Consider the following 112,783-nt stretch of genomic DNA (forward strand, 5'->3'; position numbering starts at 1 on the left):
CGCGCCTGTACTCCATCGCCTCCTCGCAGGCGGAAGTGGAAAACGAAGTCCACATCACCGTTGGCGTGGTGCGTTACGACATCGAAGGCCGCGCGCGGGCGGGCGGGGCGTCAGGCTTCCTGGCAGACCGCGTGGAAGAAGAGGGTGAAGTTCGCGTCTTTATCGAGCACAACGACAACTTCCGCCTGCCGGCGAACCCCGAAACGCCGGTGATTATGATTGGCCCAGGCACCGGTATTGCGCCATTCCGCGCCTTTATGCAGCAGCGTGCGGCAGACGACGCGGCGGGTAAAAACTGGCTGTTCTTCGGCAACCCGCACTTTACTGAAGATTTCCTCTACCAGGTTGAGTGGCAGCGCTACGTCAAAGAGGGCGTGCTGACCCGCATCGATCTGGCCTGGTCCCGCGATCAGAAAGAAAAAGTATACGTACAAGACAAACTGCGCGAACAGGGCGCAGAGCTGTGGCGCTGGATCAATGACGGCGCCCACATTTATGTCTGCGGCGACGCCAATCGCATGGCGAAAGACGTTGAGCAGGCACTGCTGGAAGTGATTGCCGAATTCGGCGGTATGGATGCCGAAACGGCGGATGAATTTTTAAGTGAGCTGCGCGTAGAGCGCCGTTATCAGCGAGATGTCTACTAATGAGCGAAAAACATCCTGGCCCACTGGTGGTCGAAGGCAAACTGACTGATGCCGAGCGCATGAAGGTAGAGAGCAACTACCTGCGCGGTACCATTGCCGAAGATTTAAATGACGGCCTGACCGGCGGTTTCAAAGGCGACAACTTCCTGCTGATCCGTTTCCACGGTATGTACCAGCAGGACGACCGCGATATCCGCGCCGAGCGTGCCGAACAGAAGCTGGAGCCGCGTCACGCGATGCTGCTGCGCTGTCGTCTGCCGGGCGGGGTAATCACTACGAAACAGTGGCAGGCGATCGACAAGTTTGCCGGTGAAAACACAATCTACGGCAGCATTCGTCTGACCAACCGTCAGACCTTCCAGTTCCACGGCATTCTGAAGAAGAACGTCAAGCCGGTGCACCAGATGCTGCACTCCGTGGGTCTGGACGCGCTGGCGACTGCCAACGACATGAACCGTAACGTGCTCTGCACCTCGAACCCGTACGAATCTGAGCTGCACGCCGAAGCGTACGAGTGGGCGAAAAAAATCTCCGAACATCTGCTGCCACGTACCCGCGCCTATGCGGAGATCTGGCTCGATCAGGAGAAAGTCGCCACCACCGATGAAGAGCCGATCCTCGGCCAGACCTACCTGCCGCGTAAGTTTAAAACCACGGTGGTGATCCCGCCGCAGAACGATATCGACCTGCACGCCAACGACATGAACTTCGTGGCGATTGCCGAAAACGGCAAGCTGGTCGGCTTTAACCTGCTGGTGGGCGGCGGTTTGTCCATTGAGCACGGTAACAAGAAAACTTACGCCCGCACCGCGAGCGAGTTCGGCTTCCTGCCGCTGGAGCACACGCTGGCCGTGGCAGAGGCGGTGGTTACGACCCAGCGCGACTGGGGTAACCGTACCGATCGTAAAAACGCGAAAACCAAATATACCCTTGAGCGCGTAGGCGTCGAGACGTTCAAAGAAGAAGTGGAGCGTCGCGCGGGCATCAAGTTTGAGCCGATCCGCCCTTACGAATTCACCGGTCGCGGCGATCGCATCGGCTGGGTGAAAGGCATCGACAATAACTGGCACCTGACGCTGTTTATCGAAAACGGCCGTATTCTTGATTATCCGGGCCGTCCGCTGAAAACCGGCCTGCTGGAAATCGCGAAGATCCACAAAGGCGAGTTCCGTATTACCGCCAACCAGAACCTGATCGTCGCCAGCGTGCCGGAAAGCGATAAGGCGAGAATTGAAGAGCTGGCCCGCGAGCACGGGTTGATGAATGCGGTGAGCGCGCAGCGTGAAAACTCAATGGCCTGCGTGTCGTTCCCGACCTGTCCGCTGGCGATGGCCGAAGCCGAGCGATTCCTGCCGTCCTTCACTGATAAAGTGGAAGCGATTCTGGAAAAACACGGTATTCCGGACGAGCATATTGTTATGCGCGTGACGGGCTGTCCGAACGGCTGCGGCCGCGCGATGCTGGCCGAACTCGGTCTGGTAGGGAAAGCGCCGGGTCGCTATAACCTGCACCTGGGCGGTAACCGTATCGGGACACGTATTCCGCGTATGTTCCGCGAGAACATCACCGAGCCGGAAATTCTCGATTCCCTCGACGTGCTTATCGGACGCTGGGCGAAAGAGCGCGAAGCGGGTGAAGGCTTCGGCGACTTTACGGTACGTGCGGGCATCATTCGCCCGGTGCTCGATCCCGCAAGGGATTTCTGGGAGTAATCCATCCTTTGCCCGGTGGCGCTTCGCTTACCGGGCCTACGGGTTTTGTAGGCCGGGCAAACGCAGTGCCGCCCGGCGAAACAGGCAAACGAGGTTCTTATGTCCGTACTCGATCTAAACGCCCTTAATGACCTGCCAAAAGTTGAACGCATTCTGGCTCTGGCAGAAACTAACGCCCAACTGGAAAAGCTCGACGCCGAAGGGCGCGTGGCGTGGGCGCTGGAAAACCTGCCGGGAGACTATGTGCTTTCGTCGAGCTTTGGCATTCAGGCGGCGGTCAGTCTGCATCTGGTGAATCAGATCCGTCCGGACATTCCGGTGATCCTCACCGATACCGGCTATCTGTTCCCGGAGACCTATCAGTTTATCGACGAGCTAACGGACAAGCTCAAGCTGAACCTGAAGGTTTATCGCGCAACCGAAAGCGCGGCCTGGCAGGAGGCGCGTTACGGCAAGCTGTGGGAGCAGGGCGTTGAGGGCATCGAGAAATACAATGAGATCAACAAGGTCGAGCCGATGAACCGCGCGCTGAAAGATCTTCATGCGCAGACGTGGTTTGCTGGGCTCCGCCGCGAGCAGTCCGGGAGCCGGGCAACGCTGCCGGTGCTGGCGGTGCAGCGCGGCGTGTTCAAAGTGCTGCCGATCATCGACTGGGATAACCGCACGGTGTACCAGTATCTGCAAAAGCACGGGCTGAAGTACCATCCGCTGTGGGATCAAGGCTACCTGTCGGTAGGCGACACCCACACCACGCGTAAATGGGAACCGGGAATGGCGGAAGAAGAGACGCGATTCTTTGGGCTGAAGCGCGAGTGCGGGCTGCACGAAGGGTAATGTTTTTTCGCCCGGTGGCGTCTACGCCTTACCGGGCCTACGTTTCGTGCCGTTGTAGGCCCGGTAAGCGCAGCGCCACCGGGCTTAATTGCATCAGGCTTTCCCCGCTTTCGCCAGCTCCTTCACCAGCGGCAGCATCACTTTCACGACATCCCGGCTGCGGTGCTCAATCCGCTGCGGCAGCGTTTTATCAATGTGCTGCTGATTATCCAGCCGCACGTCATGCCAGCTGGTCCCGTTTGGGAACGCCTTCGATTTAGCGCGCTGCTGATAGCCATCTTTTTTGCCCAGCGCCCAGTTAGTTGCCTCGACGTACAGCACCGGAATGCCCGCCTTATCAAACACTTCACCGTCATTACAGCAGCCCGTGCCTTTGGGATAATCGGGGTTACCGCCCGGATTTGTCGCGGCATAGACGCCATGCGTGCGGGCAAGCGCCAGCGCGCGGTCGCGGGTGAGTTTACGTACGCTGCTCGGCGTGCTCTGTCCGCTATTAAAATAGAGCTTATCTCCCACGATCAGATTATCGAGGTTAATCACCAGCAACGTATTTTTCTTCTCCTCAGCGGTCATGCGCTTAAGGAGATTCTCAGCGCCGAGTTTTCCTTCTTCTTCACCGCTGGTCGCAACAAAGCGAATGCTGTATTTCGTCGGAATATTCTTCAGGCGTTCGGCCAGCTCAAGCATGACGCCCAGCCCCGCCGCATTGTCATCCAGTCCCTGAAGCGTCAGCCCGCCGAGGTTATTATCGACATCAGCGTCGCTCATCGGCGTGTAGGTATCAAGGTGCGCCATAATAATAATCTGCTCAGCCGCCTTTCCTTCGTGCGCCGCAATGACCGTGCTGCCGGTTACGTTATGCCAGTTCTGCGTTTTATTGCGTGAGGTATAGATGTAGCGGCTGTGGAAAGCGCGAATGTCGCTCTCATAGCCCATATCCGCAAACTGCTGACGAATATAGTCTGCCGAGAGCATTTCGGCTGGGGTTCCGGTCATGCGGCCCGGAAAGACCGTCGCAATATGCCGCGCCTGCATACTGGCTATTTCACCGTAAGATTGATTTTTTGCCTGAGCCGGAAGGATAAAGCAAACGCCGAGCGCCAGGGCAACGAATCGGTGGCGCATTGCGGAAAACATAGTGAGTCCTTAAAAACAGAGCAAAATTTTAACCCGCATAGTATGAAACTGTGATCGGGTAGACACAATTTGAATTGCGCTTAAATGCCCGAAATTTCGCGTGTTAAGCACTTTTTGATATTTGCTTTTCCACGGCGTTATTCCATTGAGTAACTACTCATTCCAATTCGTAATTTCATTCGATCTAAGCCGCCCCCTATAGTCCCTTTATTCCTGGTTGTTAGTGAGTTGTTGCCTGTGGACTATCTCCCCCTTTTTGCCGCCTTGAAAGACCGACCGGTACTGGTTGTCGGGACGGGTGAAATTGCCGATCGCAAAATCGCGTTCCTGCAACGCGCCGGGGCGCAGGTGCAGGTCGTTGCAGAGGCGGATTTTGAAGAGTCTCAGATCGACAGCGTGGTGCTGGTGATTGCGGCAACCGAAGATCGGGCGCTCAACCGCCGAATCTCCGACGCAGCTCAGGACCGTCACCGTCTGGTGAACGTGGTAGACGACCAGCCGCTGTGCTCGTTTATCTTCCCGTCGATTGTTGACCGCTCGCCGCTGCTGGTGGCGATCTCCTCCGGCGGCACCGCGCCGGTGCTGGCGCGCGTACTGCGGGAAAAAATCGAAGCGCTGCTGCCGACCAGCCTCGGGCGCATGGCGGAGAAGGCCAGCTACTGGCGCAACCACCTTAAAACGCGTCTGACCAGCGTGACGGAACGCCGTCGCTTCTGGGAGCGTGTGTTTCGCGGCCGCTTTGCCAGCCTGATGCATGCCGGTAACGAGACGGCGGCGCAACAAATACTCGAAGACGAACTGGATAACCCCGGCAGTACGGGCGGGGAGATCATTCTGGTGGGCGCCGGGCCGGGCGATGCCGGGCTGCTCACGCTGCGTGGCCTCCAGGTTCTTCAGGATGCGGATGTCGTGTTCTACGACCATCTGGTCACCGACGGTATTCGCGAACTGATCCGCCGTGACGCGGAGCAAATTTGCGTCGGCAAACGTGCCGGCGAGCACTCCGTGCCGCAGCACGACACCAATCAAATGCTGATTGCCGCCGCGAAAGCGGGCAAGAGCGTGGTGCGTCTGAAAGGGGGCGACCCGTTTATCTTCGGCCGTGGTGGCGAGGAGTTGCAGGCGGCAGCCGAAGCGGGCGTCCCGTTCCAGGTGGTCCCCGGCATTACGGCGGCGTCTGCCGTCACGGCCTACGCCGGTATTCCGCTGACCCATCGCGATTACGCCCAGAGCGTGACCTTTGTGACCGGGCATTATAAAGCCGACAGCACGCCGTTTGACTGGTCGCATCTCGCCCAGAGCCGACAAACGCTGGCGATTTATATGGGCACGATGAAAGCGGCAGACATCAGCGAACAGCTTATTCAGCACGGTCGCGATGCGGCGACGCCGGTAGCAGTGATTTCCCGCGGGACACGCGTCGATCAGCATGTCGCCATCGGCACTTTACAAGACCTTGCAACCCTGGCGAAAGACGCCCCGATGCCCGCCCTGATCGTGGTGGGAGAAGTGGTGCAGTTGCACAGCTCGCTCGCCTGGTTCCAACACACAACCGACACAGAAGGCTTCGGCGCTTCTGTTGTAAATTTGGCTTAAGGAACGGTTATGGACCAAAAACGACTTACTCACCTGCGGCAGCTCGAAGCGGAAAGTATCCACATTATCCGCGAAGTGGCCGCCGAGTTCTCTAACCCGGTGATGATGTACTCCATCGGTAAAGATTCCAGCGTCATGCTGCACCTGGCGCGTAAAGCGTTTTATCCGGGAACGCTGCCGTTCCCGCTGCTGCATGTGGATACCGGCTGGAAATTCCGCGAGATGTACGAGTTTCGTGACCGTACCGCCAAAGCCTACGGCTGCGAGCTGCTGGTGCACAAAAACCCGGAAGGGGTGGCGATGGGCATCAACCCGTTCGTGCACGGCAGCGCCAAGCATACCGATATCATGAAAACCGAAGGGCTGAAGCAGGCGCTGAATAAATACGGTTTTGATGCGGCCTTCGGCGGCGCGCGCCGTGACGAAGAGAAATCCCGCGCCAAAGAGCGTATCTACTCTTTCCGCGACCGCTTCCACCGCTGGGACCCGAAAAACCAGCGTCCGGAGCTGTGGCACAACTACAACGGCCAGATCAACAAGGGCGAAAGCATTCGCGTCTTCCCGCTCTCCAACTGGACCGAGCTGGATATCTGGCAGTACATCTATCTGGAAAATATTGAGATCGTTCCGCTGTATCTGGCAGCAGAGCGCCCGGTCCTGGAGCGCGACGGCATGCTGATGATGATCGACGACGATCGCATTGATTTACAGCCGGGTGAAGTGATCAAAAAACAGATGGTCCGTTTCCGTACTCTCGGCTGCTGGCCGTTGACCGGCGCGGTGGAATCCAGTGCGCAGACGCTGCCGGAGATTATCGAGGAGATGCTGGTGTCGACCACCAGTGAGCGACAGGGCCGCGTGATTGACCGCGACCAGGCAGGCTCCATGGAGCTGAAGAAACGTCAGGGTTATTTCTAAGGAGCCGCCATGAATACGACTATTGCCCAACAAATTGCCGATGAAGGCGGCGTAGAAGCTTATCTGCACGCCCAACAGTACAAAAGTCTGTTGCGTTTCCTGACCTGCGGCAGCGTTGATGACGGGAAAAGTACCCTGATTGGTCGTCTGCTGCACGACACGCGACAAATTTACGAAGATCAGCTCTCTTCCCTGCACAATGACAGTAAACGCCACGGCACCCAGGGCGAAAAACTCGACCTGGCGCTGCTGGTGGACGGCTTGCAGGCGGAGCGCGAGCAGGGCATTACCATTGATGTCGCCTATCGCTACTTCTCTACCGAAAAGCGCAAATTTATTATCGCCGACACCCCGGGGCATGAGCAGTACACCCGTAACATGGCGACCGGCGCGTCCACCTGTGACCTGGCGATCCTGCTGATGGACGCCCGTAAAGGCGTGCTGGATCAGACGCGTCGTCACAGCTTTATCTCTACGCTGCTGGGGATCAAACACCTGGTGGTGGCGGTGAACAAAATGGATCTGGTGGACTACAGCGAAGCGCGATTCGACGAGATCCGCCAGAGCTACCTGACCTTTGCTGAACAGCTGCCGGGCAACCTCGATATTCGCTTTGTGCCGCTGTCGGCGCTGGAAGGGGATAACGTCGCCTCTCAGAGCGCGAACATGCCGTGGTACAGCGGCCCGACGCTGCTGGAGGTGCTGGAAACCGTTGAAATTCAGCGCGTGGTTGAGACCCAGCCGATGCGCTTCCCGGTGCAGTACGTAAACCGTCCGAACCTCGATTTCCGCGGCTTCTCCGGCACCCTTGCGTCCGGCTCGGTCAACGTGGGCCAGCGCGTGAAGGTGCTGCCGTCCGGCGTGGAATCGACCATTGCCCGTATCGTCACCTTTGATGGCGATCTGGACGAAGCAGGGGCAGGTGAAGCAGTAACCCTGGTGCTAAAAGACGAGATTGACATCAGCCGCGGCGATCTGCTGGTCGACGCGCAGGAAACGCTGGCGGCGGTGCAGGGCGCATCCGTGGACGTGGTGTGGATGGCGGAACAGCCCCTGACCGCAGGCCAGAGCTATGACATTAAAATTGCCGGCAAGAAAACCCGCGCCCGCGTGGACGGCATTCAGTTCCAGGTGGACATCAACAACCTGACCCACCGTGACGTGAGCGAGCTACCGCTGAACGGCATCGGTCTGGTGGATCTGACCTTCGACGAGCCGCTGGTGCTGGATCCGTATCAGCAGAATCCGGTGACGGGCGGGCTGATCTTTATCGACCGCCTGACCAACGTCACCGTCGGCGCCGGGATGGTCCGTGAGCCAAACGCGCAGGCTACCGTGGCCTCTGAGTTCAGCGCGTTTGAACTTGAGCTGAATGCGCTGGTGCGTAAACACTTCCCGCACTGGGGCGCACGCGATTTGCTGGGAGGCAAGTAATGGCTGCCCATGATGAGAACGTCGTCTGGCATCCTCATCCGGTCACCGTCGCCCAGCGCGAACAGCTCCACGGTCACCGTGGGGTTGTGCTGTGGTTTACCGGGCTGTCTGGCTCCGGTAAATCCACGGTGGCAGGCGCGCTGGAAGAGGCGCTGCATCAGCAGGGAGTGAGCACCTACCTGCTGGACGGCGACAACGTGCGTCACGGCCTGTGTAGCGATTTAGGGTTCAGCGATGAAGACCGTAAAGAGAACATTCGCCGGGTGGGAGAAGTCGCCAGCCTGATGGCGGATGCCGGGCTGGTGGTGCTGACGGCGTTTATCTCACCGCACCGCGCCGAACGTCAGATGGTGCGTGAGCGCGTTGGCCGGAATCGCTTCATTGAAGTGTTTGTGGATACGCCGCTGGCAATCTGCGAAGCGCGCGATCCGAAAGGGCTGTATAAAAAAGCCCGCGCGGGAGAGCTGCGAAACTTCACCGGTATTGACTCGATTTACGAAGCGCCTGAATCCCCTGAGATTCATCTGGAAGGTCAACAATTGGTAACAAATTTAGTAAGCCAATTATTAGACCTGCTCAGACGGGACGATATTATCAGATCCTGAGACGGTATCGTTCGGGAGCTGTCTTCCCGAGCGATGAGTCACGGTCACAGGATTAGCTATGCGCAACAGTGAAAACTACATGATTACCACCGGGTCGGAACCGTTAACGACCGACGACGAGACGACCTGGTCCTTCCCTGGGGCGATTGTCGGCTTTGTGTCGTGGCTACTGGCGCTGGGTATCCCGTTCTTGATCTACGGTGGAAACACCCTCTTTTTCTTCCTCTATACCTGGCCTTTCTTCCTCGCGCTGATGCCCGTTGCGGTTGTGGTGGGCGTGGCGCTGCACTCCCTTTTCAACGGCAAGCTCCTGTATAGTACGCTCATCACTATCGCCACCGTTGTGGTCATCTTTGGCCTGCTGTTTTTATGGCTGATGGGCTAACTTACGGCATAATTAAAACCCCGCAGTAGAGTCCAGCGGAAAGTTATGGGATGATGATGCCGTTTTTTCAGGGGGCAGGATGGGTAAACTAACGCTGCTGTTGCTGGCTTTGCTGGTCTGGCTGCAATATTCGCTGTGGTTCGGCAAAAACGGACTGCACGACTACAGCCGGGTGAGCGATGACGTCGCGGCACAGCAGGCGACAAACACCAAACTTAAAGCGCGTAACGATCAACTTTTTGCTGAAATTGATGACCTCAATGGCGGCCAGGAGGCGATTGAGGAGCGCGCACGCAATGAACTTAGTATGACTAAGCCGGGCGAAACGTTTTATCGCCTGGTTCCGGATGCGTCTAAACGCAATCAGGGCTCCGCACAAAACAATCGATAATCAGGCCCAGGATTACGACATGGCAGCAACTTTTTCGGACGTCTGTGCCGTGGTGCCGGCCGCAGGTTTTGGCCGGCGTATGCAGACAGAATGTCCTAAGCAGTATCTCTCAATTGGCGATAAAACGATCCTCGAGCACGCCGTGGCGGCGCTGCTGGCGCATGCCCGGGTGAAACGCGTTGTTATTGCCATCAGCCCCGGCGATGCACGTTTTGCGCAGCTCCCGCTGGCGAATCATCCTCAGATTACCGTCGTTGACGGCGGCGCAGAGCGGGCTGACTCCGTTCTGGCGGGCATTCAGGCTGCCGGGAACGCGCAGTGGGTGCTGGTGCACGATGCCGCGCGTCCCTGTCTGCATCACGACGATCTGTCGCGTCTGCTGGCCCTGAGTGAAACCAGTAAAGTGGGCGGCATTCTGGCCGCCCCGGTGCGTGACACCATGAAGCGTGCCGAACCGGGTAAACCGGCGATTGCCCACACCGTCGAGCGCGTCGATCTATGGCACGCGCTGACGCCACAATTTTTTCCCCGCGAATTACTCCACGACTGCTTAACGCGAGCGCTTAAAGAAGGTGCGACCATTACGGACGAAGCCTCGGCGCTGGAGTATTGCGGTTTCCACCCCACGCTTGTTGAAGGACGCGCTGATAATATAAAAGTGACGCGCCCGGAAGACTTACAGCTCGCGGAATTTTATCTTACCCGTACGACCCCTCAGGAGAAGGCATAATGCGTATTGGACACGGTTTTGATGTACACGCCTTTGGTGGCGTTGGCCCAATTATCATTGGCGGCGTGCGCATTCCTTACGAAAAAGGTCTGCTGGCGCATTCTGATGGCGACGTGGCGCTGCATGCGCTGACCGACGCGCTGCTGGGTGCCGCTGCGCTGGGCGACATTGGCAAACTGTTCCCGGACACCGATCCTGCTTTTAAAGGCGCAGACAGCCGCGAACTGCTGCGCGAAGCCTGGCGTCGTATTCAGGCCAAAGGCTACACCCTCGGCAACGTTGATGTGACGATCATTGCTCAGGCACCAAAGATGCTGCCGCACATCCCTCAGATGCGCGTGTTTATCGCTGAAGATCTGGGCTGCCATATGGACGACGTCAACGTCAAAGCGACCACCACGGAGAAGCTGGGCTTTACCGGTCGTGGCGAAGGCATTGCCTGTGAAGCCGTGGCGCTGCTGGTGAAGGCGGCCAAATGACGGATTTCGACAATCTGACGTATCTGCACGGTAAACCGCAGGGCAAGGGTCTGCTGAAAGCCAACCCTGAAGATTTCGTGGTAGTGGAAGATCTGGGTTTTGAGCCGGACGGCGAAGGCGAGCACATCCTGGTGCGCATTCTGAAAAACGGCTGCAACACCCGCTTCGTGGCGGACGCGCTGGCAAAATTCCTCAATATTCACGCCCGCGAAGTGAGCTTTGCCGGTCAAAAAGATAAACATGCCGTGACCGAACAGTGGCTTTGCGCCCGCGTGCCCGGCAATGCCATGCCCGATTTAAGCAAATTTGAGCTTGAGGGCTGTAAGGTACTGGAGTATGTCCGCCATAAACGCAAATTGCGTCTGGGCGCACTGAAAGGCAATGCCTTTACCCTGGTGTTGCGCGAAGTGACCGAACGCGAGGACGTTGAAAAACGCCTGAAGGCCATTAACGAACGCGGCGTACCAAACTATTTCGGCGCTCAGCGCTTTGGTATCGGTGGTAGCAACCTGCTGGGCGCGCTGCGCTGGGCGCAAAGCGGTGCACCGGTGCGCGATCGTAATAAACGCAGTTTTTGGTTGTCGGCGGCCCGCAGTGCGTTGTTTAATCAGATTGTGAGCGAACGGCTGAAAAAACCGGACGCGAATCAAGTTGTTGTCGGCGATGCGCTACAATTAGCGGGACGCGGAAGCTGGTTTGTGGCAACGGCCGAAGAGATGGCCGATGTCCAGTCGCGCGTGGACGCTAAAACGCTGATGATTACCGCCGCCTTGCCGGGTTCAGGCGACTGGGGAACCCAGGGCGAGGCGCTGGCCGCTGAGCAGTCAGCGGTGGCGGATGCGCCAGAATTACAATCGTTGCTGGTGCGGGAAAAGGTCGAGGCGGCACGTCGTGCGATGCTCCTCTACCCGCAACAGCTGAGCTGGAACTGGTGGGATGACGTAACCGTCGAGTTACGCTTCTGGCTGCCGGCAGGTAGCTTTGCCACCAGTGTTGTCAGGGAACTTATCAACACGTCGGGGGATTATGCGAATATTGCTGAGTAACGATGACGGGATCCATGCGCCAGGTATTCAGACGCTGGCGAAACACCTCCGCGAATTTGCGGATGTGCAGGTCGTGGCTCCCGATCGTAACCGCAGTGGCGCGTCTAACTCATTGACGCTGGAGTCTTCACTTCGCACCTTTACCTTTGAGAATGGCGATATTGCCGTCCAGATGGGGACGCCGACCGACTGCGTGTTTCTGGGCGTGAACGCGCTGATGCGCCCGCGGCCGGACGTTGTGGTCTCCGGCATCAATGCCGGGCCAAATCTTGGCGATGATGTGATTTACTCCGGCACCGTGGCTGCGGCGATGGAAGGGCGTCACCTGGGGTTTCCGGCGCTGGCGGTCTCGTTAAACGGTCACACCCACTATGACACAGCCGCCGCGGTGACATGCTCCATTCTCCGTGCGCTTGGCCGCGAGCCGCTGCGTACCGGACGTATCCTCAATATTAACGTGCCGGACCTCCCGCTGGACGAGATCAAAGGGATCCGCGTGACGCGCTGTGGCAGTCGCCATCCTGCCGATCAGGTTATTCCCCAGCAGGATCCGCGCGGCAATACCCTGTACTGGATCGGCCCGCCGGGAGATAAATGCGATGCCGGGCCAGACACCGACTTCGCTGCGGTGGATGAAGGGTACGTTTCCGTTACGCCGTTGCACGTAGATTTAACCGCTTATAGCGCGCATGATGTGGTGTCGGACTGGTTAGATCGGGTCGGAGTGAACGCGCAATGGTAAGTAAACGTGTACAAACTCTTCTGGAACAATTACGCGCACAGGGGATCGCCAACGAGCAGGTGCTGAACGCGCTTGCCCAGGTTCCCCGTGAGAAGTTTGTAGATGAGGCGTTTGAACACAAAGCGTGGGAAAACGTGGCGCTGCCCATTGGGCAAGGCCAGACGATTTCGCAGCCCTACATGGTGGCGCGTATGACGGAGCTTCTGGAGTTAACGCCAGAGTCCCGGGTGCTGGAAATTGGCACCGGTTCAGGGTATCAAACCGCGATCCTGGCTCACCTTGTGCACCATGTCTGTTCGGTGGAACGGATTAAAGGGTTGCAGTGGCAGGCGCGCCGTCGCCTGAAACAGCTTGATTTACATAATGTATCGACACGCCACGGCGATGGATGGCAGGGTTGGCAGGCTCGCGCCCCGTTTGACGCCATCATTGTCACGGCAGCGCCACCTGAAATCCCCACTGCGCTTCTTTCGCAGCTGGACGAGGGTGGCATTCTTGTATTGCCCGTCGGCGATGAGCAGCAGCTTTTGAAGCGCGTTCGTCGACGCGGCGGCGAGTTTATTATCGATACCGTGGAAGCCGTGCGCTTTGTGCCCCTGGTTAAGGGCGAACTGGCCTGAGACTCGGATTTTTCCAGGGTTATTAAGGCAAATTCAGCGTATGGTGTGGCGCGATAGATTCGTGCCTTCACGGTTATTTTTAAGTCACTGGTAGTTAACACATTCCTGGGGGATAAATGAGCGCGGGAAGCCCAAAATTCACCATCAGCCGTGTTGCGGCATTATCACTGGTTTCGCTCTGGCTGGCAGGCTGTACAAGTTCAAATAACGCGCCTGCGCCCGTCAGTTCCGTTAATGGAACCAGCGGCTCGGGTAACACGTCCAGCGGAATGTTGATCACCCCTCCGCCTAAAATGGGCACCTCAACGGCGCAGCAAACTCCGCAGATCCAGCCGGTTCAGCGTCCAGTTACGCAGCCTACGCAGATTCAGGCAGTGGAACAGCCTGTTCAGACTGAAAATGGCCGCATAGTGTATAACCGTAAGTATGGGAACATTCCGAAAGGTAGCTATACCGGCGGCAGCACCTATACCGTGAAGCGCGGCGATACGCTGTTCTATATTGCCTGGATCACCGGGAACGATTTCCGCGATCTGGCACAGCGAAACAACGTCCAGGCCCCGTATGCTCTGGAAGTCGGGCAAACGCTTCAGGTTGGCAACGCGACGGGGACACCGCTTACGCCAGGCAACACCGTTTCAGCGGCCGACGTAACTGCGCAAAATAACAGCGTTACTCCTGCACAAAAAACCACCACGGTGGTTGCTTCACAACCTGTAATTACGTATTCTGAGGATTCAGGTGATCAGAGTCCTAACAAAATGTTGCCGAATAATAAAGGTACTGCGACTGTTGTCACAGCACCGACTACGGCACCTGTGGTTAGCTCTACTGTACCGACTGCAAGCAGTCAGAATGCCAGCTCGTCAATCACCACCTGGCGCTGGCCAACTGACGGCAAGATTATCGAGAACTTCGCTACCTCTGAGGGGGGCAACAAAGGGATCGATATCGCAGGCAGTAAAGGACAGGCAATCATCGCGACCGCAGACGGACGCGTTGTCTATGCCGGTAACGCACTGCGCGGTTACGGTAATCTTATTATCATCAAACATAACGATGATTACCTGAGTGCCTACGCCCATAACGACACTATGCTGGTCCGGGAACAACAAGAAGTTAAGGCGGGGCAAAAAATCGCTACCATGGGTAGCACCGGAACCAGTTCTACACGCTTGCATTTTGAAATTCGTTACAAGGGGAAATCCGTAAACCCGCTGCAATATTTACCGCAGCGATAAATTGACGGGGCATGCCAGCCAGGGTGTCTCGTCCAGGGATCACGGGTAGGAGCCACCTTTATGAGTCAGAATACGCTGAAAGTTCATGATTTAAATGAAGACGCGGAATTTGATGAGAACGGATCAGAGGCTTTTGACGAAAAAGCCTTAGTAGAAGAGGAACCCAGTGATAACGATTTGGCTGAAGAAGAGCTGTTATCGCAGGGTGCCACACAGCGTGTGCTGGACGCGACTCAGCTTTACCTTGGGGAGATTGGTTACTCCCCACTGCTAACGGCCGAAGAAGAAGTCTATTTCGCACGTCGTGCTTTGCGTGGTGATGTTGCCTCGCGTCGTCGCATGATCGAAAGTAACCTGCGACTGGTCGTGAAAATTGCCCGCCGTTACGGCAATCGTGGTCTGGCTCTGCTGGATCTGATTGAAGAGGGCAACTTAGGTCTCATCCGCGCAGTTGAGAAGTTTGACCCGGAACGCGGGTTCCGTTTCTCAACCTACGCGACCTGGTGGATTCGTCAGACCATCGAACGGGCTATTATGAACCAGACCCGTACGATTCGACTGCCGATCCACATCGTCAAAGAGTTGAATGTTTATCTGCGTACCGCGCGCGAGTTGTCCCATAAACTGGACCACGAGCCAAGTGCGGAAGAGATTGCAGAGCAACTCGACAAACCGGTTGATGACGTAAGCCGTATGCTGCGTCTCAATGAGCGCATTACCTCGGTTGACACCCCGCTGGGTGGTGACTCCGAAAAAGCGCTGCTGGACATCCTGGCCGATGAAAAAGACAACGGCCCGGAAGACACCACGCAGGACGATGACATGAAACAGAGCATCGTCAAATGGCTGTTCGAACTGAACGCCAAACAGCGTGAAGTGCTGGCACGTCGTTTCGGTTTACTGGGGTATGAAGCTGCGACACTGGAAGATGTCGGCCGTGAGATTGGCCTGACCCGTGAACGTGTTCGTCAGATTCAGGTTGAAGGGCTACGCCGCCTGCGTGAAATCCTGCAAGGGCAAGGTCTGAATATCGAAGCGCTGTTCCGCGAGTAAGCAACCATTCGTCAGAAAAGGCCCGTCGTGAGACGGGCCTTTTTTATGCCTTACGATTGCGCCGTTTCGTGCAGCAAACGCCAGGTGATGTTATCCCCTTCCTGATTAAGCACCGCGGTTGACCAGCGCACGTTGACGGGCTGGCCAGGCCGGGTTTGCGTCTCCCGGTAATGGAGCACCGCGCCGTTGTCCCATGTCTGAAGCGTCGTTAGCGCATCAATGCCGATCCTGAGCCCGGGTCGGGTTCCCCGCTGCGCATATAAAAATTTGGCCAGAGCGTGATGATCTAAATGGGTGCCACTCGGTGGAACCATCAGAAAATCCGGACGAAAACGGGCGAGCAGGGTGTCCCGATCGCCTTCGCCTGCACCTAACCAGTTTTCAAGGGCGACGTGGATGTCGAGGATCTCTTGTTCGAAATGAGTCATGGTTGCTCCTGTTGCAGTTGCGCAAGTAACTGCGTGTTATTAAGACGGTAGACGTACAGTACGGGCAGCAGAGTGATAACTGCGGCAAAAATAAACATCCCGTGCCAGGCGGCCAGCGGCGTAAAATAAGCTTGCATGAAGCTCAGCGCCTGCGCCAGCAGCAGGGTACCCGCAAAAAAGCTCAACTGACGATTCAGATTCCATAGCGCACTGGCATCAGGCATATCTTCCCGCCGCGTTGTCAAAAACGCGCTGCTCTGAGCCGTACTGCTGCAAAGGCTTCCCCCCGCACCCATTAACGCAAACGCAACGGCAGGTAACAGCATAGCCGGGCCGACGTTGATTAAAAGCAGAATGCCCATTGCCTGCAAAAGGCAACCGATGACCACCAGCGGCCGCGGGCCGATACGGTTGAAATAGCGTCCTGTCGCGGTGATAGCCAAAAACGATGCCACAGACCACGGCAGCATAAGCATGCCCGTTGCGGTGGGCGTCATATTGGCCTCGCTCTGAAGATAATACATGCCCGTTACGTTCACGCCAATAAAGATGCCGGGTACGCATACATAGATAAGCATGGATAAGCGCAACAGCGGATCCGTCAGCAAAGACAGGTTTACTATTCTGGTGGTGTTTATCGGTGACGGTTCTGTTTTAAGCCACGCGCAGGCCAAAACAAAGGTGACAATGGCGACGGGCAGGGTGGCAAAAAATATCCAGCGCCAGCTGAATGTCTGAACCAGCATGCCGCCCACAGCCGGTGAGCAGGCGGGGGCAAGCAGCGCGACCAGCATCACCGCCGAGGTGAGTCTGGCCCGCTCATGAGGCTTAAACTGTTGCCAGGTCAGCGCCTGACCAACCGGGAGAACTGCGGATCACCACCACGCCCGAGTATGGCTCGCAGGTGGTGGTGCCTTTGCTGGCTGAGTTTAGCCAGCTGCACCCTGATCTCCGCGTGCGGCATGTCTCGTCCTCTTTGCATGCCGATCTTATCGCCGAGCGCTTCGATGTCGCTATCCGGCTCGGCACGCTTGCAGATTCGCGCTACCACGCCGCGTTGATGACCTCCTTCACCATCCTGCCCGTGGCAACGCCAGGCTGGCTGGCAAACCATCCGGTTAACTCGCTGGAGCAGCTGGCGGAAGCGGACTGGATCATTCATGAGCGTTTAACCTCGCCGCTGCGCTGGCAGGTGAGAGGTGTTGATGAGCAGCCGGTTTCCTTTGAGATCAAGAGAGCGCCGCGCCTGTATGCAGACAGCGCCCAGGCGCTGATGGCTTTTGCCCTCGCGGGATGTGGAGTGGCGCTGCTGCCGGAGTGGCTGGTGCGAAACGCACTCGATGCAGGGGAACTGGTCTCGCTGTTACCGGCGTACACGTTCGCTCAGCAGGGCATCTATGCCGTTTATCCTGATGCCCGGCATGTGCCCGCGAAAGTGCGAACATTTATTGATTTTATGCGCGTCAGGGTTACTTAATCCTGCATCATCTTTTTAATGAGCGCTGAAAATTGCTCTCGTTCCGCGCCGTTAAGGCGCCCTAAAAACGCCTCATCCACCTCATTTCCAATCGGTTTACTGCTCTCAAGCAGGGCCTCACCTTCGGCCGTCAGAAAGACAAACCGACGGCGCTTGTCCGCCGGATCGTGCTCGCGCCTGACCAGGCCGCGTGCTTCCATGCGGCTCAGCATTTCTGCCAGCGTCGCTTTGGTGCTCACCGCGACTTCAGTCAGGGCAACCTGCTCAATGCCAGGATTTTCAGCAATTGACCGCATCACCGCATATTGTGGTTTGGTCAGTTCGGGCAATGCGTGTTGCCACTGGGCGGTATGCTGTTGAAAAAGCTGACGTAGCAGGTGAAACGCTTCTTGTCTTAACTCCATGGACACTCCGACGGAAAAATACTCCCTCTATGATAGCCGCTCTCGGGCTGAATTTTAACGCGAGAGTTTTTAGCGAATAGTGTGATCGTATGCGAACGATCTTGTCAGCAGCAGGATCGAGGCGTAGTTTAGTTAATATGTTCGTATACGAACAAACTAATTGAGGTGCTGAATGAGATTGATTGTGGGAATGACGGGCGCGACGGGTGCGCCATTAGGCGTGGCGTTGTTGCAGGCGCTGCGGGAAATGCCGGAGGTGGAAACGCATCTGGTGATGTCGAAGTGGGCAAAAACCACGATTGAGCTGGAAACGCCCTTCACTGCGCATGACGTTGCTGCACTGGCGGATGTCGTCCATAGCCCGGCCGATCAGGCTGCCACCATCTCCTCCGGCTCGTTTCGCACCGACGGCATGATCGTCATTCCGTGCAGCATGAAAACGCTGGCGGGTATCCGCGCGGGCTACGCCGAAGGGCTGGTAGGGCGTGCGGCAGACGTGGTGCTGAAAGAGGGACGCAAGCTGGTGCTGGTTCCGCGTGAGACGCCGCTCAGCACCATCCATCTTGAGAACATGCTTGCCCTTTCCCGCATGGGCGTGGCGATGGTGCCGCCTATGCCTGCGTACTACAACCACCCACAAACCGCCGATGACATAACCCAGCATATCGTGACCCGCGTTCTCGACCAGTTTGGTCTGGAGCATAAAAAAGCCCGACGCTGGGAAGGTTTGCAGGCAGCGAAACATTTTTCACAGGAGAATAAAGATGGCATTTGATGATTTGAGAAGCTTCTTGCAGGCGCTCGATGAGCAAGGGCAGCTGCTGAAAATTGAGGAAGAGGTAAACGCTGAGCCGGATTTAGCCGCCGCCGCCAACGCTACCGGACGCATTGGCGATGGTGCGCCTGCGCTGTGGTTCGATAATATTCGCGGCTTCACCGATGCCCGTGTGGTGATGAACACTATCGGCTCGTGGCAAAACCACGCTATTTCGATGGGGCTGCCAGCAAATACCCCGGTGAAAAAACAGATCGACGAGTTTATTCGTCGCTGGGACAAATTCCCCGTCTCGCCAGAGCGTCGTGCACATCCGGCCTGGGCGCAGAACACAGTGGACGGGGAAGACATCAACCTGTTCGACATTCTGCCGCTGTTCCGCCTGAACGACGGTGACGGGGGCTTTTATCTCGATAAAGCGTGCGTTGTCTCCCGCGATCCGCTCGACCCCGATCACTTCGGCAAGCAGAACGTCGGGATTTACCGTATGGAAGTGAAGGGCAAGCGTAAGCTCGGCCTGCAACCGGTGCCGATGCATGATATCGCGCTGCATCTGCATAAGGCAGAAGAGCGCGGCGAAGACCTGCCTATTGCCATTACGCTGGGTAACGATCCGATCATCACCCTGATGGGCGCCACGCCGCTGAAATACGATCAATCCGAGTATGAGATGGCCGGTGCGCTACGCGAAAGTCCGTATCCGATTGCGACGGCTCCGCTGACCGGTTTCGATGTGCCGTGGGGGTCGGAAGTGATCCTCGAAGGGGTGATTGAAGGCCGGAAACGTGAGATTGAAGGGCCATTCGGTGAGTTTACCGGACACTACTCCGGCGGGCGCAACATGACGGTCGTGCGCATTGATAAAGTCTCTTACCGAACCAAACCCATTTTCGAATCTCTCTACCTGGGGATGCCTTGGACCGAGATTGATTATCTGATGGGGCCCGCTACCTGCGTGCCGCTCTATCAGCAGCTGAAGGCGGAATTCCCGGAAGTGCAGGCGGTAAACGCCATGTACACCCACGGCCTGCTGGCGATTATCTCCACCAAAAAACGATACGGCGGTTTTGCCCGTGCGGTCGGGCTCCGCGCTATGACCACGCCACACGGTCTGGGTTACGTGAAAATGGTGATTATGGTGGATGAGGACGTCGATCCGTTTAACCTGCCGCAGGTGATGTGGGCGCTGTCATCGAAGGTCAATCCGGCTGGCGATCTGGTGCAGCTACCGAATATGTCTGTGCTGGAGCTTGACCCCGGCTCCAGCCCGGCGGGGATCACTGACAAGCTGATCATTGATGCCACCACCCCGGTCGCTCCGGACAACCGTGGTCACTACAGCCAGCCGGTACAGGATCTCCCTGAAACCAAAGCCTGGGCCGAAAAACTGACCGCGATGCTGGCGGCACGTCAATAAGGAGGAAAAAATGATTTGTCCACGTTGTGCCGATGAACATATTGAGGTGATGGCAACATCACCGGTGAAAGGTGTCTGGACGGTATACCAGTGTCAGCACTGTCTGTATACCTGGCGCGATACCGAACCGCTGCGCCGTACCAGCCGTGAGCATTACCCGGAAGCGTTCCGCATGACGCAGAAGGATATTGATGAAGCACCGCAGGTGCCGACGATCCCGCCGCTGCTGTAATAAAAAGCCCGGAGGCGCTGCGCTTACCGGGCGTTAATATTGTGCGATCTTTTGCCCGGTGGCGCTACGCTTACCGAGCCTACGGGTTTTGTAGGCCGGGTAAGGCGAAGCCGCCACCCGGCAAAAAAGACCGCAGAGAACTAAACCAGACTCTTCAACCGATAAATCCACTCCAGCGCCTGACGCGGCGTCAGCGAATCCGGATCGAGATTTTCCAGCGCTTCCACAGCCGGAGAGGTCTCTTCCGGGACCGCCAGCAGTGACATCTGCGTACCATCTATCTGCGTAGCTGCCGCATTCGGTGACAAACTTTCCAGCTCACGCAATTTCTGACGCGCGCGCTTAATCACCTCTTTCGGCACACCCGCCAGCGCGGCGACGGCCAGGCCATAGCTCTTGCTTGCCGCGCCGTCCTGCACCGTGTGCATAAAGGCGATGGTGTCGCCGTGCTCAAGCGCATCAAGGTGGACGTTAGCCACGCCTTCCATTTTCTCTGGCAGCTGTGTCAGTTCGAAATAGTGCGTCGCGAACAGCGTCAGCGCCTTGATTTTATTCGCCAGACTTTCCGCGCACGCCCAGGCCAGGGACAGGCCGTCATAGGTGGAGGTACCGCGTCCTACTTCGTCCATCAACACCAGACTGTTCTCTGTCGCGTTATGCAGAATGTTGGCGGTTTCGGTCATCTCGACCATAAAGGTAGAGCGACCGCTCGCCAGATCGTCAGCCGCACCCACACGGGTGAAGATACGGTCGACAGGGCCAATCTCAACCTTCTGCGCCGGAACGTAGCTGCCGATGTAGGCGAGCAGCGCGATAAGGGCTGTCTGGCGCATATAGGTACTTTTACCGCCCATATTGGGGCCGGTAATGATCAGCATTCTTCGCTGCGGTGACAGATTTAACGGGTTGGCAATAAACGGCTCGTTCAGCACCTGCTCAACCACCGGATGGCGACCTTCGGTAATGCGAATGCCGGGCTTGTCAGTAAAGGTAGGACAGGTGTAGTTCAGCGTTTCGGCGCGCTCGGCCAGGTTTACCAGCACATCCAGCTCGGCCAGCGCAGCGGCGCTCATTTGAAGGTCAGCCAGATGCGGCATCAGGATGTCGAACAGCTCGTCATACAGCTGTTTCTCCAGCGCCAGCGCTTTACCTTTCGACGTGAGCACTTTGTCTTCGTACTCTTTCAGCTCGGGAATAATGTAGCGCTCGGCATTTTTCAGCGTCTGGCGGCGAACGTAGTGAATCGGTGCCAGGTGGCTCTGCCCACGACTGATCTGGATATAGTAACCGTGTACGGCGTTGTAGCCGACTTTCAGGGTGTCGAGCCCCAGACGTTCACGCTCGCGGATTTCCAGCTTATCCAGATAATCCGTCGCGCCATCGGCCAGCGCACGCCATTCGTCCAGCTCTTCGTTATAACCCGGAGCAATAACCCCGCCATCCCGCACCAGAACAGGCGGCGCATCAATGATGGCGCGTTCCAGCAGCTCGCGAAGCTCGGTAAATTCGCCCATGGTTTCGCGCAGCTTTTGCACTGGCGCGCTGTCGATCTCTCCCAGCTGAGCGCGCAGTTCCGGCAACTGCTGGAAAGCGTTACGCATACGGGCGAGATCGCGTGGACGCGCGGTACGCAATGCCAGGCGCGCCAGGATACGCTCAAGGTCACCCACCTGACGCAGCACCGGCTGCAATTCGGTGTAACGATCCTGCAATGCGGCAATGGTTTGCTGACGGCCAATCAGCGTTTCGGTGTTGCGGATCGGCATATGCAGCCAGCGTTTGAGCATACGGCTGCCCATGGGGGTAACCGTGCTGTCAAGAACCGACGCCAGCGTATTTTCCATGCCGCCAGCGAGGTTCTGCGTGATCTCCAGGTTGCGGCGCGTGGCGGCATCCATGATGATGCTGTCCTGCTGACGCTCCATGGTAATTGAACGGATATGGGGCAGGGCGGTACGCTGCGTATCCTTCACGTACTGCAACAGGCAGCCTGCGGCACATAGCCCGCGCGGTGCATTTTCCACACCAAAGCCAATCAAATCGCGCGTGCCAAATTGCAGGTTCAGCTGCTGGCGCGCGGTATCAATTTCGAACTCCCACAGTGGACGACGACGCAGGCCGCGGCGACCTTCAATCAGCGCCATCTCGGCGAAATCCTCTGCATAAAGCAGTTCTGCCGGATTGGTGCGCTGTAGTTCAGCCGCCATGGTTTCACGGTCAGCCGGTTCACTCAGGCGAAAACGACCGGAGCTGATATCCAGCGTGGCGTAGCCAAACCCTTTACCGTCCTGCCAGATCGCCGCCAGCAGGTTATCCTGGCGCTCCTGAAGCAGGGCTTCATCGCTGATGGTTCCCGGCGTCACGATGCGTACGACCTTGCGCTCAACGGGGCCTTTCGACGTGGCCGGGTCGCCAATTTGTTCGCAGATAGCGACAGACTCGCCCTGGTTCACCAGCTTCGCCAGATAGTTTTCAACCGCGTGATGCGGGATACCCGCCATCGGGATGGGCTCGCCTGCCGACGCGCCACGTTTCGTCAGAGAAATGTCGAGCAGCTGAGACGCACGTTTCGCATCGTCATAAAAAAGCTCGTAAAAATCGCCCATACGGTAAAACAGCAGAATTTCCGGATGCTGTGCCTTCAGCTTCAGGTACTGCTGCATCATCGGCGTATGCGCGTCGAAATTGTCGATTGTGCTCATGGAGTTATGATATCCATTTCTTTGAAAATATTACGCTTTGAGCGGCTCAATGGCCAATTGTTCCTTCTATTGTCGCATGAAAAAAAGGTGCGGCGCAGAAAAAAGTCACGACTTTACGAGGCATCTTCCGCTATTAATTCAATGATGATTTTTCCGTGCTCGACGCCCACCCGAACCTGCGAGTTGGTGGTAAATCCCGCTTGTTCAAGCCAGTCGCCTTTCAGGCTTAGCGCTGCGTGTACGCTGTAGCGTTTTGGAATTTTCGTTTTACGGTCTTCATGACGTTTTCTGAAGTAACCCACTTTTAAGTGCCGATAGGGTTTGGCGATCGCGATCTGTTGCATAGGCTCTCCGGTGAATGCGGTTATTTACACCTGTATAAAATACCAGTAAAACGCAGCGAGGGGAGGGGTAATTCTGGAAGGACGCTTCAGAAAACGGAATGCAATAACTGAAAATGTGCGGATAAAAAGGTATTATAAATGCACTTTATTGTTGAGGACGACGTTATGTCCGGTAAACGTATTTCACGAGAAAAAAAGACGATCGCCAGAATGATCGCCCTGTACGAAAACAGGTGTCCACACGCCATAAAGGAAGAGGGGCACTATTCGGCGCTTAAGGCTTATGCCGATAAGCGGCTGGATAAATGCGTGTTTGGTGAGGAAAAACCTGCCTGCAAACAGTGCCCGGTGCACTGTTATCAGTCCGCCCGACGGGAAGAGATGAAGCAGGTAATGCGCTGGGCAGGGCCACGTATGTTATGGCGTCATCCGATTCTGACCATCCGACATCTGATCGACGATCGTCGTCCGGTTCCGGAATTACCCGAAAAGTATCGGCCCAAAAAATAACCGGCTCAGCGCCGCAGTGGAAGACAAATCACGCTCAGGGCGACGGTGCGGCGCAGGCAGACAGAAAAAGAGCACCAAATATCCCTGCGCCAGCGCGGGAGCGATATGTACCCGCTGGCGGAATGACGGGTTATTTCAGGCTCTCTTTATCGATTCCCAGACGCTTCATACGCGAGAGCAGGGTGGTACGCTTCAGCCCCAGCCGTTGCGCCGCACCTTTCGGTCCGGCTACCACGCCGTTGGTCTCCTTCAGCACTCGCATAATGAGCTGATATTCATCTTCTCCCTCTTTCGCAAGCTCGCTTGCGGCCACGGTCGTTTCAGAGAGAGTAACCTCTGGCAGGGAGAGCTGGAGCACGTTCCCGCGCGTCAGCAGGACCGCGCGCTCAATGACGTTTTCCAGCTCGCGCACGTTCCCCGGCCACTCCATCGCCGAAAGGGTGCGTAGCGTTTCGGCAGGAATACTGTCGATATTTCGCCCCATCCGGCGGGCAATCTTCGCGGTAAAGGCTTTCACCAGCAGCGGAATATCTTCCGGGCGTTCGCGCAGCGGCGGCAGGCAGATCGGGAAGACGTTCAGACGATAGTAAAGATCGCTGCGAAACTCGCGGTCGGCGACCATTTTTTTCAGATCGCGGTTGGTGGCGGCAATCAGACGCACGTCGGTCTGGATCAGCTTGTTGCTGCCGAGACGCTCGAACTCCTGCTCCTGCAAAACGCGCAGCAGCTTAGGCTGAAGCTCCAGCGGCATATCGCCCACTTCGTCGAGGAACAACGAGCTTTTATCCGCCAGTTCAAAACGGCCCAGCCGCTGGCTGCTGGCGCCGGTAAACGCGCCGCGCTCGTGGCCGAACAGGTCGCTTTCCAGTAAGCCCGCAGGCATCGCCGCGCAGTTCATCTTCACCATCCGGCGGCTGTTGCGGTTGCTCAGGTTGTGGATCGCCCGGGCAATCAGCTCTTTCCCTGTGCCGGTTTCACCGAGGATCAGCACCGTGCTGTCGCTCTGCGCCACCATCTCCACCTGCTTGAGGATGTTGTACATGGCATCGCTGCGTCCGATGATTTCGCCAAACTCGCTGTCCACATTGTTGAGCTGCTCGGTCAGCGCCAGGTTTTCGTCCACCAGCCGTTCTTTCAGACGGTGGATCTCCTGATAGGCGAGGGCGTTATCCAGCGCAATGGAGATACGTTCGGCGATCTGGCGCAGCAGCTTCAGGTTGGCGGTGGTAAATACGGCTTCATCGCACTGCGCCAGTTTAAGCACGCCGAGCATGGTGTTGCCGGACATCAGCGGCAGCAGGCACAGGGTCTGGATCTTGTTGCCCCAGGTGTTAAACAGCATCCGCTCGTAGGGCGCTACCGGATCCTGCTCGCTGAGGTTTAACAGCAGGATCTCTTTGCTTTTAAATACCCGTTCAGACAGGGTTCCCGCTTCGTCCACTTCGCTTTGCTCGTGCGCCGGGTTAGCTTCGTCGAGGTAGTGGGTGGAGTAGATGTTCAGCTTGCCCTTACGGTTGCCGCGCAGCGCAATGCTGATAGCATCGATCCTGAAATAGTGATGGATCTCTTTGGCGACTTCGCTCACCAGTTCGTCCATATCGAGACGCGACAGCACGGCATTGGTGATGGCGACCAGAATGCGGAAATTATCGCGCTCGCGGCTCAACAGGTCGTAATCCACGTTATTGGTGACGCGGCTTTGGATCTGCTCTTCCACGACGGCCACAATCTGCGTGAAGGTATGCAACCGCTCGTACTCCGCCTCGGTCCAGGGCTGGTCGTTATTACGGATAAACTCGCAGCCGCCAAAAATTTGCCCTTCCACCGCCAGCGGCAGCATGCTGTAGTGGCCGAACGGGTGGTAAAGGTTGCTCTCTGCCAGCTTCGGCCAGGCCTGGCGAAACTGGTCAAAATTGCAGTGCAGCGCTTCCGGGCGGGAGAGAATACGTCGCACCGGACCGTGGGCCAGAAACGTTTCATCTTCATATTCGAAGATTTTGCCGTTATCACGCGTTGAGAAATAGCTCGCGCGGTGGGTTGCGCTATGCCAGAGCACAATGGCGGCGCTGTCCGCCAGCGCTGATTGCCTGACCAGCCGCGTCAGGGCATCGCTCAGCGCGCCGAGGTCGGGCTGTTGTAAAAGTGTGCGCGTGATGTCAAACAGGCCCTGCTGTCCAAGATCGCTCATCGGTGTATACGGCATTATTGCTTTCCAATAGAAACTGGCAAAAAAGAGACATTCAGCGCTGACCGCTTTTGGCGCGGTCTAGCAAATTCGGGGTAACGGTTCAGCGTGCGGCAGATCCAGCGTGCGCTTCACGCCGTAAAGCCCGGTCAGGCGCACCCCTTTGCGCTCAACCACGTCGCCGATGATGGCCGCGTCTTTCCCTAAGGGATGTGCGCGCAGTTGTTCAAGTACGGCTTCCGCCGCCGTGCGTTCCACGCCGATCACCAGCTTGCCTTCGTTGGCAAAGTTAAGCGGGTCTAGCCCTAATAGCTCGCACAGCCCGCGTACAGCAGGCTTAACGGGCATGCCGCGCTCGGTCAGTTCAATTCCGCAGCCGCTGCTTGCGGCAAATTCGTGCACCACGGCATTCACGCCGCCTCGCGTGGCGTCGCGCAGGGCTTTTACACCCGGCATGTCGCGCAGCGTCTGGATCAGCGGCGTGAGTACCGCGCAGTCACTGTGCAGCTCGCCATCCAGCCCTAAGCCTTCGCGCAGGTTGAGGATGGTTGCCCCGTGGCAGCCCAGCGTGCCGCTGACAATCAGCACGTCGCCTGCGCAAAGCTGTTGCGCGCCCCAGTGAATGTCGGCGGGGATCGCCCCCATTCCGGCGGTGTTAATGAAGAGCTTATCCGCCGCGCCGCGCTGCACCACCTTGGTATCCCCGGTCACGATGGCGATCCCCGCCTCGCGGGCGGTGTGCGCCATGCTGTTGACCACCGCCGTGAGCGTCTCCATGGGTAACCCTTCTTCGAGGATAAACCCGCAGGAGAGGTAGCGGGGGATCGCGCCGCTGACGGCCACGTCGTTTGCCGTGCCGCAGACGGCGAGCTTGCCGATATCGCCGCCCGGGAAGAACAGCGGGTCAATCACGTAGCTGTCGGTAGAGAACGCCAGCCTGTCGCCGTGGGCGGTCAGGGCCGCGAGGTCAATACGCGCCTGATCTTCCTGCTCGGCGAGCCAGGGGTTGTTAAAGGCTTCCATGAACAGCCTGTTAATCAACTGCTGCATCGCCTGTCCACCGCTTCCGTGCGCCATTTCCACCGTGTTCATGCTTCACACTCCTGGTTGCGATAGTGATACCACGCGGCGCATGCCCCTTCGGAAGAGACCATCAGCGCGCCAAACGCGGTTTGCGGGTTACAGGCGTTGCCAAATAACGGGCAGTGATGAGGTTTGCATTTGCCGGTGAGTACGTCGCCACAGCGGGCGCGGGGATCGTCGCACACCTTCTGCGGCTGCGGGCGGAAATGCGCTTCGGCGTCGAAGGCGCGATACGCGGGCGTCAGGTGTACGCCGGATTCGGCAATCAGCCCCAGTCCGCGCCACTCGCTGTCGCCTTCGACGCTAAACACGTCGGCTATCGCCTGCTGTGCCCGTCTGTTACCTGCATCGGGCACCACGCGGCGATACTGATTTTCCACCACACTCAGGGCCGCTATTTTCTGCTCAACCAGCATGGTCACGCCTTGCAGTAGATCAAGTGGCTCGAAACCAGCCACCACTAACGGACGATTGTACTGTTCAGCGATAAAACCGTAGGCTTCTGTGCCGATCACCATGCTGACGTGTCCTGGTGCCAGGAAGGCGTCGATGCCGTTGTCCGGCGCTTCAAGCAGGCTACGCAGCGTGGGAATAAGCGTGATGTGCTGGCAGAAAAAGTAAAAGTTAGTGACGTTGCGGGCTTTCGCCTGCTGGAGAGTGATAGCGGTGGCGGGCATGGTGGTTTCAAAACCCAGCCCGAAAAAGACCACCTTACGCTCAGGATTAGCCTCTGCCAGCGTCAGGGCATCCATCGGTGAGTAGACGATCCGCACGTCCGCGCCGCGCGCCTTCGCCTGGAGCAGCGAGCCATTTTTTCCCGGTACGCGCATGGCGTCGCCAAAGGTGCAAAAAATCACACCGGGGCGGCTGGCGATGTCGAGACAGCTGTCGATGCGCCCCATCGGCAGCACGCACACCGGGCAGCCGGGGCCGTGGATAAATTCGATGTTCTCCGGCAGCAGCTGGTCGAGGCCAAATTTAAAGATGGCGTGGGTGTGTCCGCCACACACCTCCATGATCCGCAGCGGTTTTTCTTTCGTGTAGTCCAGCAGGGACGCGCGGGTTTTCAGGCGATCGATAAGCTGCAACACCTGCTCAGGCGCGCGATATTCATCAACGTAACGCATGTGTTATCGTTCCTCACCATACAGCAGGGCACCCACGTCCGGCTCAACGTCGAACATATTCTGTAGCGCGTCCAGCGTGTCGCGTGCTTCTTCCTCATTAATCACGCTCATGGCAAACCCCACGTGGACCAGCACCCACTGGCCGAGACGCGATGCGCCGGTCTCATCGTGGCTGCCCACCAGCGTCAGATCGACATCGCGCAGGATGCCGCAGACCTCCACTTTGGCCTGATTGCCGTCGATCGAATGAATTTGTCCGGGGACGCCTATGCACATCGTTCGCTCTCCAGCCAGTTCAGCCAGGCATCCATCCCGTCGCCGCGCGTGGCGGAAACCAGCAGGATCTCAATGTCCGGGTTCACTTCCCGGGCGTAAGCCAGGCACTTATCCACGTCGAAATTCAGGTACGGCAGCAGGTCGACTTTGTTCAGCAGCATGAGGGAGGCGGCGGCAAACATATGTGGATACTTCAGCGGCTTGTCTTCCCCTTCGGTCACGGAGAGCACCGCCACTTTATGCCGCTCGCCGAGGTCGAAGCTTGCCGGGCAGACCAGGTTGCCGACGTTTTCAATAAACAGGATGCCGTTGTTCGCCAGCGGCAGGCGCGGGGCGGCGTCGGCAATCATCTGCGCATCCAGGTGGCAGCCCTTGCCGGTGTTGACCTGAATCGCGGGCGTACCGGTTTCGCGGATGCGCGCCGCGTCGTTTACCGTTTGCTGATCGCCTTCGATAACGGCGCAGGAGACACGTTTATTCAGTCGTTTGAGGGTTTCGGTCAGCAGGGTGGTTTTACCGGAGCCGGGGCTGGAGACCAGGTTCAGTACCAGCTGTTGACGGGCGGCAAAGCGGGCACGATTGCGGGCGGCGAGCTGGTTATTTTTGTCCAGCACATTGATCTCCACCTCCAGCATCTGGCGCTGGCTGATGCCCGGCGCGTGCGTACCCGCTTCGCCATGGCCGTAATGGAGGTCGCCCGCGTCGGAACGCTGCGGGGCAAAGGTGATGCCGGTCAGGGCCGCCGCGGGACGCGGGGCAGGGGAAAAAGGCGCGGAGCGAAACGCGGAGTGGGGACGGTGTTCATCCCCTTCTATATACAGGTTGCCTTCAGCGCAACCGCAGGTACTACACATACATTACTCCTTCTCGATTTCGAGGCGTTGGATCTGCATACCGTCATCCGCCACGATGCGCAGCCCGCTGCTCTGGCACTGCGGACAGCGCTGTACCTTCGATGACAGCAGCGTGACGTACTGCTGACACTGCTCGCACCAGCACTCCGCCTGCTGCTCCTCGATATGCAGTGCGCAACCCTCCGCCAGCGTGCCGCGGCACACCAGCTCAAAACAGAAGGTGAGGGCGCTGGTCTCGACGCAGGAAAACGCCCCGACCTTCAGCCAGACGCCGGTCACGCGCTTCGCATGGTTCTGCACAGCCTGCTGTTCGATAAGTTCCAGTGCCCGCTGGCAGAGGGTGATTTCGTGCATGACGCCTCCTTAATGAATTGCCCCTTCAATGCAATAACAGTGCCAGCTTGATTTGCGTTACGGCGTGACGATGTCAACGCTGTCGAAATGACACGTCGACACCGCAGCGGTGACAGTGCGCATCTCTTTAAAATACATTTAAATCAATAAATTAAAAACTGGCACGAAATCTGCTTAACAGCCGCTAACTCCATTAACCGGATACCTTTTATGACTATTTGGGAAATTAGCGAAAAAGCGGATTACATCGCGCAACGTCATCAGCAGCTTCAGGATCAGTGGCACCTCTACTGCAACTCTCTGATTCAGGGGATCACCCTGTCAAAAGCCCGTCTGCACCATGCCATGAGCTGCGCGGCGCAGGGGGATATGCGCTTTGTGTTGTTTGGTCACTTCACGATTTTTGTCACCCTGGCGGAGAGCTTCAACAGCCACACCATTGAGTATTACGTTGAGACAAAAGAGGGTGAAAAACAGTGTATTGCGAAAGCCCAACTGATGGCCGACGGCATGGTGGACGGTCACGTTAGCACCCGCGATCGCCAGCAGGTGCTGGAGCACTATCTGGAGAAAATCGCGCCGGTTTATAACGGCCTCTACGCTGCCGTTGAGCACGATCAGCCGATCAACCTGAAACAGCTGATCGACGGAAAATCCTCCGCGAACGTGGCCTGAAAAGCGAGTGTCGAGAAGTGTCGATAAGACAGTTTTTTTTCGTCAAAAATGACCATCACCAGAGGATGACCCGGTGAACCGTTTTGTAATTGCTGACTCGACGGTCTGTATGGGCTGTCGAACCTGTGAGGCGGCGTGCTCGGAAACACACCGCCTGCACGGGCTACAGTCCATGCCGCGCCTGCGCGTCATGCGTAATGAGAAAGAGTCTGCCCCGCAGCTCTGTCACCACTGTGAAGACGCGCCATGCGCGGGCGTCTGTCCCGTCAATGCCATCACCCGCGTTGACGGCGCGGTACAGCTGAACGAAAGCCTGTGCGTGAGCTGCAAGCTGTGCGGCATCGCCTGTCCGTTCGGTGCCATTGAGTTTTCCGGCAGCCGTCCGCTGCATATTCCGGCGAATGCCAACACCCCGAAAGCGCCGCCTGCGCCGCCGGCACCGGCACGCGTGAGCACGCTGCTGGACTGGGTGCCGGGCATTCGCGCCGTCGCGGTGAAGTGCGACCTGTGCAGCTTCGATGAACAAGGTCCGGCCTGCGTGCGCACCTGTCCGACCAAAGCGTTAATTCTGGTTAATATTCGCGACATCGCCCGCACCAGCAAACGCAAGCGTGAGCTGACCATCAATACCGACGTCGGCGATCTTTCGCTGCTGCGGGCGCTTAACGAGGGGGCGAAATGAACGCGATAGTTATGATGACCAGCGCCGTGGCCTGGTTTGCCGCCGCCGCTGTCCTGGCGCTGCTCCTCGCCTTCCATAAAACGCTGAGCGGTGTGATCGCCGGTATCGGCGGGGCGGTCGGCAGCCTGATGACGCTGGCGGCGGGCGGGGTTGTCCTGATCGACGGGCAATCCGTCGACACCCTCATCCCGCTGATTCACCACGCCGTTGAGCTTACGCCGCTGAACGCCATCTGGCTGATAACCTTTGGCCTGTGCGGGCTGTTTATCAGCCTGTTTAATATCGACTGGCACCGCCATCAGCATACCAACGCCAACGGCCTGCTGGTCAACCTGTTGATGGCCGCCGCGGTCTGTACCGTTGTCGCCAGCAACCTCGGCGCGCTGGTGGTGATGGCTGAAATCATGGCCCTGTGCGGCGTGTTCCTGACCGGATGCAGCGCCTCCGGCAAGCTGTGGTTTGCGCTCGGACGTCTCGGCACGCTGCTGCTAGCGCTGGCCTGCTGGCTGGTGTGGCAGCGTTTTGGCACGCTGGATTTCGCCGCGCTTAACGGCCAGCCGCTGGGCAACGACGTCTGGCTGTTGGGCGTAGTCGGTTTTGGCCTGCTGGCCGGGATAATCCCGCTGCACGGCTGGGTGCCGCAGGCGCATGCCAATGCCTCAGCCCCGGCCGCTGCGCTGTTCTCCACCGTGGTGATGAAGGTCGGTCTGTTCGGCATCCTGACGATAACCCTGGCGGGCGATCAGCCGCCGCTGTGGTGGGGCGTGGCGTTGCTGATTGCGGGGATGATCACCGCGTTCGTCGGTGGCCTCTACGCGCTGATGGAGCACAACATCCAGCGTCTGCTGGCGTACCACACCCTGGAGAACGTCGGGATTATCCTGCTCGGCATGGGCGCAGGCGTCACCGGGCTGGCGCTCAACCAGCCGGCACTGATTGCCGCCGGGTTTATTGGCGGTCTGTATCACCTTATCAACCACAGTCTGTTTAAAAGCACCCTGTTCCTCGGCGCGGGCAGCGTCTGGTTTCGCACCGGGCACCGCGATATTGAAAAGCTCGGCGGGATTGGCAAAAAAATGCCCGTCATTTCGCTGGCGATGCTGGTCGGGCTGATGGCGATGGCCGCGCTTCCACCGCTGAACGGCTTTGCCGGGGAGTGGGTGATCTATCAATCCTTCTTCGCGCTCGGCCAGAGCGACGCGTTTATCGCGCGGCTGCTCGGCCCGCTGCTGGCGGTTGGGCTGGCGATTACCGGGGCGCTGGCGGTGATGTGTATGGCGAAGGTTTACGGCGTCACCTTCCTGGGCGCGCCGCGCACCCGCGAAGCGGAAAACGCCTGTTGCGCCCCGGTGCTGATGGCCACCAGCGTGGTCGCGCTGGCGCTGTGCTGTATCGCAGGTGGGGTTGCCGCGCCGTGGCTGCTGCCGCTTCTGGGCCACGCCATTCCGCTGCCGCTGGCTACGGCGCATACCGTCGTGTCCCAGCCGATGATGGCGCTGCTGCTGATTGCCGCGCCGCTCCTGCCGTTCGTGCTGATGCTGTTCTTCAGACGCGACCGTCTCGCCTCCCGCTCGCGCGGCGCGGCGTGGGCCTGCGGCTACGAACACGAGCAGTCGATGGTCATCACCGCCCACGGTTTCGCCATGCCGGTGAAGGAGAACTTCGCCGCCGTGCTGAAGCTGCGCCACTGGCTGAACCCGGTGGGCTGGGTGCCGGGCTGGCAGAGTGCCGCCGTGCCCGTGCTGTTCCGCCGCCTGGCGCTGATCGAGCTGGCGGTGCTGGTGGTGATTGTCATTTCACGAGGAGCCTGACATGAGTTTGTTACTGGCAATTCTTCAGGCGCTGGTGCTGTTTGCCGCCGCGCCGCTGCTGTCGGGCATCACGCGCGTGGCGCGCGCCCGGCTACACAACCGTCGCGGGCCTGGCGTGCTCCAGGAGTACCGCGATCTCTTCAAGCTGCTCTCCCGTCAGAGCGTCGCGCCGGATGCCTCAGGTTGGGTGTTCCGCCTGACGCCGTTCGTGATGGTCGGCGTGATGCTGACCATCGCCACCGCGCTGCCGGTAGTGACGGTGGGCTCGCCGCTGCCCGTGCTTGGCGATCTGATTACGCTGATCTACCTCTTCGCCATCGCGCGTTTCTTCTTTGCGATTGCGGGCCTGGACACCGGCAGCCCGTTTACGGGTATCGGCGCCAGTCGTGAGGCGATGCTCGGCGTGCTGGTTGAGCCAATTCTGCTGCTGGGGCTGTGGGTCGCCGCGCAGGTTGCTGGCTCGACCCACATCAGTTTCATCACCGACACCGTTTACCACTGGCCGGTTTCACGTTCGCTCCCGCTGGTGCTGGCGCTCTGCGCCTGCGCGTTCGCCACCTTTATCGAGATGGGCAAGCTGCCGTTCGATCTCGCGGAAGCGGAGCAGGAATTGCAGGAGGGGCCACTCACCGAGTACAGCGGCTACGGCTTTGCGGTGCTGAAGTGGGGCATCAGCCTCAAGCAGCTGGTGGTGTTGCAGATGTTCGTCGGCGTTTTCTTCCCGTGGGGGCAGATGACGCACTTCTCTGCGGGCGGCCTGCTGCTGGCCGTTGTGGTGGCTGCGCTCAAGCTGCTTATCGGCGTGCTGGTGATTGCCCTGTTTGAAAACAGCATGGCGCGCCTGCGTTTTGTCGAAACGTCACGCATTACCTGGGCTGGTTTTGGTTTTGCATTTTTAGCGTTCGTCTCCTTGCTGGTGGCGTGATTAAAGAGAGTGTTTATGTCTGAAGAAAAGAAAGGTCAGCAGTATCTCGCCGCGTTGCATCAGGCTTTCCCGGGCGTGGTGCTGGAGGAGTCATGGCAAACCAAAGACCAGGTAACCGTCACCATTAAGGTGAACTACCTGCCGGAAGTGGTGGAGTTTCTTTACTACCAGCAGGGCGGCTGGCTGTCGGTGCTGTTCGGCAACGACGAGCGTCAGCTGTGCGGCAACTATGCGGTGTACTACGTGATGTCGATGGAGCAGGGCGAGAAGTGCTGGCTCACCGTGCGCGTCGAAGTTGACCCGAACAAGCCGGAGTACCCGTCCGTCACGCCGCGCGTACCCGCCGCCGTCTGGGGCGAGCGCGAAGTGCGCGACATGTACGGCCTGGTGCCGGTTGGTCTGCCTGACGAGCGTCGCCTGGTGCTGCCGGACGACTGGCCGGATGAACTCTATCCGCTGCGCAAGGACAGCATGGACTACCGCCAGCGTCCGGCCCCGACAACCGACAGCGAAACCTACGAGTTCATCAACGAGCTGGGCAGCAAGAAGAATAATGTGGTGCCGATCGGCCCGCTGCACGTCACCTCTGACGAACCGGGCCACTTCCGCCTGTTCGTCGACGGCGAAAACATTATCGACGCCGACTACCGCCTGTTCTACGTCCACCGCGGCATGGAGAAGCTGGCGGAGACCCGCATGGGCTACAACGAAGTCACGTTTCTTTCTGACCGCGTGTGCGGCATCTGCGGCTTTGCCCACAGCACCGCCTACACCACCTCGGTGGAGAACGGCATGGGGATCGTGGTGCCGGAACGCGCGCAGATGATCCGCGCCATTCTGCTGGAGGTGGAACGCCTGCACTCACACCTGCTGAACCTCGGCCTGGCCTGCCACTTCGTCGGCTTTGACTCCGGGTTTATGCAGTTCTTCCGCGTGCGTGAGGCATCAATGAAGATGGCGGAGATCCTCACCGGGGCGCGTAAAACCTACGGCCTGAACCTGATCGGCGGGATCCGCCGCGACCTGCTGAAAGATGACATGATCCAGACCCGCCAGCTGGCGCAGCAGATGCGCCGCGACGTGCAGGAGCTGGTGGACATGCTGCTCAGCACGCCAAACATCGAGCAGCGCACCGTCGGGATTGGTCGTCTTGACCCGGAAATCGCCCGCGACTTCAGCAACGTCGGCCCGATGGTGCGCGCCAGCGGCCACGCCCGCGACACCCGCGCCGATCACCCGTTCGTCGGCTACGGCCTGCTGCCGATGACCGTGCACAGCGAGCAGGGCTGCGACGTCATCTCCCGCCTGAAGGTGCGCATCAACGAGGTGTTTACTGCGCTGAACATGATCGACTACGGCCTCGATAACCTGCCGGGCGGCCCGCTGATGGTGGAAGGCTTCACCTACATTCCAAACCGCTTTGCCCTCGGATTCGCCGAAGCGCCGCGCGGGGATGACATTCACTGGAGCATGACCGGCGACAACCAGAAGCTCTACCGCTGGCGCTGCCGTGCGGCGACCTACGCCAACTGGCCAACCCTGCGCTACATGCTGCGCGGTAACACCGTCTCTGACGCGCCGCTGATCATCGGCAGCCTCGACCCGTGCTACTCCTGCACCGACCGCATGACCGTCGTGGACGTGCGCAAGAAGAAAAGCCAGGTGGTGCCCTACAAAGAGCTTGAGCGCTACAGCATCGAGCGTAAGAACTCGCCGCTGAAATAAGGACTCGTGATGTTTACCTTTATCAAAAAAGTGATCAAAACCGGCGCGCAGACCAGCAGTTATCCGCTGGAGCCGATCCCGGTGGATAAAAACTTTCGCGGCAAGCCGGAGCACAACCCGCAGCAGTGCATCGGCTGCGCGGCCTGCGTCAACGCCTGCCCGTCGAATGCCTTAACGGTGGAAACGGACCTGAAAACCGGCGAGCTGGCCTGGCAATTTAACCTCGGGCGCTGCATCTTCTGCGGCCGCTGCGAGGAGGTCTGCCCGACGGTAGCCATTCGCCTGTCTCAGGAGTACGAGCTGGCGGTGTGGAAAAAAGAGGATTTCCTCCAGCAGTCGCGCTTTGCGCTGTGCAACTGCCGCGTCTGCAAGCGTCCGTTCGCCGTGCAAAAAGAGATCGACTACGCCATCGCGCTGCTGAAGCACAACGGCGACGTGCGTGCGGAGCATCACCGTGAAAGCTTCGAAACCTGCCCGGAGTGCAAACGTCAGAAATGCCTGCTGCCGTCTGACCGCATCGATTTAACCCGTCATATGAGAGAGGCCAGCTGATGGAAAACTTACTCGGCCCGCGCGACGCTAACGGCATTCCGGTACCGCTGACGGTGGAGGAGTCCATCGCCAGCATGAAGGCGTCGCTGCTGAAAAAAATCAAACGCTCGGCCTACGTCTATCGCGTGGACTGCGGCGGCTGCAACGGCTGTGAGATCGAAATCTTCGCCACCCTGTCGCCGCTGTTTGACGCCGAACGCTTCGGCATCAAAGTGGTGCCGTCCCCGCGCCACGCGGATATCCTGCTGTTCACCGGCGCGGTCACCCGCGCGATGCGCTCGCCTGCGCTGCGCGCCTGGCAGTCTGCGCCGGATCCGAAAATCTGCATCTCCTACGGCGCCTGCGGCAACAGCGGCGGCATCTTCCACGATCTTTACTGCGTCTGGGGCGGCACCGACAAAATCGTGCCGGTGGACGTCTACATTCCGGGCTGCCCGCCGACGCCCGCCGCCACGCTGTACGGTTTTGCCATGGCGCTCGGCCTGCTGGAGCAGAAGATCCACGCCCGCGAGCCGGGCGAGCTGGACAACCAGCCAGCCACTCTCCTGCACCCGGATATGGTGCAGCCGCTGCGGGTGAAGATCGACCGCACGGCGCGCAGGCTGGCGGGTTACCGCTATGGCCGTCAGATTGCCGACGATTATCTGCGCCTGCTGAGCCAGGGCGACCATCAGGTGGCGCGCTGGCTGGAGGCCGAGAACGATCCGCGTCTCAATGAGATCGTGGCAAACCTGAACAGTATTGTGGATGAGGCGCGTATCCGATGAGTGAAACGGTGGTGTTCAGCCAGCTGAGCCGTAAGTTTATTGATGAGAACGATGCCACGCCGGATGCGGCGCAGCAGGTGGTCTATTACAGCCTGGCGATTGGGCACCACCTCGGGGTGATCGACTGCCTGGAGGCGGCGTTAAGCTGCCCGTGGCCCGAGTACCTGGCGTGGATCGCCACGCTGGAGGAGGGCAGCACGGCGCGGCGCAAAATGGAGGGCGTGCCGAAGTACGGCGAGATCGTCATCGACGCCAACCATATCACGATGCTCGCCAACGCCTTTGACGCGGCGCTGAGCAGACAAAACCCGGCGCAGCAGGCGTGGAGCAAAACGCTGCTCGGCATGCTGCACGATATTCATCAGGAGAGCGCCATCTACCTGATGGTGAGGAGATTACGTGACTGACGTTTTACTGTGTGTCGGCAACAGCATGATGGGCGACGACGGCGCGGGCCCGCTGCTGGCGGAGATGTGCGCCGCGAACCCGCCGGGCAGCTGGGTGGTGATTGACGGCGGCAGCGCGCCGGAAAACGACGTGGTGGCCATTCGCGAGCTGCGCCCGGACAGGTTGTTAATCGTCGATGCCACCGATATGGGGCTCAACCCCGGCGAGATCCGCCTGATTGACCCGGACGACATCGCCGAGATGTTTATGATGACCACCCACAACATGCCGCTGAACTACCTGGTGGATCAGATTAAAGACGACGTGGGTGAGGTGCTGTTTCTGGGCATTCAGCCGGACATCGTCGGGTTTTATTATCCGATGACGCCGCCAGTGAAAGAGGCGGTGGACGTGGTGTATTCACGGCTTGCAGGGTGGGTTGGGGACGGGGGTTTTCAGCCCCTCACCCCGGCCCTCTCCCCAGAGGGGAGAGGGTGAAAACCGCATCGAGCAGTTTGTAGGCCGGGTAAGGCAACGCCGCCACCCGGCAAAACAGGCTACGCCAGATCCGCCCCGTTACTCGCAATCACCTTCTTATACCACCAGAACGATTTCTTGCGCTTTCGATCCAGCGTGCCGTTCCCGGCGTCGTCGCGGTCGACGTAGACAAATCCATAGCGCTTGCTCATCTCCCCGGTTGAGGCCGAGACCAGGTCAATGCAGCCCCAGGTGGTGTAGCCCATCAGCGGGACGCCGTCCTCAATCGCGTCACCCATCGCACGGATATGCTCGCGCAGGTAGCTGATGCGGTAGTCGTCGTTGATCTCGCCGTTTTCATCAATGACGTCCTTCGCCCCGAGGCCGTTTTCCACCAGGAACAGCGGCTTCTGGTAGCGGTCATACATCATGTTCATGGTGATGCGCAGCCCGAGCGGGTCGATGCCCCAGCCCCACTCGCTCACCTGAATATGCGGGTTGCGCAGGGACTTCACGATGTTCGCCGCGCTGGTGTTGCCCGCGTTCATATCCGCCGACGCGCAGCGCGAGGCGTAATAACTGAACGAGACAAAGTCGACGGTGTTTTTCAGCAGGTCGTCGTCGCCGGGGTCTTTCACAATCACCACGCCTTTCTCGCGGAACACGCGGGCGGAGTAGGCCGGATAGCTGCCGCGCGCCTGCACGTCGATAAAGAACAGGTTCTCGCGGTCTTTCTCCAGTGCCATCCACACGTCTTCCGGCTTGCAGGAGTAGGGGTAAAAATTGCCGCCCGCCAGCATGCAGCCGACCTGGTTTTCCGGGTTCACCTCGTGGGCGATTTTGGTCGCCAGCGCGCTCGCCACCAGCTCGTGGTGCGCGGCCTGGTATTTCACCTGGTCTTCGTTTTCCCCTTCCTCAAACACCAGCCCCGCGCCGGAGAACGGGCTGTGCAGCATGATGTTGATTTCGTTGAAGGTCAGCCAGTATTTCACCAGCCCGTTAAACGCCACGAAGCAGGTGCGGGCGTAGCGGGCGAAGAAATCCACCATCTTACGGTTGCGCCAGGAGCCGTACTCCGTCACCAGGTGCATCGGCACGTCGAAATGGCAGAGGGTCACCAGCGGCTCGATGTTGTACTTTTTGCACTCCTCGAACACCGCGCGGTAGAAGGCAATGCCCTCCTGATTTGGCAACGGTTCGTCGCCGTTCGGGTAGAGGCGGCTCCAGGCAATCGAGATGCGGAAAACCGTAAAGCCCATCTCCGCCATCAGGGCAATGTCTTCTTTGTAACGATGGTAAAAATCAATCGCCTGGTGGCTCGGGTAAAATTCGTCGTCACGCAACGAAAACCGTTTTTCCTTGCCGACTTTTACCGCCAGACGGTTTGCGCCGTGGGGGATCATATCGACCGTCGTCAGTCCTTTGCCGCCTTCACGGTAAGCCCCTTCACTCTGGTTGGCGGCAAGCGCGCCGCCCCATAAAAATCCTTGTGGAAAAACAGACATTCTTACCTCGCTTTCAGTTTATGCTTCTGCTGCTTTGTTCTGTACCGGTGCGGTTTGCAGGGCGCGTGCTTTTTCGGCTTCGTCTTCTACCGGGATATCTTCAAACCCTAACAGCAGGGTCAGCACGAACGACAGCACCACAGCCAGACCCATCACGCCAAACACCCAGACGATGGTCATCGGGTTGGCCGGGTCGAAGAACTGCACGCTGGTGAACAGCCCCGGCGCCGCCATGGAGTGGCTGGCAAGACCGGCCATGCCGGCCACCGCGCCGCAGATAAAGCCGCTGATCAGGCTCGCAATCAGCGGACGTTTCAGACGTACCGCCACGCCGTACAGGGCCGGTTCAGAGATCCCCGCCATGATGGCGGAGGCCGCAGCCGCCAGCGCCGTCTGGCGCAGCTCCGGGTTTTTGGTTTTCCACGCCACCGCCAGCGACGAACCGCCGAGCGACAGGTTGGCGCCGATTTCCGACGGCATCACCATCCTTTCTTTGCCCGTTTCGGCAATGGTCTGGATGATGGTCGGCGTAAACACGCGGTGCATCCCGGTCATCACCAGCAGCGGCCACAGCGCGCCCATAATGGCAACGGAGAGCCAGCCCAGATAGCCGTGAATGGTGTAGACCAGCGCGGAGATGGCGCTACCGATCCAGATCCCGAGCGGGCCAATCAGTACGATGGCGAGCGGGGCGGCAATCAGCACGATCAGCATCGGCTTCAGGAAGTTTTTGGTCACCGCCGGGGTGATGCGATCCACCCAGCGTTCGATATACGACAGGCACCAGGTCATCACCAGGGCCGGGATAACGGTATAGGTGTATTTCACCGCCGTAACCGGAATTAAGGCAAATTCTACATGCTCGCCCTGCGCCGCTTTCGCCATCAGCTCGATAAAGCTCGGGTGAACCAGTACGCCCGCAATGGCTATCGCCAGGGACATGTTGGTTTTGAACTTCACCGCTGCGGAAGCCGCCACCATCAGCGGCAGGAAGAAGAACGCGCCGTCGCCGATAACGGTCAGGATCGTCAGCGTCGGGTCACCTTTGCCCAGCACGCCGGTCATCTCAAGGATCATCGCCAGCAGCTTGACCATCGACCCGCCGATGATCGCCGGGATCAGCGGAGACATGGTGCCGATCAGCGCGTCGAGGATCCCGGCGCCAATCCGGCGCAGCGTAAGCTTCTGTGGACCTTCCGCTACGGCAGGTTGCAGGTTGGCGGGCAGCAGGCTCACCACTTCACGGTATGCCTGGGATACGGTGTTGCCGATGATCACCTGGCACTGGTTGTCGTTGCGCACCACGCCGAGCACGCCGCTGATGCTTTTCAGACGCGCGGCGTCGGTAAGGCTTTCGTCTTTCAGAACGAAGCGCAGGCGCGTCATGCAGTGGGTGACGGCGACGATGTTCTCTTTACCGCCCAGCGCGCTAACCACGTCATTTGCCAGCGCAGCGTAATTTTTTGCCATCGGATGTGATCCTGTTATCGTTGTGAGAAGTGTAGGAAACCGGTTTCACATAATCATCATGAGTTTCTTTTAATGAAACAAGACCACTTTTTATGCATTTTTTCGTTTCGTGATGACGATCACTCGTGGCCGTATAAAGCGTGATAACGCCGCTGCGACAATTTTTCTGCGGTGAAGTACACTGCGGCTCATCAGATTTGAATGGAATAACACTATGACCACGATGCTGGAAGTGGCGAAGCGGGCAGGCGTGTCGAAAGCGACGGTCTCCCGGGTGCTGTCGGGGAACGGTTACGTCAGCCAGGAGACGAAAGACCGCGTGTTTCAGGCCATCGAAGAGAGCGGGTATCGCCCCAATCTGCTGGCGCGAAACCTGGCGACCAAACGCACCCAGACCCTGGGGCTGGTGGTGACAAACACCCTGTACCATGGGGTCTACTTTAGCGAGCTGCTGTTTAACGCCGCGCGGATGACGGAAGAGAAGGGGCGTCAGCTGATCCTGGCGGACGGCAAGCACAGCGCCGAAGAGGAGCGCGAGGCGATCCAGTACCTGCTCGACATGCGCTGCGACGCGGTGATCATCTACCCGCGTTTTCTGAGCGTGGAAGCGCTGGACGAAATTATTGAGAAATGCGAGCAGCCGATTATGGTGCTCAACCGCCGTTTGCGGAAAAACAGCAGCCACAGCGTCTGGTCCGATCATAAAGCGTCGTGTCAGGACGCAGTCTCGCAGTTGGTCGCGAAAGGCCACCGGGAGATTGCGTTTATCACCGGTTCGCTGGATTCCCCCACCGGCGTGGAGCGTCTTTCCGGCTACAAGGACGCGCTGGCGCAGAACGGCATTGCCCTGCGTGACGCGCTGATCGCCGAAGGGAAGTGGAGCCCGGCCAGCGGCGCGGCGGCGGTCTCTCAGCTGCTCACCCGCGGCGAAACGTTTACCGCGCTGGTGGCGAGTAACGACGATATGGCGATTGGTGCCATCAGGCAGTTGCACGAGAGCGGCGTCGCCACGCCGGGCGCGGTGTCCGTCATCGGCTTTGACGACGTGGCAATCGCGCCCTATATCGTGCCGTCCCTCTCCAGCGTGCGTATTCCGGTAACGGAGATGATCCAGGAGACTATCAGCCGCCTGATCTTCATGCTCGACGGCGGTGAGTTTAAGCCTCAGCAAACTTTTTCCGGCGAGCTTATCCTGCGCGACTCCGTCATTGACGGCCCGCATCGCTGACGTCGACATCTGTCATCGTCACAAATGACGATGACAGATCCTCTTCTTTTTTATTTCGCTTTAAAATCAATGTATTAAATATTGGCACGGTTTATGAATAGCTTCGCGCATAACAGTTATGCCGGAGAAGCAGATGAACCGTTTTATTATGGCCGATGCCAGCAAATGCATTGGTTGCCGTACCTGTGAAGTGGCGTGCGTGGTGTCCCATCAGGCGGAGCAGGATTGCGCCTCCCTGACCCCCGACACCTTCCTGCCGCGCATCCACGTCATTAAAGGCGTGAATATTTCCACCGCCGCTATCTGTCGCCAGTGCGAAGACGCGCCGTGCGCCAACGTCTGTCCGAACGGGGCGATTAAGCGCGAGAAAGGCTTCGTGCATGTGATGCAGGAGCGCTGCATCGGGTGCAAAACCTGTGTGGTGGCGTGTCCGTATGGCGCGATGGAGGTGGTCGTTCGCCCGGTGGTGCGCAACAGCGGTATCGGGCTGAGTGTGCGCGCGGAGAAAGCCGAAGCCAATAAATGTGACCTCTGCTACCACCGCGACGCCGGTCCGGCGTGTATGGAAGCCTGTCCGACGCATGCGCTGGTCTGCGTCGATCGCGACAAGCTCGAACAGATGAGTGCCGAAAAACGCCGCCGTGCGGCGTTCGACACCTCGTCATCGCTGCTGTTTTAAGCTGCAATGCGCGTTAACGGCGTACAGCTTCGGGTGCGCGGCAAGGTGCAGGGGGTAGGATTTCGTCCCTTCGTCTGGCAGCTTGCACACCAGCTGGGGCTGGCGGGCGACGTGTGCAACGACGGAGAGGGTGTCCTGGTGCGTCTCGCGGGTAGTGGGGGTGACTTTACCGCGAGACTGCGCCAGGACTGCCCACCGCTGGCGCGCATCGATCGCGTTGAAACGCAGCCGTACAGCTGGAATACGCTGCCGGACGAGTTTGTAATCCGCCACAGCGAGAGCGGGGCGATGGATACGCAAATCGTCCCGGATGCCGCCACCTGTCCCGCGTGCCTGGCGGAGATGCGCGATCCGCGCGAGCGCCGTTATCGCTACCCGTTTATCAACTGCACCCACTGCGGGCCGCGGTTTACCATTATCCGCGCCATGCCCTATGACCGCCCGGCCACGTCAATGGCGCCATTCCCGCTCTGTGTGCCCTGTGAAACGGAGTACCGCAACCCGGCTGACCGGCGTTTTCACGCTCAGCCGGTGGCCTGCCCGGACTGCGGGCCGCAGCTGGAGTGGCAAGCCGGGGATGCTGCTGCCACCCGCGAATCGGCGTTAAGCGCGGCGGTGGAGAGATTGAAAAACGGCGGGATTGTGGCGGTCAAAGGGCTGGGCGGTTTTCACCTGGTCTGCGACGCGCTTAACCCGCAGGCGATTCGGAAATTGCGGGCACGCAAGCAGCGCCCGGCCAAGCCGCTGGCGGTGATGATCCCGCATGCGAACGATCTGCCGGAGGCCATCCAGACGCTGTTACGTTCACCCGCTGCGCCGATTGTGCTGACGCCAAAAGCCTGCCTTCCTGCGTTTCCTGAGGAGATTGCGCCGGGGCTGAATACAATTGGCGTGATGTTGCCTGCGAACCCGCTCCAGCATTTGCTGATGTTGGACTGCCAGCGCCCGCTGGTGATGACCTCCGGCAACCTCAGCGGCCATCCACCCGCCATAAGCAACCAGCAGGCGCTGGAAGAACTCAGTGACATCGCTGACGGCTTCCTGCTGCACAACCGCGATATTCTTCAACGGATGGATGATTCAGTAATGGATCGGGACGGTGCGATGCTGCGTCGCGCACGCGGTTTTGTGCCGGATGCCATCACATTGCCCGCCGGATTCCGCGACATCTCGCCCATGTTATGCACCGGCGCGGAGATGAAAAATACCTTCTGCCTGGTGCGTGGCAACCAGGCGGTGCTGAGCCAGCATTTTGGCGATCTGAGCGACGAGGGCGTAGAGGCGCAGTGGCGCAGTGCGCTCTCGACGATGCAGGACATCTACGCCTTCCAGCCAGAGCGCGTGGTGTGCGATGCCCATCCGGGATATCACGCCCGACAGTGGGCCCGGGCGCAGGCGCTGCCCGTTGAGACCGTGCTGCATCATCATGCGCATGCAGCAGCGTGTCTGGCGGAGAATGGCTGGCCGCTCGACGGCGGGGATGTTATTGCCCTGACGCTGGATGGGATCGGTATGGGTGAGAACGGCGCGCTGTGGGGCGGCGAGTGCCTGCGGGTGAACTATCGCGACTGCGAACGGCTGGGCGGTCTGCCAGCCGTTGCGCTGCCGGGAGGCGATCTGGCGGCAAAACAGCTGTGGCGCAATTTGCTCGCCCACTGTCTGGCGTTCGTACCTGACTGGCAGCAGTACCCGGAAACAGAGGCGGTACAGCGTCAAAACTGGCCGCTGCTGGCAACGGCAGTGTCGCGCGGTATCAATGCGCCGCGGGCCTCCTCCTGTGGTCGTCTGTTCGACGCTGTGGCCTGTGCGCTGGGCATTGAAACGCAACGCTATGAGGGCGAAGCCGCGTGCCGGCTGGAGGCGCTGGCCGAACGCTGTGCAGGGGTTGATCATCCGGTGACGCTCAAGACGGATAACCTTGCGCTGTTCTGGCAGCAGTGGCTGGCCTGGCGGGCGGAGCCCGGAGAGCGCGCCTGGGCCTTTCACGATGCGCTGGCAAAAGGGCTGAGCGAACTGGCGGCAACGCATGCCCGCCGACGGTCGCTCTCTACGGTGTGCTTCAGCGGAGGTGTCCTTCACAACCGCCTGCTACGCGCGCGCTTTCGTCATTACCTTTCTGATTTCACGCTTCTTTTTCCTTCGCGCCTGCCCGCAGGCGACGGAGCGATCTCCTTCGGGCAGGCGGTGGTTGCTGCCGCCCGATCATGTTCACAAAGGATTTAAAATGTTACGACTTTTACGCAATGAACCTCGTGCAGCGTGCCTGCTGCTGGCTCTGGTGATGGCTAACCTGCTGGCCTGGGGGCTGGCGTGGCACACCTTTAGCGGCAGTACGGCGCTGATGGCGGCCAGCCTGCTGGCCTGGTGTTACGGACTGCGTCATGCGGTGGATGCCGACCATATCGCCGCGATTGATACCGTGACGCGTAAGATGATGCAGCAGGGCAAGCGCCCGTCCGGCGTGGGCGCATGGTTTTCCCTCGGACACTCCACCATCGTGGTGCTGGCCTCCATTGCCATCGCCGCCACCGCCACGGCGTTTCAGAAAAATATGGAATGGTTCCACGAAACCGGCAGCCTGATTGGCACCGCCGTCTCCGCCACCTTCCTGCTGGCGATGGCGCTGGTGAATATGGTGATCCTGCGCGGCGTCTGGCGCAGTTTTCAGGCACTGAAACACGGCAGGCCCGTGCAGGGCGACATCACGCTGCCTGCCCAGGGTGGCGTCATGAACTGGCTGTTCGGCAAAACCTTCCGCCTCGTCAATAAAAGCTGGCAGATGTATCTGGTGGGCTTCCTGTTTGGCCTCGGCTTTGACACGGCCACCGAAATCGGCGTACTGGGGATCTCCGCCGCCAGCGCCTCCAGCGGGATGTCGGTGTGGTCGATCATGATCTTCCCGGCGCTCTTCGCCAGCGGCATGGCGCTGGTGGATACGCTCGATAACCTGCTGATGGTGGGTGCCTATGGCTGGGCGTTTAACAAGCCACAGCGCAAGCTGTACTACAACATGACCATCACCGGCACTTCGGTGGTGGTGGCGCTGTTTATCGGCGGGCTGGAAGCGCTGGGTCTTCTGATGGACAAGTTCGCCCTCAGCGGCGGCGTGTGGGATCTGATTGGCGCGGTGAACGATAACCTGGGCGACGCCGGGTTTGTGGTGGTCGGGCTGTTTGTCGCCTGCTGGCTGATCTCGATGGCGAATTACCGCTGGCGCGGTTATGACGCGCTGGTGGTGCAGTCCTGAACCACGCAGCCCTGTTTTTGCCCGGCGGCGCTACGCTTGCGCGGGCCTACAAGGTTTACCGTTATGGTGTTAAGTAGGCCGGGTAAGCGGAGCGCCACCCGGCATGACGAGGGTTAAGCAGGTAACGATTTCAGCAGCGCGAAGGCCTCCTTCATTCTGTCTTCGCTGACCACAAAGGCGCGCATCTGACCGGCAGTATCGGTGCCGCGTGCTACCATGCCCTGAGCCGAAAGGGCAATCTCCCAGTTCAGATCCTGACGCTGCGTTTCACCTGCGAGATGCAGCGGTAGTTCCGGCGTTTTTACCTTCACCAGCATGGCGGGTAATTTCACCGGGGCGTTGCCGCCGAGCAGGTTTTTCGCCAGGAACATGGCGCTTAACTGAATCGGTTGCAGGAACGGCAGCACCTGGCCGTTAATTTCCGCGCAGTCGCCCAGGGCATAAATGTCCGGCTGGGTGGTTTGCAGGTAGCTGTCTACCTTCACGCCGCGATTGATCTCTGCGCCTGCGCGGTGCGCCAGCGCGGTTTCCGGGCGCAGCCCCGTCGCCGCAATAACCACATCCACTTCCACCCTGCGGTTGTGGTCGAGCGTCGCACAAATGCCGGTTTCGGTTTTGCTCAGGCTCTGCAACTGCGATTTCAGCAGCAGATGCACGCCCATGTCGGTCAGACGATGCTGTAAGCGACTGCTTACTTCTGCCGGCATCAGCGCTGACAGAATGCTGGCCGCGTGGTCAACCAGGGTGACGGATTTTCCCGCCCGGCAGAAGTCCATCGCCAGCTCGGTGCCAATCAGCCCGCCGCCGACAATCATCACCCGCATGGCGTCGCGTAACAGGGTCTCGCTGGCCTGATACTCCTGCTGACTGTTGAGCGTGACCATCAACTCGCGGCCCTCAACCGGCGGCACAAACGCAGATGCCCCCGTCGCCAGCACCAGCTTGTCGTACTGCCAGGTTTTATCTTTCGCGTTCACCACGTGGGCGTCGGCGTCGATATCGGTGACCCAGGTGTACGGAAACAGACGCAGATTAAATTGTTCTGCAAACTCCCCCGCCGTCTGGCGGGTGAGATCGTCGGCGCGCTGATTTTGGCTAATGACGTGGCTTAAATCAGGCTTGTTGTACTCATCCATGCTGTCGGCGGCGATCACCGTCAACGGCACGTTAGCATCCTGTTTGCGGATATTTTTCACCAGTTGGCGGGCGGCAAAGCCCGAGCCGATAATGACGATGCCGTGGCTCATTTTGCCTCCGTTGCCAGTTCATCAAAGACGTCTTTTCCGAGGGAACATTCCGGGCAGAGGAAGTTGTCCGGCACCTCGCTCCACGGTGTACCCGGCGCGACATCCTGCAACGGCTCGCCCAGCTCGGGATCGTAAATCCACTGGCAGACGCTGCACTGCATGCAGGGGCCGAGGTCGGCAGCGGCAGGAGCGGCTTCTGCTACGGCTTCCGGCGCAGCAGCCGCGGCGGGTGCGGTTTCCGGCAGCGGCGCAAGCGCCCACTGGCGGGCAATGTCGCGTCCGTGCTGGCGACAGATTTCCAGCGCGTCGAGATCCGGACGCCATTTCGCCTTCAGGCTCAGGGACATCTCAAAACCGGCATCCTGTAAACGGGTGGAGAGACGGTCTACCGCGCCGCCGCTCCAGCCGTGTGAACCAAAGGCGCTGGCGCGTTTGTTACGGAAGCGCAGGCCGGTCATCTCTTCCACCAGTCCGGCAATTTTCGGCATCATCACGTTATTCATGGTGGAGGTACCCACCAGCACGCCTTTGGAGCGGAAGACGTTGGTCAATACCTCATTCTTATCGCTGCGCGCCACGTTGAAGATTTTCACTGCCACGTTCGGGTCCACTTCGTTGATGCCCTGGGCAATGGCGTCCGCCATCATGCGGGTGTTGTTGGACATGGTGTCGTAGAAGATGGTAATGCGATCTTCCTGATAGTCCGCCGCCCACTTCAGGTACAGCTCGACGATCTGGGTAGGATTTTCACGCCATACCACGCCGTGGGAGGTGGCAATCATATCCACCGGCAGGTTGAAGCCGAGGATCTCGGTGATTTTTGGCGTGACCAGACGGCTGAACGGGGTCAGGATGTTGGCGTAGTAGCGTTGGCACTGTTCGAACAGCTCGGTCTGATCCACTTCGTCGTTGAAAAGACGTTCGTCGCAGTAATGCTGGCCGAAGGCGTCGTTACTGAATAGCACCGCGTCACCGGTCATGTAGGTCATCATGCTGTCCGGCCAGTGCAGCATTGGGGTTTCCACGAAGATCAGCTGTTTGCCGTTGCCGATATCCAGCGTGTCGCCGGTTTTCACAGTGTGGAAGTTCCACTCCGGATGGTGGTGGTGGCCGTTGATGGAGTCAATGGCGTTAGTGGTGCAGTAGATCGGGGTATCCGGAATGTGGGACATCAGCTCGGTCAGCGCTCCGGCATGATCCTCTTCCGCGTGGTTGATGATGATGTAGTCGATGTCATTCAAATCGATTTCGCTGCGCAGGTTCTGCACGAACTCGCGGCTGAATTTGTGATCGACGGTATCGATCAGAACGTTTTTACCTTCACGAATCAGATAGCTGTTGTAGCTGCTGCCGCGCAGCGTTTTGTATTCCGTCCCGTGAAAATCACGTACTTCCCAGTCACGTTGACCCACCCAATGAATGTTATTTTTAACCAGAATAGACATAGCAACCTCAACTTAATACGGCGTTTTCAAATAAGATGACTGTCATATATCAAGTTGCGTGCCAGTTTTTTAACTTATTGAAAATAATGTATTTGTGTTTTGATTCTCCCTAATGGGTAGTCATTTTGACTATCTTAAAAATTGTCAATATGACACTATGTGTTGTCAAAATGACAGTGAGGCAGAGATGAGCTTTTCCGTAGATGTGCTGGCGAAGATCGCCATAGAACTGCAAACCGGTATTGGTCATCAGGACCGCTTTCAGCGGCTGATCTCCACGTTGCGCCACGTGCTGGATTGCGATGCCTCGGCGCTGCTGCGTTACGAAGGGCGGCAGTTTATTCCGCTGGCTATCGACGGTCTGGCGAAGGACGTACTCGGGCGGCGCTTTACCCTGGAGGGTCACCCGCGTCTGGAAACCATCGCCCGCGCGGGTGACGTGGTGCGTTTCCCGGCAGACAGCGATCTGCCCGATCCGTACGACGGCCTGATCCCCGGCCAGGAGAGCCTGAAGGTTCACGCCTGTATCGGCCTGCCGCTGTTTGCCGGGCAGAACCTGATTGGCGCGTTAACCCTCGATGGCATGTCGCCGGATCAGTTCGATACCTTCAGCGACGAAGAGCTACGGCTGATTGCCGCGCTGGCGGCCGGGGCGCTGAACAACGCCCTGCTGATAGAACAGCTGGAGAGCCAGAATATTCTTCCGGGTAGCCCGACGGCGTTTGAGCAGGTGGCGCACACCGAAATGATTGGCCTTTCGCCGGGCATGGCGCAGCTTAAAAAAGAGATTGAGATTGTCGCCGCGTCTGATTTGAACGTGCTGATCTTCGGGGAGACCGGCACCGGTAAAGAGCTGGTGGCGAAAGCGATCCACGAAGCCTCGCCCCGTGCGGTGAACCCGCTGGTGTATCTCAACTGCGCGGCGCTGCCGGAAAGCGTGGCGGAAAGCGAGCTGTTCGGACACGTCAAAGGGGCCTTTACCGGGGCGATCAGCAACCGCAGCGGCAAGTTCGAAATGGCTGATAACGGCACGCTGTTCCTCGATGAAATTGGCGAACTCTCCCTTTCGCTCCAGGCCAAACTGCTGCGGGTGTTGCAGTATGGCGATATTCAACGCGTAGGTGACGATCGCAGCTTACGTGTGGATGTGCGCGTGCTGGCGGCGACGAACCGCGATCTGCGCGAAGAGGTGCTGGCGGGGAATTTCCGCGCCGATCTGTTCCACCGTCTGAGCGTGTTCCCGCTCACGGTGCCGCCGCTGCGCGAGCGGGGCGATGATGTGGTGCTGCTGGCGGGCTTTTTCTGCGAACAGTGTCGGCTCAAAATGGGGCTTTCCCGCGTGGTGCTGAGCCCCGGCGCGAGGACGCACCTGCTGAGCTACGGCTGGCCGGGTAACGTGCGTGAACTGGAACATGCGATTCACCGCGCGGTGGTGCTGGCGCGGGCTACGCGTTCGGGGGATGAAGTGGTGATTCATGCGCGCCATTTCGCGCTGCATGAGGAAACGACGCCGTCCGTGAAGCCGGTGATACCTGAGAGCGTGAACGAAAACCTGCGCGAGGCGACGGATGCGTTCCAGCGTCAGATGATCACCCGCGCCCTGGAGCAGAATAACCGCAGCTGGGCGGCATGCGCGCGGGCGCTGGAGATGGACGTCGCCAACCTTCACAGGCTGGCGAAACGTCTGGGGCTTAAGGGTTAAATAATCCCCGCCTGGTAGAAGTCTTGCAGGTTGATCGCGCCGCACAGCCTGCCGTGCTCGTCCACCACCGGCGCAGCGGTGATTTTGCGCTTCATCAGCACCTCTTTGGCTTCAATGGCGCGGCTGTCGGCATTCAGCGTCAGCCCGCCCCGGGTCATTGCTTCGGATACCCGCGCCTCCAGCTTGCCGCCGCCCACCAGCCAGCGGCGCAGGTCGCCGTCGGTGAAGACGCCCTTCACCTGGCGGTCGTTGTCGCATACCGCAACCAGCCCCAGACCGGTGCGGCTCAGCTCCAGCATGGCGTCCATCACGCTGGTGTCGAGTTTGACCTGAGGAATGGCATCGTCCGTGCGCATCAGGTGGTGAACCTTGTTGAGCAGACGTGCCCCAAGCGCGCCAGCAGGATGGGAACGGGCGAAATCTTCCTCATTAAAACCGCGCGCCTGCATCACCGCCATCGCCAGCGCGTCGCCCATCATCAGCGTGTTGACGGTGCTGGAGGTCGGTGCCAGGTGCATCGGGCAGGCTTCGCGCTCAACGGAAATATCCAGCGTTGCTTTCGCGGCCAGAGCCAGCGGCGAACGGGATACGCCGGTCATCGCTAACAGGGCCACCGATTTTTCTTGCAGGCGAGGGATGATGAGATCCAGCTCTTTGGCTGAACCGGAGTAGGAGATAAACAGCATCACGTCGCGGCTTTCGATCATCCCCAGATCGCCGTGCAGCGCTTCGGCAGGATGCACGAAGAACGCCGGAGTGCCGGTGCTGGCAAGCGTCGCGGCAATCTTCTTGCCGATATGACCGGATTTACCGATACCCGCCACGATCACTTTGCCCTCGCAGTGGATAATGGTGTTGGCTGCACGAACAAAATCCTCACCCAGACGCTCCGGCAGGCGGCTGGCTTCCTGTAGCTCCAGCAGCAGAGTCTGGCGGCCTGCGTTTAACAGAAAATCACTCATTTTTCTCTCCGGTTACGATCACGTCGATGCCCTTCGCTTCCAGCGCTTTTTTAAATGCCGGATCGATACCTGCGTCGGTAATCAGCTTATCGACGCTTTCAAGGCTACAGACAATGTTGGGGCTTTTACGGCCAAACTTCGACGAGTCCGCCATCAAAATCACTTCCCGCGCGGCGTTGCACATCGCTTTGCTGACGCTGAACACCTCGTTGAAGGTGGTCACGCCCGCGTTGAGGTCGATGCCGTCCGTGCCCATAAACAGCTTATCGAAGCTGAAGTGGTCGAAGGCATTCTCCGCCAGCTGCCCGTGAAACGACGCGGATTTTTTACGGAAGGTGCCACCGGGCATCAGGATGGTCTGCTCGCTGTCGAACTCTGACAGGGCATTGACGATGTGCAGGCTGTTGGTCATCACGGTGATGTTATTAAAGCGGCTGAGCAGCGGGATCATCTGCAGGACGGTACTGCCAGCGTCGAGGATGATGGAATCGCCGTCCTGGATAAATTTGACCGCGGCTTCGGCAATCAGCGCTTTCTGGTGCGTATTAATCAGCGTCTTGTGATCGATAGGCGGGTCGGCTTCGTCTTTATTGAGCACCACGCCGCCGTAGGTACGAATGACGGCGCCGGAGTTTTCGAGCAACACCAGGTCCTTGCGTATTGTCGTGCCGGTGGTGTCAAAGTAGTGGGCCAGATCCTCTACCGAGCACTTTCCCTGCTTTTGCAGATGCTCAAGTATGGCCGCCTGCCGCTGACGTGGTTTCATAGGCGCTTCGTTCCTTACGTTGCGAAATGATAATTCCGCAAGTTTATAACTTTCACAACGAAATTATCCATGTTTCAGATTAAGCGCTAATGATAGTGCATTCTGACAGAGTGAATCATGGGGGAAGATCACATCAGGTTGTAATTCATGCAGCAAAATGCCGTTGATCGCCTGGATTTTCACCGGGCGGGCAAAGACGGTCATGCCGCGCATGATGAGGGAATCGCAGACCTTATTGTTTTCATCCAGCGCAACAGCGACGACAACCCGCGGTTTGAAGCGTCCGCCGGAACGCCCGACGCCCACACGGCCTTTCTGGCACAGGGCGTCAAACGCGCGGTTAAACTGATGGATTTGCCAGCCGCCAAACGCCATCTGGCAGATCCAGGCGAGGGCGGCGACGGTGATTAATGCGGTTACCATATCGGCTCCTTAATTGCCGGGTGGCGGCTGCGCCTTACCCGGCCTACGGGGGGTGTAGCCCCGGTAAGTGCAGCGCCACCGGGGATTAAACTCAGAACATCACCTGCCCACCGGTGACGTTAATCGACTGCCCGGTGCAGTACGAGGCTTTCGGGCTGGCGTAAAACAGCAGCATGTTCAGCACGTCCTGATAATCACACCCGCGCTTGAGCGGCACTTTGTCGATGTAGTACTGCTCCACTTCTTCAGTTTTGATGCCGAGCTTGGAGGCGTACTGCGGCAGCAGGGACTGGAACATCGGCGATTTCAACAGGTTACCCAGCATCAGCGAGTGAACGGTGATGCCGTATTCGGCCAGATCCAGCGCCAGAGACTGCGTCAGCCCCACGCCGCCAAACTTCGCCGCGCTGTAGCCGGAGTTGTGCTTGCTGCCCACTTTCCCGGATTTCGAGTTGATCTGAATGATGCGCCCCTGAATACCATCGCGGATCATCAGCCGGGAAAACTCACGGGCGCAGAGGAAATAGCCCACCAGATTCACCTGCAACGAGCGGTCAAAATCCCCCAGTTCGAAATCGCTGATAAAGGCCGCTTTCGCGATCCCCGCGCTGTAGACCAGCAGGTCGATACGCCCAAATATCTCATCTACGCCGCGGGCCAGCGCCATCACGCTCTGCTCGCTGGTGGCGTCGGCACCAAATCCGTACGCCATCCCTTCGCCAAACTCGGTGTTGATGGCGTCCGCCACGCGGGCGGCTTTTTCACTCTGAATGTCCACAACCGCCACGCGGTAACCCTCTGCGGCAAGCCCACGGCAGAGGAACTCGCCTAAGGTTTGTCCCCCACCAATGACAACGGCAACCTGACTCATGTGTTTCTCCTTAATTACGCAACAAATTTTAACGTACAGCCTGGTGTGACAGCCTGCGGAACCGGCCCCTCAACGTGAACCGTGCCGGGATACTCCGCCTGCGGCTGCCCGTCAAAACGCAGGGTGATGTGCCCCAGCTCGCGCAGGTTTTGTTCAGCGACGTCGCCGACGGCGGTCACGGCATAGCGCGCCTCGCCCAGCTCAAGCTGGCTCCCGGCCTTCAGCTCGCCGTTTAGCTCGCCGTGGCAGTGGATAAAGCAAAACTCTTCGATATCCGCAGGCGCCCCTTCGCGGAAGGTGATCAGCATCTGGTCGCTCAGCGCATCGGCCGCGCTCTGGCCGATGCGGGTAATGGTGGTCTGGTAAATCACGGTCATGGCAGGAACCTCTTATTGATAAATAAAGCCGGAGACAAACCAGGCAATCAGCACCGTTGGCGCGCCCGTCAGGAAGCGGCTCACCAGCACGGAGGGGACGCCCACGCGCACGGTGTCCTGACGTGCTTCCGCCAGCGACAGCCCGACGGGGATGAAGTCGCACGCCGCCTGAGCGTTAATGGCGAAAAGGGCTGGCAGAGCGAGGTGCGGGGGAATGTTGCCCAGACCAATCTGTACGCCAATCAGCACGCCGATGACCTGGGCAATCACCGCGCCCGGGCCGAGAAACGGCGACAGCAGCGGGAAGGAGCAGATCAGCGCCAGCGTCACCAGGCCGAGCGGGTGGCTGGCGAGCGGGGCGAGGCCGTGGGCAATCCAGTCGCCGAGGCCGGAGGCCATGATGATACCGATCAGCGCCGAGACGAACGCCATAAACGGCAGAATGGTTTTCAGCACCGTGTCGATGGTGTCGCGCCCGGACTGGAACAGCACCGCCACGGCGGACCCCATCCCCATCCCGACCTTCGCCAGCAGGCCATCGCTCTGCTCGGTGATTTTTTTGCTGGTGTCGTACTCGCGCGGGGCCGCTTTTTGCGGCGCGGATGTGCCATTCACCAGCGTGATGTTGTCCTCCTTCACCCCAGAGACATAAATATCCTCAAGGATGTACTGCGCCAGCGGGCCGGATTTCCCGGTGGAGTGAATATTTACCGTCGGAATGCGGCGCTTCGGATAGATGCCGCAGCGCAGCGTGCCGCCGCAGTCGATCACCGCCACGCCGATTTCCGCTTCCGGCGGTTCGCCTTCCTTGAAGCCGTCGACCGCTTCCCAGCCCGTCAGCTCGTGCAGCCTGTCGACGATCGCCGGGCGCGTGCCTGCGGTGATGTACACAATCTTTTTGCCTTCGGTGGCGTCGAACTCCAGCGGGCCGCCCCAGCCGCCCGTGCCTTTCTCAATGCGGATCCGGTTCATGCTGTGGCTCCTGAAAGATGGACTTTCTGTTCAAGCTGGATGCCCATTTTTTTCTCAAAAATGGCGGTGGTGAGATCCGTCACCCAGCCGCGGAAGAAGTTGGTGACCAGACCGACCAGCAGGTAGCTCACCGCCAGCGGGCCGAGCGGCAGGCCAAGCGTGGTAAGGCCGCTGGCGATCCCGAGATAAACGAACAGCTCGCCGGGGTTGATGTGCGGGAACAGGCCGTTCATGGAATGGCAGCTGTAGGAGGCGGCGGCGTAATAGCTCGGCTTGTACTTCTCTGGCATAAAGCGGCCGAGGCTTAAGGTCATCGGGTTGCAGAACACAAAGGTGCCGATGAAGGGCAGGATCAGGTAGCGGGACAGCGGGTTTCCGGCGCAGCGCTGGGCGAAGCGTTCAATACGCTGCTGGCCGATAAAGTTAATCAGCGCGTTCATGATCACCAGCAGGCTGATCAGCAGGGGCAGGATCCCGGTCACCATGCCGGTGAATACCTCGCCGCCTTTCTGAAAAAGCCCGATGAACCACTCGGCGCCGTGGGTGATGGTTTCTATCATTCTTCTCTCCTGTAGGGCGTTTGTTTTTGTCTGTTCGGGGCTAATAATAATCAAATTGAAAGCTTTTAAAGTGTTAATTAGATCTCACAATGAAAGAAAAATGGATTAATTTGAAAGATAATTGGTGGGGCGAATGATTTTCGATGGAAAAAAGCGCGGATTTGCGTTGGGGAGGTGTGTACCGCTTCCTTGAGGTGTTGCGGATGCTTTACCATACTGGGTTCTTACCGAACTCGTTAAATGGATGCCACATGTTCAAGCGTCGTTATGCAGCGCTGTTACCTGCGCTTATTCTCCTGTCCGCCTGTAGTAGCAAACCCAGGACTGAAGCTGTTCAACAAACGTCGGGCGCGCCTTCCGGCGGGTTCCTGCTTGAGCCGCAGCACAATATGATGCAGATGGGCGGCGACTTCGCGAATAACCCTGCGGCCGAACAGTTCATCGATAAAATGGTGAGCAAGCACGGTTTTGATCGCCAGCAGCTGCATGCCATTTTGTCTCAGGCGAAGCGTCTGGACTACGTGCTGCGCCTGATGGACAGGCAGGCGCCGACGGCCCAGGTGCCGACCGGGCCAAACGGGGCGTGGCTGCGCTATCGCAAACAGTTTATTACCCCGGACAACGTGCAAAATGGCGTGGTGTTCTGGAATCAGTATGAAGACGCCCTGAACCGCGCGTGGCAGGTCTATGGCGTGCCGCCGGAGATCATCGTCGGTATTATTGGGGTTGAGACCCGCTGGGGACGCATTATGGGTAAAACCCGCATCCTCGATGCGCTGGCGACGCTCTCCTTCAACTACCCGCGCCGCGCCGAGTATTTCTCCTCTGAACTGGAAACCTTCCTGCTGATGGCGCGAGACGAACAGGACGATCCGTTAGATCTGAAAGGGTCATTCGCCGGTGCGATGGGCTACGGCCAGTTTATGCCGTCCTCCTATAAGCAGTACGCGGTAGATTTTAACGGGGATGGTCACATCAACCTGTGGGATCCCGAAGACGCCATTGGCAGCGTGGCCAACTACTTCAAAGCGCACGGCTGGACGCCGGGCGGCCAGGTGGCGGTGCAGGCAAACGGCGAGGCGTTTGGTCTGGAAAACGGATTTAAAACCAAATACAGCGTGGCGCAGCTTGCAGCGGCAGGCTTAACGCCGTCGCAGCCGCTGGGCAATGTTGACCAGGTGAGTCTGCTGCGCCTGGATGTCGGAACCGGTTATCAGTACTGGTTCGGACTGCCGAACTTCTACACCATTACCCGCTACAACCACAGCACGCACTATGCGATGGCGGTGTGGCAGCTGGGGCTGGCGGTGTCTCAGGCGCGTGTGCCGGCAGCGTCACCGTTTAGCCAGTAAGTCCCCTTATGCCTCCCTCTCCCTGTGGGAGAGGGCTGGGGTGAGGGCACCCGCCCGCACCTGTTTCCCGCAGAAACATTTCGCCACATTCCCATTTCACTCCCGCCGTTTACATCTTAATCGTCTTTCATTATTGTTATGTTATAACATAATTTTTAATTGAGATGTCCATGTCCCTGTTTTCTCTCTCATCCCCGGTTCGTCTGCTGCTGGCGCTGATGCTCATTCTGTTTCTCGGCCTGGCCGTGCGCTGGGCGGTGGCGTTGCCATGATCGTGATGAACGACCTGGTGGCGGGTTACGATCGCCAGCCCGTTACGCGCGCACTGTCCGGCGTGATTGAACGCGGGAGCATGACCGCCATCGTCGGGGCCAACGGCTGCGGCAAATCCACGCTGCTGAAAACGCTCGCTGGCTTTCTTCCGCCCGTCAGCGGTACGTTTCGCTGGCAGGGGAGACGTCCGGTGGTGGGCTGGCTGGCGCAGCGTCACGCGCTGGAGGCGCAATTTCCTCTGACCGTGCAGGACGTGGTGAGCATGGGCTGCTGGCCAGAAATCTCGCTATTTGCCAGTTTTCGTCGGGATACCCGCATGCGCATTGCCGGCGCGCTTGAGCGCGTGGGGCTGGCGTCCATGGCGTTATCCACCATCGATGAACTCTCCGGCGGGCAATTCCAGCGCATGCTGTTTGCCCGCGTTTTAGTGCAGCAGGCACCGCTGGTGATGCTGGACGAACCCTTTACCGGCGTCGATGAAGCGACCTGCAACGTGCTGATGGATCTGATGCTGGAGATGTATATGCAGGGGCAGACCCTGCTGGCGGTTCTGCATGACAGCGAGCGCGTAGCACGTCACTTCCCGCAGACGTTACGTCTGGACGCTGATAGTCCCCAATGGAAAACCGAGCGGGTGAGGGTGGCATGATCTGGCATACATTCTTCCAGCCGTTTATTGAGTACGGCTTTATGCGCCGTGCACTGGTGGTTTGCCTGGCGCTCTCCGTCAGCACCACGGCGCTGGGGGTATTCCTTCAGCTGCGTCGGATGAGCCTGATGGGGGACGCCCTTTCTCATGCCATTTTGCCGGGTGTCGCGGTGGGCTATCTGCTCAGCGGTATGTCGCTGCTGGCAATGACTGTCGGCGGGTTTATTGCCGGGATCGCCGTTGCGCTGGTGGCCGGGCTGGTCAGCCGCCGCACGCCCCTTAAAGAGGATGCCAGCTTCGCGGGGTTTTACCTGGGTTCCCTGGCGCTGGGCGTCACGCTGGTGTCGCTGCGCGGTTCAAATGTCGATCTGCTTCATCTTCTGTTTGGCTCCATTCTCGCCGTGGATAGCGCGTCAGCCCTGTTCGTGACGGGCGTTTGCATGTTCACGCTCCTCACGCTGGCGATGTTTTATCGTGGGCTGGTCAGCGAAGCGTTCGATACCGCGTGGTTGCAGGTGAACGCGCGCTGGCTGCCCGGGATGTTACACGGTCTGTTTCTGGCGCTGCTGGTGCTCAACCTGGTGGCCGGTTTTCAGGTGCTCGGCACGTTGATGGCCGTCGGGCTGATGATGTTACCCGCCGTGGCGGCACGCTGCTGGGTGCGCACCCTGCCAGGGTTACTTCTGATGGCGGGTATCAGCGGTATTTTTTGCGCGTGGCTGGGCTTAAGCCTTTCCTGGGCAGTGAGTCTGCCCGCCGGGCCCTCCATTGTGCTGACCGCCAGCGCATTGTTCTTTATTTCCGTTTTATTTGGCACGCGCAGCAGGCTGGCGGATAGCCTGCGGGCGCTTTTTTAACGCAAGGGGAAACGATGAAACGTACAGGGTTAGCCGTGGCGCTCGCGCTCGGCATGATGACGCACGGCGTAATGGCGAAAACGCTTAATGTGGTGACCAGCTTTTCCATCCTGGGAGACATCACGCAGCAGGTTGGCGGCGATCGTGTGAAGGTGACGACGCTGGTGGGGCCGGACGGTGATCCCCATACTTTCGAACCCTCGCCCAAAGACAGCGCGGCGCTGAGTAAAGCCGACGTGGTGGTAGTCAATGGGCTGGGGCTGGAAGGCTGGCTCGATCGTCTGGTGAAAGCCTCCGGATTCAAAGGCCAGCTGGTGGTTGCTTCGGACGGCGTGAAAACGCACACGCTGGAAGAGGACGGTAAAACCGTGACCGATCCGCACGCGTGGAACAGCGCGGCGAACGGCGCGCTGTATGCGCAAAATATTCTCTCTGGGCTGGTGAAGGCCGATCCTGAAGATACGGCGGCGCTTGAAGCTACCGGTAAACCCTATATTGCGCATCTCTCTCAGCTGGACGGTTGGGCTAAAAAGCGTTTCAGCGACATCCCACAGGCGAAGCGCAAAGTGCTGACCAGCCACGACGCTTTCGGCTATTTCAGCCGCGCCTACGGCGTGACGTTTATGGCGCCGCAGGGGCTGTCGTCTGAGAGTGAAGCCAGCGCGGCGCAGGTAGCGGAGATCATCAATCAGATTAAAGCTGACGGCGTGAAAACCTGGTTTATGGAAAACCAGCTTGATCCGCGCCTGGTGAAGCAGATTGCGACCGCCACGGGCGCCCAGCCGGGCGGTGAACTTTACCCGGAAGCGCTGTCCGCGAAGGGCGGCGTGGCGGACACCTACGTCAAGGCGTTTCGCCACAATGTGGATACCCTCGCTAACAGCATGAAATAAGCGTCTCTCTGGCCGGTGCGCCCGCATCGGCTTTTTTCTGAAGCCCCCTCGTAAAACCCGACGCGCATCCCCATATTTGATGAGAAAGTGCTATCTTGTGCTGCATGTTTTTCTAAGGCCTGGAGCGAGAATGACTGACCATGAATTGATGCAGCTAAGCGAAGTGGTGGGGCTGGCGCTGAAACAGCGCGGCGCGACTCTCACGACCGCAGAATCCTGCACCGGCGGCTGGGTGGCGAAAGCAATTACCGATATTGCTGGCAGTTCCGCCTGGTTTGAACGCGGCTTTGTGACCTACAGTAACGAGGCTAAAGCGCAGATGATTGGCGTGCGTGAAGCCACGCTTGAGCAGCATGGCGCGGTCAGCGAGCCGGTGGTGATCGAAATGGCGATTGGCGCGCTGAAAGAGGCGCGCGCAGATTACGCTATCTCCATCAGCGGTATCGCGGGGCCGGACGGCGGCAGCGACGTGAAGCCTGTCGGCACCGTCTGGTTTGGCTTTGCCACCTCAAAAGGTGAAGGGATCACCCGCCGGGAATGCTTCAGCGGCGATCGCGAAAGCGTGCGTCGTCAGGCAACGGAATACGCGTTAAAAACGCTCTGGCAACAATTTCTACAAAATACTTGATACTGTATGACTATACAGTATAATTGCCTCAACAGAACAGAAGTCCATGGTGAAGCGCAGTTGCTTCTCCCGGCATGACAGGAGTAATAATGGCTATCGACGAAAACAAACAGAAAGCGTTGGCGGCAGCACTGGGCCAGATCGAAAAGCAATTCGGTAAAGGCTCCATCATGCGCCTGGGTGAAGACCGTTCCATGGACGTGGAAACTATCTCCACTGGTTCGCTTTCTCTTGATATCGCACTGGGCGCTGGCGGTTTGCCGATGGGCCGTATCGTAGAAATCTACGGTCCGGAATCCTCGGGTAAAACCACCCTGACGTTGCAGGTTGTTGCGGCGGCACAGCGCGAAGGTAAAACCTGTGCGTTTATCGATGCCGAGCACGCGCTGGACCCGGTCTATGCCCGTAAACTGGGCGTTGATATCGACAACCTGCTGTGCTCACAGCCGGACACCGGCGAGCAGGCCCTGGAAATTTGTGACGCGCTGGCGCGCTCAGGTGCGGTTGACGTGATCATCGTCGACTCCGTTGCGGCGCTGACGCCAAAAGCAGAAATTGAAGGTGAAATCGGTGACTCTCACATGGGCCTCGCGGCACGTATGATGAGCCAGGCGATGCGTAAGCTGGCGGGTAACCTGAAGCAGTCCAATACGCTGCTGATCTTCATCAACCAGATCCGTATGAAAATTGGTGTAATGTTCGGTAACCCGGAAACCACCACCGGCGGTAACGCTCTGAAATTCTACGCTTCTGTCCGTCTGGATATCCGCCGTATCGGCGCGGTGAAAGAAGGGGATAACGTCGTCGGTAGCGAAACCCGCGTGAAGGTTGTGAAGAACAAAATCGCAGCACCGTTCAAACAGGCTGAATTCCAGATCCTCTACGGCGAAGGTATCAACTTCCTCGGCGAGCTGGTTGACCTGGGCGTGAAAGAGAAGCTGATTGAAAAAGCGGGCGCATGGTACAGCTACAACGGTGACAAGATTGGTCAGGGTAAAGCGAATGCTATCTCCTGGCTGAAAGAGAACCCGGCGGCGGCGAAAGAGATTGAGAAGAAGGTGCGTGAACTCCTGCTGAGCAACCAGGACTCTAAACCTGATTTCGTGGTCGACGGCGCGGATGCTGAAGAAACCAACGAAGATTTTTAATCCTCTCGGATAAAAATGAAGGGCTGCTGATGCGGCCCTTTTTGCATTTCTGAATCGACAGGTTTTTTATGAGTGAACCGACATCACGCCGACCAGCCTACTCACGCTTGCTGGATCGGGCCGTGCGTATTCTTGCCGTGCGTGACCATAGCGAACAGGAGCTGCGGCGGAAACTGTCAGCGCCCGTCATGAGCAAAAACGGTCCGGAAGACATTGATGCCACCGCGGAAGATTATGACCGTGTGGTTGCCTGGTGCTACGAGCATCACTATCTGGATGACGGCCGTTTTGCCGCTCGCTTTCTTGCCAGCCGTGGTCGTAAAGGCTATGGGCCAGCGCGTATCCGCCAGGAGCTGAACCAGAAAGGTGTAGCCCGTGAATCGATTGAAAAAGCCATGCGCGAAAGTGAAATCGACTGGTGCGAACTGGCGCGTGAGCAGGCGGTACGAAAGTACGGTGAGCCGCTGCCGCGTGAATTTTCAGAAAAAGTTAAAATCCAGCGCTTTTTGCTCTACCGCGGCTTCCTGATGGAAGATATTCAGGATATCTGGCGTAATTTTACCGATTGAACGCATGCGGGATTTTACTTCCCACTAAAGAAAACTTATCTTATTCCCACTTTTTCCAGTAGCTGGTCCGTCCAACTGTTTACAGATACAGATCTGCTGCGACATTTCGTTAGCTTGATTTCAGGATAATTATGAGCAAGAGCACCGCTGAGATCCGTCAGGCGTTTCTCGATTTTTTCCATAGTAAGGGACACCAGGTTGTTGCCAGCAGCTCCCTGGTACCGAACAATGACCCGACTCTGCTGTTTACCAACGCCGGGATGAACCAGTTCAAGGATGTGTTCCTTGGTCTCGACAAGCGTAATTATTCCCGCGCCACAACCTCACAGCGTTGCGTGCGTGCGGGCGGTAAACACAACGATCTGGAAAACGTCGGTTACACCGCGCGCCACCACACTTTCTTCGAAATGCTGGGTAACTTCAGCTTCGGCGACTACTTCAAACACGACGCCATTCAATATGCGTGGGAACTGCTGACCGGTGAAAACTGGTTTAATCTGCCGAAAGAGCGTCTGTGGGTGACCGTGTATGAGACCGATGACGAAGCGTTCGACATCTGGGAAAAAGAAGTGGGTATCCCTCGCGAACGTATCATCCGTATCGGTGACAACAAAGGCGCGCCTTACGCGTCTGATAACTTCTGGCAGATGGGCGACACTGGCCCTTGCGGTCCGTGCACCGAGATCTTCTACGATCATGGCGACCACATCTGGGGCGGCCCTCCGGGAAGCGCGGAAGAAGATGGCGATCGCTACATTGAGATCTGGAACATCGTCTTCATGCAGTTCAACCGTCAGGCCGACGGCACCATGGAGCCGCTGCCAAAACCGTCCGTAGATACCGGTATGGGTCTTGAGCGTATCGCGGCCGTTCTGCAACACGTTAACTCCAACTATGAGATTGACCTGTTCAGCACCCTGATCAAAGCCGTTGCCGAAGTGACGGGCGCAACCGATCTGAACAACAAATCACTGCGCGTTATCGCAGACCATATTCGTTCCTGTGCGTTCCTGATTGCTGACGGCGTTATCCCGTCGAATGAAAACCGTGGCTATGTGCTGCGTCGTATCATTCGTCGTGCGATCCGTCATGGCAACATGCTGGGCGCGAAGGACACCTTCTTCTATAAACTCGTTGGGCCACTGATTGGCGTGATGGGCTCTGCCGGTGACGAGCTGAAACGCCAGCAGGCGCAGGTTGAACAGGTTCTGAAAACCGAAGAAGAGCAGTTTGCCCGTACGCTGGAGCGCGGACTGGCGCTGCTGGACGACGAGCTGGCGAAACTCAAGGGCGACACGCTGGATGGCGAAACCGCTTTCCGCCTGTACGACACCTACGGCTTCCCGGTTGACCTGACGGCGGACGTTTGCCGCGAGCGCAACATCAAAGTTGACGAAGCAGGCTTTGAAGCCGCAATGGAAGAGCAGCGTCGTCGTGCGCGTGAATCCAGCGGTTTTGGCGCGGACTACAACGCGATGATTCGCGTTGATAGCGCGTCTGAATTTAAAGGCTACGAAGAGCTGGCTCTGACCAGCAACGTGACCGCGCTGTTTGTTGACGGTAAAGCCGTAGACAGCATTAGCGCAGGTCAGGACGCGGTTGTTATTCTGGATAAAACACCGTTCTATGCGGAATCCGGCGGCCAGGTTGGCGATAAAGGCGAACTGAAAGGCAATGGCTTCAGCTTCAGCGTAAGCGATACCCAGAAATACGGTCAGGCAATTGGTCACCAGGGCAAACTGGTTTCCGGTTCTCTGAAAGTGGGCGAGGGCGTTCAGGCCAACGTTGACGAAGCTCGCCGCGCGCGCATCCGTCTGAACCACTCGGCAACCCACCTGATGCACGCAGCCCTGCGCGAAGTGCTGGGTACGCACGTTGCACAGAAAGGTTCTCTGGTTAACGACAAAGTGCTGCGTTTCGACTTCTCGCATTTTGAAGCGATGAAGCCGTCTGAAATTCGTGCGGTGGAAGACCTGGTGAATGCCCAGATCCGCCGTAACCTGCCAATCGAAACTCACATCATGGATCTTGAGGCAGCGAAGAAGAAAGGTGCGATGGCGCTGTTTGGCGAGAAATATGACGACCGCGTTCGCGTGCTGAGCATGGGCGACTTCTCTACCGAACTGTGTGGCGGTACTCACGCATCCCGCACCGGTGACATCGGCTTGTTCCGCATCGTTTCCGAGTCGGGTACGGCGGCAGGCGTGCGTCGTATTGAGGCGGTGACCGGGGAAGGTGCAATTGCCAGCCTGCATGCGCAGAGCGACCAGCTGCACGAGATCGCGCAGCTGCTGAAAGGCGATAGCCAGAACCTGGGCGAGAAAGTGCGTGTCGCGCTGGATCGTACCCGTCAGCTGGAAAAAGAACTCCAGCAGCTGAAAGAACAGGCTGCGGCGCAGGAGAGCGCAAACCTCTCCAGCAAAGCGGTAGACATTAAGGGCGTCAAACTGCTGGTCAGTGACCTGGCGGGCGTTGAGCCTAAGATGCTGCGTACCATGGTCGACGATCTGAAGAACCAGCTTGGTTCGACGGTTATCGTGCTGGCAACGGTCGCAGAGGGTAAGGTTTCTCTGATTGCGGGCGTCTCTAAGGATGTGACGGATCGTGTCAAAGCAGGGGAACTGATTGGCATGGTCGCCCAGCAGGTGGGTGGCAAAGGTGGCGGTCGTCCGGACATGGCGCAAGCCGGTGGTACGGATGCGGCGGCACTTCCCGCGGCATTAGCCAGCGTTGAAAGCTGGGTAAGCGCGAAACTGTAATAACTACAAAGCACAAGCAGACGCCATAGCGGTAACGTTATGGCGTCTTGCTCACTGCGCTATCGATAACGATAAAGTCAGGTTGAGTTTGTGTATATCGGCTAAACTTACGTTTAACAGAATGTGATGCCGTGACTGCTTACACTTTACGTGTTTGTCATCGCTTACTTTTTGGCGTTATATGATGGATAATGCCGGGATACAAGAGACCCGACTCTTTTAATCTTTCAAGGAGCAAAGAATGCTGATTCTGACTCGTCGAGTTGGTGAGACCCTCATGATTGGGGATGAGGTCACCGTGACAGTTTTAGGGGTAAAGGGTAACCAGGTACGTATTGGTGTTAACGCTCCTAAAGAAGTATCTGTCCACCGTGAAGAGATCTACCAGCGTATCCAGGCTGAAAAATCCCAGCAGTCCAGTTACTGATATTGTCGCGTCTCGCTGTCGGGCGAGACGCAACCCTCCCGCTATTTTTCCTGCATAAAGTTACCGTTCTATTTCAAACGCTTCGTTTTTGACCACTCTCATAATCTTATCTCATCCAAATGACGCGCTTCTCTCAACACAATTCTGTGAAGATGCCTGCAAAATCCGCTTATAAAACACTCTCTTTGCGGCTTTTACATGCGAATTGCGTGCGAATTGTGCAAACGAAAAAAGCATGTGGAAAATTGTTTGACTTATAAGTCCCAGAAAGTAATATATGCGCCACGCAGCGACGAGAAGCTCTTAACGAGTTGCTCAAAGCACTCGAAAGAGGCGTTGTGTGGTGAGGTGGCCGAGAGGCTGAAGGCGCTCCCCTGCTAAGGGAGTATGCGGTCAAAAGCTGCATCCGGGGTTCGAATCCCCGCCTCACCGCCATTTTGCATCCGTAGCTCAGCTGGATAGAGTACTCGGCTACGAACCGAGCGGTCGGAGGTTCGAATCCTCCCGGATGCACCATCTATTACTTCATATTGCTTTCGAAGTGATATGAATATCGAGCAGTACAGTAGTAAATCCCGATGCATCCGTAGCTCAGCTGGATAGAGTACTCGGCTACGAACCGAGCGGTCGGAGGTTCGAATCCTCCCGGATGCACCATTTTTTACTTCATATTGCTTTTGAAGTGATATGAGTATCGAGAAGTACAGCAGTAAATCCCGATGCATCCGTAGCTCAGCTGGATAGAGTACTCGGCTACGAACCGAGCGGTCGGAGGTTCGAATCCTCCCGGATGCACCATCTCTTCTTGTGATCCCCTTCGATGTTTAGTTCTTAATCACTCTCATTGTTATCACTTCGCAATCAGCGACAAAAATCCCCTTTTACGATAAAGTAATGCTTTGTTAATCGTTTAGCGAGAGCACGATGTACGCACAGTATGACGGTTTGATCTTCGACATGGACGGCACCCTCCTGGATACCGAACCCACGCATCGTCAGGCCTGGACCGAAGTCCTGGGCCGTTACGGTATGCGCTTCGATTTACAGGCGATGATTGCCCTCAACGGATCGCCCACCTGGCGTATCGCACAGGCCGTGATTGAGCTGAATCAGGCCGATCTCGACCCGCACCAGCTCGCGCATGAAAAAACCGACGCGGTAAAAGCCATACTGTTAGACACCGTGCAGCCTTTACCACTCATTGACGTCGTCAAGGAGTGGCACGGGCGTCGTCCTATGTCTGTCGGTACGGGCAGCGAGAGCGCGATTGCTGAAGCGCTACTCAAACACCTTGGCCTGCGCCACTATTTTTCTGCCGTCGTTGCCGCCGATCATGTTAAACATCACAAACCCGCACCGGATACCTTCCTGCGCTGTGCAGAATTAATGGGTGTACCACCTGCAAAATGCGTGGTGTTTGAAGATGCTGATTTTGGCATTCAGGCCGCGCGTGATGCCGGAATGGCGGCGGTGGACGTTCGCTTACTGTGAGTGACGCGCTGTCACTCGCTTCATTATTCGCCAGCAGTTTTTTAAGCTCCACCCTCTTACCGGGGAATTCGGAAGTGGTGCTGGTGGCGATGCTGTTGTCCGGCGTGAGTCAGCCCTGGTTGCTGGTCTTAATAGCAACAATGGGTAATAGCCTTGGAGGGCTGACTAACGTTATTCTTGGACGTTTCTTTCCGCTACGCGAAAAATCTCGCTGGCAGGAAAAGGCAGTGGGCTGGCTAAAACGCTATGGCGCTGCCACGCTGTTATTAAGCTGGATGCCTGTAATAGGCGATTTACTGTGTCTGCTGGCGGGATGGATGCGCATCTCCTGGGGACCAGTGCTCTTTTTTTTGTGCCTTGGCAAGGCGTTACGCTATGTTTTACTGGCATGGGTAACACTACAGGGTATGACGTGGTGGCACTAATTGGTGGAATGAATTCGCGACCTTCAATCGTCAACCATTACAATTATGCTGAGTGACAATTTTTTGACAGGCGGGAGGTCAAATTGATCCCGGACGTATCACAGGCGCTGGCCTGGCTGGAAAATCACCCTCAGGCACTGAAGGGGATTCAGCGTGGGCTTGAGCGCGAAACGCTGCGCGTAAATGCGGATGGTAGCTTAGCGACTACGGGACACCCGAAGGCGTTAGGCTCGGCGCTGACACATAAATGGATCACAACCGATTTCGCCGAAGCGCTGCTGGAGTTCATTACGCCAGTAGACGGTGATATTGATCATATGCTGACGATCATGCGCGACGTGCATCGCTTCACCGCCCGCAACCTCGGCGACGAGCGTATGTGGCCGCTCAGCATGCCGTGCTATATCGAGCAGGGGCAGGATATCGAGCTGGCTCAGTACGGCACCTCGAATATTGGACGGCTGAAAACGCTGTATCGCGAAGGACTGAAAAACCGCTACGGCGCACTGATGCAGACGATCTCTGGCGTGCACTACAATTTCTCTCTGCCGATGGCGTTCTGGCAGGCGAAGTGCGGTGAAACGGATAAAGAAGCGATCTCCGCGGGCTACTTCCGCCTGATCCGCAACTACTACCGTTTTGGCTGGGTTATTCCGTATCTGTTCGGCGCGTCCCCGGCTATCTGTTCATCGTTCCTGCAAGGGAAACCGACCACGCTGCCGTTCGAGAAAACCGAGTGTGGCATGTACTATCTGCCGTACGCGACCTCGCTGCGCCTGAGCGACCTTGGCTATACCAATAAGTCGCAAAGCAATCTCGGAATTACGTTTAACGATCTGCACGAATATGTGGCAGGCTTGAAGCGGGCGATAAAAACCCCGTCGGAAGAGTACGAAAAAATCGGCCTCGAAAAAGACGGCAAGCGCCTGCAAATTAACACCAACGTATTGCAGATTGAAAATGAACTGTATGCGCCGATTCGTCCGAAGCGCGTGACGCGCAGCGGTGAAACGCCGTCTGATGCGCTACAGCGCGGCGGGATCGAATACATTGAAGTGCGCTCGCTGGATATCAACCCGTTCTCACCGATTGGCGTTGACGAGCAGCAGGTTCGCTTCCTTGACCTGTTTATGGTCTGGTGCGTACTGGCGGATGCGCCGGAAATGAGTTCCGACGAACTGCTGTGTACTCGTACCAACTGGAATCGCGTGATTCTGGAAGGGCGCAAGCCGGGTCTGACGTTAGGTATTGGCTGTGAAACGGCCCAGTTCCCACTGTCTAAGGTAGGGAAGGATCTGTTCCATGACCTGAAGCGCGTAGCCCAGACGCTGGATAGCGTGTACGGCGGCGAAGCTTACCAGAAGGTCTGCGACGAACTGGTTGAAAGCTTCGATAACCCGGAACTGACATTCTCAGCACGTATTCTGCGTTCTATGATTGAACAGGGAATTGGTGGCACAGGGCGTTCACTCTCAGCGGAGTACCGTGAGATGCTGATGCAGGAGCCGTTAGAGATCCTGAGCGAAGCGGATTTTGTGGCAGAGCGCGATGCGTCCGTTGTGCGTCAGAAAGAGGTCGAAGCGGCGGATACGGAGTCGTTTGAGGCGTTTCTGGCGAAGCAGGCCTGAACCAAAAGAAAAAGGCCACATCGCTGTGGCCAAAATATACATCTCTGAATTCAGGGATGATGATAACAAATGCGCGTCTTTCATATACTCAGACGCGCATTCTGTAGAAGAGTTCAGTTTATTTTAAAAAAAAATCACTATCGGAGGTGACGTATGCCGTTATTAGATAGCTTTACTGTCGACCATACCCGTATGGAAGCACCAGCAGTCCGCGTGGCGAAGACCATGAACACGCCGCACGGCGACACGATCACCGTTTTCGACCTGCGCTTCTGCGTGCCGAATAAAGAAGTGATGCCAGAGAAAGGCATTCACACGCTGGAACACCTTTTCGCCGGATTCATGCGCGACCACCTGAACGGCAACGGCGTGGAGATCATCGATATCTCTCCGATGGGCTGCCGCACCGGTTTCTACATGAGCCTGATTGGTCAGCCTGAAGAGAAACGCGTCGCGGATGCGTGGAAAGCGGCCATGGAAGACGTGCTGAAGGTGAAAGAGCAGAACCAGATCCCAGAGCTGAACGTTTACCAGTGTGGCACTTACCAGATGCACTCTCTGGAAGAAGCTCAGGAGATTGCCCGCCATATCATCGAACGTGATGTTCGTGTAAACAGCAACGACGAGCTGGCCCTGCCAAAAGAAAAACTTCAGGAACTGCACATTTAGTATTGTGCCTGTGGATGCCCGGTGGCGCTTCGCTGACCGGGCCTACAATACTGATGACGACAACCACGGCCAGCTCCGCGTTGGCGACGCCGGTATCGCGATCGTTTTGCGGATGCACGCTGATACAGACGTCGCTGCGGCGGCTGAAGTGGTGGCAGAAATATTCGATCTGGTCGAGATAGACGTTCGGCGTGCTCACTTCGACGTAAGTCTGTCGAGAGCCAGCGCGTGGCGCGGGTGTGTTCAGCATGGTACGCTCCTGTTGTCATTTCACTCTCGTGAATCAATTTCAGGCGCGCTGCTTTATCGGAACTGACAATCGCTGTCGCGTTTTGGACACGGTGCGGTGTTTTGCCGGATGGCGGCTACGCCTTATCCGGCCTACGTTCGTAGGCCCGGTAAGCGTAGCGCCACCGGGCAACCCGTGCACAGGGCTAGTGCGCTCCACCGCCCCCGCTACCGGCACCAAACGGTGGTTTGGCAAACCACACCAGCCCCAGCAGGACGATGAAGATCCCCGCCGATATCCAGAAAATCTCGTTTGCCGAGATAATCAGCCCCTGGTTGGTGATCTGCTGGGCAAGCCAGCCGGACGCCTGCTGCTCCGTCATCCCCATCCCCTCAAGCTGGCTATACATCTGCTGAGCGTTAGGGTTGAACGGGTTCACCGCTTCGGTCAACTGGGCGTGGTGCATCGCTTCCCGGTTGGTCCACAGCGTGGTGGTGATCGATGTCCCGATGGAGCCCGCCAGCGTACGGGTGAAGTTCGACAGGCTCGATGCCGCCGCCATCCGCTCAGGCGGCAAGCCCGAAAGCGTAATGGTGGTCAGTGGCATAAAGAAGCACGCCACAGCAAAGCCCTGAATAAACTGCGGCCACGCGGAGGCGCCAAAGTCCATTCCCGGTTCAAACGTATACGCGCGCCAGTAGAAGCAAACGGCGTACATGATGAAGCTGAACGTCACCAGCCTGCGCATGTCGAGCTTATGGGCGAAACGGCCAATAATCGGCGACAGCAGAACCGGAATTAACCCCACCGGCGCGGAGGCCAGCCCCGCCCAGGTTGCGGTATAGCCGTACACCTCCTGCAACAGCTGCGGCAGCAGAACAATCGCGCCGAAGTAGAGCATATAGGCGAGGCTGATACAGAGGCAGCCGATGGTGAAGTTTCGCGATTTAAACAGCGAGAGGTCGACTATCGGATTTTCGTCCGTCAGCTCCCAGACAATCAGGAAGCTAATGGCAACCACGGCGACCACCGTCAGCACGATGATTTCCGTAGAGGCGAACCAGTCCAGCTCTTTGCCGCGGTCGAGCATGATTTGCAGGCTGCCGATGCCGACAACCAGCAGTGCCAGCCCGATGCCGTCGATCCGCCGCTGTTCGGTCCGCGTTTCGCGACCACGCAGAGACTGTAGCGTCATCAGCACCACCAGCGCACCGATGGGTACGTTGATGAAGAAGATCCAGCCCCAGTGATAGTTATCGCTGATATAGCCGCCGAGGATTGGCCCGCAAATTGGGGCGACAATCACCGTCATCGACCACAGCGCGAGCGCGATGGAGCGCTTGGCGGGCGGATAGTTGTTCAGCAGTAAACTCTGCGACAGCGGAATCAACGGCCCGGCGACAATCCCCTGGATGACGCGGAAGAAAATCAGCATCGTCAGGCTGCTGGACATGCCGCAGGCCCAGGAGGCCAGCACGAACAGGATCGTCGACCAGAGGAACAGCTTCACTTCACCGACGCGCTTCGCCAGCCAGCCGGTGATGGGAATAGAGATGGCGTTCGCCACCCCGAATGAGGTAATGACCCAGGTCCCCTGGCTCAGCGATGAGCCAAGGTTCCCGGCGATCGTAGGGATCGCCACGTTTGCGATGGTGGAGTCCAGCACCTGCATGAATGTCGCCAGCGACAGCGCAATGGTCATAATGACCAGCTGCGCCCCCTCAAGCGGTTTTTGCGGCTTTTGCTGTTGCATAACGCTCACCTTCGGCTTAACCGGCGTTTGCCTTCACGATGTCATCGATCAGCTTATTGACCGGATCGAGGCTAATTTCACGGGCGTTACTTTCATAAGCTGGCGTGCTGCGCACCTGGCTTGCGAGGATCTGACCGTCGCGGTTGGCGGTATCGACCGTCACCAGCGTGGAAAGGCCAATTCGCAGCGGATGGTCTGCCAGCTGCTTAGGATCCAGCTCGATACGTACAGGCAAGCGCTGTACCACTTTGATCCAGTTGCCGGTGGCGTTCTGTGCAGGCAGCAGGCTGAACGCGCTGCCGGTCCCCATGTCCAGACCGACCACTTTACCGGTGTACTTCACGTCATCACCGTAGATATCGCTGACCACGGTTGCGGTCTGGCCGATACGCATATGCGCCAGCTGGGTCTCTTTGAAGTTCGCGTCCACCCACAGGTTGTTCGCCGGAACGACCGCCATCAGCGGCGTGGTGGTGCTAATTTGCGCACCCGGCTGCACGGAACGACGGGAAACGTAACCGGTCATCGGGCTGACGATTTTGGTACGTTGCAGGGCAAGCCATGCGTTACGCACTTCGGTCGCCGCCTGTTTCACCGCCGGCTGGTTTTCCAGAGAGGTGCCCAGCACCATCGCCTGGTTGGCGTTGTACTGTTGGATCGCCACGTCCAGCTGCGCCTGTGCGCTCGCCACCGCATCGCGGGCGTGCTGCAACTCTTCACGGCCAATCAGATTGGCGGTGCCGAGAGGAACACGACGCTTGAGGTCGCTCTGCGCCTGGGCCAGGGCCGTTTTCTGCACGTCGATATTGGCCTGAAGCTGTTTGCTGTTGATCATCAGCTGGCGGGTCTGGCGAACGCTGGAGGCCAGCGCCGTCTGTGCTTTTTCAAACGCCTGTTGGGCGTCGGTCGGGTCAAGCGTGACCAGCACATCCCCTTTTTTCACAAAGTCGGTGTTGTCAGCCCAGACTTTCGTCACGCTGCCTGACACCTGCGCCATGATTTGAACCTGATTCCCTGCCACGTATGCATCGTCTGTCTCTTCAACATGACGCAAGACTAAAAACCAATAGATCCCATATGCCACGGCAATAATAATAAAGAGCAAGGTCAGCAGAATAAGGGCGCTCTTACGTTTGCCCTTCTTGTTGACCGGTTGCTGCGGGGGGGTGTTCTCCGCATTTGCGCTCATTGTTGTTCTCCACGATCTTTTTATTTTCACATCGGCTGAGCCGACCTGTTGTCAGAAAGGCCAGCAGTTTCACGTGCTGGCCTGTCAGTTTTTCTTTTGCAATCTGGAATGTTGAGCGGATCGTCGCGTTAGCGCAGCGCCTCAAGAATGACGCCATCTTCATCCATCTGGTCCAGACGGGTGAGCAGCTTGCGAGTAATGTGCTCAAGCTGGTCGCGCTCGGCGGTGCTGAGGGCAGACCAAAGCTGGTGCAGGCAGTTATGCTGCGGTGGCAGCACTTCGCGCAGGAATTCGTGACCTTTCTCGGTCAGTTGCAGATGCAGGCAGCGGCGATCGTTATCGCTCTCACGGCGCTCGATCCAGCCGCGCTTCTCCAGCTCATCAGCAATACGGGTTGCATTGGTACGGGATGAACCCAGCGCGCAGCTCAGTTCAGACGGCTGAATGCTGTGGTTTTCCTGAGACTCAAGCGTAATCAACGCCATAAACAACGTCTCGTTAATCCCTTGCGCTTTCAGCATCTTGTTACGATTTTCCAGCAGCTTACCCTGCATGTGCATGCACAGGCGGGTCAGCAGGATCTCCTGATACGGGAAGTCCTCATGACGACTGGCGCGGAACTTAAGCATTTGTTCAATGGGCGTAAACGAACTATCCATTTTGGGCATAACCTCATTAATTACAGCCGATATAGTAACGATAGTGACAAATAATGTAAATGAATTATTTGTGCGGTTATATCCGCCAAACGTATGTCACCATCAGAAAGCGCCGGGTAAATCCGTGACCCGGTGAGCACAGAAAGTGTGGGGTGTGTACCCGCGAAAGAGGGGATGTGAGGACAGGGGTCTGAACTATTCATGCCGGTAGTAAATATGTCACCCACAGTAAAATTTCTGGGATAAATGATTACCGTTACCTTAACAGATGCAGGCCCCCTTTACACCCCAGGGGGCCCAAAGCAATGTAAAACTTAGTGAATTGCTTCCTGGCGGTGATAGCCTCGCCACCATACCAGCAGATTTATCGCCGCCACGATGGCGCCGATTGCGCACACGCCCGTCCAGCCCGCATGCTGCCAGGCGGAGGCTGAGATTAGCGAGCCCGCCGCGCCGCCGATAAAGTAGCTGGTCATGTACCCGGCCGTCAGACGGTTACGGGCGTCTGGTTTCACGCGGTAAATCACGGTCTGGTTGGTGATATGTACGCCCTGCACGGTGAGGTCGAGTACCAGAATACCAACAATTAGCGCCAGCACTGAGAGGTGTCCGTACCAGATAGCCGCCCATGAGAGCAGGAGTAAAACCAGCCCTGCGGAGGTGGTCATATGAGATTTACCTTTGTCGGCCAGGCCACCCGCCGGGCGCGCGCCCAGTGCGCCAGCCGCGCCTGCCAGCCCGAACAGGCCAATCACGCCTTCTGAGTAGTTAAACGGCGGCGCGGCGAGCAGAAACGCCATCGACGTCCATAAGATGCTGAAGTTGGCGAAGGTGAGACACCCCAGAACGGCGCGTGTGCGCAGGAGTTTATCCCGGGTGAAGAGGCTGAAAACGGAGGCGAGGAGCTGCGGATAGTTCAGGTGATTCTCCTGCTTCACCTTTGGCAGGCCGCGCCACAGGGCCAGCGCCATGATAACCATCAACACGCTTGCCACCCAGTAAACGGTGCGCCAGCCGCCGAGGCTCGCCAGCAGCCCGGCAACGGTTCGCGCCAGCAGGATGCCCAGCAGCAGGCCGCTCATAATAGTGCCAACCACTTTGCCGCGTTTTTCCGGGGAAGCCAACGTCGCCGCGAGGGGAACCAGAATTTGTGCCACCACCGAGAACAGCCCCGTCAGCGCGGTACCGATAATCATCATCGTTAACGACTGGCTGCTGGCGGTGATCAACATCCCGCCTGCGGCCAGCAGCGTCATGGAGACGATAAGCATCCGGCGCTCAAACATATCGCCTAATGGCACCAGGAACAGCAGCCCGGCCGCATAGCCGAGCTGCGCAGCGGTGACGATAAAGCCGGCGGAGCTGGCTGAAAGATCGAAAGCACGCGCGATAGTATCAAGCAGAGGTTGCGCGTAATAGTTGCTGGCGACGGCCAGTCCCGTTGCCACGGACATTAAAAGGATGAGTGCGGGGCTAAGCCCTTGAGTTGTTTTTGTCATTTGTTTCAGGAATCGTAAGTTAAGTGATTATTTTTCCGGAAACATAATAACCAATGATTGTGAATGTTGGGGGATTGTTACGTGGTGGATTGTGCGGTTTAGGTTGGGTGCGGTTTGATCCCCTCACCCTATCCCTCTCCCCAAAGGGGAGAGGGGATTTTATACACCCTCTCCCCTTTGGGGAGAGGGCAGGGTGAGGGGTAGTATTTTTACTTCTGCGCCTCAAGCGCCTCTTTCACCCAGCCATCGAACTGCTGCTGGTGGGCTTTGATCCAGCCATCCACGTGGCCTTTGATATCAGCTTCGGATGATTTACCCGCATGCATCATCGCGTTCTGGGCGTTAATGTCTGCCAGCGGCAGTTTCATTACCGAGAACAGCTTCGCCGCCGCCGGGTTTTTCTCGGCCCAGGCTTTGTTCGCCACGATATGCATGGTATTCACCGGGAAGCCATAGTTCATGCCGTTTGGCAGTTTGGTGTCGATATCTTTCTGCTCGCCCGGCAGGGAGGAGAAGGGCACCTGCAACCACACCACGTCTTTGCCCGGCTTCAGCACGTCGCTCACCCAGTACGGCGTCCAGGTGTAGTAGATCACCGGCTTGCCTTCTTTAAAGCGGGCGATGGTGTCAGCCATCATCGCAGAGTAATTGCCGTGGCTCACGTCGACGGTCTTCGCCAGATCGAAGGCTTTGTTCTGGTGGTTAATCACCGCTTCACAGCCCCAGCCCGGCGAGCAGCCCATCATGTCGGCTTTGCCGTCACCGTTGGTATCAAAGAGTTTGGCGATCTTCGGATCTTTCAGCTGTTCAATATTGGTGATGTGATACTTATCCGCGGTTTTCTTGTCGATCAAATATCCCTGCGCAGCGCCGGTCACAAAGGTGCCTTCGCGGTAGAATTTCTTGTCACCGCCTGCGGCGGCATACATATCGTCGTGCAGCGGCTGCCAGTTCACGGCGGTAAAGGTGGCATCGCCGGAGGCAATAGAGGTATAGCCCACGTTGTAATCCACTTCACTGGCGGTATTCACCGTATAGCCCAGTTTCTCCAGCGCACGGCTGACAATCTGGGTCTGGAAGGACTCTTCCGAAATGGTGCTCTGCACCGGTTGCACGGTAATGCCTTTGCCCGGCAGGTCAGCGGCAACTGCGCTGGTGGAGACAAGGGTCGCAAACGCTGTGGCAAAAAGTACGTTATGTCGCATCGTTGTTCCTTATTTTGTGAATGGGCGGGTGAGTAACCCGACAGGGCCGGTGGTATACCAGCGACGGTTGCCGCGACTGCGTGAATCACGACCGACAGCCTGGGTCAGGCGGTCAAGAATGATGGCGAGGATCACAATCCCGACGCCGCCGACGGTCGCCAGCCCCATATCGAGACGGCCAATGCCGCGCAGTACCATCTGACCTAACCCGCCAACGGCAATCATCGAGGCGATCACCACCATCGACAGCGCCAGCATCAGCGTCTGGTTAACACCTGCCATAATGGTCGGCATCGCCAGCGGAAGCTGAACCTTAAACAGCATCTGACGCGGGCTGGCGCCAAACGAGCGTGATGCCTCTATCAGATCCGCAGGCACCTGGTTAATGCCCAGAATGGTCAGGCGAATAATCGGCGGCAGGGCAAAGATAATGGTCACGACCACCCCCGGTACGTTACCGATGCCGAACAGCATCACGATAGGCACCAGGTAAACGAACGCTGGCGTGGTCTGCATCGCATCCAGCAGCGGGCGGATAATTTTTGCGGCCCGTGGGCTGCGCGCCAGCCAGATCCCCATCGGCAGGCCGATCGCCACGCAGAACAGCAGGGCGGTCAGCACCAGCGCCAGGGTGATCATCGCCTGAGACCACGCGCCAATCGCGCCGATGGCAATCAGGGAGATGAGCGTGGCGATCCCCATACCCGCGCTGCCGAACTGCCATGCGATCAGCGAGAACAGGATAATCGCCACCGGCGCGGGCATGCCCAGCATCAGCTGCTGGAAGCCGTTCAGGATGTAATCCACCGGGATGCGGATCCCCTGGAACACCGGACGGAAGTGGGTAACGACCCAGTCGATCCCCTCCGTTACCCAGCTATCCAGCGGGATCAGCGTCTTGTGGAACGGATCCATAATATTGAAATGCTCTGGGGCAGGCGCCGGTGCGCTGTTGAGCCAGTCTGCCGCGCCGCCGCCATCGGCAGGCGCAGGCGTCGACCCCCACGCATCGGCAGATTGCGCCGCGCTGTCCGCTGCTTCAGTGGTGCCCCATGGGTTTGATTGATCAGCCATTGTTTGTCCCCTCGCGATCTAAAGCCTGTAGCAGCATCCGTTTTGAGATGATGCCAACGTACTGTTGTTCTTCACCGACAACCGGCACGGCGCACGGCGCCTGACCCACGTGAGAGAGCAACTCGCTGAGCGGCGTTTCGGCGTCCACGGCAAGCGGAGCGTCAATCAACGCCGCATCGATTCCCTGGTTTTCGCTCAGGGCGGTTTTCAGGGAGTCGATGGAGACAACGCCGACAAATTTATTGCCGCGTTCAACCAGATAACCGTATTCACGGTCTTCGTCCTGCAACAGCTTCAGCGCGGAGCGCGGACCAAAACCTGGCGTTTTTCGAATAATGCCGTTTGGTGTTCGACGGGCAATATCTTTCGCACTGAATACGTGGCTAATATCCACGCCGCGGAAGAAGGTGCGCACATAATCATTCGCCGGATTATTGAGAATTTCATCCGGTGTGCCGACCTGCACCACTTCACCATTTTGCATAATGGCGATACGGTCGCCAATACGCATGGCTTCATCCAGATCGTGAGAAATAAAAACAATGGTGCGCTGATGTTTGGCCTGTAATTTTACCAGCTCATCCTGCATCTCGGTGCGAATTAAGGGATCGAGCGCCGAGAAGGCTTCGTCCATTAATAAAATATCCGGATTAATCGCTAATGCGCGCGCTAATCCTACGCGCTGACGCATACCGCCGGAGAGCTCATCCGGATACGCATGAGCATAATTTTCCAGCCCGACCTGACGCAGTGCATCAAGGGCTTTTTCCTGACGTTCCTGAGCGGGCGTGCCGGCTAACTCCATGCCAAAGGCGGTATTATCGAGTACCGTCATGTGCGGCATCAGTGCAAATGACTGAAACACCATCGCAATTTTCTTTCTGCGCACCTCGCGGAGTTCCGCGTCTGATATTCTGGCGATATCAACGCCGTCAATCAGCACCTGTCCGCGGGTGGGTTCAATCAGGCGATTGAGAAGGCGAACCATAGTGGATTTACCCGAACCGGATAATCCCATGATGACAAAAATCTCGCCTTCTTCAATGGCCAGACTGGCGTCTTTAACGCCAAGCGATAGCCCGGTTTTTTCCAGAATTTGCTCTTTCGAAAGGCCTTTCTCAATATATTTGAAAGCACGCTGTGGGTGCTCGCCAAATACTTTATAAAGATTTTTCACTTCTAATTTAATTGCCATGCAATAGAGAGTGTCCTGTTATTTGTTTATGTCGATATGATTACCATGGTAAATAGTTAACTGGCATTACCCTAACATACTCAGAATCTGAGACAACCCTGGACCTGCCTGAGGTCGGAATTTTACCGCAAGCGAAACGGCTGAATTTCCCATGAATAAAGGGCTGAGGGCGCTTTGAATTTTTCTCAATTTTTTGCTACTGCATGGGAGAATTTCGCCTGAATCGGTGTGATTCAGGCGAATATGAAGGGGAAATTACAGTGTAGTACGTAGTGGAATATTCGGCTGGAAATAATGAAATGTAGAGTTAATTAATGAACGTTAATTCATTCATTAAAAATCCCAGTCCTCGTCTTGCGTCTCCACCGCTTTACCCATCACGTACGACGAGCCGGACCCGGAAAAGAAGTCGTGGTTTTCATCGGCGTTGGGCGACAGCGCCGCGAGGATCGCCGGGTTCACTTCCGCCATTTCCGGTGGGAATAACGCTTCGTAGCCCAGGTTCATCAGCGCCTTGTTGGCGTTGTAGCAGAGGAAGGCTTTTACGTCCTCTTCCCAGCCCGTTCCGGCGTACAGCTCCTCGGTATAGCTCAGCTCGTTGTCATACAGATCAATTAGTAAATCGAGGGCAAAACCTTTGAGTTCCTCGCGTTTTTCCGGGGTGACTTTCTCCAGTCCTTTCTGGTACTTATAGCCGATGTAATACCCGTGTACCGCTTCATCGCGGATGATGAGGCGAATCAAATCGGCGGTATTGGTGAGCTTGCCCCGGCTCGACCAGTACATGGGCAGCCAGAAGCCGGAATAGAAGAGAAAAGATTCCAGGAACACGCTGGCGATCTTCTTCTTCAGCGGCTCGTCGGCCCGGTAATATTCCAGCACCAGATCTGCCTTGCGCTGCAATGACGCGCTCTCTTCGCTCCAGGCGTAGGCCGCGTCTACGTCTCTGGTCTGGCACAGGGTGGAGAAAATCGAGCTGTAAGAGCGGGCATGGACCGCCTCCATAAAGCTGATATTCGACATTACCGCCTCTTCGTGCGGGGTCAGCGCATCACTCATCAGCGCGGGCGCACCCACGGTATTCTGAATGGTGTCCAGCAGCGTCAGGCCGGTAAAGACGCGGATTGTCAGCTGCTGCTCGGCATGGCTCAGGGTTTGCCAGGCCGGAATATCGTTGGAGAGCGGTACCTTTTCCGGCAGCCAGAAGTTGCTGGTCAGGCGGTTCCAGACCTCCAGGTCTTTATCATCCAGAATTTTGTTCCAGTTAACGGCGCTTACGCGTGACAGTTTCATCCTTTCTCCTTACAGCGCGCAGGACACGCAGCCTTCAATTTCGGTACCTTCCAGCGCGAGCTGGCGCAGGCGAATGTAGTACAGCGTTTTGATGCCTCTCTTCCAGGCGTAGATCTGCGCTTTATTGATGTCCCGCGTGGTGGCGGTGTCCGGGAAGAAGAGCGTCAGCGACAGCCCCTGGTCCACATGTCTGGTCGCCTCGGCGTAGGTATCAATGATCTTTTCCGGGCCGATCTCATAGGCGTCCTGGTACAGAGCCAGATTCTCGTTAGTCATAAACGGGGCAGGGTAGTAGACGCGGCCGGTTTTGCCTTCCTTGCGGATTTCAATCTTCGACACGATCGGATGGATGCTCGACGTGGCATGATTTATATAGGAAATGGAGCCGGTTGGCGGAACCGCCTGAAGGTTCTGGTTATAGATGCCGTAGTGCATCACATCCTCACGCAGCTGTTGCCACATCTCACGCGTCGGCAGGGTGATGCCGGCGCGGTCGAAAAGCGCGCGTACTTTTTCGGTTTTCGGCTGCCAGTCGCCTTCCAGATACTGGCTGAAATACTCTCCGCTGGCGTAGCGGGACTGCTCAAAGCCTGCGAACCGCTGGTTGCGTTCGCGCGCCAGCATCATCGAGGTATGCAGCGCATGCCAGGTGATGGTATAGAAATAAAGGTTGGTGAAATCCAGCCCTTCCGGGCTGCCGTAGGCGATACCCTCCCGCGCCAGATAGCCGTGCAGGTTCATCTGCCCAAGACCGATGGCATGCGACGCGGCGTTGCCCGCCTCAATGGACGGTACGCTGCGGATGTGGCTCATGTCCGATACCGCCGTCAGCCCGCGAATGGCGGTCTCTACCGTGCGGCCAAAATCGGGGGAATCCATGGTGTGGGCAATATTCAGCGAACCGAGATTGCAGGAGATATCTTTGCCGATATCCGCGTAGTCGAGGTTCTCGTCGTAACTGGACGCGCTGTTGACTTGCAAAATCTCCGAGCACAGATTGCTCATGTTGATGCGCCCGGCAATCGGGTTGGCGCGGTTCACCGTATCCTCGTACATGATGTACGGGTACCCGGACTCAAACTGAATTTCGGCCAGCGTCTGGAAAAAGTCGCGGGCGTTAATGTATTTCTTACGAATGCGCTCGTCCGTCACCAGTTCGTCATACAGTTCGCTGATGGCCACATCGCCAAAGGCTTTGCCGTAGATACGCTCAACGTCATACGGTGAGAAAAGCGCCATGTCGGCATTTTCTTTGGCCAGCTTAAACGTGATATCCGGGATCACCACGCCGAGCGACAGGGTTTTAATGCGGATCTTTTCGTCGGCGTTTTCACGTTTGGTATCCAGAAAACGCAGAATGTCCGGATGATGCGCGTGCAGATAAACCGCCCCCGCGCCCTGACGTGCGCCAAGCTGGTTGGCGTATGAGAAAGCATCTTCCAGCATCTTCATCACCGGGATGACGCCGGAGGACTGATTTTCGATGCGCTTGATCGGCGCGCCCGCTTCCCGCAGGTTCGAAAGCAGAAATGCCACGCCGCCGCCGCGTTTCGACAGCTGTAGCGCCGAATTCACCGCACGGCCAATCGACTCCATATTGTCTTCAATACGCAGCAGGAAGCAGGAGACCAGCTCGCCGCGCTGGGCTTTGCCGCAGTTAAGGAACGTTGGCGTGGCAGGCTGGAAGCGGCCTGAGAGGATCTCCTCCGTCAGCCTTTCGGCCAGAGCTTCATCGCCCTGCGCCAGCGTCAGGGCTACCATCACCACCCGATCTTCAAAGCTTTCTAAATAGCGTTTGCCGTCGAAGGTTTTCAGGGTGTAGCTGGTGTAATACTTCCACGCGCCGAGAAACGTCTGGAAGCGAAAACCGCTGGCGTGCGCCCGTTCAAACAATGCCACCGCGAAGGCGCGGTCGTAGCGGGTCAGGACGCGCTCTTCGTAATAACCCTCTTTTACCAGCCAGTCGAGACGTTCCTGCTGGCTGCCAAAGACGACGCTGTTCGGGCGTACATGAGCGGCAAAAAAGGCGTCCACCGCCTCACGATCTTTGCCAAACTGAATGCGCCCCTCCCGGTCATAGAGGTTTAGCATGGCGTTTAATGCATGGTAATCCGGCGTCGCCTGAATCACGCGCTCTGCGGTTGTCGTTGCCAAAATTCGTTCACTCCTTTACGCACGTTCTCTACGTCCTGCTGTGTCCCCATCAGTTCAAAACGATAGAGATACGGCACGCCGCATTTTTGAGAGATGACATCCCCGGCGCGGGCAAAGGCCTCGCCGAAGTTGCGATTGCCTGCCGCGATCACGCCGCGAATCAGCTGCCGGTTATGGGGGTCGTTCAGAAAGCGGATCACCTGACGAGGCACAGCCCCCGCGGTGCCGCCACCGCCATAGCTGGGCACTACCAGAATGTAGGGTTCGTCTACCTGAATACGCTCCCGCTCGTTCAGCGGAATGCGAATCGCGGGCAGCCCGAGACGCTCCATAAACCGAAGCGTGTTTTCCGAGCTGCTGGAAAAGTAGACCAGCCTGCTCATGCACTGACGCCATGAGCGGCAAGGCGGTTGATCATGTCCGGACGAAAGCCAGACCAGCTGGTGTCGCCGGCAACCACGACCGGAAGCTGACGGAAACCCTGCGCCCGCAGGGTGTCTGCCGCGTCAGGCACCTGATCTATATTGACCATCTCAAATGCCACGCCGCGACTCTCCATCGCCCGTTTCGTGGCGTGGCACTGAACACAATCGTTACGAGTGTAAATAATAATGCTCATGATTCGTATTTCCATTTAGAATGAGAGAACGGCGCGAGTAAACGCGTCATGTTGTGTCTGTCTTGCTAAAGGGAATACTAGATGTAGTTGAGATAACTTTCAACCACACAAGATATGGGAAATTCAGATTGATAAGGCCCCAATGATGAGCCTGGCGGGGCAGGGCGGACTGCGCGGGTTTTTCAGGCTTTCAGGCAAAGAAAAGCCCCGGCGCCTGAGGTTGCCGGGGCTAAGAACGCGTGCTTACTTACGCAGGCTAAGCAGGGCGCCGACAAAAATCCCGACTGCCGCGACCGTTCCCAGCGTACACAGCGGTTTTTCACGTACGAAGGTGGTGGCGCAGCTGGCCATATCGCAGGCCGCCTGAGTGGTACGTGAGCGGCCATTCATCCTTGCGCGCGTTTCACGCAGCAGAGACTGAGCCTTACGTTTCGCGGCATCTGCTTCATCCTTCGCGTCAGAGCCCCAGGATTTCAATACGGCTTCCAGCGTGTCCGCTAATTGGCTGACATCGTTACGGATATCCTGGGTGTCGTCGTTAATATCGTTTCGGTTCGGTCTGTTAAACATACGATCCTCCATAATTTGTGTTCCCGTTTAGTTTAGTCCAGAAATGTAATATCTGAAGCGAGTCACGGCTTATCGGGCAGTTTATGGAATATTCTGAAAGCCCTGCTAATGCTGAATACTGTAAGGTTGCCCGGCAGGTATGATAATGAGGAAAAGATATGTATTTACGACCCGATGAGGTGGCGCGCGTTCTTGAAAAAGAAGGGTTCACCATGGATGAGGTAACATCAAAAGCGTACGGATATCGCCGTGGTGAGAATTATGTTTACGTCAACCGTGAAGCAAGAATGGGGCGTACTGCTCTCATTATTCACCCGACACTCAAAGACAGAAGCCTGTCATTTGCTGAGCCCGCCTCGGATATTAAAACCTGCGATCATTATCAGCAATTTCCGCTCTATTTAGGCGGCGAGACGCATGAACATTATGGTATTCCGCACGGTTTCAGCTCGCGTATGGCGCTGGAGCGTTTCCTGAAAGGGCTGTTTGGCGACGTACAATAAATCAGCGACTGGCATGAGCCAGTCGCCTTATCTTACGCTTTTGCCTGGCTATAAGGGCTGACTTTAAACAGGCGGCGGCAGTAGTCAAGGAAGTAACCGTACACCGCACCCATCAGCATAGATACCACGATATTTGAACTTACCGCGGCGGCGATTTGATGCCAGTCTGCGCCCACCGTCAGCAAAATAACCACATACACCGGGGACTGGAACGTCACGTAAGCCAGCACGTCCGCCAGGTTTTTTACCCAACCTGCCGGGCTAATACGCCGGGCGAAACGCATCACCGCATCGCGATACATTCCGTACGGCCAGGCAATCATGATATTCACCGGAATGGCCACCAGGCGCGATGAGAGGGACTGCTCAAAGGTCATTCCGGACAGGAAAATTTCAATCAGCATGTTTACGACGGAACAGTAAACGACCATCGCGAACGTATCCGCTACCGCATGGCGCAGGCGAGACTGCGGTGAGAACATGTCTGAACTCCTCGAACAGGACAAAAAAGTGGCGTTTTTACCTGCGGCGTTTAGTGCTTTAGGTTGGTTTGTTTTGAGTGTATAGCGTATCCCTCTGGCTTTTAACTAACAAGTAGTGATTAATTTTTATTTATGGGCGCTTTGTCCATAAAATTCTCTAAAGTCGGCTGTTTTTTGTGCGAGTCGTTATTTTCTTTCCCATTCACCGTTTTATTAAACGAAATCAGACTATTAGCTTATCTGAGCAAGCGTATAACGTTTGTTATTCGGAGGATGCCGGGCGGTTTTTTGAACGGCTTTAAACAGGGATTTTTGACCAGGTGCAGGACGGAATATTACGCATTAAAACTGACAGGTAATTCGGGGTTATATTAACGGGATATTCTAAAACATTTACAATAATGTCAAAACGACAGAGTGGGTAGATATCAGAACAAAAATCAATTATTCTGTTGCCTGATTTATGTTATACACACGAAGAAAGGTTTCTCATTATTATGGCTTTAACGTTACAGAATCTTAATAATATCCGTACCCTCCGGGCGCTGGCGCGTGAATTATCCATGGATGTTCTGGAAGAAGTGCTGGAAAAAGTTCGGATTGTCACAGAAGAAAAACGCAGCGAGCAGGCTGAATTAGAGCGCCAGCGCGCTGAACAGCAGGATAAAATTAATGCTCTGCTGGAACTGATGAAGGCAGACGGTATTTCCCCGAGCGATCTGTTAGGCGGAGAACTGGCTCATGCGGGCCAGCCGGCTAAAAAACGTAAAGCGCGTGCGGCGAAATATCGTTTCATCGACGCGAACGGTGAAGAGAAAACGTGGACCGGTCAGGGACGTACGCCAAAGCCAATTGCGAACGCACTGGCAAACGGTAAATCGCTGGACGATTTCCTGATCTGATGATTATTCGGGCGGTGTATTCCGCCCGATTATTGACTTAGCAGACGCCAAAGTCACCTTCTTCGGAGTACAGAAATACGTCCGCCGCTTTCAGGTGATATTTCTCGCCCTGCTCATTGCTGGCCTGCACGGCCACAATGTTTTCACCATTCACTTCGAGCACTTTCAGTTTCGGACCGCCCTGACGCGGTTGGACATAATCACCGACAGAAAACATAGCACCTCCTCATCATTGTCACGATCTTCACCATAGCCCACGTCCGGGGCGGGGTACAGCCTAATCTTTCAGATACCCCTTATCAGGTACGTCGGTTCCACGGCATCACTTTCAGCAATCAGCGCGTTTGCCTGCTGCGGCGAAATAAGAGGAAGAGACATTGCGTTTCCTTACGGTCAATTTCAGAACAGTAGAGCATTTAAGGCGGGGGTTTAAGCCAGTGTAAAGAGGGTAAAGGCAGGTAAAAGCGCGAGAGACGAATGGCAGTTAACCGTAAACTGGCTACGCTTAGAGAAGTGTCTTTTATAATTTTCAATTGGTTAGCTTGCACGGAGTTTTTTATGGGTTTTTGGCGCGTTGTTTTTACGATTATTCTCCCGCCGCTGGGCGTGCTGCTTGGCAAGGGGCTGGGCTGGGCGTTTATTCTGAATATCCTTCTGACCATCCTGGGCTACTTCCCCGGTCTTATCCACGCGTTTTGGGTTCAGACGAAGAGCTAGGTACGCCACAGTAAGTCACTGTAGATCCGGGTCAGCACGCCTTCGGGGCCAAATTGCTGTTTTATCCAGCGCGTGACCTGACCGGTCGCCGCATGCTGCGTGGCGAGCAGCATGCGCGAGTCCTGGCGCGGATTATTGATTCGCCGCTTTACCAGCAGCCCGTCCTCCACCGCCTCACGCGTCATATACTCCGGTAAAAATCCAATACCCTCCCCCAGGATCTGACACTGACATTTGGTGTTAAAGTCCGGCACCAGAATCGCCTCCTGACCGTGAAGCAGCCAGCCGACCTTCTTGTTGATGGTATGCGCGGTGTCCTCGACCATGATATTGGGATACAGACGCAGCTGACTTTCGGAAATGGGCTCCGGGGCGAACGCCAGCGGATGCGTGGGCGCGATGGCAAATACCCAGCGGATCGCGCCTATCTCGGTGTAATCGATGCCCCCGCCATCCAGCAGCGTATCCGGCGCGCCAATGGCGATGTTGGCCTGATTATTAATGATGGAATCCCAGACGCCGTTATATACCTCGGTCGTCACCGTGATTTGGCAGGTAGGAAACTGTTTTTTCAGCACCTGGAGCAAACGCGCGGTATGGCGTGGCGTATACAAAAGCTGATTAATGCAGATGCGCACCCGCGTCTCAATGCCCTGCGAAATGGTATCAATCCCGCGCTTGATGGCATGAAAGTCATTCAGCAGGTCGGTCGCTTTACGATAAAAATAAAAACCGGATTCGGTCAGCTCAATGCTGCGCGTGTTGCGTACAAACAGCACCACGTCCAGCCCGGTCTCCATACGTTTGATGGTGTAACTGATGGCGGAAGTGGTCACGCCCAGCTCGGCAGCCGCTTTGCTAAAACTGCCAAAGCGTGCCGCGGTGGTGAAGGCCAGCAAATTCTCTTCGGTAAAGATGGAATTCATATTATGGCTCCTGGTTATCATCAGTTTTGAACATATTTTAACACCGGCGTTACATCATAGTTGATGTCGGTCACAGTTCTGGATTTTTACGTAGAGCCGCGCTGTGTAAGGCTTTTTCCTTCATAAGGATAATGCAGCCCGAGGCGCGTAAAAGCGGTAAACCATAAGAAAAAGGTTGCACAGACGCACGTTTTTGCCGGACTGTTGAATTTAACTCAACAATGAATTGCGTGTCGATGAATCATTTTTAAGCGGATTCTTTTATGACCAGGCTGTTGCTATTCTCAGGTCATCAGAAGTGAAACATAGGGAGTCTGAATATGTCTGCAACTGCACTGGTTACAGAATTTTTGCTGGCGGCAGAAGAGGGTAATATCGACGCGCTAAAAGCCTGCCTGGAAAAAGGCGTGGATATTAACGCGACCAACCGCCAGAAAAGAACCGCCATTATTATTGCCAGCCTGAAAAAGCATTACGCCTGTGTGGAATTTTTAATTTCCGCCGGGGCGGATATTGATAAACAGGACCAGACCTGTTTTAACCCCTTCCTGATCGGCTGCCTGACCAATGATTTAACCCTGCTGCGCATTGTCCTTCCGGCGGATCCGGATCTCGACCGTCTGACGCGCTTTGGCGGCGTGGGCATTACCCCTGCCAGTGAAAAAGGGCACGTTGAAATCGTGCGCGAGCTGCTGGAAAAAACCGACATTAACGTCAACCACACCAATTTTGTCGGCTGGACGCCGCTGCTGGAGGCCATCGTGTTAAACGACGGCGGCGCAAAGCAGCAGGAAATTGTGAAGCTGCTGCTGGATCACGGCGCGAATCCGCACATGACTGATAAATACGGCAAAACCCCGCTCGAACTGGCGCGGGAAAAAGGCTTCAACGCGATCGCAGACCTGCTGCTGGCGGCAGGCGCATAGCGCATTCGGTCAGCCTTCCCCTGGCTGGCCGTGAATCAAAAAACGCATTGTTACCGACGTGCATTTAGCACGACGGCGGCCCCCTTTTATCTTAAACAGGTGAAAATAATGCCAACCAAAATCGTCATAAAAAAGAATACGTATTTCGATTCGGTTTCCTTAATGTCGGTTTCCACCAAAGCCAATAAATTGCCGGGCATCGAGCAGGCGTTTGTGGCGATGGCGACGGAAATGAACAAAGGGGTATTAAAAAATCTCGGGCTATTAACGCCGGAATTAGCGGACGCGAAAAACGGCGACCTGATGATCGTTATTAAAGGCGACGCGGCGAATGAGGAAACCCTTGCCGCCATTGAAGCGTTATTTACGCGTAAAGAGAGCGCTGGCTCCCATGAAGCACGCTACGCGACGATTGCCAGCGCCAAAACCCATCGTCCGGACAGCAACCTTGCGGTGATATCCGTCAACGGCACCTTCGCCGCCCGCGAAGCGCGCCAGGCGCTGGAAAACGATCTCAACGTGATGCTGTTCTCCGATAACGTATCGCTCGACGACGAGCTGGCGCTGAAGCAGCTGGCGCATGACAAAGGATTGCTAATGATGGGGCCGGACTGCGGCACCGCCATTATCAACGGCGCGGGGCTGTGCTTTGCCAACGCGGTACGTCGCGGGCCGATTGGCATCGTTGGCGCCTCCGGCACCGGTAGCCAGGAGTTGAGCGTGCGCATTCACGAGTTCGGCGGCGGCGTGTCGCAGCTGATCGGCACCGGCGGGCGCGATCTCAGCGAGAAGATTGGCGGCCTGATGATGCTCGACGCCATCGACATGCTGGAGGCGGACGGCGCGACCCGGGTGATAGCGCTCATCTCCAAACCGCCTGCACCCGCGGTGGCAGAGAAGGTGCTGGCCCGGGCACGCGCCTGCCGCAAACCTGTGGTTGTGTGCTTCCTGGGCCGCAACGAACCGCCAGCCGATGAAGACGGCTTGCAGTTTGCTCGTGGCACCAAAGAGGCGGCCCTGAAAGCGGTGCTGCTTACCGGCATTAAAAAAGACTCCCTGGATTTACATCCGCTCAACTGGCCGCTGATCGAAGAGGTGCGCGCCCGCCTGACGCCGCGGCAGAAGTACATTCGCGGCCTGTTCTGCGGCGGCACCCTGTGCGACGAAGCGATGTTTGCCGCGCTGGAGAAGTTTGACGATGTTTACAGCAACATCCAGCCGGATCCGGCCAGGCGTCTGAAGGACATCAGCGTCAGCCAGGCCCACACCTTCCTTGATTTCGGTGACGACGATTTCACCAACGGCAAACCACACCCGATGATCGACCCGACCAACCGCATCAGCCGCCTGCTACAGGAGGCGCGCGATCCGCAGGTGGGCGTCATCGTGATGGACTTCGTGCTTGGCTTTGGCGCACACGAGGATCCGGTGGGGGTGATGATCGAGGCGATCAAAGAGGCACAGGCAATCGCGAAAGCCGACAACCGTCCGCTGGAAATTCTCGGCTACGTGCTCGGCACCGATCAGGATCCGCAGTCGCTGGCCCAGCAGTGCCAGCTGCTGACCGACGCAGGCGTCATCTGGGCCAGCAGCAGCACCAATACCGGATTACTGGCTCGCGAATTTGTCTGCAAAGGGGAGAAAGCATAATGACGACCTTATTCAACCAGCCGCTGAACGTGATTAACGTCGGGATTGCGATGTTCAGCGACGACCTCAAAAAACAGCACGTTCCCGTGACCCAGCTCGACTGGACGCCGCCGGGGCAGGGCAATATGCAGGTGGTGGACGCGCTGGACCGGCTGGCGGAAAAACCGCTGGCGGAGAAAATTGCCGCCGCGAACAACATTGCCCTTGAGCGCATTATTCAGTCCCATCCGGTGCTGGTGGGCTATGACCAGGCCATCAACGTGGTGCCGGGCATGACCCGCACCACCATTCTGCATGCCGGTCCGCCTGTTACCTGGGAAAACATGTGCGGGGCGATGAAGGGCGCGGTTACCGGCGCGCTGGTGTTTGAAGGGCTGGCGACGGATCTGGAGGACGCCGCAAGGCTGGCGGCTTCAGGGAAGATCACCTTCTCGCCGTGCCACGAGCACGACTGTGTGGGCTCTATGGCGGGCGTCACCTCCGCGTCGATGTTTATGCACATCGTTGAGAACAAAACCTACGGCAACCGCGCCTTCACCAACCTCAGCGAGCAGATGGCGAAGATCCTGCGCATGGGGGCCAACGATCAGAGCGTGATCGACCGCCTGAACTGGATGCGCGACGTGCTCGGCCCAATGCTGCGCGACGCGATGAAGATTATCGGCGAAATCGACCTGCGCCTGATGCTGGCCCAGGCGCTGCACATGGGCGACGAGTGCCACAACCGCAACAACGCGGGCACCACGCTGCTTATCCAGGCGCTGACGCCGGGGCTGATCCAGGCGGGCTATCCGGTGATGCAGCAGCGTGAAGTGTTCGAGTTTGTCGCCAGCAGCGACTACTTCTCCGGTCCGACGTGGATGGCAATGTGTAAGGCCGCGCTGGATGCCGCCCACGGCATTGAGTACAGCACCGTCGTCACCACCATGGCGCGCAACGGCTACGAGTTCGGCCTGCGCGTCTCCGGCCTGCCGGGGCAGTGGTTCACCGGCCCGGCGCAGCAGGTGATCGGCCCGATGTTCGCGGGCTATAAGCCGGAAGACTCCGGGCTGGATATCGGCGACAGCGCCATCACCGAAACCTACGGCATCGGCGGCTTTGCGATGGCGACGGCACCGGCAATCGTGGCGCTGGTGGGCGGCACGGTGGAGGAAGCCATCGATTTCTCCCGCCAGATGCGCGAAATCACTCTCGGCGAAAACCCGAACGTCACCATTCCGCTGCTGTCGTTTATGGGCATCCCGTCCGCCATCGACATCACGAAGGTCGCGGGCAGCGGCATTCTGCCGGTCATTAATACCGCCATTGCCCATAAGGACGCCGGTATCGGCATGATTGGGGCGGGCATCGTTCACCCGCCGTTTAGCTGTTTTGAAAAGGCGCTGTTAACCTTCCGCGATCGCTACGTTCTATAAGGTATGCATCCATGAAAAACATGAAACTGGAGTGGAAAAGAGGTGACTGGGCAGCTTATTTCGGGTTGATGACCAACAACCTGACCAATTTGCTGACCATGATGGGGTTGCTCATTTTTGTCGTCGGCATCCCGAAGGAGATTGTTTATGGACGCATCGCGCCAGCCTTCGGGCTGGCGGTGCTGGTGGCGAGTCTTTGCTATACGTGGTTTGGCCTGCAAATGGCGCGCGCCACCGGACGAACGGACGTCACCGCGCTGCCGTCCGGCCCGAGCGCGCCGTCGATTTTTACCGTGACCTTCCTGGTCTTAATGCCGGTTTACCAGCAAACCGGCGATGCGGATTTCGCGATTCAGATTGGCCTGGTGTGGTGCTTTGTGGAAGCGATGATCCTCGCGGGCGGTTCCTTCCTGGGGGAAACCATCCGCAAGATGATCCCGCGTACCGTGCTGCTGTCGTGCCTGTCCGGTCTTGGCCTGCTCCTGCTGGCGATGAACCCGATGTTGCAGGCGTTCGAAGCGCCGACCGTGTCGTTTATCGTCCTGCTGCTGATCTTCATTAACTGGTTCGGTAAAAAGCCGATTTTCGCCCGCATCCCGACCGGCCTGCTGTTGTTGATTGCCGGTACTCTGCTTGCGTGGATCTCCGGCCTGCAAAGCCCGGATGCCATTAAAGCGTCCATGTCATCCTTCGGCTTTAACCCGCCGGAAGTGCATGTGGACAGCTTTATGCAGGGGTTGCCGCATGCGCTGCCGTATCTGGCGTCCGCCGTACCGCTGGGGCTGGCGAACTACATCTTTGACCTGGAGAACATCGAAAGCGCCCATGCGGCGGGGGATGAATACCCGACCCGCAAGGTAATGCTGGCGAACGGTCTGGCCTCCATGCTCGGCTGCCTGATGGGCAATCCGTTCCCGGTCACGGTCTACGTCGGCCATCCTGGCTGGAAAGCGATGGGCGCCAGCATCGGCTACACCCTGGCGTCCGGCGTGACCATGTTCATCGTGCCGCTGTTCGGGCTGGGGGCCTTTATGCTCGCCATCATCCCGATGACCGCCATCGTGCCGATTCTGGTGTTTATCGGCGTCGTCACCGCCAACCAGGTGGTGAGGGAAACCCCGAAAGTGGAGGTGCCCGTCATCTTCATCTGCCTGTTCCCGTGGATCGCCAACTGGGCGCTGACCATGATGAACAGCGTGATGAGCGCGGCGGGGACCAGCGCGGCCAAAATTGGCACCGACGTGCTGCACAGCAAGGGGATCTACTACGAAGGCCTGATGCATCTCGGCAACGGCGCGCCGCTCGCCAGCATGCTCTGGGGCTGTATCGCCATCTTCGCCATCATCAACAAACCGCTGCGCGGGGCCGTCGCCGCCGCAGGAGGCGCGCTGCTGGCGCTGTTTGGCGTGATCCACGCCCCGGTGGTGGGCTTTGCCGAGGGCAGTTCCCTGATGTTCGTCACGGCCTACCTGATGATGGGCGGGATGTTTGTGGTGAAGCATGTTCTCGATATCTCTGTTAATCCCCCTCTCCCAGTGGGAGAGGGCCAGGGTGAGGGTGCCAGAACGCACCTTCTAAAGGAAACAAAATGAAAGAGCTTATGGTCGTTGCCATCGGCGGCAACAGCATTATCAAAGACAACGCCAGCCAGTCGATTGAGCATCAGGCGCAGGCGGTCAAAGCGGTGGCTGAGTCGGTGCTCGAAATGCTGGCCTCGGACTATGACATCGTGCTCACCCACGGCAATGGCCCGCAGGTGGGGCTGGATCTGCGCCGCGCCGAGATCGCCCACGAGCGGGAAGGGCTGCCGCTGACCCCGCTGGCAAACTGCGTGGCGGATACCCAGGGCGGCATCGGCTACCTGATCCAGCAGGCGCTCAACAACCGCCTGGCGGCGCGCGGGGAACAAAAAGCGGTCACGGTCGTCACGCAGGTGGAGGTGGATAAAAATGATCCTGGCTTTATGCACCCGACGAAACCCATCGGCGCGTTCTTCAGCGAGGCGCAGCGCGACGAACTGCAACTTGCGCACCTGGACTGGCATTTTGTCGAGGATTCAGGCCGGGGCTATCGCCGCGTGGTAGCTTCACCGCAGCCGCGGCGCATTGTCGAGGCGGATGCCATCAAGGCGCTGACGCAGAAAGGATTTGTGGTGATCGGCGCAGGCGGCGGAGGCATTCCTGTGGTGCGCAGTGACCAGGGCGATTATCAGAGCGTGGACGCGGTGATAGATAAAGATCTCTCCACCGCGCTGCTGGCGCGCGAGATCGGCGCCGACGTGCTGGTGATCACCACCGGCGTGGAGAAAGTGTGCGTGAACTTCGGCAAGCCGAACCAGCAGGCGCTGGATACCGTCAACGTGGCGCAGATGACGCGCTACAGGGATGAAGGCCACTTCCCGGCGGGCAGCATGTTGCCAAAAATCGTCGCTTCGCTGGAATTTTTACGCCATGGCGGCAGGCGCGTGATCATCACCTCGCCGGACTGCCTGCCCGCAGCGCTGCGCGGTGAAACGGGTACCCACATTGTTAACGAAGGAAGATAAGATGAGTGAGAATAAAAGCCGCCGCGAGTTTATTAGCCAGAGCGGTAAAATGGTTACCGCCTGCGCGCTTTTTGGCGCCACGGGTTCCGTCGCGTATGCTGCCGATTCTGCTAAGGCAACCTGCGAGACGGGTAAACCGATGAACATCACCGCAAAACATTACTATCTCGACAACGTGCTGCTGGAAGCCGGGTTTAACTTCGACGGCAGCGTGGTGACAAGTACCCGCACCGAGCTGAAAACGCTTGAGATAAAAGACGGGAAAATCGTCGCCCTGCGCGATAACAACAGCCACGCCGATGCGGCCCTGCCGCACTTCGATGCGGGCAAAAAGCTGATGCTCCCGGCGATGCGCGACATGCACATCCATCTGGACAAAACCTTCTATGGCGGCCCGTGGCGCTCCCTGAACCGTCCGGCGGGTACCACTATTCAGGACATGATCCGCCTGGAGCAGAAGCTGCTGCCGGAATTACAGCCTTACACGCAAGAACGCGCCGAAAAGCTGATCGACCTGATCCAGTCCAAAGGGTCCACCATCGCCCGCAGCCACTGCAACATAGAGCCGGTTTCCGGCCTGAAAAACCTGGAAAATTTGCAGGCGGTACTGGCGCGCCGTAAGCCAGGTTTTGACTGTGAAATCGTTGCCTTCCCGCAGCACGGTCTGCTGCTCTCCAACTCTGAAAAGCTGATGCGCGAGGCGATGCAGGCCGGAGCGCACTACGTGGGCGGGCTGGACCCAACCAGTGTCGACGGCGCGATGGAGAAATCCCTCGACACCATGTTCCAGATTGCGCTGGATTATGACAAAGGGGTGGATATCCATCTGCACGAAACCAGCCCGGCGGGCGTGGCGGCGGTGAACTACATGGTAGAAACCGTGGAGAAAACGCCGGAGCTGAAGGGGAAGCTGACCATCAGCCACGCCTTCGCGCTGGCGACGCTTAACGAACAGCAGGTGGATGAGATCGCCACCCGCATGGCGGCGCAGCAGGTGACCATCGCCTCGACCGTGCCGATTGGCACCCTGCACATGCCGCTGAAGCAGCTGCGTGATAAAGGCGTGTTTGTCATGACCGGTACCGACAGCGTGATTGACCACTGGTCCCCGTACGGTCTGGGGGACATGCTGGAGAAAGCCAATCTTTACGCCCAGCTCTATATTCGCCCGAACGAACAGACGCTTTCGCGGGCGCTGGGCATCGCCACCGGCGACGTGCTGCCGCTGAACGACAAAGGTGAGCGCGTGTGGCCTAAAGCGCAGGACGACGCCAGCTTCGTGCTGGTGGATGCCTCCTGTTCCGCCGAGGCGGTGGCGCGCATTTCTCCGCGCACCGCGACGTTCCACAAGGGGAATCTGGTCTGGGGCACGGTCGCCTGACGCCACGTTGGGGTATCGCTACAGGTGATACCCCGACAATCGCAACTCACGGTCAATCCACTCGACGAACTGCTGGATCTTCCACGCGCGTTCGTTCATGTGCGGCATCACCAGATGGTGCGCGTTGATGGCGATACCCATTTCATCAGGCAGCACCTGCACCAGCGAGCCATCCTTCAGGTGATCGGTAGCCATCATTTTGCTCTCCAGAATAAACCCAAGCCCCATGCGCGCCGCTTCAAAGCTCATGTAGGAGCGGTCGAAGCTGAGGCTGAAATTAAGCCAGGGCCTGTCGATATTGTGCCAGGCGAACCATTTCTCCCAGTTCACCAGAGTGCTGGTGGACGAGATAAGCGATTGTTGCAGCAGATCGGCGGGCGTGCTGATGGGATGCTCTTCTGCATAGTCCGGCGAGGCCAATACCACCAGCGTGTCGTTTTTAATGGTCATCACCCGGTAGGCGTCCCAGTCCGGAATACCGTGACGGATATCAATGTCGATATTATCTCTGGCGAACTGTAGGTTCTCATAGGAGCAGGTGAGATTGATGGTGATATCAGGATATTCGGCGCGGAATCTGCCCAGACGGCGCAACAGCCAGGACAGCCCGAAGGTGGGGGAAGAGTGCACGCGAAGCACAGCATTGTCTTTTTCTTTCACGATTTGATCGGTGGCGCGCCCGATGGCGCTCATCGCCGCCGAGACCTCCCGCAGATATTTTTCTCCCGTCGGGGTGAGTTGAACCCCTTTGCCGCTGCGGATAAATAATTTCTTGCCCAGCCACGATTCCAGCGACGCGATTTGGTGGCTTACCGCCGAAGGCGTGACGTTGAGCTGTTCCGCCGCCTGATGGATGCTCAGGGCGTTAGCAACGGCGATAAACGCCTGCAAATTTCTGAGCGAGGGCAGCGATAACGTCTGGCGATCCTGCGCGGACATGGCCTACTCCTTACACGATAATTGATAAAAAACATAACATTGAGACTGCGAGCGGGCAATTTTATCCCGATGTTATTTTTTTGAGCTGTATCGCGAATCAAATTTATCTCAGCAATAAATGAGCTTTATTGAATGGCGTTTCATGGGTGAGCCGATATATTGACGTTGAACGCAATAATAAAACGACTCACGGTGTTCGAATAATGAGGTAAGTTATGTCTCGTATAGAACAAGCTGTCCCCTACATAAAGACTAAAAAAACCAATTACCGTTTCGTTGTGCTGGCATTAATTTTTATTGTTTATGCCATTAACTATGCTGACCGAACAAATATTGGTGCAGTACTGCCGTTTATCATTGACGAATTTCATATCAATAATTTCGAAGCCGGTGCCATCGCCAGCATGTTTTTTTTGGGATACGCCCTGAGCCAAATTCCTGCGGGCTTTTTTATTGCCAAAAAGGGAATTCGCGGCATGGTGGCACTGTCGATATTCGGCTTCTCTGCCTTTACCTGGCTGATGGGCACCGCAACCTCGGTTCTGGGCCTGAAGTGTATCCGCCTGGGGCTGGGGTTAACAGAGGGGCCGTGCCCGGTCGGGCTGGCCTCCACCATCAATAACTGGTTTCCGCCAAAGGAGAAGGCCACTGCCACGGGCGTCTACATCGCCGCCACCATGTTCGCGCCCATCCTCGTGCCGCCGCTGGCAGTGTGGATCGCCATGACCTGGGGCTGGCGCTGGGTCTTCTTCTCCTTTGCGATCCCCGGTCTGGTCATTGCCGTCCTGTGGTATCTGCTGGTACGCACCAGGCCGTCCGAGAGCGCATTCGTCTCGAAAGCGGAGCTGGAGACCATTACCGCCGGTCAGGAGACCCCGGACGCCAGACGGGAAAATATCGTGATTTCACCAGGCTTTGCACGCCTCGATCGGCTGATCCGCGTGCGGGAATTAGCCCCGGTAAGCACGGTGAAAGGGCTGTTTACCTCGAAGAATATTCTCGGCGACTGCCTGGCCTATTTTATGATGGTCAGCGTGCTGTACGGACTGTTGACGTGGATCCCGCTCTATCTGGTGAAAGAGAAAGGCTTTACGTTTATGAGCATGGGGCTGGTCGCCAGCATGCCGTGCATCGGTGGATTTATCGGTGCGATTTTTGGCGGCTACGTCTCCGACAAACTGCTCGGCCGCCGACGTAAACCGACCATGATGTTTACCGCCATCAGCACCGTTTTAATGATGGTTATTATGCTGAATATTCCGCAAAGCACCGTCGCGGTTTGCGTCGGGTTATTTTTTGTCGGCCTCTGTCTGAATATCGGCTGGCCCGCTTTTACGGCTTATGGAATGGCTGTTGCGGACAGTAAAACCTATCCGATTGCCGCGTCCATTATCAATAGCGGCGGTAATCTCGGCGGATTTGTTTCCCCGATGCTGGCAGGTTATCTGCTGGATAAAACAGGTAGTTTTAATTCCGTGTTTATTTATTTCGGTATTTGCGCAGCCATTGGCTTAATTATGATTATGCTGCTGGAAGAACCGAAATAAAACATTAAATCTCTCTTGTCCGAATGGAGTAAATGTATGCTACTGAAAAATAAAGTCGCCGTTATTACCGGCGCGGCTTCCGTACGCGGTTTGGGTTTCGCTACGGCGAAATTATATGCTGAACAGGGTGCGAAAGTGGTGATTATCGATTTAAACGCTGAAGCCAGCCGGGCTGCCGCCGCGAGCCTGGGCGACGAACATCTGGGCCTTGCGGCGAACGTCAGCAATGAATTACAGGTTAATGCCGCCATTGAGCAGGTGCTGGGGAAATACGGGCGCATCGATATTCTGGTGAATAACGCCGGCATAACTCAGCCGATCAAGCTGATGGATATCAAACGCGAAAATTACGATGCGGTGCTTGACGTCAGCCTGCGCGGCACGCTGCTAATGTCCCAGGCGGTTATTCCCACTATGCGCGCGCAAAAGTCGGGCAGCATCGTCTGCATTTCATCGGTATCGGCCCAGCGCGGCGGCGGCATCTTTGGCGGCCCACACTACAGCGCTGCAAAAGCGGGTGTGCTGGGGCTGGCAAAAGCCATGGCGCGTGAGCTGGGGCCCGACAATGTGCGCGTAAACTGCATCACGCCGGGTCTTATCCAGACGGACATTACCGCAGGCAAGCTGAGCGATGAGATGAAAACGTCCATTCTGGCGGGCATTCCGCTTAACCGCCTCGGAGACGCGCAGGATATTGCCCGCGCCGCGCTGTTCCTCGGCAGCGACCTCTCTTCTTACTCCACCGGTATCACGCTCGACGTGAACGGTGGGATGCTGATCCATTAAGGAGATACGACGATGACGGATACCACAGTTCAACAGGTTGCCGCCGCGGCCTGGCGCATTCGCCGCTACGCGCTGCGCATGGGCGAAGTGCAGGGGCAGGGCTACATCGGGCAGGCGCTGGGCTATGCCGATGTGCTGGCCACCGCGTTTGCCCACGGGATGAACCTTAAGCCGGGCGAGCCGGAGTGGGAGGGGCGTGACCGTTTTTTGCTCTCTCACGGCCACTACGCCATTGCCTGTTACGCCGCCCTGATTGAAGCGGGGATCGTTCCTGAAGAGGAGCTGGAGACCTACGGCGCGGACGACAGCCGCCTGCCGATGTCCGGCATGGCAACCTACACGCCGGGCATGGAGATCTCCGGCGGTTCGCTGGGGCAGGGCTTAAGCATTGGCGTTGGCATGGCGCTGGGGCTGAAGCGCAAGCAGAGCGCGGCATGGGTCGTTAACTCCATGTCGGACGGCGAGCTGGACGAAGGGTCAACCTGGGAAGCTGCGATGTCGGCGGCACATCACGGCCTGTCGAACCTGATCGTGCTGGTGGACATTAACCGCCAGCAGGCGGATGGCAACTCGCACGCGATCCTCGGCTTTGAGCCGCTGGAAGATAAATGGACCTCCTTCGGCTGGTACGTGCAGCGCGTCAACGGCAACGATGTCCCTTCACTGGTAACGGCGTTTGATAACGCCAAACGCTACCCGGAAAACCAGCCGCGCGTCATTTTGTGCGACACGCTGATGGGCAAGGGCGTGCCGTTCCTCGAAAAGCGTGACAAGAACCATTTTATTCGCGTGGATGCTGACGAGTGGCAAAAGGCACTCGCTGTGCTGGATGCCAACAAACCTGAAGGAGTGCTGTAATGAGCCAGACCACGGAGAAAAAACCGCGTTTAACCACGTCGGCGATGATTGCCTCTATCGCGGAAGAGGGCCAGGAGACGCGAGCCGCACCGTTCGGCCAAGCGCTGGTGAAGCTGGCGGAACAGCGACCGGAGGTCGTAGGCATGACTGCGGATCTGTCGAAGTACACCGATCTGCATATTTTCGCTCAGGCCTACCCGGAACGCTTCTTTCAGATGGGCATGGCCGAGCAGTTGTTAATGGGGGCCGCGGGCGGCATGGCGAAAGAGGGTTTTATTCCTTTCGCCACCACCTATGCCGTCTTCGCCACCCGCCGCGCCTACGATTTTATCCATCAGGTGATTGCTGAAGAGCACCTGAACGTGAAGATCTGCGCGGCGCTGCCGGGGCTAACCACCGGTTACGGGCCGAGCCACCAGGCGACGGAAGATATTGCGATTATGCGCGGTATTCCGGGCATGACGATTATCGATCCCTGTGACGCAATCGACACCGAACAGGCGGTGCCGGCGATGGCAGCGCACGATGGCCCTGTCTATATGCGCCTGCTGCGCGGCAAGGTGCCGGTGGTGCTGGACCAGTACAACTACCAGTTTAAGATTGGCAAAGCTGCGCTGCTGGAAGAGGGGAACGATGTCCTGATCGTCGCCTCAGGCCTGATGACCATGCGTGCGCTGGAGGCGGCGAAGCAGCTGCGTAAGGATAACGTCAGCGTGGCGGTGCTGCACTCGCCCACCATTAAGCCGCTGGACGAAGAGACGATCCTGGCGCAGGCTGCGAAGCCGGGACGGCTGGTCATCGTGGCGGAAAACCACAGCAACGTAGGCGGGTTGTGCGAAGCCGTCGCGTCGCTGTTGATGCGCAACCGCGTGAACGTGGATTTCGATACCGTCGCGCTGCCGGACGCGTTCCTTGATGCGGGCGCGTTGCCCACCCTCCATGACCGCTACGGGATCTCAACCACAGCCATGGTGGAGAAAATCCGGCGCAGGCTGTGATTTATAAGACGGATACGTTGTCAACGGGCGAGGGGTGCTTTACCCTCGCCACTGTTGCGATAAAGGAGTCCGTTATGGCACAAAACATCTACGACAATCCGGCGTTTTTTGAAGGCTACGCCCAGCTTCCGCGCTCCGTGCAGGGGCTGGACGGCGCGCCGGAGTGGCCTGCGCTTAAGGCGATGCTGCCGGATTTAACTGGCACATCGGTTATCGATCTTGGGTGCGGCTACGGCTGGTTCTGCCGCGTGGCGCGCGAGCTGGGCGCTTGTGACGTCACGGGCGTCGATATCTCTGAAAAGATGCTCGCCCGCGCGGCAGAACTGACGGATGACACGCAGATCCACTATCAGCGTAGCGATCTGGAATCTCTTCAGCTTCGCGAAAACAGTCTCGATCTGGTCTACAGCTCGCTGGCGCTGCACTATCTGCCGAAACTGGATGCGTTATTCGCCAGGGTGCAGCGTGCGCTTAAACCCGGCGGCAGCCTGGTTTTCTCGATGGAGCACCCGATTTATACCTGCGCCACCCGTCAGGGCTGGCTCACCGACGACAACGGTGAGCGGTTCTGGGGCGTGAACCATTATCAGGACGAAGGCAAGCGCGTCAGCAACTGGCTGGCAGAGGGGGTAATCAAATACCACCGCACGCTGGGTACCACGCTTAACGCGCTGATCAAGGCCGGATTGACGATAAGTGAAGTCAATGAGTGGGGACCAACGCAGGCGCAGGTTGACGCCTGGCCCGCGCTGGCCGAAGAGGCGGAACGCCCGATGCTGGTGCTGATCGCCGCCCGTAAGGCTTAATAGCCGACTTTATATACCCGCCCGCTCTGTACCCCTTCCACGCTGCGGCGGTAGGCCTGCGCAACGGTCGCAGCGGGAACGCTTTCAAAGCCCGGGAAGAAGCCATCATATGCTTCGACGGATTCCGTCAGCACCGTCGGGCTGATCAGGTTAATGCGGATCCCGCGCGGCAGTTCACAGGCCGCGGCGCGCACAAACCCTTCCAGCGCCGCGTTTACGGTGGTGGCATTGACGCCCTGAGCAATCGGTTCGTGCGCCACAATCCCGCTTATCAGCGTGATCGAGCCGCCTTCGTTCAGGAAGTGCTGGCCGGTCAGCGCCAGACGAACCTGCCCCAGTAGCTTATCCTGCAAGCCCCGGTTGAACTCGCTGTCGGTCATGGTTGCGAGCGGGCCGAAGTGTACCCCACCGCTGGCGGAGACAATCGCATCCACCGGGCCGATCTTTTCGAACAGCGCCTGTACGCTCGCCTGCGAGGTGATATCCACCTGATGCTCGCCCTGCGTGCGACCCACGCGGATCGTCTCGTGGCGTTGGCTTAACTCTTCTGTGACTGCACGACCGACCGTACCGCTGGCACCAATAATGACGATTTTCATAGCAGACTCCTTATGTTGTGAGCCTTCATTCTTTAATAAATAAAAACTCAGATAAACTGGGCTAACGTTAGAAGATTACTAACCAGAGGTTTGGAATATGGATAAGCTTCGCGGGATGGAGACGTTCATCGCGGTGGTGGAAAGCGGCAGCTTCACCGGCGCGGCGGCCCGGCTGGAGATGTCGGCGGTGATGGTCGGGAAGTATATTGCGCTGCTGGAATCGCAGCTCGGCACGCGGCTACTGGAACGCAACACCCGTCGCCAGAGCCTGACCGACGCCGGACGCGTTTATTTCGAAGAGGCCAGGCGCGTGCTGGAGCAGGTCTCGATTGCTGAAAACGCAGTTGAACGTCTGCGAGCCACGCCCGCCGGCACCCTGCGCGTGACGGCACCCACCTCGTTTGGCGGCTGTGTTATCGCGCCTCTGACGGCCACGTTTTTACAGCGCTACCCGCAAGTGCGCATCGAACTGGATCTCACCAACCGAATGGTGGATCTGGTGGAGGAAGGGGTCGATCTGGCCATTCGCATCGGGGAGATCCGAAATGAGGATCTGGTGGCGAAATACCTGTGTCCCTACAACATGACGATCTGCGCCGCGCCGGAATATCTGGCGCGTCACGGTACGCCGCAAACGCCAGCCGATCTGGTGGAACACCTGTGTCTGTCGCACACGGTATGGACGGCGCGTAACGAGTGGCGGCTGCCCGGTGTGGAAGGCGAGGTGCGCTGGAAGCGTGATGCCGTCTTACGATGCAATGACGGCTACGGCTTACGCATGGCGGCGCGAGCCGGGGCAGGACTATTGCTGCAACCGGAAGTGCTGGTGGCTGAAGAGCTGGCAAGCGGCAGGCTGGTTCGGGTTCTGGAAGCGTTTACGCCCGCGCCGAGGCCGGTGCATTTATTGTGGCGCCAGGATTTGCGTCCGCTGCCTAAGCTAACGGAATTTATTGCCCATATTCTGCTAAGATTGGGCACAATATAAAAAAAGAAGGTAAGTAAAGAATGTCTGCAAACAAACTCGCCAGCAGCGCGCAGGGCCTGCAATCCTCTGCCATCCGTGAATTATTAAAACATAGCAAAATGGCAGGCGTGATTTCGCTGGGGGGCGGTATTCCAAACCCGGATCTGTTCGATCATGAAGGTTTAAAAATTGCCGCTGATGCCGTGCTGTCTCAGCATTTTGGCGAAGCGTTCCAGTACGGCCTGACGGAAGGCGTCCCGGGGCTGCGCGAAGAGATCCAACGCATCTGTGAAGGTCGCGGCATCGCCTGTAAAGCCGATGACGTGGTCATTACATCCGGCTCTCAACAGTCGCTTGACGTGCTGGCGCGTGCGTTAATTAACCCGGGCGATACGGTCGTCGTTGAGCGTCCGACCTACCTCGCTGCGTTGCAGGTCTTTGGCCTGGCACAGGCGAATTTTGAATCCGTCGGCACCGACGGCGACGGCATGAAAGTAGATGAACTTGAAGCGCTGGTGGCAACCAAAACCATCAAAGCGGTTTATATCGTGCCAACCTTTGGTAACCCGGGCGGCGTGACGCTCTCCGAGGCGCGTCGTAAACAGCTGGTGGAATTATCGAAGCGCTATGACTTCGTGATTATCGAAGACGATCCGTACAGCGAAATCAACTATACCGAGGAAGCGTTCCGCCCGCTGATTGCTCATGCCAAAGATATCGGCAATGAGGATAACGTGGTGTACACCTCCACCTTCTCTAAAATCCTCGCGCCGGGCACCCGCGTGGGCTGGGTGCTGGTACCGGAGTGGCTGAAGCGTGCGGTGGTGAACCTCAAGCAAACCACCGATCTGCACACCAGCACGCTGTCGCAGCTGATGACGTACGAATATCTGAAAACCGGTCGTCTGGCGAATCAGATTAAAATGATCCGCGAAGCCTATCGCCAGAAATACCAGACCTTTGCCAGTGAACTGGAAGCGGAGCTGGGCGATGTGATGTCGTTCCACAAGCCAAAGGGCGGCATGTTCCTGTGGGCGAAAATGAATAATGGCATCAATACGACGAAATGGCTGGAAAAAACGTTGAGCAACGGCGTCGTGTTTGTGCCGGGTGAGTTCTTCTACTGCAACGAGCCGGACCACACCACGCTGCGCATGTCTTTCGTTACCCCAACGGATGAGCAGCTTAAAGAAGCGGTTCGACGTCTGAAAATTTCCCTGTAAGCGGATGCGCATAATGGCAGATGCCGTTATGCGCTGTTCCCGTGTAGGGTAAGGTTATTGCATGGCGTGGGCGAGGGTGCGGTCAAATGCATCGTCGTCTGGCGCCTGTGTGACTTCATGGATCCGACAAATTTTCCCCTCGCGCAGCGTGGCAAACATATACACCTCTAATTCTGCCTGGCGACCATCCGGATATGTCACGGCCACTCTGTGCCGGTCTGCCACACATTCGTTATGGCAACATAACGCTTCCACGGTAAACGTAATCTCGCGGATCTGCGCACGCACATGGTTCAGGTGTTTCATAAATCCCTGATAATCAAGCATGTGACCGTCCGTAACCTGCTGGTAATCGGGCGTAAACACCTCTGCCGGATCTACATTGCCATTGAATAAGCGGGTTAACAGACAGGCCATTTGCTCGCGCTGCGCGGTGTTGTCGGGCTGGTTTATCAGGGATGTAATGATGGTCATGTTAGCTCCTCGTGATGTTGAGCCGCTATTATCCTTGACAGCATAAGGCGTAGTTTCTGTAATAAGTCGAAGAATAACGATTTTCGGTCAAATTCATGCTGACAACTGAGAGGCTTGTTCATCCCGGCGGCTATCACACCCCGTGGCACAGCCATCATGCCGGCCAGCTCTGGCGCATTGCTGCGGGGCTGCTGGTGATTGAGACGCCGCTGGGGCGTTCGGTGGTACCCGCAAAACATATCTGCTGGATCCCGCCTGGTCAGCAGCACGCTGCCTTTTCGGAAAGTGCGATTGAAGGTTGCGCTGTCTATCTTGACCCTGCCCATTGTGAAGGGCTTCCGGAAGAGGCCACGCTTTTCGAGTCGGACGATTTTACCGATGCACTGTTTTCCCGTTTAAGCGTTGCCGGGAGTGAATACGATCCCCGAAAGCTCATCCTGCTGCTGGAGGAGTTGGCTCTGGCGTCTCAGGTCCGCTTTTATCTGCCCGTACCGACCGATCCCCGGCTGAAAAATGTGGTCAGGAAACTGCTGCAATCCGTCGATGATAATCAGACGGTGGAAAGCCATGCCAGCCGTGCCGGGATGAGCGTACGTACATTCAACCGGCGGTTTAGCGCGGAGACGGGGATGAACTTCGTCAACTGGCGCCAGCTGGCGCGCGTCATGCAGGCGATGGAGTGGCTGGCGGCGGGGAAGCCGGTGGGGTGGATTGCGCTCTCGTGCGGATACAGCAGCGTCAGCGCATTTATTGAAGTTTTCAGAACGTGGACCGGTAAAACGCCGGGGCAGTGGACGATTAAAGAAGGCCCTTTTGCGCAAAGGTAATGCGCGTGGCCTCGTTGAGATCCAGCTCTCTTAACGATTCCGGATAAACCCAGGCGATCTCCTGAAACTCGTCGTTAAACGTAACATCCCGATTGGCGCTGATGCAGTCGAAGATCAGATAAATCATATAAATTTCCTCGGTGGTACCCTCGGCGTAAGTTTTGACCCTGATGTCATCGCGAAAAGCCCAGGGCTTGACGTCGATAATGTCCAGCGCGTCGCCCAGCTCCTCACGGACTTCACGGCGCAGCGCCTGTTCCATGGTTTCGCCTGGTTCCATTCCACCACCGCAGAGTGCCCACTGACCGGGGAATACACCGCGATCGTCGGCCATTTTACATAGCAGGTAGGCTCCGTCATTCTGGATGATGGGGCAGACAATGGTTCGTTGGCGCATGATTTCTTCCTGAAAAATGAATTTGGGTTACTATAGCAGATTGGTGATGGAGATCATGTTAGGTGTGTTGGATCCTCATCACTCGGAACAGCGGTGTAGGCCGGGTAAGGCGAAGCCGCCACCCGGCGTTTGACTACCGCTCCCTCAGCGCCTCCTTCGCCCGGTTAAACGGCTTAATCAGATAATCCAGCACCGTTTTCTCCCCGGTCTTAATATCCACCGTCGCAATCATCCCCGGCACAATCGAAAAGTGCCTGCCCGCCTTGTTCACCAGATAATCCTGGCTGGTGCGAATGAATACACGGTAGTAGAACACCTCCGGCTTCGCTTCGTCCTGAATGGTGTCCGGCGAAATGGTCTCCACCACTCCGTGCAGCCCGCCGTAAATCGCGTAATCGTAGGCGGTGATTTTCACCAGCGCCTCCTGATTAGGATGGATAAAGGCGATATCCCGGGGCGAGAGGCGGGTTTCAATCAGCAGGTGATCGTCCACCGGCACAATCTCCATTAACTCGCCGTTGGGCGGTATGACGCCGCCGATGGTGGTCACCTTGATGTTTTTCACGATCCCGCGCACCGGCGACTTCACCGTCAGGCGGGTAACGGAATCCTCGCGGCCTTTCAGGATCGCTGACACCATATCCACCTCGGCGTTGGCCTTAGACAGCGCTTCACGGGCCTGCACGTAATACTGGGAACGCACGTCGGTGAGCTTCAGCTCCAGGTCGCTTTTCTGCCGTTGCAGGCGCAGCACTTCCACGTGGCTGGCGGCACCGGTTTTCACCAGCCGTTGAGTGATCGCCAGTTCTTTATTGGCGAGCGCTAACGCGGAGCGAAGTTCACGCTGCGTATCCTCCAGCTGGGCGCGGCGAGAGTTGTAAAGCCGCGTTTCTGCGGCGGTCAGGTCGGTCCATTTCGCCAGGGAAGGCGGGAATTTCAGCGGGAGATCGTTCACCTCGGCGTACAGGCGCACGCTGGAGGCCAGCGACGCGCGGTAACGCGCCGCGCTTTCGCCGACGTTAGATTCCGAGCGGGTAGGATCCAGCCGCGCCAGCACCTGTCCGGCCTGCACCTGATCCCCTTCGTGTACGTTCAGCTCGGTGAGGATCCCCCCATCCAGCGACTGCAATACCTGCTCGCGTGAACTGGGGATCACTTTTCCGGTGCCGGTTGAGACTTCATCCAGCACCCCGAACCACGCCCAGACGCCGAGCACCACAAACATCAGCAGGGAGAAGAAAACGATGCGCCGGGCACCGGTATAACCGCTTTCGGAGTCGAGCGCGTTATCCAGATCTTCTACTGCGGCAACGTCACGCTGATTGATTTTCATTATTCCACTCCCGTCCGGTTGCCTGCTGCTGTTGCTGCATACGGCTGTTGTTCAGCGCCTGCGCTTTTGGCGCGTCCATCACCAGCATGCCATCTTTGAGTACCACCACGCGCTCCACCAGCTCCAGTACCGGCACGCGGTGGGTCGCGACAACCAGCGTGCGGTTGCCGAGCCACGCCCCGAGACGTTGAATAAATTCCCGCTCGGTATGTTCATCAAGGGAGGCGGTCGGTTCATCCATCAGCACGATATTCGGGTCGCGCAGCAGCATCCGCGCCAGCAGAATAGACTGCCGCTGCCCGCCGGACAGCCCGACGCCATTTTCCATAATCGGGTAATCCAGCCCCTTTGGCAGCTTCTGCACAAAGCTGGCCGCGCCGCACATCTCCAGCACCTCGAAGATCTCTTCATCGGTGGCGCGCGGCATGCCGAGCGTGATGTTCTCGCGCAGGGTGCCGTAAAACAGCCGGGCGTTTTGGGTCATAAAGCCGACGTTTCTCCGCACGTCAGCCACGTCCAGATGCGGCAGGCTGAGGTTGTCGAGCCGCAGTTCACCGCCCGCCAGATCCATCCCGCCCGCCATCGCCTGCAACAGGGTTGATTTGCCCGCGCCGTTGCGCCCGAGGATCGCCACTTTTTCGCCCGCTTTGATCTCCAGGCGGTTAATGCGCAGCGCCATGCGGGGATCTTCCGGGTGATAGCGGAACTGCGCCTGCTCGAAAAGATAGTGGCCGCGCAGCACGTCCTGGCGGATCGGCGTCTCTTCGCGCTGGTTCTCGGTCGGCAACTGCATAATGCTGTCCAGTCCCTCTTTGGCCGCCTTCACCTGCTGCCAGCGGGCCAGCACGCCGCACAGCGTCGCCATCGGGGCGATCATCCGTGAGGCGAGCATCGAGGCGGCCACCACCGAACCGGTGGTTAAGGTGCCGTCGATCACCATCGGCGCGCCCACCACGATCACCCCGGCATAGACCAGGCTCTGAATGGTCATCCCCCAGCTGATCAGGTTCTGCGTCAGTTCGCGGGTGCGCAGGCCGGATTCGGCGGTGATCTGGATATAGCTGTTCCACTGCTGCAAAAAGCGGTTCTCCGCCTGCATCAGCTTGATGTCCTCCAGCCCCTGCACGCTCTCCACCAGCACCGCGTTGCGCAGGGTAGATTCATGCGCCGACTGCTTCGCCAGCTCCGCCAGCTTCTTTTGCAGCAGCAGGCCAGGCAGGACCATAATCACCGCCGCCACCGGGGCGATCCACGCCAGCTGCGGGGCGATGATCGCCAGCACAATCACAAACAGGATAAAGAACGGCAGATCGACGATGGTGGAAATGGTGGAGGAGGTGACCATCTCGCGGATCTGCTCCAGCTCGCGCAGCTGGGAGATAAAGCTGCCGGTGGAGCGCGGAATGGCGCTGTGGCGTAGCCGCAGCGCGTGGCCGAAGACCCGATCCGAGACGCGCATATCCGAGCGTTTGCCCAGCAGATCCATAATGTGCCCGCGCGCCACGCGCAGCACAAAACCAAACAGCGTGGCGATCAGTACCCCAATGGTCAGTACGTAGAGCGTCGGGTAGGACTGGGCGGGGATCACCCGGTCATACACCTGCATGGAAAAGACAATGCCGGAGAGGGAGAGCACGTTGATAAACAGCGCCGCCAGCATCACCCAGCTGTAAGGGCGAAGGTCGCGCATCACCAGCCGGTAGAGCCAGTCCGGGCGGTATTTTGAGATATAGGCGTCCACGCGGCTGTCCTTCAGCGCCGCCAGCGGACGCAGGGCGATGACGTGGCGGATGGCAGGCAGCATCGCGCTCATCGACAGGCGGTTGGTGTGCGTGCTGTCGTCGAAAAAGCTGACCTCAAGCGTATCCTCGCCGTCGAAATTGTCGATCACGCCGATTTTACCGTCGTTCAGCTCTACCACCACCGGCAGACGCCAGCTGTTGATGGCGTGCTGATCGGCCGTCAGCAGCTGGAACGTCAGCCCGGCTTCACGGGCGAGCTGCGTCAGCGCGGGCACCATCGGTTTGCCTTTCAGCCACGGCGCGCCCGCGATCAGCGAGCCTGGCGAGCAGGCAACGCGATAGCGCGTCGCCACATAGCCAAACGCCTGCGCCCACTGCTCCAGCGCCTCATCCGTCATGTTTTCACCTTGCGGAATATCGCGTTGCTTCATGGCTGGATCTCCACGGTCTGGATGGTGCGGTTTTCAAGATCGAACGCCTGACGTATGCGCCCGGTTTGGTAGAGACAGTTCAGCTGAAGCTGGCGGAGCTGTCCGGCGGTTTGCTGCTGGGTAAAGCGCGCCTGATACACCTCCTGCTCGGCGTTGAGCACGTCGAGCAGCGGGCGGGAACCAAGATCGAGATACTGCTGCTGATACAGCTCGCGGGTACGGGCGCTGAGTGCTTCCTGGCGGCCCTGGATCTGAAGCGTGCTCATCAGGCTCATCACCTGGCTGCGCGCTTCCAGCAGTTTTTGCCGCACCTCAAGACGGGTGCGCTGAATGGTGGACTGGGCCGATTCCACCGCGTGTCCGGCGGCGTTACGCCGGGCGGTGAGGCCGCCGCCCTGATAGAGCGGCATCTGCACTTTTACCCACGCGGAGTACTGGGTGCGGTCCCGCGTTTCGTTGCCTGAGTAGCGGTCGTTAAGATAGTGGCGGACTTCCGGCTCCAGCGAGACGGTAGGGGTCATCTGCGCGTTGGCATAGTCGAGATTGGCCTGCGCGACGTTGGCCTGCGCCCAGGCCGCTAAAACCGAGGGTACCAGGCGATCGTCCGGCTCGGCAATATCGCAGCTGCGGGCCAGACTTTGCGGAAATTCATTGCTGACCGCGTTCAGGCCGTCCCAGCCCAGCATGCTCATCAGCGTGGCGCGTGAGCTGTCGAGGCTGGCCTGATACTGCATCAGCTGCGCTCGCGCGCCTTCGATACGGGCATCGGTCTGCACCACGTCAGAGAGCGACGTGGCGCCTTCGTCATTACGCAGCTTCGTCAGTGTGCCGATGGAGGTCAGGGCGTCCAGCTGTTCTTTAGCGGTCTCGACCATCTGCTGCCAGGTCTGCACCTGCACCATAGCGATGGCGGTATCGTGGGCGATAGTGTCGATGCTCACCAGTACGTTGGCCTGCTGCTGGGCGACGCCCGCGTTTTCGGCGCGCACCTGGCTTGCGACTTTGCCGAAGTCGTAAAGCATTTGCGAAAGAGAAAGCACCAGCGAGGGGGTAAAGCCATTATCGTCGCCGTCGTGGCTATAGCCGTTATCCATGCCGGCGTTAATTTGCGGATAATATTTCGATTTGGCGACGTCCACATTTTCGCTCTGCTGATAAAGTTTGCCGACGGCTTCACTGATGGCCGGATGCCAGGTCACGGCGCGGTTTACGGCTTCATCCAGCTGTAGCGTGCCGGGGGCGGCTTTGCTGGCTACGGGCGCCACGCGGCCATTTAAAGAGGGGAGTTCCTGCGTTTCGCTTAATTGTCCGGTATTAATCATCGCCGCAGGGTTTGCCGCGATAGCGGGCACAGATATCAGGCAGCACGAGAGCCACCAGTAAGGCATCTTCTTTCCCATGTCTTGTCCCTAATAAAAAAGTACTGCTTTTTTGTTTATGCCCGGGCGCTGTGCGCGCCCGGGTCATTTCTTGCAGGTGCTATCAGGTAATGATGTGTTGCTGGTTTACAAGCTCGTCGTAGGTGGTCTGAACGTTGTCCAGCGTAACGAGCGTAGATTTAGTGTAGGCGGCTCCCGTGCCGTCACGGTCGATGGAGATCACAGTATTGTTACCGCTTTGTGAAACAGAGACATAGTTCCCCAGCGTCGACGCACTACCGTTCCAGCCCACCAGCAGATCGCCAATGTCGATCTTGTCTCCCTGCGACAGGGAGAAGTTCGTCCAGTGGTCACCCGTGCTGTTACCTGCGGTGGCGTTACCCGCCGTAGTGTTCAACACCTGATAAATCAGCGTGTCGCCGTAGGCCGTGCCGCTAATCACATCGTTATGTTCCGAACTGACAAATTTCGGTGCCATATTGATGGTCAGCGAGGCGGTATCCCGGGTGCCGTTGGCGTCGGTCAGGGTGTAGTTAAAGACCTCCTTGCTGGTGATGGTAGAGAACGATATCCCCGGGTTGAGTGTGTAGGTGTAACTGCCGTCTGCGGCAATCGCCAGCGTGCCGTAGTGACCCGTGATGTTTACCTGCGTGCTGCCGGTGTAAGGATCCAGCGTGGTGGTTACGCCGTCGTAGCCGGTAATGCTGAGACGGGTATCGACCGAGTGCAGCTGGTCCATCGCGCCCGCGGAGCCGGTGCCGTCGAAGATATTGCCGTCAACGGTGTGGGTGCCCGTGGCGTCAAACTGCGACAGGGAGTAGCTGGTCCCGGTGACGCTTGGGGTAACGGTGATATTTCCCACCCCCAGCGGTCCCATTCTGCCGGTATAGTTCAGCGTATAGGTTCCCGCTTCCAGATCGAGGCCCGTCAGGTTGATCGTCGCCCTGCCGCCCAGCAGCAGCCCGCCGTTAAATGAGCCGGATCTGAGGGTGGTGGTGCCGTTGGTCAGCGTCCAGTCGACCGTTAACCCGGTAAGGGTCAGCAGCGAGGCGACGTTAAACGACAGAACCACGTTATGCAGTGCAGTATTAGGATCCACCACGAAGGTCCCGCTCCCGCTGCCCTGGGTTGAGGCAAGCAACGCGGCGTTCCAGCTCGCCGACCCGACGGTGGTATCCGAGTATGCGGCGGTGCGGTGCACCGAGTTCACGTCCATCGCCGTGCTGACATCGTTCACCGCATCCATTGGCTGCGCGGTCGGGGTGATGTTCAGCGATGCCGTGTCTTTCGAGCCGTTCGGCGCGGTGATGGTGTAGACGAAGGTATCTGGGGTGCTGATGCTGTCAGCGCCGACTCCGCTGTCCAGGGTGTAAGTGTACTCCCCGGCTGCGTTGATCCGCAGCGTACCGTACTCGCCGGTGATCTCCGTCAGGCCGCTGCTGTTCACCGCCACGCCGTTAACGTCGGAGACCACGGTACCTGCTGGCGCAATATCATCCGCCAGCACATCCCCGGTCGTGCTCTCGCTCACGCTTGCCACGCTGTAGACATGATCCTGCAAGACGTTCAGCGTGTAGGCCGTCAGCGCGGTGATCCCCGCCGCCGTATTGAGCAGGAACAGGTACTCGCCAGCGGGCAGGTTCAACGTCAGCTGCGGGGAAGTGCCGCCCAGCAGCGGCGCGCGCAGCCAGCCGGGTTCAACGCGCATCTGCTCGAAGGTCTGCGTCGCATTGTTGAACTTATAGATGTAGAGGTCGAACACCGAGGCCAGCGCGACGCCGCCCACGGACGCCTGAACGGTCATGGTGCGGGTGGTGCCTTCTTCCACGTTATAGATGATCGGGTTGGCCAGATCGTCCAGCAGGTTCAGCCCCAGGGTATTGCCAAGGTTGATCCCCACCAGGGTAAAGCCGCCCTGCGACGAGGTGCCGTTGTTGATCGCCTCCACGGTGGTGTCGAAGGTCAGCGAGGCGGTATCGTCCACGGCCACGATCCCGCTGCTGGTAGTGCCTTCGCCCAGCGACAGAACCAGATTTGCCGAGGCGCTGGTGCCGTTATGGGTGATGGTGTAGGTAAAGTTCTCCGTGCGGCCAATGACGGCGGCGCTGGTGTTGGTCAGGTTATAGGTATAGCTGCCGTCCAGGTTGATGGTCAGCGTGCCGTATTGCCCCTGAATCACCGTGCCGTCAGCCGTAACGCTGGTGGTGGTGCCCTGGGCGTTGGTGACCGTAGTGACGGTGGTGCCCGCCGGGGCGTTGTCGCTGCCTGCGGTTGGATCCACGTCAGTGATGACGTTCCCGACAACGCTGGTCTCGCCGGACACGGTGCCTGCGCTGGTCTCTTTCACCGCCACATCGAGGCTGGTGTAAGAGCCGGTTGCCAGCAGGTTAGTGTTGTAGCTCAGGACGCGATACTGACCATTCGCCAGCCCGGTCAGGTTCAGCGACACCCCCGTCGCGCCGAGGGTCAACAGGTCAGCGAACTGCGGCTGCCCGGTATCGACCACGGTAGTCCAGGTATTATTGGCGGCGTCGAAGCGCTGTACCACCAGCTCAAGGGTATTGAGCAGGGAAAGAACGGCACCCGTGGCGTTGGCGTTCACTGCAATATCCGCACTGCCGCCGTTGCCGACGGTGAAACCTACCTGCGCGGTGTCGTTGCCGAGCAGCGTCAGCACGTTACCTAAGGCGCCTACCAGCAGGAAACCATAGTCGCTGTACTGCGAATTGGTCACCGTGGCGGTGGTCGTGAGCGCCAGTTCTTCAGCGTTGGTGCTGGCAGAGAGCGGCACCACCGGCGCAAGGGCTGAGCCGGGCAGCGAAACGTTGCCTGCCGCATCGGTGGCGGTGATTTGCAGCGTCTGACCTTCCGTCTGTTTATTGAGGAAGGTGTAGCTCCAGGAACCGTTGCTGTCCGCCGTGGCGGTGACCGTTGAATTATCCGCCAGGCGGATGGTGACGGTGCTGCCCGCTTCAGCGCTACCGGTCAATACGCTGCCGTCTGCGTTGAAGGTCCCGGTTGGAGCCGTTGGCGCAGTGAGATCGACAATGACGGTGGTCGACGTGGAAATCGGGCTGGTGCCCGAGCCGTTGCTCGCCGTGGCGGTGAAGGCATGCGGGCCTTCACTCAGCACCGGCGTGGTGAAGCTCCAGTTGCCGCTGGCATTCGCGGTGACCGTGCCCATCAGCACCCCGTTGTTATAGAGGGTGATGGTCGTGTTCGGCTGTGCCGTGCCGCTCAGGGTTGGCGTGGTGTCATCGGTGGTATTCCCGTTGGTCAGGTTGCCCGTCACCGTGCCAACGTTATCGTCAATATTAGCGATAACAGGCGCGTTCGGGATTGTGGTGATCGGGGCAATCACGGAGGTGGTGATACCCGCGTTACCGGCCTTATCGGTAGCAAAGACGATCAGGGATTCACCGGCGGTCTGTGCAGGGGTGATGGTGGCGCTGAAGCTTCCGCTACCGTCCGCGACGGCCGTTCCAAGCACGGTTCCGGTGCTGCTGGTGATGGTGACGGTGCTTCCCGCTTCTGCTGTACCGGTGACCTGCGTCCCGTTGGTGATCACCGCCAGCCCGGTTGGGGCTGGTGGCGGCGTCAGGTCAACGTTAATCGTGATAATCGGTGAAGCCA

Annotated in this window: 110 protein-coding genes, 4 tRNA genes and 3 pseudogenes (2 of these 117 only partly in view); 69 read left to right on the plus strand and 48 right to left on the minus strand. The window is 57.8% G+C overall.

The genetic code is table 11. The features are described from left to right. The 3 genes from cysJ to cysH all read left to right on the plus strand — a co-directional run. Positions 1-647: the 3' end of an NADPH-dependent assimilatory sulfite reductase flavoprotein subunit gene (gene cysJ / locus ACOTZP_RS03810; protein WP_271074539.1), read on the plus strand. 1,159 nt of this gene lie to the left of the window's left edge; only the last 647 of its 1,806 coding nucleotides appear in the window; its start codon lies off the left edge, out of view; its stop codon occupies positions 645-647. Continuing rightward, positions 647-2,359 (plus strand): assimilatory sulfite reductase (NADPH) hemoprotein subunit, encoded by a 1,713-nt coding sequence (gene cysI, locus ACOTZP_RS03815; protein ID WP_023306833.1) that lies wholly within the window; start codon positions 647-649, stop codon positions 2,357-2,359. The genes cysJ and cysI overlap by 1 nt, the downstream gene beginning before the upstream one ends. 99 nt (positions 2,360-2,458) lie before the next feature. After that, on the plus strand, positions 2,459-3,193 hold the full coding sequence (gene cysH / locus ACOTZP_RS03820; protein ID WP_023298485.1) for a phosphoadenosine phosphosulfate reductase: 735 nt from the start codon (positions 2,459-2,461) through the stop codon (positions 3,191-3,193). Positions 3,194-3,286: 93 nt separating this feature from the next. Here cysH and ACOTZP_RS03825 read toward each other — a convergent pair whose 3' ends face one another. Beyond that, positions 3,287-4,330, minus strand: a complete 1,044-nt coding sequence (locus tag ACOTZP_RS03825) for an aminopeptidase (RefSeq protein ID WP_023298484.1) — start codon at positions 4,328-4,330, stop codon at positions 3,287-3,289. Positions 4,331-4,567: 237 nt separating this feature from the next. On the opposite strand from ACOTZP_RS03825, the gene cysG reads away from it, so the two are divergent. From cysG to ACOTZP_RS03880, 11 genes are all read left to right on the plus strand, one after another. Next, entirely contained in the window at positions 4,568-5,926 is a 1,359-nt protein-coding gene (gene cysG / locus ACOTZP_RS03830; protein WP_063150174.1) for a siroheme synthase CysG, read from the plus strand. Between the two features lie 9 nt (positions 5,927-5,935). Then, positions 5,936-6,844, plus strand: coding sequence for a sulfate adenylyltransferase subunit CysD (gene cysD / locus ACOTZP_RS03835; RefSeq protein WP_006811770.1), 909 nt, complete (start codon positions 5,936-5,938; stop codon positions 6,842-6,844). 9 nt (positions 6,845-6,853) lie between these two features. Beyond that, positions 6,854-8,278: a sulfate adenylyltransferase subunit CysN gene (gene cysN / locus ACOTZP_RS03840; RefSeq protein WP_022649189.1), complete on the plus strand. Its 1,425-nt coding sequence runs from the start codon at positions 6,854-6,856 to the stop codon at positions 8,276-8,278. Beyond that, complete coding sequence (gene cysC, locus ACOTZP_RS03845; RefSeq protein WP_271074538.1) at positions 8,278-8,883, plus strand: adenylyl-sulfate kinase; 606 nt, start codon at positions 8,278-8,280, stop codon at positions 8,881-8,883. Before cysN ends, cysC begins: the two co-directional genes overlap by 1 nt. Positions 8,884-8,941: 58 nt before the next feature. After that, a complete protein-coding gene (locus tag ACOTZP_RS03850; RefSeq protein ID WP_006811767.1) occupies positions 8,942-9,268 on the plus strand; it encodes a DUF3561 family protein in 327 nt (108 codons plus the stop codon). A gap of 79 nt (positions 9,269-9,347) precedes the next feature. Beyond that, entirely contained in the window at positions 9,348-9,659 is a 312-nt protein-coding gene (gene ftsB / locus ACOTZP_RS03855) for a cell division protein FtsB (RefSeq protein WP_032625990.1), read from the plus strand. A gap of 19 nt (positions 9,660-9,678) precedes the next feature. Continuing rightward, positions 9,679-10,389: a 2-C-methyl-D-erythritol 4-phosphate cytidylyltransferase gene (gene ispD / locus ACOTZP_RS03860; protein WP_000741569.1), complete on the plus strand. Its 711-nt coding sequence runs from the start codon at positions 9,679-9,681 to the stop codon at positions 10,387-10,389. After that, positions 10,389-10,868, plus strand: a complete 480-nt coding sequence (gene ispF, locus ACOTZP_RS03865; protein WP_003862097.1) for a 2-C-methyl-D-erythritol 2,4-cyclodiphosphate synthase — start codon at positions 10,389-10,391, stop codon at positions 10,866-10,868. The genes ispD and ispF overlap by 1 nt, the downstream gene beginning before the upstream one ends. Next, entirely contained in the window at positions 10,865-11,914 is a 1,050-nt protein-coding gene (truD, locus tag ACOTZP_RS03870; RefSeq protein ID WP_032625985.1) for a tRNA pseudouridine(13) synthase TruD, read from the plus strand. Before ispF ends, truD begins: the two co-directional genes overlap by 4 nt. Beyond that, positions 11,895-12,656 (plus strand): 5'/3'-nucleotidase SurE, encoded by a 762-nt coding sequence (gene surE / locus ACOTZP_RS03875; RefSeq protein ID WP_017382816.1) that lies wholly within the window; start codon positions 11,895-11,897, stop codon positions 12,654-12,656. The genes truD and surE overlap by 20 nt, the downstream gene beginning before the upstream one ends. After that, complete coding sequence (locus tag ACOTZP_RS03880; protein ID WP_022649184.1) at positions 12,650-13,276, plus strand: protein-L-isoaspartate(D-aspartate) O-methyltransferase; 627 nt, start codon at positions 12,650-12,652, stop codon at positions 13,274-13,276. The genes surE and ACOTZP_RS03880 overlap by 7 nt, the downstream gene beginning before the upstream one ends. A 94-nt stretch (positions 13,277-13,370) precedes the next feature. On the opposite strand, the gene ACOTZP_RS03885 is transcribed toward ACOTZP_RS03880, so the two are convergent. Beyond that, a complete protein-coding gene (locus ACOTZP_RS03885) occupies positions 13,371-13,502 on the minus strand; it encodes a peptidase (RefSeq protein ID WP_306173474.1) in 132 nt (43 codons plus the stop codon). Between ACOTZP_RS03885 and nlpD the strand changes: the two genes are divergently transcribed. Beyond that, positions 13,444-14,517: a murein hydrolase activator NlpD gene (nlpD, locus tag ACOTZP_RS03890; RefSeq protein WP_332976144.1), complete on the plus strand. Its 1,074-nt coding sequence runs from the start codon at positions 13,444-13,446 to the stop codon at positions 14,515-14,517. The two genes, ACOTZP_RS03885 and nlpD, sit on opposite strands and share 59 nt — an antisense overlap. A gap of 60 nt (positions 14,518-14,577) precedes the next feature. Next, on the plus strand, positions 14,578-15,570 hold the full coding sequence (gene rpoS, locus ACOTZP_RS03895) for an RNA polymerase sigma factor RpoS (protein WP_022649182.1): 993 nt from the start codon (positions 14,578-14,580) through the stop codon (positions 15,568-15,570). Positions 15,571-15,620: 50 nt separating this feature from the next. Here rpoS and ACOTZP_RS03900 read toward each other — a convergent pair whose 3' ends face one another. Then, positions 15,621-15,998 carry a DUF4440 domain-containing protein gene (locus ACOTZP_RS03900; RefSeq protein WP_045308747.1) on the minus strand — a complete coding sequence of 126 codons (378 nt, stop codon included), beginning with the start codon at positions 15,996-15,998 and terminating at the stop codon, positions 15,621-15,623. After that, positions 15,995-16,867, minus strand: a pseudogene (locus ACOTZP_RS03905) (MFS transporter); the annotation flags it as partial. The pseudogene ACOTZP_RS03905 and the gene ACOTZP_RS03900, both read right to left, overlap by 4 nt. Here ACOTZP_RS03905 and ACOTZP_RS03910 point away from each other — a divergent pair. Beyond that, a pseudogene (locus tag ACOTZP_RS03910) lies at positions 16,861-17,475 on the plus strand (substrate binding domain-containing protein); the annotation flags it as partial. The pseudogenes ACOTZP_RS03905 and ACOTZP_RS03910 overlap by 7 nt on opposite strands. Here the strand turns inward: ACOTZP_RS03910 and ACOTZP_RS03915 are convergent. Next, a complete protein-coding gene (locus tag ACOTZP_RS03915) occupies positions 17,472-17,879 on the minus strand; it encodes a MarR family winged helix-turn-helix transcriptional regulator (protein ID WP_015571704.1) in 408 nt (135 codons plus the stop codon). The pseudogene ACOTZP_RS03910 and the gene ACOTZP_RS03915 overlap by 4 nt on opposite strands. 172 nt (positions 17,880-18,051) lie before the next feature. Here ACOTZP_RS03915 and ACOTZP_RS03920 point away from each other — a divergent pair, with 172 nt between their 5' ends. The 3 genes from ACOTZP_RS03920 to ACOTZP_RS03930 are packed head-to-tail and all read left to right on the plus strand — an operon-like array spanning position 18,052 to position 20,303. Further along, complete coding sequence (locus ACOTZP_RS03920; RefSeq protein WP_003862111.1) at positions 18,052-18,654, plus strand: non-oxidative hydroxyarylic acid decarboxylases subunit B; 603 nt, start codon at positions 18,052-18,054, stop codon at positions 18,652-18,654. Continuing rightward, positions 18,644-20,071: a non-oxidative hydroxyarylic acid decarboxylases subunit C gene (locus ACOTZP_RS03925; RefSeq protein ID WP_157506817.1), complete on the plus strand. Its 1,428-nt coding sequence runs from the start codon at positions 18,644-18,646 to the stop codon at positions 20,069-20,071. Before ACOTZP_RS03920 ends, ACOTZP_RS03925 begins: the two co-directional genes overlap by 11 nt. A gap of 10 nt (positions 20,072-20,081) precedes the next feature. Continuing rightward, positions 20,082-20,303 carry a non-oxidative hydroxyarylic acid decarboxylases subunit D gene (locus ACOTZP_RS03930; RefSeq protein WP_003862116.1) on the plus strand — a complete coding sequence of 74 codons (222 nt, stop codon included), beginning with the start codon at positions 20,082-20,084 and terminating at the stop codon, positions 20,301-20,303. A gap of 140 nt (positions 20,304-20,443) precedes the next feature. Here ACOTZP_RS03930 and mutS read toward each other — a convergent pair whose 3' ends face one another. Further along, positions 20,444-23,005: a DNA mismatch repair protein MutS gene (mutS, locus tag ACOTZP_RS03935; RefSeq protein ID WP_271074535.1), complete on the minus strand. Its 2,562-nt coding sequence runs from the start codon at positions 23,003-23,005 to the stop codon at positions 20,444-20,446. A gap of 113 nt (positions 23,006-23,118) precedes the next feature. Further along, a complete protein-coding gene (locus ACOTZP_RS03940; protein WP_022649175.1) occupies positions 23,119-23,349 on the minus strand; it encodes a SymE family type I addiction module toxin in 231 nt (76 codons plus the stop codon). Between the two features lie 165 nt (positions 23,350-23,514). On the opposite strand from ACOTZP_RS03940, the gene ACOTZP_RS03945 reads away from it, so the two are divergent. Beyond that, entirely contained in the window at positions 23,515-23,859 is a 345-nt protein-coding gene (locus ACOTZP_RS03945; protein ID WP_271074545.1) for a nitrous oxide-stimulated promoter family protein, read from the plus strand. Positions 23,860-23,989: 130 nt separating this feature from the next. Here ACOTZP_RS03945 and flhA read toward each other — a convergent pair whose 3' ends face one another. The 6 genes from flhA to hypA all read right to left on the minus strand — a co-directional run bounded on the left by flhA (position 23,990) and on the right by hypA (position 29,738). Further along, positions 23,990-26,062 (minus strand): formate hydrogenlyase transcriptional activator FlhA, encoded by a 2,073-nt coding sequence (flhA, locus tag ACOTZP_RS03950; RefSeq protein WP_421633656.1) that lies wholly within the window; start codon positions 26,060-26,062, stop codon positions 23,990-23,992. A 63-nt stretch (positions 26,063-26,125) separates the two neighbouring features. Further along, positions 26,126-27,136 carry a hydrogenase expression/formation protein HypE gene (hypE, locus tag ACOTZP_RS03955; RefSeq protein WP_063148649.1) on the minus strand — a complete coding sequence of 337 codons (1,011 nt, stop codon included), beginning with the start codon at positions 27,134-27,136 and terminating at the stop codon, positions 26,126-26,128. Further along, a complete protein-coding gene (gene hypD / locus ACOTZP_RS03960; RefSeq protein WP_045308749.1) occupies positions 27,133-28,254 on the minus strand; it encodes a hydrogenase formation protein HypD in 1,122 nt (373 codons plus the stop codon). Before hypD ends, hypE begins: the two co-directional genes overlap by 4 nt. Before the next feature lie 3 nt (positions 28,255-28,257). Further along, positions 28,258-28,530, minus strand: a complete 273-nt coding sequence (locus ACOTZP_RS03965; RefSeq protein ID WP_003862132.1) for a HypC/HybG/HupF family hydrogenase formation chaperone — start codon at positions 28,528-28,530, stop codon at positions 28,258-28,260. Next, the gene (gene hypB / locus ACOTZP_RS03970; RefSeq protein WP_271074534.1) at positions 28,521-29,384 is read right to left on the minus strand and encodes a hydrogenase nickel incorporation protein HypB; all 864 of its coding nucleotides are present in this window, start codon (positions 29,382-29,384) and stop codon (positions 28,521-28,523) included. The genes ACOTZP_RS03965 and hypB overlap by 10 nt, the downstream gene beginning before the upstream one ends. A 3-nt stretch (positions 29,385-29,387) precedes the next feature. Then, complete coding sequence (hypA, locus tag ACOTZP_RS03975; protein ID WP_022649168.1) at positions 29,388-29,738, minus strand: hydrogenase maturation nickel metallochaperone HypA; 351 nt, start codon at positions 29,736-29,738, stop codon at positions 29,388-29,390. A 210-nt stretch (positions 29,739-29,948) separates the two neighbouring features. Between hypA and hycA the strand changes: the two genes are divergently transcribed. From hycA to hycI, 9 genes are all read left to right on the plus strand, one after another. After that, positions 29,949-30,413 carry a formate hydrogenlyase regulator HycA gene (hycA, locus tag ACOTZP_RS03980; protein ID WP_022649167.1) on the plus strand — a complete coding sequence of 155 codons (465 nt, stop codon included), beginning with the start codon at positions 29,949-29,951 and terminating at the stop codon, positions 30,411-30,413. 73 nt (positions 30,414-30,486) lie between these two features. Continuing rightward, positions 30,487-31,095 carry a 4Fe-4S dicluster domain-containing protein gene (locus tag ACOTZP_RS03985; protein ID WP_271074533.1) on the plus strand — a complete coding sequence of 203 codons (609 nt, stop codon included), beginning with the start codon at positions 30,487-30,489 and terminating at the stop codon, positions 31,093-31,095. After that, the gene (hycC, locus tag ACOTZP_RS03990) at positions 31,092-32,906 is read left to right on the plus strand and encodes a formate hydrogenlyase subunit 3 (protein WP_271074532.1); all 1,815 of its coding nucleotides are present in this window, start codon (positions 31,092-31,094) and stop codon (positions 32,904-32,906) included. Before ACOTZP_RS03985 ends, hycC begins: the two co-directional genes overlap by 4 nt. 1 nt (position 32,907) lies before the next feature. Continuing rightward, positions 32,908-33,831, plus strand: coding sequence for a respiratory chain complex I subunit 1 family protein (locus ACOTZP_RS03995; protein ID WP_022649164.1), 924 nt, complete (start codon positions 32,908-32,910; stop codon positions 33,829-33,831). Between the two features lie 15 nt (positions 33,832-33,846). Then, positions 33,847-35,556 carry a formate hydrogenlyase subunit HycE gene (gene hycE, locus ACOTZP_RS04000; RefSeq protein ID WP_022649163.1) on the plus strand — a complete coding sequence of 570 codons (1,710 nt, stop codon included), beginning with the start codon at positions 33,847-33,849 and terminating at the stop codon, positions 35,554-35,556. A 9-nt stretch (positions 35,557-35,565) separates the two neighbouring features. Then, the gene (locus ACOTZP_RS04005; RefSeq protein ID WP_003862138.1) at positions 35,566-36,108 is read left to right on the plus strand and encodes a formate hydrogenlyase complex iron-sulfur subunit; all 543 of its coding nucleotides are present in this window, start codon (positions 35,566-35,568) and stop codon (positions 36,106-36,108) included. Further along, positions 36,108-36,875, plus strand: coding sequence for an NADH-quinone oxidoreductase subunit B family protein (locus ACOTZP_RS04010; RefSeq protein ID WP_022649161.1), 768 nt, complete (start codon positions 36,108-36,110; stop codon positions 36,873-36,875). Before ACOTZP_RS04005 ends, ACOTZP_RS04010 begins: the two co-directional genes overlap by 1 nt. After that, positions 36,872-37,282, plus strand: coding sequence for a formate hydrogenlyase maturation HycH family protein (locus ACOTZP_RS04015; protein ID WP_023306820.1), 411 nt, complete (start codon positions 36,872-36,874; stop codon positions 37,280-37,282). The genes ACOTZP_RS04010 and ACOTZP_RS04015 overlap by 4 nt, the downstream gene beginning before the upstream one ends. Next, positions 37,275-37,760: a hydrogenase maturation peptidase HycI gene (hycI, locus tag ACOTZP_RS04020; RefSeq protein ID WP_048966180.1), complete on the plus strand. Its 486-nt coding sequence runs from the start codon at positions 37,275-37,277 to the stop codon at positions 37,758-37,760. Before ACOTZP_RS04015 ends, hycI begins: the two co-directional genes overlap by 8 nt. Before the next feature lie 59 nt (positions 37,761-37,819). Here hycI and ACOTZP_RS04025 read toward each other — a convergent pair whose 3' ends face one another. Then, positions 37,820-39,244 (minus strand): 6-phospho-beta-glucosidase, encoded by a 1,425-nt coding sequence (locus ACOTZP_RS04025; RefSeq protein ID WP_271074531.1) that lies wholly within the window; start codon positions 39,242-39,244, stop codon positions 37,820-37,822. Positions 39,245-39,262: 18 nt separating this feature from the next. Further along, positions 39,263-40,714 carry a PTS cellobiose/arbutin/salicin transporter subunit IIBC gene (gene ascF / locus ACOTZP_RS04030; protein WP_271074530.1) on the minus strand — a complete coding sequence of 484 codons (1,452 nt, stop codon included), beginning with the start codon at positions 40,712-40,714 and terminating at the stop codon, positions 39,263-39,265. Between the two features lie 214 nt (positions 40,715-40,928). Between ascF and ACOTZP_RS04035 the strand changes: the two genes are divergently transcribed. From ACOTZP_RS04035 to ACOTZP_RS04050, 4 genes are all read left to right on the plus strand, one after another. Beyond that, positions 40,929-41,942, plus strand: a complete 1,014-nt coding sequence (locus ACOTZP_RS04035; protein WP_271074529.1) for a LacI family DNA-binding transcriptional regulator — start codon at positions 40,929-40,931, stop codon at positions 41,940-41,942. A gap of 133 nt (positions 41,943-42,075) precedes the next feature. After that, complete coding sequence (hydN, locus tag ACOTZP_RS04040) at positions 42,076-42,621, plus strand: electron transport protein HydN (protein ID WP_017382793.1); 546 nt, start codon at positions 42,076-42,078, stop codon at positions 42,619-42,621. A 6-nt stretch (positions 42,622-42,627) separates the two neighbouring features. Continuing rightward, positions 42,628-44,844, plus strand: coding sequence for a carbamoyltransferase HypF (hypF, locus tag ACOTZP_RS04045; RefSeq protein WP_271074528.1), 2,217 nt, complete (start codon positions 42,628-42,630; stop codon positions 44,842-44,844). Between the two features lies 1 nt (position 44,845). Then, positions 44,846-45,868, plus strand: coding sequence for a HoxN/HupN/NixA family nickel/cobalt transporter (locus ACOTZP_RS04050; RefSeq protein ID WP_063200610.1), 1,023 nt, complete (start codon positions 44,846-44,848; stop codon positions 45,866-45,868). A gap of 113 nt (positions 45,869-45,981) precedes the next feature. On the opposite strand, the gene norW is transcribed toward ACOTZP_RS04050, so the two are convergent. Together norW and norV are read right to left on the minus strand one after the other, a co-directional pair. Continuing rightward, positions 45,982-47,115, minus strand: coding sequence for an NADH:flavorubredoxin reductase NorW (gene norW, locus ACOTZP_RS04055; protein WP_063200607.1), 1,134 nt, complete (start codon positions 47,113-47,115; stop codon positions 45,982-45,984). Further along, positions 47,112-48,560, minus strand: coding sequence for an anaerobic nitric oxide reductase flavorubredoxin (gene norV / locus ACOTZP_RS04060; protein WP_022649152.1), 1,449 nt, complete (start codon positions 48,558-48,560; stop codon positions 47,112-47,114). Before norV ends, norW begins: the two co-directional genes overlap by 4 nt. A 187-nt stretch (positions 48,561-48,747) precedes the next feature. Between norV and norR the strand changes: the two genes are divergently transcribed. Next, on the plus strand, positions 48,748-50,262 hold the full coding sequence (gene norR / locus ACOTZP_RS04065; protein ID WP_023298459.1) for a nitric oxide reductase transcriptional regulator NorR: 1,515 nt from the start codon (positions 48,748-48,750) through the stop codon (positions 50,260-50,262). Here the strand turns inward: norR and gutQ are convergent. From gutQ to srlA, 7 genes are all read right to left on the minus strand, one after another. Beyond that, positions 50,259-51,224 carry an arabinose-5-phosphate isomerase GutQ gene (gutQ, locus tag ACOTZP_RS04070; RefSeq protein ID WP_271074526.1) on the minus strand — a complete coding sequence of 322 codons (966 nt, stop codon included), beginning with the start codon at positions 51,222-51,224 and terminating at the stop codon, positions 50,259-50,261. The two genes, norR and gutQ, sit on opposite strands and share 4 nt — an antisense overlap. Then, positions 51,217-51,990 (minus strand): glucitol operon DNA-binding transcriptional repressor SrlR, encoded by a 774-nt coding sequence (srlR, locus tag ACOTZP_RS04075; RefSeq protein WP_015571676.1) that lies wholly within the window; start codon positions 51,988-51,990, stop codon positions 51,217-51,219. The genes gutQ and srlR overlap by 8 nt, the downstream gene beginning before the upstream one ends. Before the next feature lie 63 nt (positions 51,991-52,053). Continuing rightward, positions 52,054-52,413 carry a transcriptional regulator GutM gene (gutM, locus tag ACOTZP_RS04080; RefSeq protein WP_058646234.1) on the minus strand — a complete coding sequence of 120 codons (360 nt, stop codon included), beginning with the start codon at positions 52,411-52,413 and terminating at the stop codon, positions 52,054-52,056. A gap of 91 nt (positions 52,414-52,504) precedes the next feature. Further along, the gene (gene srlD / locus ACOTZP_RS04085; protein ID WP_063849436.1) at positions 52,505-53,284 is read right to left on the minus strand and encodes a sorbitol-6-phosphate dehydrogenase; all 780 of its coding nucleotides are present in this window, start codon (positions 53,282-53,284) and stop codon (positions 52,505-52,507) included. Between the two features lie 14 nt (positions 53,285-53,298). Then, a complete protein-coding gene (gene srlB, locus ACOTZP_RS04090; RefSeq protein WP_022649147.1) occupies positions 53,299-53,661 on the minus strand; it encodes a PTS glucitol/sorbitol transporter subunit IIA in 363 nt (120 codons plus the stop codon). Positions 53,662-53,673: 12 nt separating this feature from the next. Continuing rightward, the gene (gene srlE, locus ACOTZP_RS04095) at positions 53,674-54,633 is read right to left on the minus strand and encodes a PTS glucitol/sorbitol transporter subunit IIB (RefSeq protein WP_022649146.1); all 960 of its coding nucleotides are present in this window, start codon (positions 54,631-54,633) and stop codon (positions 53,674-53,676) included. Next, positions 54,630-55,193, minus strand: coding sequence for a PTS glucitol/sorbitol transporter subunit IIC (gene srlA / locus ACOTZP_RS04100; RefSeq protein ID WP_003862164.1), 564 nt, complete (start codon positions 55,191-55,193; stop codon positions 54,630-54,632). The genes srlE and srlA overlap by 4 nt, the downstream gene beginning before the upstream one ends. A gap of 251 nt (positions 55,194-55,444) precedes the next feature. Here srlA and mltB point away from each other — a divergent pair, with 251 nt between their 5' ends. From mltB to luxS, 17 genes are all read left to right on the plus strand, one after another. Beyond that, entirely contained in the window at positions 55,445-56,545 is a 1,101-nt protein-coding gene (mltB, locus tag ACOTZP_RS04105) for a lytic murein transglycosylase B (RefSeq protein ID WP_169809090.1), read from the plus strand. 268 nt (positions 56,546-56,813) lie between these two features. After that, complete coding sequence (locus ACOTZP_RS04110) at positions 56,814-57,467, plus strand: metal ABC transporter ATP-binding protein (RefSeq protein ID WP_058646232.1); 654 nt, start codon at positions 56,814-56,816, stop codon at positions 57,465-57,467. Next, on the plus strand, positions 57,464-58,324 hold the full coding sequence (locus ACOTZP_RS04115) for a metal ABC transporter permease (RefSeq protein WP_022649142.1): 861 nt from the start codon (positions 57,464-57,466) through the stop codon (positions 58,322-58,324). The genes ACOTZP_RS04110 and ACOTZP_RS04115 overlap by 4 nt, the downstream gene beginning before the upstream one ends. 14 nt (positions 58,325-58,338) lie before the next feature. Beyond that, positions 58,339-59,217, plus strand: a complete 879-nt coding sequence (locus ACOTZP_RS04120) for a metal ABC transporter substrate-binding protein (RefSeq protein ID WP_045621630.1) — start codon at positions 58,339-58,341, stop codon at positions 59,215-59,217. 130 nt (positions 59,218-59,347) lie between these two features. After that, on the plus strand, positions 59,348-59,845 hold the full coding sequence (gene pncC, locus ACOTZP_RS04125; protein ID WP_003862172.1) for a nicotinamide-nucleotide amidase: 498 nt from the start codon (positions 59,348-59,350) through the stop codon (positions 59,843-59,845). 89 nt (positions 59,846-59,934) lie between these two features. Beyond that, entirely contained in the window at positions 59,935-60,993 is a 1,059-nt protein-coding gene (gene recA / locus ACOTZP_RS04130; protein ID WP_022649140.1) for a recombinase RecA, read from the plus strand. 68 nt (positions 60,994-61,061) lie between these two features. Then, the gene (gene recX / locus ACOTZP_RS04135) at positions 61,062-61,562 is read left to right on the plus strand and encodes a recombination regulator RecX (RefSeq protein ID WP_017382782.1); all 501 of its coding nucleotides are present in this window, start codon (positions 61,062-61,064) and stop codon (positions 61,560-61,562) included. Positions 61,563-61,693: 131 nt separating this feature from the next. After that, on the plus strand, positions 61,694-64,321 hold the full coding sequence (gene alaS, locus ACOTZP_RS04140; RefSeq protein WP_022649139.1) for an alanine--tRNA ligase: 2,628 nt from the start codon (positions 61,694-61,696) through the stop codon (positions 64,319-64,321). A 241-nt stretch (positions 64,322-64,562) separates the two neighbouring features. Beyond that, positions 64,563-64,748 (plus strand): carbon storage regulator CsrA, encoded by a 186-nt coding sequence (gene csrA / locus ACOTZP_RS04145; RefSeq protein WP_000906486.1) that lies wholly within the window; start codon positions 64,563-64,565, stop codon positions 64,746-64,748. A gap of 342 nt (positions 64,749-65,090) precedes the next feature. Continuing rightward, positions 65,091-65,183 (plus strand) — tRNA-Ser (locus ACOTZP_RS04150). Positions 65,184-65,187: 4 nt separating this feature from the next. Beyond that, positions 65,188-65,264 (plus strand) — tRNA-Arg (locus ACOTZP_RS04155). Between the two features lie 64 nt (positions 65,265-65,328). After that, positions 65,329-65,405: transfer RNA gene (locus ACOTZP_RS04160), tRNA-Arg, on the plus strand. A gap of 64 nt (positions 65,406-65,469) precedes the next feature. After that, positions 65,470-65,546: transfer RNA gene (locus ACOTZP_RS04165), tRNA-Arg, on the plus strand. 126 nt (positions 65,547-65,672) lie between these two features. Beyond that, positions 65,673-66,239, plus strand: a complete 567-nt coding sequence (gene yqaB, locus ACOTZP_RS04170; RefSeq protein ID WP_058646230.1) for a fructose-1-phosphate/6-phosphogluconate phosphatase — start codon at positions 65,673-65,675, stop codon at positions 66,237-66,239. Continuing rightward, the gene (locus ACOTZP_RS04175) at positions 66,236-66,664 is read left to right on the plus strand and encodes a YqaA family protein (protein WP_017692791.1); all 429 of its coding nucleotides are present in this window, start codon (positions 66,236-66,238) and stop codon (positions 66,662-66,664) included. The genes yqaB and ACOTZP_RS04175 overlap by 4 nt, the downstream gene beginning before the upstream one ends. Before the next feature lie 83 nt (positions 66,665-66,747). Beyond that, the gene (gshA, locus tag ACOTZP_RS04180; protein ID WP_023306804.1) at positions 66,748-68,292 is read left to right on the plus strand and encodes a glutamate--cysteine ligase; all 1,545 of its coding nucleotides are present in this window, start codon (positions 66,748-66,750) and stop codon (positions 68,290-68,292) included. A 153-nt stretch (positions 68,293-68,445) separates the two neighbouring features. Continuing rightward, the gene (luxS, locus tag ACOTZP_RS04185) at positions 68,446-68,961 is read left to right on the plus strand and encodes an S-ribosylhomocysteine lyase (RefSeq protein WP_003862180.1); all 516 of its coding nucleotides are present in this window, start codon (positions 68,446-68,448) and stop codon (positions 68,959-68,961) included. 61 nt (positions 68,962-69,022) lie between these two features. On the opposite strand, the pseudogene ACOTZP_RS04190 reads toward luxS, so the two are convergent. The 13 genes and pseudogenes from ACOTZP_RS04190 to ACOTZP_RS04250 form a co-directional block, all read right to left on the minus strand. Continuing rightward, positions 69,023-69,166: pseudogene (locus ACOTZP_RS04190) on the minus strand (hypothetical protein); the annotation flags it as partial. A 229-nt stretch (positions 69,167-69,395) separates the two neighbouring features. Beyond that, the gene (gene emrB / locus ACOTZP_RS04195; protein ID WP_022649134.1) at positions 69,396-70,943 is read right to left on the minus strand and encodes a multidrug efflux MFS transporter permease subunit EmrB; all 1,548 of its coding nucleotides are present in this window, start codon (positions 70,941-70,943) and stop codon (positions 69,396-69,398) included. Between the two features lie 16 nt (positions 70,944-70,959). Continuing rightward, entirely contained in the window at positions 70,960-72,132 is a 1,173-nt protein-coding gene (emrA, locus tag ACOTZP_RS04200; protein WP_022649133.1) for a multidrug efflux MFS transporter periplasmic adaptor subunit EmrA, read from the minus strand. Between the two features lie 128 nt (positions 72,133-72,260). Continuing rightward, positions 72,261-72,791: a multidrug efflux transporter EmrAB transcriptional repressor EmrR gene (gene emrR / locus ACOTZP_RS04205; RefSeq protein WP_017694792.1), complete on the minus strand. Its 531-nt coding sequence runs from the start codon at positions 72,789-72,791 to the stop codon at positions 72,261-72,263. A 314-nt stretch (positions 72,792-73,105) separates the two neighbouring features. Continuing rightward, positions 73,106-74,290, minus strand: a complete 1,185-nt coding sequence (locus tag ACOTZP_RS04210) for an MFS transporter (RefSeq protein ID WP_045308453.1) — start codon at positions 74,288-74,290, stop codon at positions 73,106-73,108. A 209-nt stretch (positions 74,291-74,499) separates the two neighbouring features. Then, positions 74,500-75,495, minus strand: coding sequence for a glycine betaine/L-proline ABC transporter substrate-binding protein ProX (proX, locus tag ACOTZP_RS04215; protein ID WP_017382774.1), 996 nt, complete (start codon positions 75,493-75,495; stop codon positions 74,500-74,502). Between the two features lie 9 nt (positions 75,496-75,504). Continuing rightward, positions 75,505-76,569: a glycine betaine/L-proline ABC transporter permease ProW gene (proW, locus tag ACOTZP_RS04220; protein WP_022649132.1), complete on the minus strand. Its 1,065-nt coding sequence runs from the start codon at positions 76,567-76,569 to the stop codon at positions 75,505-75,507. Continuing rightward, positions 76,562-77,764, minus strand: coding sequence for a glycine betaine/L-proline ABC transporter ATP-binding protein ProV (proV, locus tag ACOTZP_RS04225; protein ID WP_022649131.1), 1,203 nt, complete (start codon positions 77,762-77,764; stop codon positions 76,562-76,564). Before proV ends, proW begins: the two co-directional genes overlap by 8 nt. A 333-nt stretch (positions 77,765-78,097) precedes the next feature. After that, the gene (gene nrdF, locus ACOTZP_RS04230) at positions 78,098-79,057 is read right to left on the minus strand and encodes a class 1b ribonucleoside-diphosphate reductase subunit beta (protein ID WP_271075442.1); all 960 of its coding nucleotides are present in this window, start codon (positions 79,055-79,057) and stop codon (positions 78,098-78,100) included. A gap of 9 nt (positions 79,058-79,066) precedes the next feature. Next, on the minus strand, positions 79,067-81,211 hold the full coding sequence (gene nrdE, locus ACOTZP_RS04235) for a class 1b ribonucleoside-diphosphate reductase subunit alpha (RefSeq protein WP_045308451.1): 2,145 nt from the start codon (positions 81,209-81,211) through the stop codon (positions 79,067-79,069). Next, on the minus strand, positions 81,184-81,594 hold the full coding sequence (gene nrdI, locus ACOTZP_RS04240; protein WP_022649128.1) for a class Ib ribonucleoside-diphosphate reductase assembly flavoprotein NrdI: 411 nt from the start codon (positions 81,592-81,594) through the stop codon (positions 81,184-81,186). Before nrdI ends, nrdE begins: the two co-directional genes overlap by 28 nt. Next, complete coding sequence (nrdH, locus tag ACOTZP_RS04245) at positions 81,591-81,830, minus strand: glutaredoxin-like protein NrdH (RefSeq protein ID WP_271075443.1); 240 nt, start codon at positions 81,828-81,830, stop codon at positions 81,591-81,593. Before nrdH ends, nrdI begins: the two co-directional genes overlap by 4 nt. 243 nt (positions 81,831-82,073) lie before the next feature. Beyond that, complete coding sequence (locus ACOTZP_RS04250; RefSeq protein WP_017382769.1) at positions 82,074-82,400, minus strand: DUF883 domain-containing protein; 327 nt, start codon at positions 82,398-82,400, stop codon at positions 82,074-82,076. A 158-nt stretch (positions 82,401-82,558) separates the two neighbouring features. Here ACOTZP_RS04250 and ACOTZP_RS04255 point away from each other — a divergent pair, with 158 nt between their 5' ends. Then, entirely contained in the window at positions 82,559-82,903 is a 345-nt protein-coding gene (locus tag ACOTZP_RS04255; RefSeq protein ID WP_006811693.1) for a DUF2002 family protein, read from the plus strand. A 32-nt stretch (positions 82,904-82,935) separates the two neighbouring features. On the opposite strand, the gene alaE is transcribed toward ACOTZP_RS04255, so the two are convergent. Continuing rightward, entirely contained in the window at positions 82,936-83,385 is a 450-nt protein-coding gene (gene alaE / locus ACOTZP_RS04260) for an L-alanine exporter AlaE (RefSeq protein WP_022649127.1), read from the minus strand. 497 nt (positions 83,386-83,882) lie between these two features. Between alaE and stpA the strand changes: the two genes are divergently transcribed. Then, the gene (gene stpA / locus ACOTZP_RS04265; RefSeq protein ID WP_022649126.1) at positions 83,883-84,287 is read left to right on the plus strand and encodes a DNA-binding protein StpA; all 405 of its coding nucleotides are present in this window, start codon (positions 83,883-83,885) and stop codon (positions 84,285-84,287) included. A 37-nt stretch (positions 84,288-84,324) separates the two neighbouring features. Here the strand turns inward: stpA and ACOTZP_RS04270 are convergent, their stop codons facing one another. Further along, positions 84,325-84,504: a hypothetical protein gene (locus tag ACOTZP_RS04270; protein WP_271075444.1), complete on the minus strand. Its 180-nt coding sequence runs from the start codon at positions 84,502-84,504 to the stop codon at positions 84,325-84,327. Between the two features lie 341 nt (positions 84,505-84,845). On the opposite strand from ACOTZP_RS04270, the gene ACOTZP_RS04275 reads away from it, so the two are divergent. Continuing rightward, positions 84,846-85,004 carry a YqaE/Pmp3 family membrane protein gene (locus ACOTZP_RS04275; protein ID WP_003862203.1) on the plus strand — a complete coding sequence of 53 codons (159 nt, stop codon included), beginning with the start codon at positions 84,846-84,848 and terminating at the stop codon, positions 85,002-85,004. Here ACOTZP_RS04275 and ACOTZP_RS04280 read toward each other — a convergent pair. Further along, positions 85,001-85,930 (minus strand): LysR substrate-binding domain-containing protein, encoded by a 930-nt coding sequence (locus ACOTZP_RS04280; RefSeq protein WP_271075445.1) that lies wholly within the window; start codon positions 85,928-85,930, stop codon positions 85,001-85,003. The two genes, ACOTZP_RS04275 and ACOTZP_RS04280, sit on opposite strands and share 4 nt — an antisense overlap. A 320-nt stretch (positions 85,931-86,250) precedes the next feature. Between ACOTZP_RS04280 and ACOTZP_RS04285 the strand changes: the two genes are divergently transcribed. From ACOTZP_RS04285 to ACOTZP_RS04310, 6 genes are all read left to right on the plus strand, one after another. After that, positions 86,251-86,856, plus strand: coding sequence for an ankyrin repeat domain-containing protein (locus ACOTZP_RS04285; RefSeq protein ID WP_032625916.1), 606 nt, complete (start codon positions 86,251-86,253; stop codon positions 86,854-86,856). Positions 86,857-86,964: 108 nt separating this feature from the next. Next, on the plus strand, positions 86,965-88,506 hold the full coding sequence (gene fdrA / locus ACOTZP_RS04290; protein WP_271075446.1) for an acyl-CoA synthetase FdrA: 1,542 nt from the start codon (positions 86,965-86,967) through the stop codon (positions 88,504-88,506). Then, complete coding sequence (locus tag ACOTZP_RS04295) at positions 88,506-89,921, plus strand: DUF1116 domain-containing protein (RefSeq protein ID WP_271075447.1); 1,416 nt, start codon at positions 88,506-88,508, stop codon at positions 89,919-89,921. Before fdrA ends, ACOTZP_RS04295 begins: the two co-directional genes overlap by 1 nt. Positions 89,922-89,932: 11 nt before the next feature. Beyond that, positions 89,933-91,513, plus strand: a complete 1,581-nt coding sequence (locus ACOTZP_RS04300; protein ID WP_022649120.1) for a hypothetical protein — start codon at positions 89,933-89,935, stop codon at positions 91,511-91,513. Next, on the plus strand, positions 91,510-92,466 hold the full coding sequence (locus ACOTZP_RS04305; protein ID WP_063146925.1) for a carbamate kinase family protein: 957 nt from the start codon (positions 91,510-91,512) through the stop codon (positions 92,464-92,466). Before ACOTZP_RS04300 ends, ACOTZP_RS04305 begins: the two co-directional genes overlap by 4 nt. Before the next feature lies 1 nt (position 92,467). Next, positions 92,468-93,847, plus strand: coding sequence for an amidohydrolase family protein (locus ACOTZP_RS04310; protein WP_063146926.1), 1,380 nt, complete (start codon positions 92,468-92,470; stop codon positions 93,845-93,847). An 18-nt stretch (positions 93,848-93,865) separates the two neighbouring features. Here the strand turns inward: ACOTZP_RS04310 and ACOTZP_RS04315 are convergent, their stop codons facing one another. Beyond that, positions 93,866-94,786, minus strand: coding sequence for a LysR substrate-binding domain-containing protein (locus ACOTZP_RS04315; protein ID WP_023323646.1), 921 nt, complete (start codon positions 94,784-94,786; stop codon positions 93,866-93,868). A gap of 215 nt (positions 94,787-95,001) precedes the next feature. Here ACOTZP_RS04315 and ACOTZP_RS04320 point away from each other — a divergent pair, with 215 nt between their 5' ends. The 5 genes from ACOTZP_RS04320 (at position 95,002) to ACOTZP_RS04340 (ending at position 99,781) form a co-directional block, all read left to right on the plus strand. Next, positions 95,002-96,333, plus strand: coding sequence for an MFS transporter (locus tag ACOTZP_RS04320; protein ID WP_023323645.1), 1,332 nt, complete (start codon positions 95,002-95,004; stop codon positions 96,331-96,333). 36 nt (positions 96,334-96,369) lie between these two features. Beyond that, a complete protein-coding gene (locus ACOTZP_RS04325; protein ID WP_003862216.1) occupies positions 96,370-97,119 on the plus strand; it encodes an SDR family NAD(P)-dependent oxidoreductase in 750 nt (249 codons plus the stop codon). A 12-nt stretch (positions 97,120-97,131) separates the two neighbouring features. Further along, positions 97,132-97,977, plus strand: a complete 846-nt coding sequence (locus tag ACOTZP_RS04330) for a transketolase (protein WP_022651707.1) — start codon at positions 97,132-97,134, stop codon at positions 97,975-97,977. Continuing rightward, positions 97,977-98,975, plus strand: coding sequence for a transketolase family protein (locus tag ACOTZP_RS04335; protein WP_063146927.1), 999 nt, complete (start codon positions 97,977-97,979; stop codon positions 98,973-98,975). Before ACOTZP_RS04330 ends, ACOTZP_RS04335 begins: the two co-directional genes overlap by 1 nt. A 74-nt stretch (positions 98,976-99,049) precedes the next feature. Beyond that, a complete protein-coding gene (locus ACOTZP_RS04340) occupies positions 99,050-99,781 on the plus strand; it encodes a class I SAM-dependent methyltransferase (RefSeq protein WP_126315111.1) in 732 nt (243 codons plus the stop codon). Here ACOTZP_RS04340 and ACOTZP_RS04345 read toward each other — a convergent pair. Next, on the minus strand, positions 99,778-100,380 hold the full coding sequence (locus ACOTZP_RS04345; RefSeq protein WP_032625906.1) for a short chain dehydrogenase: 603 nt from the start codon (positions 100,378-100,380) through the stop codon (positions 99,778-99,780). The genes ACOTZP_RS04340 and ACOTZP_RS04345 overlap by 4 nt on opposite strands. Positions 100,381-100,477: 97 nt before the next feature. On the opposite strand from ACOTZP_RS04345, the gene ACOTZP_RS04350 reads away from it, so the two are divergent. Together ACOTZP_RS04350 and ACOTZP_RS04355 are read left to right on the plus strand one after the other, a co-directional pair. Further along, a complete protein-coding gene (locus ACOTZP_RS04350; protein ID WP_271075448.1) occupies positions 100,478-101,365 on the plus strand; it encodes a LysR substrate-binding domain-containing protein in 888 nt (295 codons plus the stop codon). 20 nt (positions 101,366-101,385) lie between these two features. Beyond that, positions 101,386-102,567 carry a PLP-dependent aminotransferase family protein gene (locus tag ACOTZP_RS04355; protein WP_022649114.1) on the plus strand — a complete coding sequence of 394 codons (1,182 nt, stop codon included), beginning with the start codon at positions 101,386-101,388 and terminating at the stop codon, positions 102,565-102,567. Positions 102,568-102,621: 54 nt separating this feature from the next. Here the strand turns inward: ACOTZP_RS04355 and ACOTZP_RS04360 are convergent, their stop codons facing one another. Beyond that, on the minus strand, positions 102,622-103,041 hold the full coding sequence (locus ACOTZP_RS04360; RefSeq protein WP_045622886.1) for a nuclear transport factor 2 family protein: 420 nt from the start codon (positions 103,039-103,041) through the stop codon (positions 102,622-102,624). 95 nt (positions 103,042-103,136) lie between these two features. Between ACOTZP_RS04360 and ACOTZP_RS04365 the strand changes: the two genes are divergently transcribed. Further along, a complete protein-coding gene (locus tag ACOTZP_RS04365; RefSeq protein ID WP_271075449.1) occupies positions 103,137-103,868 on the plus strand; it encodes a helix-turn-helix domain-containing protein in 732 nt (243 codons plus the stop codon). On the opposite strand, the gene nudI is transcribed toward ACOTZP_RS04365, so the two are convergent. From nudI to ACOTZP_RS04390, 5 genes are all read right to left on the minus strand, one after another. After that, positions 103,840-104,265, minus strand: coding sequence for a nucleoside triphosphatase NudI (nudI, locus tag ACOTZP_RS04370; protein ID WP_032625899.1), 426 nt, complete (start codon positions 104,263-104,265; stop codon positions 103,840-103,842). The two genes, ACOTZP_RS04365 and nudI, sit on opposite strands and share 29 nt — an antisense overlap. 133 nt (positions 104,266-104,398) lie before the next feature. Continuing rightward, on the minus strand, positions 104,399-105,598 hold the full coding sequence (locus ACOTZP_RS04375; RefSeq protein ID WP_022649110.1) for an HlyD family efflux transporter periplasmic adaptor subunit: 1,200 nt from the start codon (positions 105,596-105,598) through the stop codon (positions 104,399-104,401). Then, entirely contained in the window at positions 105,579-107,771 is a 2,193-nt protein-coding gene (locus ACOTZP_RS04380) for a type I secretion system permease/ATPase (protein WP_045308440.1), read from the minus strand. The genes ACOTZP_RS04375 and ACOTZP_RS04380 overlap by 20 nt, the downstream gene beginning before the upstream one ends. Beyond that, the gene (locus tag ACOTZP_RS04385) at positions 107,768-109,171 is read right to left on the minus strand and encodes a TolC family outer membrane protein (protein WP_022649108.1); all 1,404 of its coding nucleotides are present in this window, start codon (positions 109,169-109,171) and stop codon (positions 107,768-107,770) included. The genes ACOTZP_RS04380 and ACOTZP_RS04385 overlap by 4 nt, the downstream gene beginning before the upstream one ends. Before the next feature lie 82 nt (positions 109,172-109,253). Then, positions 109,254-112,783, minus strand: partial view of a BapA/Bap/LapF family large adhesin gene (locus tag ACOTZP_RS04390; RefSeq protein WP_271075450.1) — the 3' end only. The gene runs 7,270 nt beyond the window's last position; only the last 3,530 of its 10,800 coding nucleotides appear in the window; its start codon lies off the right edge, out of view; its stop codon occupies positions 109,254-109,256.

This window comes from Enterobacter cloacae complex sp. SYL001 (assembly GCF_049237025.1).
In the GTDB taxonomy this organism is placed as follows: Bacteria; Pseudomonadota; Gammaproteobacteria; order Enterobacterales; family Enterobacteriaceae; genus Enterobacter; species Enterobacter intestinihominis.

Coding starts and splice junctions, on each gene's coding strand:
- pncC (WP_003862172.1), top strand. CDS start 59,348: ATGACTGACCATGAATTGATGCAGCTAAGCGAAGTGGTGGGGCTGGCG.
- flhA (WP_421633656.1), bottom strand. CDS start 26,062: ATGCCGTATACACCGATGAGCGATCTTGGACAGCAGGGCCTGTTTGAC.
- ACOTZP_RS03915 (WP_015571704.1), bottom strand. CDS start 17,879: ATGGAGTTAAGACAAGAAGCGTTTCACCTGCTACGTCAGCTTTTTCAA.
- nrdI (WP_022649128.1), bottom strand. CDS start 81,594: ATGAGCAGGCTGGTCTACTTTTCCAGCAGCTCGGAAAACACGCTTCGG.
- srlE (WP_022649146.1), bottom strand. CDS start 54,633: ATGAACCGGATCCGCATTGAGAAAGGCACGGGCGGCTGGGGCGGCCCG.
- emrB (WP_022649134.1), bottom strand. CDS start 70,943: ATGCAACAGCAAAAGCCGCAAAAACCGCTTGAGGGGGCGCAGCTGGTC.
- ACOTZP_RS04280 (WP_271075445.1), bottom strand. CDS start 85,930: ATGAATTCCATCTTTACCGAAGAGAATTTGCTGGCCTTCACCACCGCG.
- gutQ (WP_271074526.1), bottom strand. CDS start 51,224: ATGAGTGATTTTCTGTTAAACGCAGGCCGCCAGACTCTGCTGCTGGAG.
- alaS (WP_022649139.1), top strand. CDS start 61,694: ATGAGCAAGAGCACCGCTGAGATCCGTCAGGCGTTTCTCGATTTTTTC.
- ACOTZP_RS04120 (WP_045621630.1), top strand. CDS start 58,339: ATGAAACGTACAGGGTTAGCCGTGGCGCTCGCGCTCGGCATGATGACG.
- ACOTZP_RS04375 (WP_022649110.1), bottom strand. CDS start 105,598: ATGAAAATCAATCAGCGTGACGTTGCCGCAGTAGAAGATCTGGATAAC.
- ACOTZP_RS04210 (WP_045308453.1), bottom strand. CDS start 74,290: ATGACAAAAACAACTCAAGGGCTTAGCCCCGCACTCATCCTTTTAATG.
- ACOTZP_RS03880 (WP_022649184.1), top strand. CDS start 12,650: ATGGTAAGTAAACGTGTACAAACTCTTCTGGAACAATTACGCGCACAG.
- proV (WP_022649131.1), bottom strand. CDS start 77,764: ATGGCAATTAAATTAGAAGTGAAAAATCTTTATAAAGTATTTGGCGAG.
- nudI (WP_032625899.1), bottom strand. CDS start 104,265: ATGCGCCAACGAACCATTGTCTGCCCCATCATCCAGAATGACGGAGCC.
- ACOTZP_RS04330 (WP_022651707.1), top strand. CDS start 97,132: ATGACGGATACCACAGTTCAACAGGTTGCCGCCGCGGCCTGGCGCATT.
- emrR (WP_017694792.1), bottom strand. CDS start 72,791: ATGGATAGTTCGTTTACGCCCATTGAACAAATGCTTAAGTTCCGCGCC.
- ACOTZP_RS03850 (WP_006811767.1), top strand. CDS start 8,942: ATGCGCAACAGTGAAAACTACATGATTACCACCGGGTCGGAACCGTTA.
- hycA (WP_022649167.1), top strand. CDS start 29,949: ATGACTATTTGGGAAATTAGCGAAAAAGCGGATTACATCGCGCAACGT.
- nrdH (WP_271075443.1), bottom strand. CDS start 81,830: ATGAGCATTATTATTTACACTCGTAACGATTGTGTTCAGTGCCACGCC.
- mutS (WP_271074535.1), bottom strand. CDS start 23,005: ATGAGCACAATCGACAATTTCGACGCGCATACGCCGATGATGCAGCAG.
- ACOTZP_RS04285 (WP_032625916.1), top strand. CDS start 86,251: ATGTCTGCAACTGCACTGGTTACAGAATTTTTGCTGGCGGCAGAAGAG.
- nrdF (WP_271075442.1), bottom strand. CDS start 79,057: ATGAAACTGTCACGCGTAAGCGCCGTTAACTGGAACAAAATTCTGGAT.
- ACOTZP_RS03940 (WP_022649175.1), bottom strand. CDS start 23,349: ATGCAACAGATCGCGATCGCCAAACCCTATCGGCACTTAAAAGTGGGT.
- hypB (WP_271074534.1), bottom strand. CDS start 29,384: ATGTGTAGTACCTGCGGTTGCGCTGAAGGCAACCTGTATATAGAAGGG.
- cysH (WP_023298485.1), top strand. CDS start 2,459: ATGTCCGTACTCGATCTAAACGCCCTTAATGACCTGCCAAAAGTTGAA.
- proW (WP_022649132.1), bottom strand. CDS start 76,569: ATGGCTGATCAATCAAACCCATGGGGCACCACTGAAGCAGCGGACAGC.
- ACOTZP_RS04350 (WP_271075448.1), top strand. CDS start 100,478: ATGGATAAGCTTCGCGGGATGGAGACGTTCATCGCGGTGGTGGAAAGC.
- hydN (WP_017382793.1), top strand. CDS start 42,076: ATGAACCGTTTTATTATGGCCGATGCCAGCAAATGCATTGGTTGCCGT.
- ACOTZP_RS04005 (WP_003862138.1), top strand. CDS start 35,566: ATGTTTACCTTTATCAAAAAAGTGATCAAAACCGGCGCGCAGACCAGC.
- cysC (WP_271074538.1), top strand. CDS start 8,278: ATGGCTGCCCATGATGAGAACGTCGTCTGGCATCCTCATCCGGTCACC.
- rpoS (WP_022649182.1), top strand. CDS start 14,578: ATGAGTCAGAATACGCTGAAAGTTCATGATTTAAATGAAGACGCGGAA.
- ACOTZP_RS04035 (WP_271074529.1), top strand. CDS start 40,929: ATGACCACGATGCTGGAAGTGGCGAAGCGGGCAGGCGTGTCGAAAGCG.
- mltB (WP_169809090.1), top strand. CDS start 55,445: ATGTTCAAGCGTCGTTATGCAGCGCTGTTACCTGCGCTTATTCTCCTG.
- ACOTZP_RS03930 (WP_003862116.1), top strand. CDS start 20,082: ATGATTTGTCCACGTTGTGCCGATGAACATATTGAGGTGATGGCAACA.
- ACOTZP_RS04365 (WP_271075449.1), top strand. CDS start 103,137: ATGCTGACAACTGAGAGGCTTGTTCATCCCGGCGGCTATCACACCCCG.
- ACOTZP_RS04115 (WP_022649142.1), top strand. CDS start 57,464: ATGATCTGGCATACATTCTTCCAGCCGTTTATTGAGTACGGCTTTATG.
- alaE (WP_022649127.1), bottom strand. CDS start 83,385: ATGTTCTCACCGCAGTCTCGCCTGCGCCATGCGGTAGCGGATACGTTC.
- srlR (WP_015571676.1), bottom strand. CDS start 51,990: ATGAAACCACGTCAGCGGCAGGCGGCCATACTTGAGCATCTGCAAAAG.
- ACOTZP_RS03825 (WP_023298484.1), bottom strand. CDS start 4,330: ATGTTTTCCGCAATGCGCCACCGATTCGTTGCCCTGGCGCTCGGCGTT.
- hypD (WP_045308749.1), bottom strand. CDS start 28,254: ATGCGTTACGTTGATGAATATCGCGCGCCTGAGCAGGTGTTGCAGCTT.
- ACOTZP_RS04305 (WP_063146925.1), top strand. CDS start 91,510: ATGAAAGAGCTTATGGTCGTTGCCATCGGCGGCAACAGCATTATCAAA.
- srlB (WP_022649147.1), bottom strand. CDS start 53,661: ATGACCGTGATTTACCAGACCACCATTACCCGCATCGGCCAGAGCGCG.
- recA (WP_022649140.1), top strand. CDS start 59,935: ATGGCTATCGACGAAAACAAACAGAAAGCGTTGGCGGCAGCACTGGGC.
- ACOTZP_RS04270 (WP_271075444.1), bottom strand. CDS start 84,504: ATGTTTTCTGTCGGTGATTATGTCCAACCGCGTCAGGGCGGTCCGAAA.
- ACOTZP_RS04340 (WP_126315111.1), top strand. CDS start 99,050: ATGGCACAAAACATCTACGACAATCCGGCGTTTTTTGAAGGCTACGCC.
- norV (WP_022649152.1), bottom strand. CDS start 48,560: ATGTCTATTCTGGTTAAAAATAACATTCATTGGGTGGGTCAACGTGAC.
- norR (WP_023298459.1), top strand. CDS start 48,748: ATGAGCTTTTCCGTAGATGTGCTGGCGAAGATCGCCATAGAACTGCAA.
- ftsB (WP_032625990.1), top strand. CDS start 9,348: ATGGGTAAACTAACGCTGCTGTTGCTGGCTTTGCTGGTCTGGCTGCAA.
- gutM (WP_058646234.1), bottom strand. CDS start 52,413: ATGGTAACCGCATTAATCACCGTCGCCGCCCTCGCCTGGATCTGCCAG.
- fdrA (WP_271075446.1), top strand. CDS start 86,965: ATGCCAACCAAAATCGTCATAAAAAAGAATACGTATTTCGATTCGGTT.
- ascF (WP_271074530.1), bottom strand. CDS start 40,714: ATGGCAAAAAATTACGCTGCGCTGGCAAATGACGTGGTTAGCGCGCTG.
- ACOTZP_RS04380 (WP_045308440.1), bottom strand. CDS start 107,771: ATGAAGCAACGCGATATTCCGCAAGGTGAAAACATGACGGATGAGGCG.
- ACOTZP_RS03920 (WP_003862111.1), top strand. CDS start 18,052: ATGAGATTGATTGTGGGAATGACGGGCGCGACGGGTGCGCCATTAGGC.
- ACOTZP_RS03995 (WP_022649164.1), top strand. CDS start 32,908: ATGAGTTTGTTACTGGCAATTCTTCAGGCGCTGGTGCTGTTTGCCGCC.
- srlD (WP_063849436.1), bottom strand. CDS start 53,284: ATGAGTCAGGTTGCCGTTGTCATTGGTGGGGGACAAACCTTAGGCGAG.
- truD (WP_032625985.1), top strand. CDS start 10,865: ATGACGGATTTCGACAATCTGACGTATCTGCACGGTAAACCGCAGGGC.
- yqaB (WP_058646230.1), top strand. CDS start 65,673: ATGTACGCACAGTATGACGGTTTGATCTTCGACATGGACGGCACCCTC.
- ACOTZP_RS04325 (WP_003862216.1), top strand. CDS start 96,370: ATGCTACTGAAAAATAAAGTCGCCGTTATTACCGGCGCGGCTTCCGTA.
- ACOTZP_RS04295 (WP_271075447.1), top strand. CDS start 88,506: ATGACGACCTTATTCAACCAGCCGCTGAACGTGATTAACGTCGGGATT.
- ACOTZP_RS04315 (WP_023323646.1), bottom strand. CDS start 94,786: ATGTCCGCGCAGGATCGCCAGACGTTATCGCTGCCCTCGCTCAGAAAT.
- ACOTZP_RS03945 (WP_271074545.1), top strand. CDS start 23,515: ATGTCCGGTAAACGTATTTCACGAGAAAAAAAGACGATCGCCAGAATG.
- hypF (WP_271074528.1), top strand. CDS start 42,628: ATGCGCGTTAACGGCGTACAGCTTCGGGTGCGCGGCAAGGTGCAGGGG.
- ACOTZP_RS04250 (WP_017382769.1), bottom strand. CDS start 82,400: ATGTTTAACAGACCGAACCGAAACGATATTAACGACGACACCCAGGAT.
- ACOTZP_RS03900 (WP_045308747.1), bottom strand. CDS start 15,998: ATGACTCATTTCGAACAAGAGATCCTCGACATCCACGTCGCCCTTGAA.
- ACOTZP_RS04385 (WP_022649108.1), bottom strand. CDS start 109,171: ATGGGAAAGAAGATGCCTTACTGGTGGCTCTCGTGCTGCCTGATATCT.
- cysI (WP_023306833.1), top strand. CDS start 647: ATGAGCGAAAAACATCCTGGCCCACTGGTGGTCGAAGGCAAACTGACT.
- ispF (WP_003862097.1), top strand. CDS start 10,389: ATGCGTATTGGACACGGTTTTGATGTACACGCCTTTGGTGGCGTTGGC.
- norW (WP_063200607.1), bottom strand. CDS start 47,115: ATGAGCCACGGCATCGTCATTATCGGCTCGGGCTTTGCCGCCCGCCAA.
- ACOTZP_RS04360 (WP_045622886.1), bottom strand. CDS start 103,041: ATGACCATCATTACATCCCTGATAAACCAGCCCGACAACACCGCGCAG.
- cysN (WP_022649189.1), top strand. CDS start 6,854: ATGAATACGACTATTGCCCAACAAATTGCCGATGAAGGCGGCGTAGAA.
- recX (WP_017382782.1), top strand. CDS start 61,062: ATGAGTGAACCGACATCACGCCGACCAGCCTACTCACGCTTGCTGGAT.
- ACOTZP_RS04010 (WP_022649161.1), top strand. CDS start 36,108: ATGGAAAACTTACTCGGCCCGCGCGACGCTAACGGCATTCCGGTACCG.
- hypA (WP_022649168.1), bottom strand. CDS start 29,738: ATGCACGAAATCACCCTCTGCCAGCGGGCACTGGAACTTATCGAACAG.
- hypE (WP_063148649.1), bottom strand. CDS start 27,136: ATGAACACGGTGGAAATGGCGCACGGAAGCGGTGGACAGGCGATGCAG.
- srlA (WP_003862164.1), bottom strand. CDS start 55,193: ATGATAGAAACCATCACCCACGGCGCCGAGTGGTTCATCGGGCTTTTT.
- ACOTZP_RS04300 (WP_022649120.1), top strand. CDS start 89,933: ATGAAAAACATGAAACTGGAGTGGAAAAGAGGTGACTGGGCAGCTTAT.
- ACOTZP_RS04345 (WP_032625906.1), bottom strand. CDS start 100,380: ATGAAAATCGTCATTATTGGTGCCAGCGGTACGGTCGGTCGTGCAGTC.
- ACOTZP_RS04355 (WP_022649114.1), top strand. CDS start 101,386: ATGTCTGCAAACAAACTCGCCAGCAGCGCGCAGGGCCTGCAATCCTCT.
- ACOTZP_RS03925 (WP_157506817.1), top strand. CDS start 18,644: ATGGCATTTGATGATTTGAGAAGCTTCTTGCAGGCGCTCGATGAGCAA.
- ACOTZP_RS04335 (WP_063146927.1), top strand. CDS start 97,977: ATGAGCCAGACCACGGAGAAAAAACCGCGTTTAACCACGTCGGCGATG.
- ACOTZP_RS03965 (WP_003862132.1), bottom strand. CDS start 28,530: ATGTGCATAGGCGTCCCCGGACAAATTCATTCGATCGACGGCAATCAG.
- luxS (WP_003862180.1), top strand. CDS start 68,446: ATGCCGTTATTAGATAGCTTTACTGTCGACCATACCCGTATGGAAGCA.
- hycE (WP_022649163.1), top strand. CDS start 33,847: ATGTCTGAAGAAAAGAAAGGTCAGCAGTATCTCGCCGCGTTGCATCAG.
- ACOTZP_RS04275 (WP_003862203.1), top strand. CDS start 84,846: ATGGGTTTTTGGCGCGTTGTTTTTACGATTATTCTCCCGCCGCTGGGC.
- ACOTZP_RS04310 (WP_063146926.1), top strand. CDS start 92,468: ATGAGTGAGAATAAAAGCCGCCGCGAGTTTATTAGCCAGAGCGGTAAA.
- surE (WP_017382816.1), top strand. CDS start 11,895: ATGCGAATATTGCTGAGTAACGATGACGGGATCCATGCGCCAGGTATT.
- hycC (WP_271074532.1), top strand. CDS start 31,092: ATGAACGCGATAGTTATGATGACCAGCGCCGTGGCCTGGTTTGCCGCC.
- ACOTZP_RS04110 (WP_058646232.1), top strand. CDS start 56,814: ATGATCGTGATGAACGACCTGGTGGCGGGTTACGATCGCCAGCCCGTT.
- ACOTZP_RS04050 (WP_063200610.1), top strand. CDS start 44,846: ATGTTACGACTTTTACGCAATGAACCTCGTGCAGCGTGCCTGCTGCTG.
- ACOTZP_RS04255 (WP_006811693.1), top strand. CDS start 82,559: ATGTATTTACGACCCGATGAGGTGGCGCGCGTTCTTGAAAAAGAAGGG.
- ACOTZP_RS04320 (WP_023323645.1), top strand. CDS start 95,002: ATGTCTCGTATAGAACAAGCTGTCCCCTACATAAAGACTAAAAAAACC.
- ispD (WP_000741569.1), top strand. CDS start 9,679: ATGGCAGCAACTTTTTCGGACGTCTGTGCCGTGGTGCCGGCCGCAGGT.
- ACOTZP_RS04015 (WP_023306820.1), top strand. CDS start 36,872: ATGAGTGAAACGGTGGTGTTCAGCCAGCTGAGCCGTAAGTTTATTGAT.
- csrA (WP_000906486.1), top strand. CDS start 64,563: ATGCTGATTCTGACTCGTCGAGTTGGTGAGACCCTCATGATTGGGGAT.
- emrA (WP_022649133.1), bottom strand. CDS start 72,132: ATGAGCGCAAATGCGGAGAACACCCCCCCGCAGCAACCGGTCAACAAG.
- cysD (WP_006811770.1), top strand. CDS start 5,936: ATGGACCAAAAACGACTTACTCACCTGCGGCAGCTCGAAGCGGAAAGT.
- stpA (WP_022649126.1), top strand. CDS start 83,883: ATGGCTTTAACGTTACAGAATCTTAATAATATCCGTACCCTCCGGGCG.
- ACOTZP_RS04025 (WP_271074531.1), bottom strand. CDS start 39,244: ATGTCTGTTTTTCCACAAGGATTTTTATGGGGCGGCGCGCTTGCCGCC.
- proX (WP_017382774.1), bottom strand. CDS start 75,495: ATGCGACATAACGTACTTTTTGCCACAGCGTTTGCGACCCTTGTCTCC.